The 94,161-nt window shown below is 44.1% G+C and carries 75 protein-coding genes and 2 pseudogenes; 38 read left to right on the top strand and 39 right to left on the bottom strand.

Annotated elements, in window-relative coordinates:
• Both RH88_RS01460 and dcuC read left to right on the top strand, forming a co-directional pair.
• Positions 1–546, top strand: a 546-nt coding sequence (locus RH88_RS01460) for an EAL domain-containing protein (protein ID WP_005592954.1), incomplete at its 5' end; no start/stop codon positions are given.
• 239 nt (positions 547–785) lie between these two features.
• Positions 786–2,153, top strand: coding sequence for an anaerobic C4-dicarboxylate transporter DcuC (dcuC, locus tag RH88_RS01455; protein ID WP_005592953.1), 1,368 nt, complete (start codon positions 786–788; stop codon positions 2,151–2,153).
• 94 nt (positions 2,154–2,247) lie between these two features.
• Here dcuC and RH88_RS01450 read toward each other — a convergent pair whose 3' ends face one another.
• Entirely contained in the window at positions 2,248–2,889 is a 642-nt protein-coding gene (locus RH88_RS01450; RefSeq protein ID WP_005592952.1) for a response regulator, read from the bottom strand.
• The gene (narQ, locus tag RH88_RS01445) at positions 2,867–4,600 is read right to left on the bottom strand and encodes a nitrate/nitrite two-component system sensor histidine kinase NarQ (RefSeq protein WP_005592950.1); all 1,734 of its coding nucleotides are present in this window, start codon (positions 4,598–4,600) and stop codon (positions 2,867–2,869) included. The genes RH88_RS01450 and narQ overlap by 23 nt, the downstream gene beginning before the upstream one ends.
• 238 nt (positions 4,601–4,838) lie before the next feature.
• On the opposite strand from narQ, the gene napF reads away from it, so the two are divergent.
• The 7 genes from napF to RH88_RS01415 all read left to right on the top strand — a co-directional run bounded on the left by napF (position 4,839) and on the right by RH88_RS01415 (position 10,658).
• On the top strand, positions 4,839–5,324 hold the full coding sequence (gene napF / locus RH88_RS01440; protein WP_005592949.1) for a ferredoxin-type protein NapF: 486 nt from the start codon (positions 4,839–4,841) through the stop codon (positions 5,322–5,324).
• A 26-nt stretch (positions 5,325–5,350) separates the two neighbouring features.
• Positions 5,351–5,671 (top strand): chaperone NapD, encoded by a 321-nt coding sequence (locus tag RH88_RS01435; protein ID WP_005592948.1) that lies wholly within the window; start codon positions 5,351–5,353, stop codon positions 5,669–5,671.
• Positions 5,668–8,157: a periplasmic nitrate reductase subunit alpha gene (gene napA / locus RH88_RS01430; protein ID WP_005592947.1), complete on the top strand. Its 2,490-nt coding sequence runs from the start codon at positions 5,668–5,670 to the stop codon at positions 8,155–8,157. The genes RH88_RS01435 and napA overlap by 4 nt, the downstream gene beginning before the upstream one ends.
• 62 nt (positions 8,158–8,219) lie before the next feature.
• Positions 8,220–8,675, top strand: a complete 456-nt coding sequence (locus RH88_RS01425; RefSeq protein WP_005592946.1) for a nitrate reductase cytochrome c-type subunit — start codon at positions 8,220–8,222, stop codon at positions 8,673–8,675.
• A gap of 31 nt (positions 8,676–8,706) precedes the next feature.
• A complete protein-coding gene (locus RH88_RS01420) occupies positions 8,707–9,285 on the top strand; it encodes a NapC/NirT family cytochrome c (RefSeq protein WP_005592945.1) in 579 nt (192 codons plus the stop codon).
• Positions 9,286–9,294: 9 nt separating this feature from the next.
• Positions 9,295–9,432, top strand: a complete 138-nt coding sequence (locus RH88_RS22805) for a TIGR02808 family protein (protein WP_005592944.1) — start codon at positions 9,295–9,297, stop codon at positions 9,430–9,432.
• A 284-nt stretch (positions 9,433–9,716) separates the two neighbouring features.
• Positions 9,717–10,658, top strand: coding sequence for a hypothetical protein (locus RH88_RS01415; protein ID WP_005592943.1), 942 nt, complete (start codon positions 9,717–9,719; stop codon positions 10,656–10,658).
• Positions 10,659–10,895: 237 nt separating this feature from the next.
• On the opposite strand, the gene RH88_RS01410 is transcribed toward RH88_RS01415, so the two are convergent.
• Complete coding sequence (locus RH88_RS01410; protein ID WP_005592942.1) at positions 10,896–11,135, bottom strand: HP1242/YdcH family protein; 240 nt, start codon at positions 11,133–11,135, stop codon at positions 10,896–10,898.
• A gap of 301 nt (positions 11,136–11,436) precedes the next feature.
• On the opposite strand from RH88_RS01410, the gene RH88_RS01405 reads away from it, so the two are divergent.
• The 8 genes from RH88_RS01405 (at position 11,437) to RH88_RS01370 (ending at position 21,831) form a co-directional block, all read left to right on the top strand.
• Positions 11,437–14,649: a response regulator gene (locus RH88_RS01405; RefSeq protein WP_005592940.1), complete on the top strand. Its 3,213-nt coding sequence runs from the start codon at positions 11,437–11,439 to the stop codon at positions 14,647–14,649.
• 13 nt (positions 14,650–14,662) lie between these two features.
• Complete coding sequence (locus RH88_RS01400) at positions 14,663–15,148, top strand: hypothetical protein (protein WP_005592939.1); 486 nt, start codon at positions 14,663–14,665, stop codon at positions 15,146–15,148.
• 2 nt (positions 15,149–15,150) lie between these two features.
• Complete coding sequence (locus RH88_RS01395; RefSeq protein ID WP_005592938.1) at positions 15,151–16,239, top strand: porin; 1,089 nt, start codon at positions 15,151–15,153, stop codon at positions 16,237–16,239.
• A 654-nt stretch (positions 16,240–16,893) separates the two neighbouring features.
• A complete protein-coding gene (locus RH88_RS01390) occupies positions 16,894–17,337 on the top strand; it encodes a DUF4402 domain-containing protein (protein WP_005592937.1) in 444 nt (147 codons plus the stop codon).
• 118 nt (positions 17,338–17,455) lie between these two features.
• Complete coding sequence (locus tag RH88_RS01385; protein WP_005592936.1) at positions 17,456–17,815, top strand: DUF4402 domain-containing protein; 360 nt, start codon at positions 17,456–17,458, stop codon at positions 17,813–17,815.
• A complete protein-coding gene (locus tag RH88_RS01380) occupies positions 17,812–18,507 on the top strand; it encodes a fimbrial biogenesis chaperone (protein WP_005592934.1) in 696 nt (231 codons plus the stop codon). Before RH88_RS01385 ends, RH88_RS01380 begins: the two co-directional genes overlap by 4 nt.
• A gap of 20 nt (positions 18,508–18,527) precedes the next feature.
• Positions 18,528–20,954, top strand: coding sequence for a carboxypeptidase-like regulatory domain-containing protein (locus RH88_RS01375; RefSeq protein WP_005592933.1), 2,427 nt, complete (start codon positions 18,528–18,530; stop codon positions 20,952–20,954).
• A gap of 181 nt (positions 20,955–21,135) precedes the next feature.
• Entirely contained in the window at positions 21,136–21,831 is a 696-nt protein-coding gene (locus RH88_RS01370) for a pirin family protein (RefSeq protein WP_005592931.1), read from the top strand.
• Positions 21,832–21,895: 64 nt separating this feature from the next.
• Here RH88_RS01370 and RH88_RS01365 read toward each other — a convergent pair whose 3' ends face one another.
• The 5 genes from RH88_RS01365 to RH88_RS01345 form a co-directional block, all read right to left on the bottom strand.
• Complete coding sequence (locus tag RH88_RS01365; protein WP_005592930.1) at positions 21,896–23,014, bottom strand: hypothetical protein; 1,119 nt, start codon at positions 23,012–23,014, stop codon at positions 21,896–21,898.
• Positions 23,015–24,427, bottom strand: a complete 1,413-nt coding sequence (locus RH88_RS01360) for a DUF6844 domain-containing protein (protein WP_005592929.1) — start codon at positions 24,425–24,427, stop codon at positions 23,015–23,017.
• A gap of 48 nt (positions 24,428–24,475) precedes the next feature.
• The gene (lpoB, locus tag RH88_RS01355) at positions 24,476–25,078 is read right to left on the bottom strand and encodes a penicillin-binding protein activator LpoB (protein ID WP_005592927.1); all 603 of its coding nucleotides are present in this window, start codon (positions 25,076–25,078) and stop codon (positions 24,476–24,478) included.
• Between the two features lie 9 nt (positions 25,079–25,087).
• The gene (locus tag RH88_RS01350) at positions 25,088–26,470 is read right to left on the bottom strand and encodes a COG3014 family protein (RefSeq protein ID WP_005592926.1); all 1,383 of its coding nucleotides are present in this window, start codon (positions 26,468–26,470) and stop codon (positions 25,088–25,090) included.
• An 858-nt stretch (positions 26,471–27,328) separates the two neighbouring features.
• Positions 27,329–28,336 carry a tetratricopeptide repeat protein gene (locus tag RH88_RS01345; RefSeq protein ID WP_005592925.1) on the bottom strand — a complete coding sequence of 336 codons (1,008 nt, stop codon included), beginning with the start codon at positions 28,334–28,336 and terminating at the stop codon, positions 27,329–27,331.
• 901 nt (positions 28,337–29,237) lie between these two features.
• On the opposite strand from RH88_RS01345, the gene RH88_RS01340 reads away from it, so the two are divergent.
• The 3 genes from RH88_RS01340 to RH88_RS01330 all read left to right on the top strand — a co-directional run bounded on the left by RH88_RS01340 (position 29,238) and on the right by RH88_RS01330 (position 34,218).
• Positions 29,238–31,832: an EAL domain-containing protein gene (locus tag RH88_RS01340; RefSeq protein ID WP_241212151.1), complete on the top strand. Its 2,595-nt coding sequence runs from the start codon at positions 29,238–29,240 to the stop codon at positions 31,830–31,832.
• Between the two features lie 139 nt (positions 31,833–31,971).
• Positions 31,972–33,429 carry an NfeD family protein gene (locus RH88_RS01335; RefSeq protein WP_005592923.1) on the top strand — a complete coding sequence of 486 codons (1,458 nt, stop codon included), beginning with the start codon at positions 31,972–31,974 and terminating at the stop codon, positions 33,427–33,429.
• Positions 33,430–33,438: 9 nt separating this feature from the next.
• On the top strand, positions 33,439–34,218 hold the full coding sequence (locus RH88_RS01330) for a slipin family protein (protein WP_005592922.1): 780 nt from the start codon (positions 33,439–33,441) through the stop codon (positions 34,216–34,218).
• Positions 34,219–34,351: 133 nt separating this feature from the next.
• Here RH88_RS01330 and RH88_RS01325 read toward each other — a convergent pair whose 3' ends face one another.
• Together RH88_RS01325 and yfcC are read right to left on the bottom strand one after the other, a co-directional pair.
• On the bottom strand, positions 34,352–35,347 hold the full coding sequence (locus RH88_RS01325; protein ID WP_005592921.1) for a succinylglutamate desuccinylase/aspartoacylase family protein: 996 nt from the start codon (positions 35,345–35,347) through the stop codon (positions 34,352–34,354).
• Between the two features lie 109 nt (positions 35,348–35,456).
• Positions 35,457–36,989, bottom strand: coding sequence for a putative basic amino acid antiporter YfcC (gene yfcC, locus RH88_RS01320; RefSeq protein ID WP_005592920.1), 1,533 nt, complete (start codon positions 36,987–36,989; stop codon positions 35,457–35,459).
• A gap of 302 nt (positions 36,990–37,291) precedes the next feature.
• Here yfcC and RH88_RS01315 point away from each other — a divergent pair, with 302 nt between their 5' ends.
• From RH88_RS01315 to RH88_RS01305, 3 genes are all read left to right on the top strand, one after another.
• Positions 37,292–38,710 (top strand): MATE family efflux transporter, encoded by a 1,419-nt coding sequence (locus tag RH88_RS01315; RefSeq protein ID WP_005592919.1) that lies wholly within the window; start codon positions 37,292–37,294, stop codon positions 38,708–38,710.
• A gap of 43 nt (positions 38,711–38,753) precedes the next feature.
• Entirely contained in the window at positions 38,754–38,996 is a 243-nt protein-coding gene (locus tag RH88_RS01310; protein WP_005592917.1) for a hypothetical protein, read from the top strand.
• 100 nt (positions 38,997–39,096) lie between these two features.
• On the top strand, positions 39,097–40,347 hold the full coding sequence (locus RH88_RS01305; protein ID WP_005592915.1) for a DEAD/DEAH box helicase: 1,251 nt from the start codon (positions 39,097–39,099) through the stop codon (positions 40,345–40,347).
• Positions 40,348–40,487: 140 nt separating this feature from the next.
• On the opposite strand, the gene RH88_RS01300 is transcribed toward RH88_RS01305, so the two are convergent.
• Together RH88_RS01300 and RH88_RS01295 are read right to left on the bottom strand one after the other, a co-directional pair.
• On the bottom strand, positions 40,488–42,332 hold the full coding sequence (locus RH88_RS01300; RefSeq protein ID WP_005592913.1) for a toxin-antitoxin system YwqK family antitoxin: 1,845 nt from the start codon (positions 42,330–42,332) through the stop codon (positions 40,488–40,490).
• 4 nt (positions 42,333–42,336) lie between these two features.
• The gene (locus tag RH88_RS01295; protein WP_005592912.1) at positions 42,337–44,691 is read right to left on the bottom strand and encodes a hypothetical protein; all 2,355 of its coding nucleotides are present in this window, start codon (positions 44,689–44,691) and stop codon (positions 42,337–42,339) included.
• 397 nt (positions 44,692–45,088) lie between these two features.
• Between RH88_RS01295 and RH88_RS01290 the strand changes: the two genes are divergently transcribed.
• The gene (locus RH88_RS01290) at positions 45,089–47,086 is read left to right on the top strand and encodes a peptidase U32 family protein (protein ID WP_040757792.1); all 1,998 of its coding nucleotides are present in this window, start codon (positions 45,089–45,091) and stop codon (positions 47,084–47,086) included.
• Positions 47,087–47,197: 111 nt separating this feature from the next.
• Here the strand turns inward: RH88_RS01290 and brnQ are convergent, their stop codons facing one another.
• From brnQ to uvrB, 3 genes are all read right to left on the bottom strand, one after another.
• Positions 47,198–48,481, bottom strand: coding sequence for a branched-chain amino acid transport system II carrier protein (gene brnQ, locus RH88_RS01285; RefSeq protein ID WP_005592910.1), 1,284 nt, complete (start codon positions 48,479–48,481; stop codon positions 47,198–47,200).
• 136 nt (positions 48,482–48,617) lie between these two features.
• Positions 48,618–48,752 carry a hypothetical protein gene (locus RH88_RS23990; RefSeq protein ID WP_005592909.1) on the bottom strand — a complete coding sequence of 45 codons (135 nt, stop codon included), beginning with the start codon at positions 48,750–48,752 and terminating at the stop codon, positions 48,618–48,620.
• Between the two features lie 254 nt (positions 48,753–49,006).
• Complete coding sequence (gene uvrB, locus RH88_RS01280) at positions 49,007–50,995, bottom strand: excinuclease ABC subunit UvrB (RefSeq protein ID WP_005592908.1); 1,989 nt, start codon at positions 50,993–50,995, stop codon at positions 49,007–49,009.
• Between the two features lie 349 nt (positions 50,996–51,344).
• Here uvrB and RH88_RS01275 point away from each other — a divergent pair, with 349 nt between their 5' ends.
• Positions 51,345–53,675: a hypothetical protein gene (locus RH88_RS01275; RefSeq protein WP_005592907.1), complete on the top strand. Its 2,331-nt coding sequence runs from the start codon at positions 51,345–51,347 to the stop codon at positions 53,673–53,675.
• Between the two features lie 117 nt (positions 53,676–53,792).
• On the opposite strand, the gene RH88_RS01270 is transcribed toward RH88_RS01275, so the two are convergent.
• The gene (locus tag RH88_RS01270) at positions 53,793–54,401 is read right to left on the bottom strand and encodes an SMI1/KNR4 family protein (protein ID WP_005592905.1); all 609 of its coding nucleotides are present in this window, start codon (positions 54,399–54,401) and stop codon (positions 53,793–53,795) included.
• Positions 54,402–54,768: 367 nt separating this feature from the next.
• Here RH88_RS01270 and RH88_RS01265 point away from each other — a divergent pair, with 367 nt between their 5' ends.
• A complete protein-coding gene (locus RH88_RS01265; RefSeq protein ID WP_005592903.1) occupies positions 54,769–56,733 on the top strand; it encodes a RecQ family ATP-dependent DNA helicase in 1,965 nt (654 codons plus the stop codon).
• 69 nt (positions 56,734–56,802) lie between these two features.
• Here the strand turns inward: RH88_RS01265 and katG are convergent, their stop codons facing one another.
• From katG to RH88_RS01250, 3 genes are all read right to left on the bottom strand, one after another.
• Positions 56,803–58,920 (bottom strand): catalase/peroxidase HPI, encoded by a 2,118-nt coding sequence (katG, locus tag RH88_RS01260; RefSeq protein ID WP_420895762.1) that lies wholly within the window; start codon positions 58,918–58,920, stop codon positions 56,803–56,805.
• A 312-nt stretch (positions 58,921–59,232) separates the two neighbouring features.
• The gene (locus tag RH88_RS01255; RefSeq protein ID WP_005592901.1) at positions 59,233–60,426 is read right to left on the bottom strand and encodes an acetate/propionate family kinase; all 1,194 of its coding nucleotides are present in this window, start codon (positions 60,424–60,426) and stop codon (positions 59,233–59,235) included.
• 578 nt (positions 60,427–61,004) lie between these two features.
• On the bottom strand, positions 61,005–63,014 hold the full coding sequence (locus RH88_RS01250) for a TonB-dependent siderophore receptor (protein ID WP_040757791.1): 2,010 nt from the start codon (positions 63,012–63,014) through the stop codon (positions 61,005–61,007).
• A 115-nt stretch (positions 63,015–63,129) separates the two neighbouring features.
• Here RH88_RS01250 and RH88_RS01245 point away from each other — a divergent pair, with 115 nt between their 5' ends.
• On the top strand, positions 63,130–64,110 hold the full coding sequence (locus tag RH88_RS01245) for an AraC family transcriptional regulator (protein ID WP_005592898.1): 981 nt from the start codon (positions 63,130–63,132) through the stop codon (positions 64,108–64,110).
• A 69-nt stretch (positions 64,111–64,179) separates the two neighbouring features.
• Positions 64,180–64,569 carry a Cu(I)-responsive transcriptional regulator gene (gene cueR, locus RH88_RS01240; RefSeq protein ID WP_005592897.1) on the top strand — a complete coding sequence of 130 codons (390 nt, stop codon included), beginning with the start codon at positions 64,180–64,182 and terminating at the stop codon, positions 64,567–64,569.
• A 98-nt stretch (positions 64,570–64,667) separates the two neighbouring features.
• Here cueR and vctC read toward each other — a convergent pair whose 3' ends face one another.
• The 5 genes from vctC to RH88_RS01215 all read right to left on the bottom strand — a co-directional run bounded on the left by vctC (position 64,668) and on the right by RH88_RS01215 (position 69,123).
• The gene (vctC, locus tag RH88_RS01235; protein ID WP_005592896.1) at positions 64,668–65,423 is read right to left on the bottom strand and encodes an iron chelate ABC transporter ATP-binding protein VctC; all 756 of its coding nucleotides are present in this window, start codon (positions 65,421–65,423) and stop codon (positions 64,668–64,670) included.
• Between the two features lie 7 nt (positions 65,424–65,430).
• Positions 65,431–66,381 carry an iron chelate uptake ABC transporter permease subunit VctG gene (gene vctG, locus RH88_RS01230; protein ID WP_005592895.1) on the bottom strand — a complete coding sequence of 317 codons (951 nt, stop codon included), beginning with the start codon at positions 66,379–66,381 and terminating at the stop codon, positions 65,431–65,433.
• Positions 66,371–67,306 (bottom strand): iron chelate uptake ABC transporter permease subunit VctD, encoded by a 936-nt coding sequence (gene vctD / locus RH88_RS01225; RefSeq protein WP_005592894.1) that lies wholly within the window; start codon positions 67,304–67,306, stop codon positions 66,371–66,373. Before vctD ends, vctG begins: the two co-directional genes overlap by 11 nt.
• A gap of 74 nt (positions 67,307–67,380) precedes the next feature.
• Complete coding sequence (locus RH88_RS01220; RefSeq protein ID WP_005592893.1) at positions 67,381–68,289, bottom strand: siderophore ABC transporter substrate-binding protein; 909 nt, start codon at positions 68,287–68,289, stop codon at positions 67,381–67,383.
• 264 nt (positions 68,290–68,553) lie between these two features.
• Positions 68,554–69,123 (bottom strand): RNA-binding S4 domain-containing protein, encoded by a 570-nt coding sequence (locus RH88_RS01215; RefSeq protein ID WP_005592892.1) that lies wholly within the window; start codon positions 69,121–69,123, stop codon positions 68,554–68,556.
• A gap of 337 nt (positions 69,124–69,460) precedes the next feature.
• On the opposite strand from RH88_RS01215, the gene RH88_RS01210 reads away from it, so the two are divergent.
• Positions 69,461–71,239, top strand: coding sequence for an EAL domain-containing protein (locus tag RH88_RS01210; RefSeq protein ID WP_005592891.1), 1,779 nt, complete (start codon positions 69,461–69,463; stop codon positions 71,237–71,239).
• 43 nt (positions 71,240–71,282) lie between these two features.
• Here the strand turns inward: RH88_RS01210 and RH88_RS01205 are convergent, their stop codons facing one another.
• From RH88_RS01205 to RH88_RS01185, 5 genes are all read right to left on the bottom strand, one after another.
• The gene (locus tag RH88_RS01205; protein ID WP_005592889.1) at positions 71,283–72,917 is read right to left on the bottom strand and encodes an ABC transporter ATP-binding protein; all 1,635 of its coding nucleotides are present in this window, start codon (positions 72,915–72,917) and stop codon (positions 71,283–71,285) included.
• Positions 72,917–73,960 (bottom strand): ABC transporter permease, encoded by a 1,044-nt coding sequence (locus tag RH88_RS01200; protein WP_174269629.1) that lies wholly within the window; start codon positions 73,958–73,960, stop codon positions 72,917–72,919. The genes RH88_RS01205 and RH88_RS01200 overlap by 1 nt, the downstream gene beginning before the upstream one ends.
• Before the next feature lie 59 nt (positions 73,961–74,019).
• The gene (locus RH88_RS01195; protein ID WP_005592886.1) at positions 74,020–75,108 is read right to left on the bottom strand and encodes a microcin C ABC transporter permease YejB; all 1,089 of its coding nucleotides are present in this window, start codon (positions 75,106–75,108) and stop codon (positions 74,020–74,022) included.
• Positions 75,109–75,118: 10 nt separating this feature from the next.
• Positions 75,119–76,936, bottom strand: a complete 1,818-nt coding sequence (locus RH88_RS01190) for an extracellular solute-binding protein (protein ID WP_005592884.1) — start codon at positions 76,934–76,936, stop codon at positions 75,119–75,121.
• 252 nt (positions 76,937–77,188) lie between these two features.
• Positions 77,189–77,707, bottom strand: a complete 519-nt coding sequence (locus RH88_RS01185) for an NUDIX hydrolase (RefSeq protein WP_005592883.1) — start codon at positions 77,705–77,707, stop codon at positions 77,189–77,191.
• Positions 77,708–78,140: 433 nt separating this feature from the next.
• Here RH88_RS01185 and RH88_RS01180 point away from each other — a divergent pair, with 433 nt between their 5' ends.
• Positions 78,141–79,136, top strand: coding sequence for a 2-hydroxyacid dehydrogenase (locus RH88_RS01180; RefSeq protein WP_005592882.1), 996 nt, complete (start codon positions 78,141–78,143; stop codon positions 79,134–79,136).
• A gap of 71 nt (positions 79,137–79,207) precedes the next feature.
• Here the strand turns inward: RH88_RS01180 and RH88_RS01175 are convergent, their stop codons facing one another.
• Positions 79,208–81,568, bottom strand: a complete 2,361-nt coding sequence (locus RH88_RS01175) for a Lon protease family protein (protein ID WP_005592881.1) — start codon at positions 81,566–81,568, stop codon at positions 79,208–79,210.
• A 229-nt stretch (positions 81,569–81,797) separates the two neighbouring features.
• Here RH88_RS01175 and RH88_RS01170 point away from each other — a divergent pair, with 229 nt between their 5' ends.
• Positions 81,798–82,292 carry a hypothetical protein gene (locus RH88_RS01170; protein WP_005592880.1) on the top strand — a complete coding sequence of 165 codons (495 nt, stop codon included), beginning with the start codon at positions 81,798–81,800 and terminating at the stop codon, positions 82,290–82,292.
• A gap of 49 nt (positions 82,293–82,341) precedes the next feature.
• Here the strand turns inward: RH88_RS01170 and RH88_RS01165 are convergent.
• From RH88_RS01165 to RH88_RS01155, 3 genes and pseudogenes are all read right to left on the bottom strand, one after another.
• Positions 82,342–83,240, bottom strand: a pseudogene (locus RH88_RS01165) (LysR family transcriptional regulator).
• 403 nt (positions 83,241–83,643) lie between these two features.
• Positions 83,644–83,994, bottom strand: coding sequence for a hypothetical protein (locus tag RH88_RS01160; protein ID WP_005592879.1), 351 nt, complete (start codon positions 83,992–83,994; stop codon positions 83,644–83,646).
• 136 nt (positions 83,995–84,130) lie between these two features.
• Complete coding sequence (locus RH88_RS01155; RefSeq protein WP_081467348.1) at positions 84,131–84,427, bottom strand: YkgJ family cysteine cluster protein; 297 nt, start codon at positions 84,425–84,427, stop codon at positions 84,131–84,133.
• Here RH88_RS01155 and RH88_RS01150 point away from each other — a divergent pair.
• Positions 84,339–84,539 carry a hypothetical protein gene (locus tag RH88_RS01150; protein ID WP_005592877.1) on the top strand — a complete coding sequence of 67 codons (201 nt, stop codon included), beginning with the start codon at positions 84,339–84,341 and terminating at the stop codon, positions 84,537–84,539. The two genes, RH88_RS01155 and RH88_RS01150, sit on opposite strands and share 89 nt — an antisense overlap.
• Positions 84,540–84,717: 178 nt before the next feature.
• On the opposite strand, the gene RH88_RS01145 is transcribed toward RH88_RS01150, so the two are convergent.
• Complete coding sequence (locus RH88_RS01145; RefSeq protein ID WP_005592876.1) at positions 84,718–85,182, bottom strand: YehS family protein; 465 nt, start codon at positions 85,180–85,182, stop codon at positions 84,718–84,720.
• Between the two features lie 395 nt (positions 85,183–85,577).
• Between RH88_RS01145 and RH88_RS01140 the strand changes: the two genes are divergently transcribed.
• Positions 85,578–85,910, top strand: a complete 333-nt coding sequence (locus RH88_RS01140; protein ID WP_005592874.1) for a PBPRA1643 family SWIM/SEC-C metal-binding motif protein — start codon at positions 85,578–85,580, stop codon at positions 85,908–85,910.
• Between the two features lie 109 nt (positions 85,911–86,019).
• On the opposite strand, the pseudogene RH88_RS01135 reads toward RH88_RS01140, so the two are convergent.
• Together RH88_RS01135 and RH88_RS01130 are read right to left on the bottom strand one after the other, a co-directional pair.
• Positions 86,020–86,646, bottom strand: a pseudogene (locus RH88_RS01135) (HD domain-containing protein).
• Positions 86,647–86,869: 223 nt separating this feature from the next.
• Positions 86,870–87,118, bottom strand: a complete 249-nt coding sequence (locus RH88_RS01130) for a DUF3297 family protein (protein WP_005592869.1) — start codon at positions 87,116–87,118, stop codon at positions 86,870–86,872.
• 992 nt (positions 87,119–88,110) lie between these two features.
• On the opposite strand from RH88_RS01130, the gene RH88_RS01125 reads away from it, so the two are divergent.
• Positions 88,111–88,503, top strand: a complete 393-nt coding sequence (locus RH88_RS01125; protein ID WP_005592868.1) for a hypothetical protein — start codon at positions 88,111–88,113, stop codon at positions 88,501–88,503.
• A 118-nt stretch (positions 88,504–88,621) separates the two neighbouring features.
• Here the strand turns inward: RH88_RS01125 and RH88_RS01120 are convergent, their stop codons facing one another.
• On the bottom strand, positions 88,622–88,915 hold the full coding sequence (locus RH88_RS01120) for a hypothetical protein (RefSeq protein WP_005592866.1): 294 nt from the start codon (positions 88,913–88,915) through the stop codon (positions 88,622–88,624).
• Between the two features lie 179 nt (positions 88,916–89,094).
• Positions 89,095–89,904 (bottom strand): sulfite exporter TauE/SafE family protein, encoded by an 810-nt coding sequence (locus RH88_RS01115; protein WP_005592864.1) that lies wholly within the window; start codon positions 89,902–89,904, stop codon positions 89,095–89,097.
• Positions 89,905–90,214: 310 nt separating this feature from the next.
• On the opposite strand from RH88_RS01115, the gene RH88_RS01110 reads away from it, so the two are divergent.
• The 3 genes from RH88_RS01110 to RH88_RS01100 all read left to right on the top strand — a co-directional run bounded on the left by RH88_RS01110 (position 90,215) and on the right by RH88_RS01100 (position 92,879).
• Positions 90,215–91,189, top strand: a complete 975-nt coding sequence (locus RH88_RS01110) for a DUF1852 domain-containing protein (RefSeq protein ID WP_005592863.1) — start codon at positions 90,215–90,217, stop codon at positions 91,187–91,189.
• Positions 91,190–91,220: 31 nt separating this feature from the next.
• Positions 91,221–92,252, top strand: a complete 1,032-nt coding sequence (locus RH88_RS01105; protein WP_005592862.1) for a methionine synthase — start codon at positions 91,221–91,223, stop codon at positions 92,250–92,252.
• A gap of 207 nt (positions 92,253–92,459) precedes the next feature.
• Entirely contained in the window at positions 92,460–92,879 is a 420-nt protein-coding gene (locus RH88_RS01100) for a BLUF domain-containing protein (RefSeq protein WP_005592861.1), read from the top strand.
• Here the strand turns inward: RH88_RS01100 and RH88_RS01095 are convergent.
• Positions 92,854–93,594: an IS3 family transposase gene (locus tag RH88_RS01095; protein WP_005592860.1), complete on the bottom strand. Its 741-nt coding sequence runs from the start codon at positions 93,592–93,594 to the stop codon at positions 92,854–92,856. The genes RH88_RS01100 and RH88_RS01095 overlap by 26 nt on opposite strands.
• A gap of 92 nt (positions 93,595–93,686) precedes the next feature.
• Here RH88_RS01095 and RH88_RS01090 point away from each other — a divergent pair.
• Positions 93,687–94,161, top strand: a 475-nt coding sequence (locus tag RH88_RS01090; RefSeq protein ID WP_005592859.1) for a helix-turn-helix domain-containing protein, incomplete at its 3' end; no start/stop codon positions are given.

Raw genomic sequence — 94,161 nt, 5'->3', positions numbered from 1 at the left:
AGCCGAGCAATCCACATTCGTAATTTTTCTAACTCAAAATATCGCCACCTTAATTTGTTTCTTAATGTACTTCCTTCTGACGGTGAATTTTTTGCTTTAGAAAACATGCGCGTAGGTCAGTTATCTGAAGGACTGAAATCTCTCAACTTACAGCCTAACCAAGTGGTTATGGAAGTAGTTGAACTCGATTCACCGGACGAACAATGCTTAAAAAATGCCATGGCTATCCTTGAGGCTAATGGTTACAAAATTGCTATAGATGACTTTGGTATGCACGCTTCTAACCGCGATCGCGTCGAGTTGATTAAGCCCAGTATTATCAAGATTGATCGGTCTTTATTGCTCGACTATATGCAAGGCATCACCGCACCAATGTTAAGTGGCATTGAGCTGGCAAAAAAAGTTAAAGCGAAAGTGGTGGTCGAAGGTATTGAAACTAAAGAGCAATACTTAGCCATGCGTGCTCTCGATGTTGATTTTTTCCAAGGCTATTTTCTCGCCACGCCCCAGCCACTTGCAGCAACTGAAGCTACCGAGGTAGGTTAACTCCTCATTATTACCATAAAAGGAACTTTCGAGTTCCTTTTTACATTTTTAATACTTAAATAACTTAATTTAACCACTGTAAAACAGAATATTAATCTGCATTTTTCATTAAAATCCTTTTATTGTTTTAGATCACGAGTTGTACGTTTACCGCTCGTGCTACAGTCAAGTTTTCGGTAGATTCACTGACACAGTTTGACACACGTTGTCATATTTTTTCTTATCTACCGAGGTATTTCATGCTGGAGCTTCTAATCGGATTAGTTGTTACCGTAGCCGTAGGCTATTTTATCGTTAAAGGATATAAACCTGCCGGCGTTCTTCTTACTGCTGGTCTTGCTTTGATGTTTATGACTGGCTTTCTGGGCCATAGCATTCTACCAAGTAAAATTGCTTCAACCGGTAATATGTTCACCGACGCACTTGAGTACGTGAAATTCATGCTACAAAACCGTGGCGGCGGCTTAGGTATGCAGATCATGCTATTGTGTGGTTTCGCTTCTTATATGACGCACATTGGCGCAAACAATGTCGTGGTTAAACAGTTTTCTAAACCATTGGCCGTGATTAAGTCTCCTTACGTATTACTTGTTGCGGCTTATATCGTAGCGTGCTTAATGTCCCTAGCGGTTAGCTCTGCAACGGGTCTTGGTGTTCTATTAATGGCAACACTATTCCCAATGATGACAGCTATGGGCATCTCACGCCCAGCAGCAGTTGCAGTGTGTGCATCACCTGCAGCAATCATTCTCTCGCCAACCTCTGGTGATGTTGTTATCGCCGCAGAAAAATCGGGCATGACGTTAGATGTATTCGCAGTACAAACCGTATTGCCAGTGTCATTCTGCGCTATCGTGGTCATGGCAGCGGCGGCATTCTTCTGGAATAAATACCTAGACAAAAAAGACAATACGCCAATGGAGCGCGTTGACGTGTCTGAGATAGAAGTAAAAGCCCCAGCTTACTACTCTATCCTACCTTTCCTGCCAATCATTGGTGTATTCTTATTTAACGGCCGTACAATTCCTGGTCTATCGTTGGACATCTACACCATCGTGGTACTGTCAATCTTTGTTGGTGCAGTGATCGATTACATCACTAAGCGCTTTGATGGCAAAGCAACGCTGGAAGATCTTGAATCTTGCTACGAAGGCATGGCTGATGCCTTTAAAGGTGTGGTAATGCTCTTAGTTGCTGCGGGCGTATTTGCTCAAGGTCTGATGTCAATTGGTGCCATTGATAACCTACTTCATCTGGCCGAAACAGCGGGCGCAGGCGGTGTTGCACTGATGCTTATCCTAACGGGTCTAACGGTGGCGGCAGCAATTGCGACAGGTTCTGGTAATGCTCCGTTCTATGCGTTTGTTGAACTAGCACCTGCACTAGCTGCGAAGATGGGCCTAAACCCTGCATTCTTAATCATTCCGATGTTACAAGCGTCCAACCTAGGCCGCACGATTTCTCCAGTTTCTGGCGTTATTGTAGCGACATCAGGCATGGGTAAGATCAGTCCATTCGAAGTGGTTAAACGCACCTCAGTTCCGGTACTTTGCGGCCTAGTGACCGTCATCGTCGGTACACTTGTTTTGGTTCCTGTTTACGCATAGTCCAAACAATCTATCGTAATTTACTATTAAAGAAGGACGCTCAATGAGCGCCCTTCTTCTTTTAAAACCAACCGGTATTCGAGGTAAATCAGTTTTATTTAATGTCGCCGAAACGTTCAAGGTACAATACTGTTGCTGCAGTGCGCGATGGCACACTGAGTTTCTTCAACAAACTCTTCATATGTACTTTTACGGTCGATTCAGAGATAAACAAAATATCCGCAATCTGTTTGTTGCGTAATCCTTTGGCCACTTGTTGCAGGATCTGCAACTCTCGGTCCGTCAAACCATCAAAGATATCACTATGGCTAGAACGCTCTGCTAGATACTGTGCTACTTCACGGCTATATGCTTTATTACCCTGTAACGTTTGTTTAAGCAGATCGATTAACTCATCAGGCTCAGTATCTTTTAACAGATAACCATCAGCACCTGATTTAACAATGGCATCAATATCTGAAGCACTATCTGAGACCGTCAAGATCACAATATTGGCATCGCAATTATCCGCTCGTAACGCTTTTAACGTATCGAGTCCTGACATACCTTTCATATTGAGGTCGAGCAAAATAAGATCAGGTTCAACTTCATGGTTTTTCGCGACAGCTTCTGCGCCAGAACTTGCTTCCGCAATAATTTCAAATTCATCTTCAAAGCTGAGCAACTGCCCTAACCCGCGACGCATCAGTGGATGATCGTCAACCAGCATTACCTTACATGTTGTCAAAGTTTTCATCCTTTGTTCTTGGGTATTTTAATTCAATTTCACAACCCAGCTCTAGTGCTGTATTGATCGTTAAGTGACCATTTAAGCGACTGGCTCGTTCATGCATGATCGATAATCCATAGTGATCCAGCTTACCATCGGTAATACCTTCACCCTTCATGCCAATTCCGTTATCTTTTACGCGCATCACAACACAGTCATCTTCTTCAATACAGAAGATCTCAATAAGGCTCGCATTCGCGTGTTTAATCGCATTGAGGGTCGCCTCCCTGATTAACTGTAGTAGATGAACTTGTTCATGAGCATCGAGTTCTGCTGACGACAATTCGTTTAGCAAACGAATCTCGGCATCGGTTTGTTCAGCTAGTTGTTCTACCATACCAGTCAAAGCGGAACCAAAGCTGCCTTCTTTGATTGAGAGTCTAAACGTGGTTAATAGCTCGCGTAATTGTGTATAGGCACCATTTAGCGCGCCATCCAAATCCGCAATCACGCCATTGGCGCTCGCCGCCGCTTTATCCTCCGCCAGTTTTTTCATTAGTCGCTTTAGTAAAGAAACCTGAATCTTCAGGTAAGACAAAGATTGGGCAAGTGAATCGTGAAGTTCACGCGCAATGGTAGCCCTTTCTTCTAGCAACAATAGGTTTTCTGACTGTCGTTGAGCTTGGTTATAATAAACGGCACGAGATAATATTCTAACAAAATTATCAATAAGAGCTTGATCTGGACAAGGTAAACGCCAATTCCAATGCAACGTACCTAAGTTTTGTCCATCTAAGATTAACTCGCGCGAAGCGCTATTCTCTGCGTTGTAATCGCCTTTAGTGAGTACCAGCGGTTTTTCGCCACGCGATGAGATAGAAAGTTGTACGGCATCGATCCCTTCAATACTTTTTATATATTCTAATATTGCTGCGAAGTTATCCAAGGTGATGCGCGACGCCGTCAGTTCGCTCGACGATTTATACAATACCGACAAAGATTGATTAGCATGTTGTAACTTATGGGTTTTTTCATTTACCGCATTTTCTAACCCATTGTAAAGCTTACCAAGCTCTTTTGCCGTGTTGTTAAAGGTACGGGTTAAGATGCCAATTTCATTGTCGCTCACGACATTCAAATCGACATCAAACGAATGAGATTGAACTTGTTCACTAGCAAGTACCAATGCTTGTAGAGGGTTAACGATTTCACGGCGTACAAATAGCACCACGAAGACACTGGTGATCAAAATCCCCCCCATGCCAATTGCGCCAACCCACGCTAGTTGGAGTAATTTTCGTTCAGAAAAACTCTGTAATTTGAAAACGAAGGCATCAATTTGTGATACAAAATTCGGCACTAACACCAAATATTCAGATCGTTTTTCACTCTTTAGCAGCGCTTTTAGTTCGTGCCAGCGTATGATCAATTGATAGTAATCTTGGGTGATATCTTCAGGAACCGTCCAATTTTGTAATGCCATCATAGATGGTGAATAAATGGAATGTTCAAATAAGTAAATATGGGATGAATAGTCACTAGATTGAGACTGAATATCACTTGCTAGTCGATAGCTTTGCATCCTCATTGACCCTGCGACATTGACCGCTTCAGCATCATTAAGACTTGATGCCAACAAAATAAATGCATAACCAATGGTACACACAGACAGCAACACAATGAATGTCATCGCCTTTGCTATCGTGCCTGTTACCGATTTTTTAACCGTTTTAAACAATGTCGACTCTCGATTTTGGGGCCAATAATTTGGACTACTCTTAATGGGTAGATAGCGTTTAGTTCAATATGTGATCAAATCTAACTGAATTAATTGATCTAAAACAATATCTCACCTCAATTACCTCCTAAGAGGTATTTATACAAATATGTCAAAAACTACAATTTATATATCGATAAATGACTAAATATTAATGGCACTTAGCCATTTACGTTCAACAGTAATGGATTGTAACTGAATGGTAGACCTTTCGAGACGAAGATTTTTCACTCGTAACGTGGTTGCTGATACTTCGGTAAGACTACCTTGGTTAACGGCCCCCGAGCGCTTCACTGACCTTTGTAGTCAATGCGGAGAATGCGTCAAAGCATGTGAAACTCAAATTATCATTAAAGGTGATGGTGGTTTTCCTCGTGTCGACTTCTCAATTGATGAGTGCACATTTTGCTATCAATGTGCGCAATCTTGTCCTGAAACTCTCTTTGAACCTGCTCAGAGCGAACCTTGGCAAGCAGTAGCAGAAATCAGTTCGCAGTGCCTAGCAAAACAAAATGTTGAATGCCGTGCTTGTTCCGATATCTGCGAACCCATGGCGATCCGCTTTAACTATGCTGTTGGGCAAGTCGCTCAGCCCAGCATAAATCATGAGCAATGCTCAGGATGTGGTGCCTGTGTCGCCGTATGTCCTACGTCATCTATCAATGTGAGCAACGTTGGCGCGTAAACCAACGACAACTATGAGAGCAAAACATGCCAAAAAATGAAGTGCATATATCCAGTTTAATTGTTCATTGCCAACCTGAACAACTTCAAACGGTTACAGCACAAATTAGTGACATCGATGGTGCCGAAGTTTATGGCGATAGTCCAGAAGGAAAACTGATCGTCGTACTAGAAACCGCGACACATGGCTTTATCACCGACACTATCGACGTAATCAATAATTTGCCACATGTTCTAAATACCGTAATGGTTTATCACCAAATAGAACCTGAAGAAATCTATACCGAACACACCGAATTAGAACCAAACACTGGAAATCAACAATCCCAAGTAGAGGGTGAAGTATGAAAATGACACGACGCGCGTTTGTAAAAGCAAACGCAGCCGCATCAGCCGCGGCAGTAGCGGGGATTACACTGCCTGCTTCTGCAACGAACCTGATTGCTAGCTCAGACCAAACTAAGATTACCTGGGATAAAGCGCCTTGTCGTTTTTGTGGTACTGGCTGTTCGGTACTGGTTGGTACCCAAGGAGGTAAAGTAGTTGCAACTCAAGGTGACCCAGAAGCTCCGGTAAATAAGGGGTTGAACTGTATCAAAGGCTACTTCCTTTCGAAAATCATGTATGGTCATGATCGATTAACCCAGCCTCTACTTCGCATGACTGATGGCAAATACGATAAGAACGGTGAATTTGCGCCAGTCTCTTGGGATGATGCTTTCGATATCATGGCGGAAAAATGGAAATCGGCTTTAAAAGACAAAGGACCAACCTCTGTGGGTATGTTTGGTTCTGGTCAATGGACCGTAATGGAAGGTTACGCTGCATCAAAACTTATGAAAGCAGGCTTTCGTTCAAATAACATTGACCCAAATGCACGCCACTGTATGGCTTCAGCGGTTGTTGGCTTCATGCGTTCATTCGGCATAGACGAACCGATGGGCTGCTATGATGACTTTGAACATGCAGACGCATTTGTGCTGTGGGGTTCAAATATGGCAGAGATGCACCCAGTATTATGGACTCGTATTACCGACCGCCGCCTAAGCCACCCACACGTAAAAGTTAACGTACTATCAACTTACTATCATCGTTCTTTCGAATTGGCTGATCATGGTTATATCTTTACACCGCAAACGGATCTCGCGGTTGCCAACTTCATCGCTAATTACATCATCGAAAATGACGCTGTAAACTGGGACTTTGTTAACAAGCATACTCACTTCAAACAAGCGACAACCGATATTGGCTATGGTCTTCGCGATGACAATCCGATTCAAATGGAAGCTGAGAACCCTAACTCAGGCGTAATGACCTCAATCGCATTTGATGAATACAAAAAATCCGTTGCGCCTTATACACTTGAATATACGGCTGAACTTTCAGGCATTGCACCAGAGAAGCTGATTGAACTTGCTAAGCAATATGCCGATCCGAACACCAAGGTCATGTCACTGTGGACGATGGGCATGAACCAACACACACGTGGTGTGTGGATGAACAGTTTGGTGTACAACCTTCACCTACTAACCGGTAAAATTTCCACTCCGGGTAACAGCCCATTCTCACTGACTGGTCAACCGTCTGCCTGTGGTACCGCACGTGAAGTGGGTACGTTTGCTCACCGCCTTCCAGCAGATTTGGTGGTCGCGAATCCGAAACACCGTAAAATTGCAGAAGGCATTTGGAATATTCCTGATGGCGTCATCCCACCTAAACCTGGCTTCCACGCGGTATTGCAAGATCGCATGCTTAATGACGGTAAGCTCAACGCTTACTGGGTGATGTGTAACAACAACCTGCAAGCTGGGCCGAATATCAATGAAGAACGTCTACCGGGTTACCGCAACCCTGAGAACTTCATCGTGGTGTCTGACCCATACCCGACCGCAACAGCACAAGCCGCTGACCTTATTTTGCCTACGGCAATGTGGATCGAAAAAGAAGGCGCTTATGGTAACGCCGAACGACGCACTCAAGCATGGTATCAACAAGTTGAAACCATTGGTGAAGCGAAATCTGACTTATGGCAGTTAATGGAATTCTCCAAGCGTTTCAAAATTGAAGAAGTCTGGACTGAAGAAGCGCTAGCAAAAGCACCGCAACATCGCGGTAAAACCATGTATGACGTCCTATACAAAAACGGAACCGTCGACAAGTTCCCGATTGAAGAAGCACGTGAACTCAATGATGACGCTCATCACTTTGGTTATTACGTACAAAAGGGCCTGTTCGAAGAATACGCCCAGTTTGGTCGCGGACATGGACATGACCTTGCCCCATACGATGTTTATCATCAAGTACGCGGACTACGTTGGCCTGTCGTTGATGGCAAAGAGACTCTTTGGCGCTTTAAGGAAGGATCGGATCCTTACGCTAAAGCTGGCTCTGATTGGGACTTTTATGGCAAGCCAGACGGCAAAGCTTGGATCATTTCTGCACCATATGAAGCGCCACCGGAAGTGCCAAATGAAGAGTTCGATATGTGGTTATGTACCGGCCGAGTCCTTGAGCATTGGCATACCGGCACCATGACTCGCCGTGTCCCTGAGCTCTACAAGGCAGTTCCTGACGCCGTTTGTTACATGCACCCAGATGACGCGAAAGCGCGCAACGTTCGCCGTGGGGAAGAAGTTTTACTGTCAAATAAACGTGGCGAAGTTCGTGTTCGCGTGGAAACTCGTGGCCGTAATCGACCACCACAAGGGCTTGTATTCGTACCATTTTTTGATGCTCGAATACTGATCAACAAACTGATCTTAGATGCAACGGACCCACTGTCTAAACAGACCGATTTCAAAAAATGTCCGGTTAAGATCACCAAAGTTGTTTAATCCATTGTTGGCGGGCTGCGGCCGGCCAACATAAAAAATTGCCCTTAGGCGGAGAAGTTACAATGAAAAAAATAGTGATTGCCCTATTTGCTTTTGCAATGATTGCCAGCGGCAACGTATTTGCTGAGCTGGATAATCCAGGCGGAACTGGTGGTGTTGATTCACTTCGTGGTAGTACCCGATTAGAAGACACTCGCCCTGCTGATGACTTTAAGAAATACCCGAAAGAACAAGCACTAGAGAGCAGCTTTGTCTATCAGCCACCTCTGATCCCACATAGCATTCGTAATTACGAAGTCTCTCTGAATGCGAACAAATGTTTGGCCTGCCACAGTTGGAAAAATGCCAAAGAAATGGGCGCAACCAAAATCAGTGTTACACACTACGTGAACCGAGAAGATGCCGTACTAGCCGATATGTCTCCTCGCCGTTATTTCTGCCTACAGTGCCATGTACCGCAAGCAGAAGCGACACCGCTGATTGGAAATGATTTCGAACGCGTTCAGTCGCTGAAATAAGACTGTTGCGTAAAATTAACGAGGTTAATGTATGAAATTATTGAAAGCGTTTTGGAAGCGACTAAAAAGCCCAAGTAAAGCCGCGGTTGGCGTGGTTCTATTCATGGGTTTTGCTGGCGGCCTTCTATTCTGGGGCGCATTTAACACCGGAATGGAAGCGACCAACACGGAAGAGTTTTGTTCTGGATGTCACGCGCCAATCGTGGCAGAAATCAAAGAGACGATTCACTATTCAAACCGTTCTGGTGTACGAGCTATCTGTTCAGATTGTCACGTTCCACATGAATGGTCAGATAAGATTGTTCGTAAAGTTCAGGCATCAAAAGAGCTTTTTGCTCACTATGTTTTGAAAACCATCGACACGCCTGAAAAATTTGAAGAGCGTCGTGCACATCTTGCTGAGCGTGAATGGTCAAGAATGAAAGGTAACGACTCATTAGAATGCCGTAACTGCCATGAATTTGAGTATATGGATTTCTCTGAACAAGGCTCTCGTAGTGCGAAACAGCACTCTACTGCGCTAGCAAATGGCGATAAAACATGTGTTGACTGCCATAAAGGCATCGCGCACAAATTACCGGACATGCAGGGCGTTGAAGGCTGGCAATAAGGAGCAATTATGAGTACGTTTGAATCGGTTGTATGGCATATTCTTGGATACAGTGCGATGCCAGTTATTATCCTTTCAGGCTTTGCAGCCGTGGCAGCGATTTGTGTTTGGCTACTGTCACTGAGTAAAGACAAAGAAACGGAATAGCACCACGTTTAACAAAACTACACTTATCTAAATAAGATAAGGCGCTCATATCGAGCGCCTTTATTTTTAACAATATCAACAACTAAACTATGATTTCACGCTCATATAGATTCTGATTTTTGATAGTATTTTCGCGTGATTCAAGCTTGGCTACAAAACCACTCGCAAATTGTTGTCTTTGTTGTTCAATCCTGATGAGAAATAGCCAGTGGGCTAACACAATATGGTCTAAACCTCACCAAAGTTGTTAATTACGCCAAGTATTTAACTCAAAGGAGACTTTTATGACCGTAAAGCTGTTGTTACTCACCACCACGTTAGTTTGTTCCAGTTTCTCCTCTTTCGCTGAAACGACGTTAACTTTTCTCGATTCGCATCGAGCCTCAGCGCAACTAAGTCGCAACGACGATTTTATGCAGCGCCTTAGCCAGTTCGATATGGAAGCACGAATGAAAACCGTCGATCATGTGATCAAACCTGAATTTAAGCGCTTTGTCCGTAACCACACACTCGATTGGTCAGAGCAAGACCGTGCCTACGTTAATCAAGCCTATGCTGAACTAAAACAAGAATTAGACCACTACCCGCTCGATTTACCTCATTCGATTAATATGATCCTCACCACCGGCGCAGAAGAAGGTACCGCCGCTTACACGCGAGGCAAAGCGATTATTTTACAACGGGATAAGCTCGTTTTGGGGAATGAACTAAAGCGGATTATGGCTCATGAAATCTTCCACATTTATACCCGCCATAACCTCGCTAAAAAGGATGAATTATATCAGTCGATCGGTTTTGACTATGTTGGCGAGATTGAATTTCCTGATGATTTAGAAGATCGTAAAATCACCAACCCTGACGCACCACTCAATGATTACGCTATTCTAGTTGAATACAACCAGCAGCCAGTATGGGCGATGCCAATTTTATATTCAGTTAGCGAGAAGTACGACCTAGAGAAAGGCGGCGAGTTCTTCAACTACTTACTGTTTAAATTTTTAATCGTGGCAGATAAAGAAGGCAACTGGACCTACGATGACGACCATCCGCTGATTGTCGATCGCAGTGAATTAAACGGTTTTCTTGAACAAGTTGGCTACAACACCAACTACATTATCCATCCAGAAGAAATTCTTGCCGATAATTTTGCTCTGCTGATACTTAACACACAGCCGATAAACTCCCCTGAAGTCATTGCCAAGATGAAACGTATTTTGATGAACTAAGTGAATTCAACATACAAAAGCGCGTGTTGATTTCATCTAACCAACACCTCATCAACCACGACACTGAGGATAGGAAACGAAATCTCAATTTGGGGGAGTGTCGGTCACCAATATAACGGCAGCTTCAACTGCTACGAATTTTAGACACGATGGAATTCCGATACTGATAAGTTCAGTATCGGATTTCCGGAGCCCGTTATCGAGAACGTAGTCGTGCTTTATTGGTGCCCGCTTCGCTTAACTGCCGCTCAACCTTTGGTAGAGCGCATCTTTAAGTTCTGCGCGATTATATTTCAACTGCATCATCGCATCATCACCAATGGGGGATCCGTTAAGTTCTAGAACTCGTATTTCCTTATCTAACGCATTGTAGTCTTTCATCGCTTGAGCAAAGGAAGGATCATTTCCGACTAAAGCAGCAATCATATCTTTCATCTCTGGAAAGTCTGCGATAAGAGCATGATTTTCACCTAACATTGTGTCTCCTTATTATTGCAACCAACCACTGATCCCACGAGAAACACCTCTGAGATCTAACGGGAACAGCAAACAACACTTATAGTGTAGTGTGAAAATGCCTTTCTACTGAATTTCTATGCTGAGCGTTTACCACCAGTACAAATAGATTGAACGAGCAATATTTGAGCTACTTATTTATCAAATGCACGTTACACGTCACTGATTAGTAAGTTATTTAGCCAAGAAATTTTGTTTCGCGCATTATCTTAAATTTCTGGTCTACACTTTGTTATAAGTTGGCTAAAAATGGATAATAAGAATGGCAAAATGGGTATCATGGAGTGATATCTCGATAAAGTATAAGCTGTTCGGGTTGGTTCTCTTACCGATATTACTTTTACTATATCTCGCTTCTCGTCAAATTAGCGTACTCAACCTGCAAACTGACGACCTGCAAAAAGCAAAATCGATGACGGCTTTTCTCCAGGGCTTTTCGCAAACCGACCATAGTGCGCATAATGCCGAACGCAGCAAAAGTGCATCTTCACCCGACGCTGCGCATGTCAATGCGTTGCTACCATCGCTGTTTCCTTCACAAGAAGCGAAACAAATCTCTAGCATTCTGCGTGAATATTTGTCTGTCAGTCTACAAATTACCGTCAATCAATACCCGGATGAGATGCTCGATAACCTTGAGTGGCAGGCCGATTTGTATCAACAACTTATCATGGCTATGGAGCGAATATCACTGAACCATATCCCCATTTCGATCGAGCAAGATCTTCATGCCCTAATTCAATTAGAGTGGATGATGTTTTGGGCGAACCAAGAAACGTCGCTGAGCCAACAGTTAGTTGCCAACGGTCAAGTTGATGATGAACAAGGTGCTGAACTTCGCGGCCAGATTACCGCACTTGCTCAGAATCAGCAGCTGTTTGTTGAACGCTTTGTCAATCTAAATGCCAATGAACACCAAGTGAACTTTATGCTGGAAGCCTTTACTAATGAGGCATTTCAGCAGAGCCAACTGTTCCGGCAAATTTTGCTAGACCAGAGTGAATTTAACCAACTCCCGGGAGATAATGTACAGCAAGGCTTAAATGCCCTATTGGCAAGATTAGAGCTACTAAACGATGTTGGACACAAAATCGAAGACCAGCTAATTCGCAGAATAGACTCCGCAACACAATCAGCTAACAACCAAAGAATTGTCTTTATCGGTATCGTTTCCGCCCTCACCTTTATGGTTATGTTTATTGCAATCGGTCTGGCTCGTCGTGTCACAAACAATCTTAATTTGGTACTGAACTACCTTAAAAATGATCAAGAACAGATAGCGGGAGAACTCACAAAAAGCATATCTGGAAATGATGAGCTTAACCATTTCGCCCATGAAGTAGAAAGACTAACCCTCGAGCGGCGTCAAGCGAATGAGCGGCTAACACAAGCAAAAAATATTGCCGAACAAGCTAAAGATGATGCCATCCGAGCCAGTAAAGCAAAAAGCAGTTTTTTGGCCAACATGTCGCATGAAATTCGCACGCCACTTAATGGGGTTATCGGCATTTCAGAAGTTCTCTCAGATACCTCACTTACGCCAACTCAGCGTGATTATGTCGATACAATTGAGACCTCCTCACAACTACTTTTGAGCCTTATTAATGACATTCTCGATTTTTCTAAAATAGAATCGGGGATGTTAATGATCAACCATCATTCTACTAATGTTAGAGAAACCATTTACGACATCGCCTCCATCGTCGCTCCAAAAGCCAAAGAGAAAGGCTTAGATCTTCGGGTTTCTATTGATGCTGACGTCCCTTATAAAATGATGATTGATGATCATCGCTTGCGCCAAACATTGATGAACTTTATGTCTAACGCAGTCAAGTTCACCGAACAAGGTTATGTGGCATTGTCGATTGCTATGCCGACAAGTAACGGGACAACACCGCCATCATCGACAACAAACACTTGCCAGCTTGAGTTTTCAGTCAGCGATTCTGGTATCGGCATTGATGAGCAGCAGCAACGCAACATCTTTGAACCTTTTGCCCAAGAAGATGACTCAACGACACGTAAATTTGGCGGTACCGGCTTAGGCTTAGCGATCAGCACTCAATTGGTCGAATTAATGGGCGGTAAAATCCAATTAGAGTCTCAAAAAGGGGTTGGCAGTCGTTTTTATTTCTCACTTGAATTCAACATTGAGTGCCGACGTTTATCAAAACCCAATTCCACTACTTCCCCCCTCTATTTGATAGGTGGTAACGAAGTATCGCGTCAAACTTTAAAGAGCGAACTGGCATTTTATAACCAACGTGTTGATCAAATATTTGACAACATTGAACAGTACCTTCATTTTCATTCATCTGATAATCCAGCCATTGTCTTGTTCCTCGAAGAGACAGCTAATAGCGCCCAAACAATCGTAACCGAGCTTAGCGAACTCACGCTTAAGGGCCACTACGTTTGTCTGATTCGCGCGTTTACCAGCCGTAGTTTCGATTTCCACAACGCTGTTACTACTATTGTCACCCAGCCTTTTTATGGCCAGCGCCTTATGCGTAAGTTAGAACAGTGCCAAATGCAGTCTAACGCCAATGACAACATGCCGCGCCACCATCCCGCCACGACGACCGCTCCCCAACGAGTATTAGTCGTCGAAGATAACAGTGTTAACCAAAAGATTGCAGGGCTGCATTTGGTCAAAGCGGGGTTGGAGTTCGATATTGCGAATGACGGCCAAGAAGCGGTCGATATGTACCGCGCGACACCTGATAGATACGCACTGATCTTGATGGATTGTATGATGCCAATCATGGATGGTTTTGCGGCAACAACGGAACTGCGCAAGCTTGAACGACACCTTAACCGCCGTATTCCTATTATCGCTCTTACCGCGAGTGTTATTGATGATGATGTACAGCGTTGTTTCGATGTCGGTATGGATGACTACATCGCCAAACCATTTAGAGCCAATGTATTACAAGAAAAAATATTTAATCTGATTGAGACTGTCGACGTTACGAATATCACGGCACAGCTACAAGATGCCTCCCCTTCAATCAGTTCCGCTGCACATCATCCTGCCTCTGATGAAAAACAGAGCGTTAATGTTAAAGCTGACCATCCAGATACGCCTAAAGCTGTTAGTCGGCATGAACGAATTTTGCTGGTTGAAGATAATCGTGTTAACCAAAAAGTCGCCTCACTCATGCTCGACAAAGCCGGATTTCACTATGCTATCGCCGAAAATGGTCAAATCGCCATTGATATGTATAGTGAAGACAGCAGTTTTGATGTCATTTTGATGGATTGCATGATGCCCGTAAAAGACGGATTTGAAGCGACCAAAGAAATCCGACAACATGAAGCTAACCTCGGCTTAACTAAAACCCCAATCATCGCGCTTACTGCCAGCGTGATTGACGACGATATTCAACGTTGTTTCGATTCAGGAATGGATGCCTATGTGGCAAAACCAGTCCGCAAAGACAACCTCATTGAAAAAATTGAAAGTATTATCTAAAGAGTAACTTGTTATGTTCAACCAAAATAAGGCACTTCGACGTCGTTATAGCCCGCTCCACTGTGGTTGTTGTTTGGTGGCGATATTGTGCCTTTTTATCTCCGTGAACAGTATTGCAATGGGCGCAGAACAATACGCTATATTCACACTCGAGCAAGAGTTTACCCCCCTATCGGTTAGTAAAGCCCGCAAGCTTTACCGCGGAAAAACCAAACGCTTAGAAGGCAAAAAAGTTGAGCTATCTGATTGGCCAGAAGCAAGCACTGAACGCGCCGAGTTTTATCAATCTCTTCTTGGTAAAAACACTGCACAAATGAATGCACATTGGGCCTCACTCTCTTTTTCCGGGAAAGCTCGTCCTCCTAAAGAGATGACAACAGCTGACGTATCTGCATTGGTACAATGGATGGAGGAAAAATCAAATCGTATTGGCTACGCACCACTGAATCATCTCCCAGATGATGCAACGGTGCTGTTTGTTGTCGAAGAGGTAAAATAATAATGAATAATAAACTGCTAACTCTCGCTTTATTAACGACGTCTTTGCCTGTCTTCGCCAATATTGAAATTAGCGAAAATATTCTGCTTAGTGGCTTTGGTTCTACTTCATGGTCGAAAAGCGACAACGATACACCGCTTATCACTCACGTGGAGGTGGCTGATCATAGCTGCTTTGACTGTGATACTACCTTTGGCCTACAACTTGACGGTTATTTCAATGCGTTACATGTTTCAGCTCAAGTAGTGAAACGTCCACAAGACCATTGGAGTGAACCAGAGCTTGAATGGGCTTATCTTGGCTACCAATACAAGGATCTGTTAGTCCGAGCTGGGCAACTGAGGATCCCTCTATTTCTCTACTCTGAATATTATTACGTCGGTCATGCTTATACCATGGCTCGTCCACCAACCGAGGTTTACAACAGTATTCTTGGTATTACCGCCTACCAAGGATTTAGCTTAACCTGGAATGTCGATATTGATGATGAAAAGACCCTTGCCATTACCCCTTTTTATGGCCTCAAGGATGAAAAAGAAGTTCATCTTAATCAGGATACTTTCCTTGAACTTGATACCAAGCGTATGTTCGGGATCAATGCTCAACTTTCAGGTGATAATTATCGTTTGAATGCTTCGTATCTCAATTCGCGATATGATCAGCGTGTCACACTATTAAATGTGCCTGCGGGCATTCCCAATCTAATGAGAGTATTGGAATCACACAACAACAGTATAGAGCTTTATTCTTTGGGTGCTGAATACGAATTTGGCCCGACGACATTAAGCGCTGAATTACAAAAAAATGACCGTACTTCCGCTTGGTACTCTGCATTGCAGCATCGTTTCGATGCATTCACACCCTATCTTGTTTATGGACAGCAATACAGTGAAGAAAGCGATAATGGCAAGCGAACCAGAGAAGGTGAAAGCGTTACAACCGGCGTTAGATATGATTTAAGGTACAATTTGTCGTTAAATGCTGAATGGCAATATTTCGATACTGAAAACGGTGGCGATGGTGCATTTATCGATGTTCCTACTAAGCCTAACGCCAACCTCTACACGATCATGGTAAATTTCGTATTTTAGTAAACTCAACCGACTCCCACCTGGTAAAGGCAGCATCTAACTGAAAAGATGCTGTCTAAATCCCAACAGCTTGTTTGATATATTTTTGTCTTAAAATATAGTTACGCAGTAGCCTTATTTAAGCGCATGACTAACAAACAACATATAATGAGCAGCTCTCAACCTCATCAAAAATTAACCACAAAAGCAAAACCATTCAAAACGCATCCAATTCTGATTTATTCACGCCTTATTTAAATAAGGCCAATACAATGCTGAATGTAATATTGCATAATGTCACATAAAACTGCAACACCAACTAACCATTGCGCTAATTAATTGGCTCGCCCCACTAAAAACCACAGTTCAAACAATGGCTTTTGTCGTCTCAATTATTTAACACTCCAAATTAAATCCAAGTTTCATTATTGATACTTATGTAAAACTATTTGCACCAGCTCGCACTTATCAGGCACATATTACTCTAATTAATTGATAGAAATAATTCCATCAAGTAGGTTAGCAATCAAATAACACCAATCGTTATTATTTACTAACGGTTGATTAATGCTTTTGTATTAATTTTGCAATCTGCCTCTATTTTATTTTCCACTTTTAGGCAGAGCAACTAGATTGAAAAAAAACAAAAGCCCACACAATAAACAAGGAATTATTATGAAAAACTTAGTAAAAGTAGTGGTAGCTTCAGCATTAGCACTTTCAGCATTCCAAGCATCAGCTTTAACAGAAAAACTCGATATCACGCTAAATGTAAAACAACCATTAACCTTGGTTAATACTAAGGCATTAGATTTTGGTACTATTTTCTCTACGGAAACTCAAGACCAGACTATTGCACATACAGATCCTAAAGCTGCAGCATTCGACGTTACTGGCGAAGCTGGTTCAATCGTTGATGTACTAGTTAACGGTGGTAATACTGTTGAACTAGATAACGCGGGTAACAAGCTAGTATTAACCTTTAGTAATCTTGATGCCCTTACATTAACTGGTGGTGCAGCCGTTCTTAATGTCGGTGGCACGGTTGGTGTAGCTGGAAAAACACTAAGTCCTGGTGAATACTCTGCACAAGTAGACGTTGCTGTTACTTACCAGTAATCAAGTATTTTTGAGGGAGAGCAATCATCGCCTCCCTCTATTTATTATGTTTAATTCACGCTCATTCGTATTACTCATTCTATTTTCGTCAAACGCATATTGCGATACCACCCTTTCAGTGGTGACAGAAAATAATCAACTACGATTTTCTCAACAATTGGTTTCTGGTTCGCATCAACAAATCACCTCACACCCAAGAATAAATCAAACCGATGTGTTTCGTTTTTATATCAAAGGTAAAAAAGGTAAGAAGATCCAAATTTCTTTGCCTAGCGACCAAACCATTGCTCGTGGTAATGAAAAAATATCGATTAACCAGTTTATATTCGGTTGTGGCCTATCAAGTGCAGGAATTGCCACCGTTAAAAATACGGGAATTACTGATTTACTTTGTATTGGCGCAAAAGCGACTGTGCAATCCAATCATTCTCCCGGCACCTATTCCAATTCAATTCCCATTGAGATCGATTATTTATGAAGCATTCTTTCGTCATAGCCTGTTTGTTACTCTCATTTCAAAGTTACGCTCAACTGCTTATCGCCCCTACTCGGATTGTTATCGATGGTTCTAAAACCGTCACCGAGCAGGTGATCATTGAAAATACCGGTAACGAAGCGCTACGGGTTGAAATTAATTCCGTTTATAAACCTATTGCAAGCAACGATGTAACGCGTAACAACCCTAATGTACAAACTATTGAAGATATCTCATCAAAGGTACGTCTCTCTCCTCCAGTTATTCGTAGCCTTAAACCTAATCAACGCCGCACCATTCGTATACAAATTCCTGCTATCCCGGATTCACTCCCAGATGGTGAGTACCGTACCTATTTGCAGTTTAGCCCAACCACTACAGTACCTAGCCAAAAAAATAGCGCGGATGAAAGCGCCGACTCAAGTATCGATATTCAATTTAACGTTCACACTTTTATCCCACTTTATCAAGCCAAAGGCACGCCGATACAAAAAATGGAGTTTGACTGTAATCCATCTCAGTTGACTATCGTAAACCAAGGAAAATTTCAGTTTAGCGCTTGGATTGAAAGCGATGTCACTGATGCTCGAAAAATCGTATTGCTGAGAGAAAGTACCATGCGCTTGGCTAAGAAAAATGGGGAAACACTGACGATAAGACAAGACGACCAAAGGTTATTTCAGTGCACTAAATAGCCAGCTTTGAGCTACAAGTAATGTCTAAATGGCTGCTGCCACTTTGGCTAGCTCTCTTATCAGGAGCTAGCTCTAAAGGTTTTGCCCAAGATCTCTTCACTGCGCATATCGAAATTCGCTTAGCTGATACTAGCGAGAATTTTTATCGTGTAATGATGGATTTCGATGAGCAACCGTATCTAAGTATTGAAAATCTGGCTATGTATTTACTTGAGATGAACGGTGACTGTAGCGGTGGCGAATGCGAATTTTTCCTACCCCATGATCTTGCGCGTGAGTTGCCCTCCTATTCTGTCGATCTAAACCAAAAAACTTGCTATTCAGAACCAAATGCACAAACCGCAATTGAAACGGTGGAATTTGAGGGAAATACCTTTGTTCATTGGGATTCTCTGCCTCAATGCTTACCCATTACCACCAAGTGGGTTTTGGATGATTACAAGCTTTACATCGATAAGAGTTTTAAAAGTCTTTCAGAACTTGAAAAAGATATCTCGAAGTTAAAAAAATCAATACGAGATAAAGCACTCGAGGCAGAGTCGCGGCATGCGCAGACTGTCATACCTGCAAATAGTGACGTTGGGCTCGCTTCTCGCTTGGCAGTATCAACAGACTATGACTCAAATGATCAGCATGTTGAGTTATCAGCACTGGCTGACATTCTTTTCAGTACGGAAAATTCACTCTCACAACTGTCGATAGATTCTAAACTAGAAGATCCAATTAGCTATTACAACATCGCGGTCAGCACAAACCAAGGCTCTGGGCGACTAGAGTTGGGCCACATTCTTCTTGATGGTGACACCTTCATCAATAACCAAAGCCTCGAACACGGCCTCTACTATACCAACCGTGTCCAACAGCCGGGATTTGGCAACTTACAGTTGGAAAATAGCACTAAGCCAAACATCGAAGTCGATGTCCTCGTCAATGGTATCTATCGCAATAGTTATCTCTCCGATTCATTCGGTCGATTTACGATAGACGAGCAAAATATCTCTCCCGGCGATACTGTCACCTTTCGCTACTATCTTGGTGAAGGCTTATGGTCTGAAGAAGAGATCACTGTCGCGGGTATCGACAGCGATTTTTTGCCTAAAGGTGAGTGGGCAACTAAGTTTGCTTACGGAAACGACGAGACCCAAGCAGGTGTCGTCTCTCTTGATTATGGCCTAACCAATTACGGCACACTGGGCATAAGCCTATTCCATATTGAAGATGAAACCTACAGTGGTGTGCAAGCCCAGCTTCTCCCTACCCACTGGCTTTCTACACGATTTGGTTGGATAGCGGAACTAGACCGATTCCCTACTCGCTTTGATGTGCTACTTTCAAAATCTCAATCATTGACGCTTGATTTAAATAAAGCAGATAACTTCGATGCTGATGAACTTGAATACCACCAACTTGACTATAGTTTATCGACCCGACATTTTAGCTTTACTTCAAGAGCGACCATAGATGACAACGCCTTTGAACTTAATCCCACACTCCGACGTCAACTGTCTCCGAGCCTCTACCTCTCGTATGCGGCTAACTATGATTACTCTCGCACCAATCATCGAAGTAGTACACTCCACAAGGTAGAGCTGACAAAAAGTAGTTTGTCTGACACCTCTTGGGCCATCAATACTGAGCTGGATGAATACGGTGATTACTACCGCAGTTCCGCGCGCCTGAGGAAAAATTGTTCCAATTGCTGGTTGAACCCCTTTTCTCTATTTCAACAAGTGTCCACAAGTCTACAACTCAACCACCAAGATGATGATCTAACCGCACATGCCTCTTATAGTGCAGATATAAACCATAACCTTCATTTGACGCTCGACGGTGACCAAGAAAGCTATCGCTTTCAACTTACCGCCGAATTTGGTGCAATGACAAATTTCGACAGTGAAACGACTCACTTAGTCGGTTGGGATGAATATAGTTACGCGGCTGTCAAAGGTAAAGTTGTCGACCAAAATGGCTCCCCTATTGCCGATGTAAAGTTACAACTGCTTAGTCAACATGCCACAACCAATCAAAATGGCGAATTCACATTTGAGCGAATTCCCGCGAGAAAAGAGCTGACATTGAAAATTGACGAAGGATCACTCGATCTAAGCCTTAGCCCAGAGCAAAATCCAATTTTTCTTAATACTCGGGAAATTGCCACAACAGAAGTGGTTGTTACGCTCATCAATTCGTTTGGCGCCGATGGTTTTATAAAGGCTGATATTAACGACAAAGCCTTTATCTATTTTAAGCACTTAAACAAACTTGAGGAATACTCCAGTGTTGTTGAGGCGGATGGATTCTACGTAGTTGAAGGGCTCATCGCTGGTCTTTACCTAGTCACCTTAGAAATCGGCGACAAAGAGTATGTATTGTCCAAGCAGTTAGATGCCGATTTTTGGCTAGGAGGGCTCGACTTCTCACTCGAAGATTTCGAAAGAACTCGCTAAAACCAAGCAGCCAGTCACTTAAGAAGACGCCTATAGAAATCATTCAATTATTTTGACCATCTTTACCAATTCTCAGACATTAATTCCGTTAAATAAACGCTTTACACTTTGTTCACTACAAGAGCAATTGGATATTAACTTGCCATGAGTTTTGCGTGATGAAGCGATTAAGGAGATAAGTATGATTGAGATTAGACACGCAGATGAGCGAGGCCACGCCAATATTGGTTGGCTCGACAGCAAACATTCATTTTCTTTTGGTCAGTATTATGATCCGCTACAGATGGGTTTTTCAGCCTTACGAGTGATCAATGATGATGTCATTGCACCAGGTGCTGGCTTTGACACCCATCCGCATAAAGATATGGAAATCATTACCTTTATTACTCAAGGTTCGATAGCGCATCAAGATAGCGCTGGTCATCAACAGCGCCTTCCAGTCGGTGAATTTCAGCTTATGTCCGCCGGTAAAGGCATTTACCACAGCGAATTCAACGCTTCACATGAAGAAGAGCTTAAACTACTGCAAATTTGGATAGAGCCAAACGTATTAGGGGGAGGGCCTCGCTATCAACAAAGAGACTTTGGTCAACGAGAAGGATTAACCACTATCGCAACACCTGATGGCGGCAATGGCGCGCTGCAAATTAAACAAGATGCCACACTACACCAATTGATATTGCCTGCTAGGCGAGAGCTCACCATGCCGATTGCTCATGGGCGACGGACCTATATTCAGTTAGTGCATGGGCAATTGACTGTTAACGATGTCACGCTATGCCCCGGCGATGGTGCAAAAATTGTAGAAGAGAACAGCCTGGATTTAATCAATCAAAGCGATCAGACCGTTACCGCTCTAGTGTTTGACCTTCCTTAAAACCAGATAAAAAAGCCCCGCATATGATGCCGGGCTTTTGCTTAATTAAGTCACTATCAAGAATCTAAAGAATAATACCAACTGATTTTTCCTTTTCAACTTTAGCTGGTGCTTTTGTACTTACTTTCTTTACTGCAGGGCGATAAGTTGATTTACGCGCAATGCTGTTTGATTTTAGCGCTGAGCTATCGCCTTTAATCACTTTGACATAGGCAAGCTTAGGTAAAACCTTAGTCACCTTTACCGTTGCCACCTTCGTTTCATCACGACCCAGGCTTTCTTTAGTGATAGGGTCTACAAACTTCTCTCCTAATGTGAAAACATCAAAGTACTCACCTTGCTTAACCGTTTCGCCACCAGAGTTAAGCACGATCGAGCCATTGTCTCCAACCAATACAACCAAAGGATAAATATTATCTTTGAGTTGGTTGAATACTTTCTTAGATGCAATATCAACTAAGAGCGACAAGTTGTTCCGACTAGACGTCGTTGGTACCGTTGCAGACCATTTAATCTGATTGTGCATGACATCAAAGATCTGAAACTCGATAACCACATCAGTGTTGTAATAGGTTTTAACGTCTTTAATATGCTCACCCGTTAGCTCGACCGTTCGTGAATTATCTACAACACGCTTGTGTGTATTAGCGCTTACAACCTTACCAGTAACTAGGTATTGCAATGCCGGATCAGACTTATCGTTGAGAACTTTAAACTTACGATCTTGTACCAAAAGGTCTTTCACTTTATTGGTGATTGTCGCCCCTTTGGGACCAGTGAAATCTCCAATCGCTATTGTTCTACGATTCGCATTAAGATCTTTGATCTTATCCTTAGGATCAACTTTTACATTAACTTCTAATCGAACATTACAAAAATCATTCAAGCACTTTTCGGTAAGCACCCGATACTTAACATCGCCCTTGGCAGACATGTGTGTACCATCGATCATAGCTTCCTTAGCGTCACTACCTTCGTTGTTAGAACTGTATGTAGTGGTAGAAATTCGCGCACTGTCAATAGAGACACCCGACACCTGCTCTATCGCACGGCGCAACCCTTGATCAATCGCTTGATCGAGGGTGTCCCCTTGCCCTGTGGTGATAACCGTTTCATAGCTGCTTGCATTTACCATTGATGCAACACAGCATAACGACACGGCTAGAATCGATTTAAATTTCATTTAGAAATCCGCCGCATCAAACATATCTTCTGATTCAGCGGAGTTTACCGAATCACTTGGCTCTGCAACTTCCATGTCTAGTTGCGCTTCGCTTTTTCCGCTAGCAAGATTAACCGCATTAGTCACTTTCTTTGGATGCCACACCAGAACCGTACCCACCATTTCATGGCCTGTAATAGGATGCTTGCGACGCCATTCTAATTCGGGACTCACACCAGTCATGTTTTGAATTGATGACGTCATCGCTGTACGTTCATTTAGCTGTTCAATCAAGTTTTCAGTTAGGCCGCTAGACGTTTGACGGACTGAGTCTACAATCAATTCAAACTTTTCACTTTCACTGACTTGGTTTTGAGTTGACGAGGTTTCTTTAAAATCACCGCTTAGATTGTAAGTTCGTGCCAAATTAGCCCATGCATTGTTAGTCGCAAATTTTTGCGCAACTTTTCGCTCAATCTTTTTCTTCGCAGATGAGTTTGAGTACGTTACACCCGATTGACCGTAAGCGATAATCATTGGGTAACCTTCAGCGTCATAAATAATCTGAGTGCCCGATTTTAAATACAAGCTCTCTTTTTGCGCGGAAAGCATCGCATGAATATTGCTAAATTTGGTATTCATTTTATCAGTTTGGGCTTGAACCTGCCCATCCGACTCAATCATGGCACGCACTTGGTCGCGCTTATTAGCCGATAGAACCATCACTACGCCTATCGTACCTTGTCCGGAATCTCGAACCTCTTCAAAAACTTTGACTACCATCATGCCAGCTAGATCACCGTATGATGAGCGTTCAGTTTGATCAACAACCGATTGTTTGTATAGGTCGCGTTTAATATGCGGTGGCGCTGCATTATATTGCTCAGGGTCTATGCCCATTTCTTGCAATTCTTTATCCAGTTTACCATCAAGAACTGCGAGTATCTTATCAATGAAACTCGCAACTTGGTCGTCAGTTTTAAAATCATTCACCGTTGGAACTGGTAAACCGTTACTGTATGACAACGTTGAAATCGTGCTGTTTTCAACGCTGGTATTTAATGTTTCTAAGTATTCTTTACGTGCATTAAACGCTGCTTCTTCCAAAGCTCGTTCACGTTTTTTAGACCAGTTGGGATCATTGATATCAACCATCAAATCAGCCGTGCCCGAAAAAACAAAAACCTTATGTTGTTTGCCTTGCTTCTCTAAACTTGCTTTTACGTTCCCAACGTATGTTTCTAACTTACTTTCAACCAAGTCCAATGTGTCCGCTTCAGCCTCTGCCTTCACAACATCTTGATCCGACTGTTGACCGATCACCTCTTGAGACACTTCAGGCTCCTTTGGTAATTGTGATGGAGCCTCTGACGCCGATAATTGCAGTGAAAATCCCGAAATTAGCATAGCAGCTAGTAATTTATTTAATTTCATTTTTTTTCTCATATAAATAATGGGCAGCGATGCTGCCCATTGAACTTATTACCAGCTAACGCTATCGCCGTCGGCTACTTTACCTACCACTCTCTCTCCTTCCCAATACGCAAGACCATTTTCAATATTGGTCATCGACATTTGGAAGTAGTACTCAATGCGAGTGTCTCCATTATCTAAAGAAGCATTACGCTGAAGAATTTTACCTGAAAGGCTAAAATCAGGTGCTAGAACTTGATTATCGCCTTTCACGCTAGACTGCTTAACCATTTTGAAATCTTTGAGATCACGCATCTTTTTCGTCGCATCATCTTCACCAAATGCTGTCGTCACCAGAAACTTACCTGATTGCAATAACTCAACACGCAATGACTTTGTTAATTGATCGGTGTCTAGACGTTGCATCGTGTCATTTTCAATATCATTCACATAAATGATATATCTCCCACCAACATCCGCTTGTGGGTGAGTCATCAATTTGCTGCTAATAATTTCGTTCGCCATTTCAGATGCCGCTTTATTAAAGTCAGCATAAGATAACGCAGCAACGACATTGGTTTGTGTATCTGCAGCATCAATATACGTTGTGGTGGTTTTACAACCGACCAAAGTTGATGCCGTGATTGCTAAAGCTAGAGCGAGTTTATTCATTTTTGCCTCTTAAATATTTACAACTTTGATCGTTGGCTCTATAACCGGAGATACTGATTTCACATAAATGATGTGAGCTTTCGATTCTTTCGCTAATTCTACCGGGATAGTGTAGTTCCCCGCTTGAATGGTCACTTTACGATCTTTGGCCTCAATACGCGTGGCTTGATATTCACTTGGTAGTGCTGAGAAAGAGCGAATATCCGCCCCTGTAGTCGCCATTTGTAAAACAGCAAATACGTTACCTAACACTTCATTTTCATCTTTAATTTGTTTCTGAGCGATAGTTTTAACCGTTGCGCGAGTCACTTCACGAGCGAGAATATATGGAAATTCTTGATCAAACTCTGCGCCAATAATTTTGTCCATATCTGCAATCGTTTCTGTATTCGAAGTATTAACTAGAATGTTTTCATATGACGTACCGCGCTCTTTTAAGGTCGGAAGTGCAATACCTGAATATGCCACATCGTTTGAAAGCAAGAATATTGGCAAGTCAACACGCTTCTCTTCTTTTACGACAGATTGACCATTTTCAAATATAATCCAAACTTTGTTATCAAGCTTCTTCGTATTATTACTTCTTGCTAGTGAACGGGCTAATTCATAATCGTTTTTAGCCACTTGAGAGTTTGTCATTGAATAGACACGTTTAAATGAATCAGCAGCCTTTTGGAAGTCCGACTTGTTTTTACCTGTCAGCATTAGCTGCAAGCCGTAACTGTAGGTGGTAAACGGGTTCACATAACCTTGATATGGCTTCCATTGACCTTGCTCGATGCCAGCCTTTGCAAGAGCAATTTTGGTTTGTTCAGACTCGACACTTTGCTTAACCAATGCGCCAGAGTCACCTGCTTCTTCTTTTAACTCTGCCTTTCGCTTTTTAATTTCATCGGCAAAATGTTGAGCAGCACGGCGCTGGCGCTCTTCTGCACGGTTAAGTTCTACACGCGCATTTTGATAGTCATTCTGCGCCAGAAAATTCCATGCTTTGATTGTGTTTGTCATTACGCCGTCATATTGAGCTTGTTCATAATCAAGCATCGCATCGTTGCCTGCGATAGATCCCACCAACTCAGCGGTTTCAGATACTGCTCCTTCTGTATCTTCACTTTTCATCATGTTTTCTGTTGAATCAAGCAACTTAGTTGATAGCTCGTATTGGCCGGCGTAATTTAGCGTAGCGCCTGCTTGAAGTGTCCATAGTAAGTCATCAGTTTGACCTGTTTCTTGATCATAACCAGCATGGTCTAATGCAACTTGAGAGGCTCCAGAATAATCACCGGTATTCATCTTTGAATTAAAACTATCAAAATCATTTTTTTGTATCATGCTAGTACAGCCTGAAAGCAAAGCAGCACTGACGAAGATGCTAAGTGTTTTTATTTTCATTAAATTTGGCTCATTAAACTTTAGTATTATTTTAGGCGAAAAATATCAGAGCGGCATTTAACTCACAACTAGGTAAATATCAAAACTGGATGCCAATCATAATTATGAAATTGACCGAAAAATTATTCATTTAGATACACAGTTATAAAAATAACAACTACACAACCGGCTACAGATCACAAACCACAGAATCAATGAATCTTACTGACAGAACAAACATTAACATCAAGCAAAACACCATTATTATTAATTTATTGTAAACATCTATCAAGATAGTCATAAGTTATTTAATTTAATGCCATTTGGAAATTTCATGAAAATATGCTTTATGGTTCTCGATTAAATTTCGAACAAAAACAGACCAACAAAAACAACCATTAATCGATACGATTAATTATTTTTAATTAATCGCAGAAATAAATATGATAAACATTATTTATCTTTAGATATAAATAATATCAATAGCACGGCAAACCCACGTCAATCGATTTAAAGCGGTCGTTTAATCAACACTTTTTTTCATTATTAAAAAATCGACTTGTCGGCCGTACCGACACTGCCTGAGATTTTACGTAGTGGGAAGGCTTTTAAGGAATCCTGATATTTGAGGACTTGTTGTTGAGGTGGAGGGAAAACCTATGTCTCTTTTTCATCGACAAAGACCGCCCCTTCGCAGTCGATCTTAATTAGGTCCTATCGGGTGCAAATAGTTAAACACACTAGACGGCTATTAACTTATAAAATTCGTGTTATTTAATATCCTAATAATGACCTTAGCCTTATTCTACCGGGTGTTGGGTATAAAAAAGCGCGGATTCACCGCGCTTTAATTATCTTGAGAAGAAAAAGTCGACTCTTTTACCAAATCTCATCGAGCAATGAATCACGTAGTTTTTCTGCTTCAGCAATTTTGCTTGCAGACATCTGAGATTTCACTTCTCTGACATCCTTAACCGCATCGCTATAACCATATTCAACCGCCACTTCAAACCAAGCGAGTGCTTTCGTAAAATCGCTCCACGTTCCCGTTCCATTACGGTAAGCATAACCGACTGAGTATTGACTGTATCCGTCACCCTGTAACGCAGCTTGTTGGTAGTACTCAAATGACTTTTTAAAATCTAGCGTCTTGAAACCACACGGTTTCTTGTATTCGTCATAAGAATTGATGTCGCCCATTTTTGCTAAAGAAAGTGTGTGGTCAGCTTGCTCAATAGCCTCATTGAACAATGCCATCGCTTTGCTACAACTCTTCTCTACTCCCTCGCCATTTAAGTAAGAAATACCGAGGTTATACATCGCACTCTCGTCACCTAAGTTAGCCGACTGTTCAAACCAATACGCCGCTTTGGTGTAATCCTGTTTGATGCCATCACCATCATTATAGGAAAAGGCCAATTGATACATCGCATCTGAATAACCCGCTTTTGCGGCAGCAAGATAATACTCATTACCTTTTGCCATATCGGCAGGCGTACCTTCACCATCAAAGTACATCACACCTAAGCTGTATAGCACATAAGGATCGTTACTGGCCTCAGCTTTGTGATACCAAGCAAGTGACTGCTGATATTCTTCTTCATCGTAATAATAGTCTGCTAGCGATATCGCAGCTTGATGTGAACCCGCTTCAGCAGCGGTTTGTAGGTATTGATAACCGCGATCTACGTTTTCTTGCATCATCGAGTCACCAATCAGCAACTCGGCTGCCAATCTCAATACGTCGGGATCATTGGAAGTTTCGGCTTGTTTAATCGCAGCCAGTTCTTCACCTTCAAAAAATTCCATGCTGAGATCGTACGCCATCACATTTGCCGAAACGAGTAACGACAATGACGTAAAGAAAGTACCACAGTGCTTTTTCATAACATCCTTTCTATCTAAGAGTCTGATTTGCGAGGACTATAACAAAGTCATCCAAGCATATACGACGTCACAATCATCAATATTTGAACTAGGCAACATTTTGCACAGGCAAAGCATGCTCACGTAACAGAAGCAACCGTCATTAATTCCGAACTCAATAATGCTTTGTAAGCACGTTTATTGCTGTAGGACAACGTTATGCCAGAGAAAGCGACGGTAGGAGAAAGATAAGAGCACAAATGAAACCGCTCTTTGTTTCGTTGAAATAGAAGACAATTTGAATGGCTTAGGCAATTCAGGACACTCAGCGGTGTCCTCAATTGAACGGAGTATGACTAACTTTGACAAGCGCGTACCACCGAATGAATTGGCTATGAAAGACCAAACAGTCGATAGACCCAAGTCACCTCACCATACGAAATTAGATCAAAGATCGTTAAAAATATTGACGTTATAACCGCCAACTTAATTAGTCGCTGAACAATAAACATACTGCATCCCGAAAATTTGCTATCGCGAGTCATTACTGACCGCAAAAGAGCGTAATAGATATCATCAGCGCTTTACATGCACCTTAGATAGTATCTTATTGATGTTACTCGCCATTTCTCATCAATTCTAATCATTTCTTAAAGCAATCTCGAAAACGAGATGCTCCGACCAGTTATTTTATCGAGAGTTCTTTGGACACACATCAAAGTTACGATATAGAATTCGAACCAAAATCACATTAATCATAACGATAAAAGAAATTTGTTACATGACCACGTTCCGTTTCATCCAGTCAAAGTTACGCTATAAAACGACCCTTTATTTTTGTCTTGGAATGATCGGCATGGTCATTAGTTTTATTTTCATTAGTCGCTCGTTTTTTCTATATAGCCTCAATGAGCTAGAAAATATGGAAATGACACGCGCCAGCGACCAAGCAAAGTCTGTCATCAATATCATGATTGCAGACCAGCAAGAGCACTCTTATGACTGGGCTAACTGGGACGAAACCTATCAATTGCTACAAGATGGCGATACACAAACCTTTCGTTCTCGCAATTTGTATCTTGATACTCTTAATACATTAGCATTGGATTTGATGGTTTTCGTCACCTTAGAAGGTGACGTGATTGAACACTTATCCCGAAAAAATGACCCTAATCACGCACTCTGCTTGGTTAGCACGCTAATGAGCCAACAATCGATAAAAAAACACATTGCGAGTTCACATAATACCCATAATGCTTATGCTAACAGCATCGCTGACCTATTTCGCGTGGATAACGAAGTGTGGGCGGTCAGCGTCACACCGATACGCAACAGTGAAGCGACCAAACCATCAGTAGGTTGGCTGGTGTGGGGCAAAAATCTTACCAAGCGCTTTCCGGGAGAGTTCCAATCTATTTTAAGTGCTCAAAATAGATTAGCACTCTCACTGCCTGACGATATGGAACGTTCAGCGCAAGTCAACAAGGCGACAACGATGATCTTGCGCCAAGGAGATAGCATCGTTCAATGGTCTCCATTGAGTAGTAACGACAGTTCACCCGTCGCCTTTCTAGTGACCAAAGCCCCTCGCGAACATTTTCACCGCAGTAGTTCGCTTTTTGCCTATTTATTTATGGCGGTCGGTTTAAGTACCACTGTCATTGCGGGGGGCTCATTTGTCTTTTTTAAAAAAGGCGTCGCGACACGATTTAATACCTTCGAAAAAGGCATTAACCTGCTGTTTGATAAATACCAACTTAGTGACCAAAGCAGCGGTAAAGCCGATGAGTTGGATCGCGCGACTCAATTAGTTGAAGCACTCACCACCAACGCTCTTGTCGCAGAAGGAAAAGTGCTTGATACACAACAAAAATACCGCGCTCTCTATGAAAGCAAATCTGTCGGCCTACTGGTGGTCTTAGAGAGTAAAATCATTGATTTGAATAATAAAACACTCGACTTGCTTGGCTACACTAGAGAAGCGTTAATCTGCCAATCTCTCGCAACCCTGTGTTCAACCAACGAATATGAGTACCACCTTGAATTGCTCTATCATCAACTCAGTAATGGCCAACTCAGTTTTGAAGCGCAATTAGTCGCCCGCAATGGTGACATTGTCGATTGCCAAATCGAAGCCGCTTCGATTCAACATAATGGCCAAAATGCATTGTTGTTTCTTATACACGACATGGGCATTCAAAAGAAACAACAAGCACTGATTGAAGAACTTTCTGGTCGAGACCCAGTTTCTGGTTTAAAGAACCGCCCGACAATTTTGAAGCAAGTGTCCCAGTTAATCGAGAGCGAACCGAACCGCTTCTCGTTGATGTACATTGCCATAGAAAATCTCAAACAGGTCTCTGCTATTTATGGTCATTTGGTATTTGATGATGCGATTCGTCACGCAACGGGCGTGTTCAATGATCTCTTAAGCCACTATCGAGTTGGGCGCATTAGTGAGTTTGAATTTATCGCCATCATTCCCACCGATGCTGATGCTGAGCAAGCCCTCGACCTTGCCAATAAACTCATCGATTCGCTGACCAACAAAACAGAGATTTGTGGTCTTGCCATTGACCTCAACTGCAAAGTGGTGATGGTAGAACGCAAACTTACCCACCACTCACTCGCTTATTTGCTGCAGGCTGCTTACTATTCTGCGCAATCAGAACATGGTCACCAGAGTAAAGAAGTCATCATGATGAGTGAAGGGCTGTCAGAAGATGCACAAACGGCGCTAAAAATTACACGAGAGCTCGAGTCTGCCATTAGTGGCGGGCAAATTGGAGTGCTGTTTCAGCCAATCATCGACACCAAAAGTGAACAAATAAATGGCTTCGAAGCGTTAGCGCGTTGGTTCCACCCGACACTTGGTACCGTTTCCCCTGATGTATTTATCCCATTAGCAGAACAAAACAATTTAATTGTGCAGCTTGGAGAAAGCGTCTTGCGCCAGTCGTGCGCCTTCATCCACCACCTCAATCAATTACGTCGAGAACAAGGTCTGTCACCGCTATCCATTCACGTTAACCTTAGTGCTAAACACTTCTACCACACCGACCTGACCGATCATCTTACGCAGGTAATGGACGAGTTTGAGCTGTGCGATAGCCAGTTGGTAGTTGAACTCACCGAAAGCATGTTGATGGGTGTCGAAGCTGAGACGATTGCTCGTATGAATGAAATCAAACAGCTCGGAATACAGCTCGCTTTAGATGACTTTGGTACTGGTTACGCTTCATTCAGCACGCTTATTCCATTCCCACTCGATATAGTCAAGCTCGATAAATCGTACATTGACCAGATCGAAACCAGCGATCGAGCGGAAATATTGGTTCGTAACCTAGCGAATATGACCCAAGAGCTGGGATTAATCACCGTTGCTGAGGGCGTTGAACGCCTGAAACAAGTCCATCAGTTACGAGAATGGAATATTGATGAAATTCAAGGCTACTACTTTTACAAACCGATGAGCGCCCAACAAGCAACCAAGCTGTTTACCACCGCTCTCACATAACAGACGACGAATTATTGCTGTGAATAGAACAAAGTGCTGTGTGTACCCAGCACTTTACACTACGCAGATCTGTCGTTTCTGCTCATTAATTACATCTTATCTATACTTTAATCAATAGCCACTCAACGAGGGAGGCTGTATGCATAAATTATGGATATTTTGTGTCGGCTTATTGTTCTCGAGCCTAATCAATGCTCAAACCGTTTGGATTGTGCCGATCAACGGTGCGATAGGACCGGCCAGTAGCGATTATGTCAGCCGCGAAATAGAACTGGCTCAAACTTCCGGGGTTAGTCTGGTGATCTTGAAAATGGACACCCCGGGAGGCTTAGACAGCGCCATGCGCGATGTGATTCAAACCATCACGACCTCCAATGTCCCCATTGCAACTTGGGTTGGCCCATCAGGATCGCGCGCCGCCAGTGCCGGAACTTATATTCTATTAGCCAGCCACATTGCGGCCATGGCCGAAGCGACCAATTTAGGCGCAGCGACCCCAGTACAACTTGGCGGAGTAAAGCCACCTAGCGCGGAGGAACAAACGCCCAGCAAAAAACCGGCAGCATCCGCCCCCTCATCACACGAACGCTCATTCAACGAAGCCACTTCCGATGAGGGCACTTCCGATGAGCAACAACCAAGCAAAATAGACCAAACACAACCATTGAGCACCAATGATGAGCAAGTCCCCGCCAATACGGCGATGGAGAAAAAGGTTATCAATGATGCTAAGGCTTATATAAAAGGCTTAGCTCGTCTGCATGGCCGCAATGCTCAATGGGCAGAAAAAGCCGTCAGTGAAGCAGCAAGCCTCGATGCCACTGAAGCGCTTGAACTCAATGTCATCGACTTTATTGCTAATTCGCCCGAAGAGCTGGTTAACCTTGCTAATGGCCATGTGGTGAGTCTGAACAATCGAGAAGTCACTCTCGCCATCAGCAATCCCGTCTTTCAACTACGCCAACCAGACTGGCGAGCTGAGATGTTAGCGGTGATCACCAATCCCAATGTTGCCTATATTTTAATGCTAATCGGTATTTATGGCTTGTTGCTCGAGTTCTACAACCCGGGTGTCGGCTTGCCCGGGGTACTTGGTGGCATCTGTTTGCTGTTGGCGATGTATGCCTTGCAAATGATGCCCGTCAACTACGCCGGTTTGGGGTTATTGTTACTTGGGATTGCACTGATGATAGCGGAAGGATTTAGCCCTAGTTTTGGTGTACTCGGATTGGGCGGAGTCGTCGCTTTTGTACTTGGTTCAATATTTCTTATGGATAGCGATATTCCCGGTTTTCAAGTCGCCCTTCCGCTTATTTTCGGCATTGCGGCATTTTCCGTCATGTTGATTGTCCTCACCATCGGACTGTTACTACGCATTCGCCGTAAAGGCGTTACCACTGGTACAAATGCCTTCCCTGGAAAAATTGCGGTAGTCACTGATGATTTCAGCCACGGTTCAGGTCGAGTGCTGCTCGATGGTGTGTTGTGGTCGGCACACAGTGATGAACCTAACATGCTCAAACCGGGTGACAAGGTTACCGTTAAACACATTACAGGCTTAACCCTTACGGTTGAGCGTCTGCGCACACAAGACTAGGAGGCGCTTATGATGATTTATACCGTCGCGGTGGTGTTGGTGCTGTTATTTGCACTGGCAACACAAGTGTTCAAAGTACTGCGTGAGTATGAGCGTGGCGTGGTGTTCTTTTTAGGCCGATTTCAAGAAGTGAAAGGCCCGGGCCTGATCATATTGATCCCTTTCATTCAACAGATGGTTCGGGTTGATTTACGTACTATCGTACTCGATGTGCCCACCCAAGATCTCATCACGCGCGATAACGTCTCTGTACGCGTCAATGCTGTGGTCTATTTCCGTGTGGTCGATCCGCAAATGGCGATCAACAATATCGAAAGCTACAGTGATGCCACCAGCCAACTATCCCAAACCACACTTCGTTCAGTACTTGGCCAACATGAGTTAGATGAACTGCTCTCTGAGCGTGATCGGCTAAACAAGGATTTACAGTTGATTCTTGATCAACAAACTGACGACTGGGGAATCAAAATTGCGACCGTCGAAGTCAAACACGTTGATCTTAACGAGAGCATGGTTAGAGCCCTGGCACGACAAGCGGAAGCGGAACGAAATCGTCGGGCAAAAGTGATTCACGCTACGGGTGAACTGGAAGCCTCAGGAAAACTCAAAGAAGCAGCTGAAATGCTCAATGAAGCCCCCAACGCACTGCAATTGCGTTATATGCAGACTCTGACGGAAATCGCCAATGAGAAAACATCGACCATTATTTTTCCGATGCCAATCAATTTGGTTGAAACCCTATCAGAGCTGGCCAAAGTGACACCAAAAGAAAGACCAATCGACAAATAAAACAAAGGTCTAAGCATGGCTTAGACCTTTGGGAGCTGAGAATCGAGAGCTGAGAATCAAGAATCGAGAAGCTAGAGTCGAGAATAAGAATCGAGAGCTAAGAGCTGAGAAGCTAGATTCGAGAGTTGGCAGCTTAATGGATTAAACGTACTACCAAAGACCCCGGGGCACGGATTGACTCAACGTTATAGCTCAATACGGTACCGCCATTTGGCGCATAGTAACGCTTTAGCTCATCGCCAAAATTATCGTATTGAATCGCAACTAACTGGTTTTGTTCGACTTTGTCCATCATGGATACTTGTGGGATCACAAAGCCACCAATTTCCGCGCGAATACTGGTGATCTCTTGCCCTTCTAAACACGGGATCACCGCATCTACTTCACCTTGCAGTAGCTCATGGTGTTTAAGGATATTGAAAATACCATTAACCGTACGAGCAATCAGTGTCAGTTCTGTGTAACGTCCCATGCCGACTTCAATGGTAATGCTTGGGATACCACTACTGTTCCACATGGTTTCAAGCACACCCGCATCGCCCGGATCATTTAAAATCGCATCAGGGTTAGTGAGGCGCGCCATCTCAATGGCCTGCTCTAAACGGAAATCCGCAAACACGTACAATGGGTAAACCGTTCCGCTTGTTTGGGTATGCAGATCAATCGCTAGGTCAGCATTAGGTTGTAGCAAATGGTGCCACAATGCATGGATAAATCGATTCGCCTCGTTACCGTTGGCATCACCTGGGAAGAAACGGTTTAAGTTACATGGCGAAGCGTCTGGGTCTGCCGAATAAAAATCACGACTATGATTCAGCATACCGGTAAGGTTGATCATCGGCACTATCGTAACGGTGCCGGCCAGTTCTTTACCTGCCAATTCACGCGCCGTTTTTTGCGCAGCTAACACACCGTTGTATTCATCACCATGAACACCCGCCGTGATGACGATTTTTTTGCCCGGCTTTTTGCCTTTGAATACCATCACAGGTAAATGTTGCCACTGCGAAAGCGCATCGGTTGCGACACGGAACATAAACTTATGTTCACCTGCCGCTAAATCAGCCACATCTAAAGTGTGAATAACACGATGACCTTGGATCACGTCATCTGAGTACTGTGTCGCCATTAAAATGGTCTCTCCAAAATATTTGCTTACTTATCTAGAAATAAACAATAAAAAATGGCGAGATAAATATCTCGCCATCGAATCTAATTGCTAAACTCGCTTGAGTTTATTATGAGAAGCCCATTAGCTGAGCAACTACCACGACTACGCTAGAGATGGCGAACAATAGTAGCATAAAGCGCCAGCAGAATTTCGCCCAGTCACCCCAATCGATACGACATACACCCAGTGTTGCCATAAGAGGCGCTGAGGTTGGTACGATCACGTTCGTAAAACCGTCACCTAGCTGGAATGCCAATACCGCTACCTGACGCGTCACGCCAGCAATATCAGACAATGGCGATAGTAGTGGCATGGTTAGTGCTGCTTGGCCAGAACCCGAGGTTACAAAGAAGTTGAACACAGACTGGAACACGTACATTAACCAAGCAGAAGCCACTGCAGGCAATCCACTTAGCATGCCACCGGCACCATTTAGGATTGAGTTTAGTACGCTTGGTTCCTCTGAAGAACCACCACCTAGCAGCAGTAATACACCTTTAGCACAACCAACCAGTAGTGCTGGCGCGAGCATGATACTTGCGCCTTCTTTAAAGGCTGCCGCAGCGTCGTTCAATGTCATGCCGTTTAGACGGAACAAAGTACCAATAATCGCCACAACAAAGCCCATCGTGAAGAACTGAGAAGCGATTTCAGGGATGTACCATGCGTGCATTACTACGCCCCATACCACCCAAGCAGTAGAAGCAATAACAGTAAGCAGAACTAAGGTATCCCCGATATTCCAACGAGAGGCGGTTTCAGAAAGCTCTTGAGAACGGAAATGTGCATCAGTACGACGGCTGTAAGAAAGCTCAGGGTTTGCTTTGATGCGTGCAGCGTATGCCATAGTGAAAGCGATACCGATAAGCGTAAAGCCAGCCCATAAGCCCATACGAACTGTCATACCAGAAAGAACTGGAATGCCCGCGATACCTTGAGCAATCGCCACTGAGAATGGGTTCATCCAAGAAGTCGCAAAACCAATTTGGGTTGCAATGTAGGTGACCATTACGGTAGTGATACCGTCGTAGCCTAGGCGAACCATCAGTGGTGCAATGATAATCGCAAACGCAACCGCTTCTTCACCCATACCAAATACTGCACCACCGAGTGAGAACAGCAAGAATAGTACTGGGATAAATAGTGATTCATTACCTTTGGTTTTATCAATCAGGCGCAAAATACCGTTATCGATCGTGCCTGTGCGCATTACGACGCCAAACGCACCACCGATCACCAGCATAAACATAATTACGCCAATGGCACTGCCCCATTTAGAGCCTGAAGTCAGACCTTCAAATGGGAAGTTCATTAAACCAATGCCACCACCTGAAGCAAATAGGCTTACCGTGTTGTAAACCAGTTCACCCGCGGCATCAGTGGCATAAACAAATGAATTAGGGTCAATAACTGTACGTGTCTTTTCAGCACCATCGACCATGTATGTCACCTGCTGGCTTTCAAAAGAACCTGCAGGGATTAAGTAAGTAAGAATCGCAGCAAAGATACCAACAAAAAATATAAGAATAAGGGTATCTGGCATTTGCCAAGATTTCTTCGTTACAGCCGAGTCCGCTGGCTGTGCATGAGAGTGAGACATAGCTTATTTCACGTTAATATTTGTAGAGCATGAAATATCGTAAAAACAGAATAAAAAGTCAATATATATAAATATGTCAGATTATTAATTCACCATTAACACCATGCATTACCACATATCACCAAACAATAAAAAACGAACAGCTATACAAACTAAACATCTCATTAAAATATCCAACAAATCGCACCACTTCGCTTTTACGTTTTCAGAGGAACATTGTGAACGCAATCCCCGTTCATAATCGACTTGGTTATTGCGGATATTCTTACATAATGGACTATCACTTCTCTGACTAAACTTGCATGCATAATTTAATCAAATCCAACTTGGCTACACGTGTATTCAGTCGCCTGCGTCAGCATCCTGCGTGGTGCTATTTAGATCGCCAATTATTTAACGTGCTGCTCACCGTCGCACTGCCGATCACCCTACAAACCATCATGCTGACAAGCAAAGGGGTGATCGATGTGCTGATGCTTGGGCAATTATCAGAATATGACGTAGCGGGTGCAGGAATCGCGACTCGAATCTTGTTCGTCTTTACCATTCTGCTCTCCGGGGTGGCGATTGGTGGTGCAACGCTCGCAGCACAACATTTTGGCGCTAAGCACCAACAAGGCATCAAACAGAGCATTCAGTTATCTTGGGTAATTACTACGCTGGTTGCACTGTGTTCTATCGTGTTCGTTAGTGTATTGGGGCATCATGTCATTCACCTCACCACCCGTGAAAGTGATGTGTTTAACGTCAGTCACAATTACTTGCTATATGCTGCCCCGAGCCTATTATTCATTGCTTATCAAGTCAGTGTCGCCGCAGGCTTGCGATCGATGCATCAAGCCTCAACGATTACCTTATTTAGCGGGATTGGGATTGTACTCAATATCAGTTTTAACTGGGTGCTCATCTTTGGTTTATTCGGTTTACCTGCTTTAGGCGCGACAGGCGCAGCGATCGGCACGACGCTCGCCACGCTGCTTGAAAGCATATTGCTCGCGCTCTATCTGGGACATAAAAAACATCTACTTTCGCGCTTATATCAATCTGCTCGACAAACATTAAATTGGCAGCAGTATCGACATTTCCTCAGTATTGCCCTACCCACGACGATCAACTTTCTTCTTTGGGCATTGGGGGTCTTCGCCTATACCGCGATTATGGCGCAAACCGGCACATCAGCCCTTGCCGTACTGTCGATCATCTCACCGATAGAGGCATTTTCTCTTAGTCTTCTGGTCGGAATCGCTAATGCCTCTGCGGTTGTAGTCGGTAATAATCTTGGCGCTCAAGATCCCCAGCGTGCTTACTACCAAGCCATGTACTTCGCGCTCTTTGCCGTTATTGCGACTTTGTTGGTGTCATTACTGCTCTATTTTAATCTCGATACTATTTTAAACTTGTTTGTTGGCCTTTCGCCCGACACCATTGAACTCGCCCGCGCCTTTTTCGTCATCTTATGCATCGGCATACTTGTTCGTTCGATCCCAACAGTAATGGTGGTCGGGGTACTTAGAGCCGGTGGTGATGTTAAGTTCTGTCTCTACCAAGATCTCATTTCACAGTGGGTGCTTGGCATTCCGGTGGCTGCTATCTGCGCGCTGTGGTTAAAACTACCCGCAGAATATGTCTTTGCCAGTTTCTTTTTAGAAGCCATCGTAAAATGGGCGGCCTGCTTATACCGATTTAAATCGAGAAAATGGATGAATAACCTCGCCCATTAATTTCTCAACGAACCACAACAGACAACAGACAACGAGGAGTGATATGAATATTTTATCAAATAGCGAAACTTACGGACTGATTTTGGCCCTTATTGCCTTCGCAGCGGCGTATGGGTTTATTCATGTGCGCTATATTCGTCATCATGCGTTGCACAAGCGTTTTCTTGAAGCTCTGTGGAAACTAATGAAAAACACCATTCACGGGCAACATATTCGTACTTTGGGATACAAAGAGGAAAGTGAATCCAACAAAGAACAAGTGACTAATACAACGAAAAACCGCTAGATGACTTGGCATAGTTTTTACGCCAAGCAGGACATAACGATGTACATCACCGTTTTGCTTGGTATCCTATGCGCCCAACACGATTTAACGACATCACTCTATGCTACAGCCTGAGCAACAAACCATGCCATTTACCAAGCTTAATCTCGGTGCCGATCTTACCGCTGTAATATCGAAACTGTTTAACAGCGCCACTGCGATCCAATCTTCTGTCATTCCTGCGGCATTAGCCAATAAAGACATTCTTGCCATTGCACAAACCGGCAGTGGTAAAACACTCGCCTTTGGTTTACCAATCTTAGAGCGTGTACAAACTCAGCGCTCAGTAACACAGGCGATTGTTTTGGTACCCACTCGTGAATTGGCTATGCAGGTTAACGACGCTATCGTGGCTGTCGCGAAGAAACTTGAGATTCGCAGCCAAGTGTTGTGTGGCGGTGTGGATAAGGAAGTGCAAATTCAAGCTTTGCAACTGCGCCCTGAAATTGTGGTCGCGACGCCAGGTCGCCTACTCGATTTACTGACTGAAAAACAATTTGATCCTCGTGATGTCAACACTCTCGTGCTGGATGAAGCGGACCGCTTAGTTGATATGGGCTTCTGGAGTGATGTGCAAAAGATCGTTGCATTCATGCCTGCAACACGCCAAACCATGCTGTTTTCTGCCACGATGCTACCAGAACTTAAAGCCAGTATGGATAGCTTGTTAAATGCACCAGCGTTGATTGAAGCCAATCAAGCCAATAGCGTGGTCAGTGAGATTGAAGAGATTGCTTATCTAGTCAACAAAGGCAGTAAAGCCAATGTGCTAATCGATCAGATTAAACGTCATGGTTGGAAACAAGCTCTGGTCTTTATCGGCGCGAAAGACAATGCCGATGCCCTGTGCAAAAAACTCACCAAAGCTGGCTTAACCGTGAGTGCGTTACACGGTAACAAAAGCCAACAGGAACGAGAGTCAATTTTAGCGGAATTCAAACAGCAAAAAACACAGATTCTGGTGGCCACCGATTTACTTGCGCGCGGAATTCATATCGAACAATTGCCAGTGGTGATCAACATTGAACTACCTACGAACCCAACCACCTATGTACACCGCATCGGCCGCACCGGACGCGCGGGTGAAAAAGGTCTGGCGATCTCGCTTGTTTGTCATGGTGAAAGTGACTATATGGCCGCGATTCGTCAGCTGACCAAACGCCCATTACCATTGCAAGAACTGGCCGACTTTCCCGTCACCGATAAACCGTCAACGGGTGTGAGTAAGCGCGCGCCGAGAGATAAACAAGCGAACCGTCGTACGGCGAAGAAAACCAGCATTAAGCAGTTTGGTAACAAAACAAAGCGCTAAACCACACTGGGATTACAACCCGGAGATTTGCGCTCTGTTTATTATAACAAGGAGAACGAAATTTAACGATTCTGTTCTCCTTATTGGGTGAAATGGCGTTCACGGTTTACCTTGCCATTCTCACCTTTACCTCTCGTTGACTACAAAAAGATTGATTTTGCGCTGTGGCCCAATTTGCCATCAGTATTGTAGTATTCAAACTCTCCAACTGGCTCATCGTCTTTGTAGCGCTCAATTCGTTTAAGCGCGCCATACTCTTCGAAGGTGTAGAACGTGCCTTGCTTGCGTCCTTGTTGATCGTATTGCTGCCGACCTAGCTCATAACCCGCAGCTGAATGAGCGAACCACTTACCCACTTTCTTACCCTTTTGGTATTTTCCTGACCAAATCACAACATCAAACTCATACTCTTCTTGATGCTGCCATTGACCATCACGCTGATCATTTAGGTAATTGCCTTTTGCGAGTAAAGCCCCTGTTTTGGCGTAGTTTTCGGTGTGGCCATGTTGCTTACCATTTCGGTACTGCTCCCATACCAGGCGATCGCCATTAACAGTAACCTCACTCACTTCACCATGCAGTTGACCTTTGCGATTGTACGTTTCCGTGCGGGTTATACCATTGTAATTATGTCGCCAAACGCCACTCTTTTTGCCTTTGTAATAGCTCCCCGTATCGATCACTTTTCCTTGTTGGCTAATCACTGAATACTCTCCACTGCGCACACCATGTTGATAATGCGTCGTTTCGATATTGTCACTATAGATATCTAACGACACATAGGCGTTATGATATTTACCATTGATTTTTTCGATACGTTGCGTCAATTCACCGTCCGCGTTAAATTGCTCCTTTAGTTGCCATTTTTTCTTCGCGTTGGTTTGCTCGCGTGAAATGAGTATAGAGTTACGGTATTTTTTTAAATCACTAACGAGTTGCTCATTCGGATAGCGAGCAACGTAGTGATACGTCTTTGTGCTGTGCTTATCAAAACGCGTCTCTTCGATCTTATTTCCTTGCGTATCAAATTCTGTTTCGCTTTCCACTGCATTAGGCTGATCATAAAAGGCCAACTGCTTACCGCGACGGCGGCCCTTCTCGTAATTTTCAATACTTTTGGTATTACCGGATTCATAATAACGAGTCGCAACACCGTGTGTTTTACCATCAACATTATGCTGCTCAGAGCGCAGCTTCTCTTGCCCATACCAAGAGCGTTCCAGGCCATTTTTTTTGCCTTGCTCGTACGTTACCTCCAAATAAAGCAATCCATCTTCGTGATAAGATCGCCCCACACCTGTCGGCTGATCATTTTGATAGCTTACCTGATAAGAAATTTGACCATTTTCATAGTAACTTTTGTACTCACCTTGTTGGCGACCCATAACGAACGTCGACTCTTGCCTTAATGTGCCATCACGATGGTAGGTTCGTTGCAGACCATGGGCTTTTCCATCGACAAAGCGATGTTTTTGCCACACGCCACCATCTTTATAATAGTGAACATCTTCACCAACACGATTCCCGCCCAATATGGTGTATTCTTCTTCAACACCGCCATTAGGATAAAACAGTCGACCGATACCCTCTTCCTTGCCAGCAACATATGTTGCTTCTTCGGTGAGCACCCCTTCTTGGTTATAGAATTTAGTGAGTCCTTCGTATTGCCCTTTGGCATTGCGGCTACCCGACGAGAGAAGATGACCGTTCTCGTAATAGATTTCATAAGCACCAATTGATTTTCCGGTCGAGATATCGCCGCTATTAAGTGTGCCTTTAAAATTGACGATGTCTCCGCCTTGGAAATAAACCGTTACAGGCCAACCGCTTTCTTCCTTAGTGAGTGGCTCGGCGAGATAGTAACGGGCTTGAGCCTCTGATTTAACGATGTTCCAATCTTCATCCAACCAAATCGGCGCTGCCGATACAGTAGAAATCATCATCAAAGGCATAAGATAAATAGAACTGAGTGAAATACGGCGCATCGTCTTATCCTTTTGGCAGCGGTGGGAATTGAACAACAAATTGCTTTTCTAATGGCTCACCTTGCACAATCACTTCTTCAATCCGTGATATAGAACCTGACATTTTTAGGTAGCCCGGAGCGAAAAGTATTTCAGACAACAAACGATCACTGGCTGTTAGCACCTCACCTTGCTTATCAATCGGCACTAGTTTTTGGCCATGTTGATCTAAGATTCGATAACGCCCAAGAAAATCTGCCACGGTTTGCTTTGCATCAAATCCTTCAATTGCACTGATATCAATCAACCATGGTTTTGGACTAGAAGGCGGCGACATTTGGTTCCACTTGGTTTTCCCTGCGCATGTAAAGCGCGTAGTGATCGCCATGTCATAGAAATAACGTCGTACACCATCTGGAGTCATTAATTGGAAGGCTATTGTGTTTGGTTCAATGGTGACAGGTCCACCCGGTAAGTCGTTATCGACTTCTGATTGCGGTTTCCATTCTAGCGGCTTGCCATTCACCTGGGGTGCGTTGACAATATCGAACTGGCATAAAGCCGCCCATTCCATTGGTAAGGCGACAACCGCATTTTGTAGCGATTCGGTCGCCACTCGATGATCGGCATGAAAATCGAACGCTGACGTACATTGTTCTACAACGTTGTCACTCTCTAGCGGATAATATTCACGATTCAGATTGTTCGTCATCGGAGGCATCTCAGCACTGGCCAAATACCACTCCCTATCCAAAAACTCGACTTCTTGCGAAAAGCTTGGCGTTTCATTTTGACTGTGAACAATAAACATTAATTCTTTAGGTTCTTCAGAAAATTTGAAGCTCATTGTTCGAGTAATCAGTTCAGGCGGTGTTGATTGGACGAATAACTGACGACTCCCCGGAGAAAGCCACTCTGGCCCCGTTTTTGGGGGCGAAAATGCCATCTGGCCTTGAACACCACCAATGGTGAAACCGAGCCACTGGTACTCGCTATTATGATATTCCACTCGGTATTCATTCTCAGCCCCGGGCACCTTTTTGATTGCAACTTGTAGATCGCCCACTTGATAACTTTGGCTGCTGCCGCCTTGCCACGGCAAAGAGTGCAATTCAATTGCCCCTTTATAGTAATCAATATGGGCTGAAAATGTGCTGATCTCTTTCAGTTCAGCGCCTTTATTCCAACCAATCGGCTGCACCATGGCATTAACATTCATGTTCTCATCAAAGAACTGCAAAGCGTTGGGGGTGACAAGCTTAAGATCAATCTTATCGCCATTATTCGTGTAAGCGCGCACATCGCGCATTGCGATATAGCCGACCACCTGATTAGGGGGAATTTGAGTAGGGAAAGCGAGGCGAAATCCTTGACCATCAGAACGAGAGTTTTCTTTATTAAACATACCTTGCTCGTAAGGCATCACGTCGTCTTGGGTCAATTGGTCTTGCAGACCTTCGTTTTTGCCGGTTTCGGCTTCAACTGTTGTCCCTTTCACAAGGATGGCCTCAGGAATGGGTTCAATATCGTACCAATACAACTCATCGTCGTAATAAGCGTGAGCGAAAATATCGCTAAAGGCACCTATAGGTTGCTCTTCCGAACGCATCGCGACTGTCATTTGAGTGACTTTGGTTTCACCATACACATCGACCGGAACATTCATCACCAGATTAAGATTATTCAACCATCCCGTTGCACGATCAATTTCCAATTTGCCATAAAGCTGGTGGTGCGAATTTGAGGGAGTCTGTGGGTCATCCGCTTGCTTATCATCCGAACGCTTGTCCGCAAGAGAAACTGTTGCAAACAGTGTGCTCTCTGTCAGCTGGTTCACGGTTAATGTGACTGACCGACCATTGAAGTTATCTAGCGTCACCTGACGACCGACTTTAGTTGGCAGCGATTGCAATAAACCGGGTGCGTTCATGGTTGATTTCAAACTGTTAAGCACGACATCGCCACGTTTTTTAACCAACTCGTCCCACATCGCTTGATTACGGCCTTTGAACTCGATCTGCTCTCCCGTTTCCATGTTATAGGAAACATCAAAACCATCTTGAAAGAACGGAACCATCTTTTGCTGACTACTTGATAATTCGACACTCGAGAAAGATGAATAGCCTGCTGAGAACTGTAAGTGTTCAGGCGTGATATGAAGTTTTAGTGTGTCACCGACCTCATCAACTCGATAGTGCACTAAGCTTTCGCTGATCATCGCGGTGTCGTAGTCTTGGGCTATGTCTTGCGTAGTGTGGGTATAAACCCAATAGCGTTTTTCATCGCCTTCCTTTGGCGCAAACGTCACTTGCTTTTCACAGCCGACAAGCGTGAGTAAGGTCAGTAGAAATGACGCCTTAATTCCGTTATTCAAATACATCCAATCATCCTAAAATACACATGTCATGGCTCGTTCATCCGTCCCAAGTAATGCGTGTTTACTTGATGTCACCACTGGCACACCAACGCACAAACTTAACAACAGAATTCATCAATGCAGCATCACATCAGTGATCCATAATCCTTTAATTCGGCGGTATTCTCTTCGTTGTGCGGTAAATGAGTAAGCTCAGTCACGAATAAATTCGGGCCAGTGCACAAAAACACATATGCAATCAAAACAACAGCTTGAATAGACAAAACCCGTTTAGTGATACAACTAAAAGCGACTAACCTAGGTGCCAAGTCACGCCAATTCTCAACTTTTGCTAGATTCCCTGCTTCAAACCCGTAAGATGCAAAGCCAATTTAGGGTAATTCTGACTAGAGATAAGTTTGTGACACGAGATCAATTTGAACTTCTGGCGCCGGGTGGTGATTTAGATTCGATTAAAGCAGCGATTGCTGCAGGGGCTGACGCGGTTTATTGTGGACTCGATCGTTTCAACGCTCGCAACAGAGCAACTAACCTGACTTTAGATAATTTGCGTGGCGTGCTTGAATTAGCGCATCAGCATAATTGCAAAATCTTCCTTACGCTGAATGTCATGCTACTTGAAAGTGAGATCCCAGCGGTCGTGCGCTTACTAAATGAACTGAACATCACGCAAATCGATGGTGTGATCATTCAAGATCTCGGCTTGGGTGCGATTATAAAGCGTCACTTTCCCGATCTGGATGTGCACGCGTCAACTCAGTTAAACACCCATAACGAAGGACAAATTTTGTTCCTCAATCAATTGGGCGTTAGCCGAGTAAACTTATCTCGTGAGTTGAACATTAATGAGATCAAACACCTTGCCCAATTTGGTCATCAACACAATGTTTTGATGGAAGTGTTCGTTCATGGTTCATACTGTATTGGTTTTTCTGGTCTGTGTTACATGAGTTCAGCCAAAAATGGTGCTTCGGGTAACCGTGGCCGTTGTAGCCAACCTTGTCGAGATCAGTACCAAACCACACCAACCGGCAGTGATTACCCACTGAACATGAAAGACAACTCTGCCTTTAATGATCTCGAAGCGCTGGCGGATGCTGGCGTCTACTCATTAAAAGTGGAAGGTCGAATTAAGAAGTTTCACTACGTTTATACTGTGGTGGATAACTGGCGCCAGCAGATCGATAAGTACTGTGATGGCAAAGTACTTTCAACCGATACACGTGAACTTTATACCGTATTTAACCGCGACTTTACCAATGGCTTTTTGCAAGGTGAGATTGGTAGAGATATGTTTATCAATAACCCAAGAGATCACGCGGTAACACACTTCTCTAAAGTTTATCAATGCAGTTCAGTGGATGATGTTAAAGCCGTAAAACAAAAACTGTACGACGACAAATCTGTCATCATTAATCGCGTTGAAGAAGCCATTAGTGACTTTGACGTTTCCACGCCTTCGAATGCGCCTTTGGTGAAAAGTACCATCAAGGTGCCAGCCATCGTGGCATCCACAGCGAGTGACGCTGAGCCCTCAGTCACTAAGCTCTCCGTATTAGTCTCAAATCAACAAGATGCAGCCTCGATTGTGCGCCCTGACGTCGATGTCTATTTTGAGCTGCCAATGGGACTGGCCAGTGAATGTGATGCTCTGATTACACTATTTAAAGCCAACACCCACTTAATTCCTTGGTTCCAAGCGGTTCTGATCGGCGATGACTACCAAGCCGCGCAGCGCTTCTTATCGGAAGTGCGCCCGACTCTGCTTGTCACCAACAACTCCGGGGTTGGTTACTTAGCACAAACAATGGGGATTGATTGGATTGCTGGGCCGCAAATGAACAGTGCCAACTCGTACACTTTGCAATGCTTACAAGATCAGTATCAAGCCCGCGGCGCGTTTATTTCCGACGAGTTAAGCTTCTTACAAATCCGTAAGTTGGTGAGACCAGAAGGCTTTAGAACCTTCTATAACGTTTACCACCCAAATACGCTGCTCACCAGCCGTCAATGCCTATTCCAGCAAACGGAAGGCTGTAAGAAGATTAAGGTGAACAAAGGCTGTTTGAAGCGCTGTAGCAAACGCACTTCGGTGATCAATCTCAATGGTACTTCATACGTAATCCAAAAGCTCAAAGGCAGCCACAACAGTGTGTACGGCGAGCATAACGTACTGAACTTAGAGATCATCAAGCGCTTGTCGACGCTTCTTACTGACGTGCTCGTAGATTTGCGTGATATTCAAACTGAAACACGTCACAACGTCACTAATGTCGAGCTCGTCGAGTTATTTGTCAATGCGCTAAATAGCGCAGAAGACGAGCAGCCCCATGCCTTTGAGCTTATTCGACAAGCAACGGGGATCACCACCAACAAGCAATACGCCAAAGGACTGTAATCTCCATTACCGCTCTTAAATCAGAAAAAAGCTCGTGTTTTCCACGAGCTTTTTTATTCACTTTCACAATGACAAATAGCATCTATCCAGTTGGCATTGATTACGAGATGTTTACAACTCACTCTCTCGATTAAGCGCCTTACTAATCATAATTGCGGCAAATACCGGAATGAACCAACTGCCGTGCGCATCAAATAGAGGGAGATATTGACTCAATATTGCCGTCAACGATTCCGGTAACAACTCAAGAATATGCAGAGCGTCTAAACTACCCAATACCAAGCTAATCAATACGATGATGACATAGGGCGCACTGAAACGTTTTGTCGTCGGCAATATCATTGCGGTCAACACCAAAGTAATCGCCACTGGGCACAAAATTAAGATCGCTGGCAAGCTTACTTTGAGGATTTGATCCAAACCAAAATTAGCAATGATACCCGTCAACACGACAACGATCGTCGCGGTAAGATTAAACGGTGAGCGGAAAGTTTGCTGATAATATTCTGCACATGCATCGGTCAGACCAACCGTGGTGGTTAAACACGCCATGATGATGATCCCTGCCAGCAAATATTGCCCAAATGGCCCAAATACCGCAGCAACATAACGCGTTAGCAGTTCACCACCATTGGTCGCACCATCGGCAATCGACGCTGATGTCGCACCTACATAGGCCATGGCAAGGTAACAAGCCGACATTAACAACGCATAAACCAAGGTCACTTTCAGCGTCGCGTTAAAGATATCTTTGTTCGACTCACATCCTCTATCTCGGATCGCTTTGATAATGATCCAACCAAAACCAACGGCCGCAATCGCATCCATCGTCATGTAACCTTGAATCAATCCACTGGTTACCGCTCTTTGCTGGTAATCCAAGGTTGGCACACTGAGTGGGCCTAATGGTTGAATGAACGCAGCGATTGCCAATAGGGCTAACATGATCACTAAAATTGGCGTCATGATTTTACCGATGTAATCGACCAACTTGCCGCGTTGAAAAGCAAGCAGCAAAGTTGCTGTCACAAAGATTATTGAAAAAACCAGCAAGTGGTCGCCTTCAACAAAAGGTTTAATCCCCATTTCATACGCAACGGTTACTGCGCGCGGCATGGCAAATGCTGGCCCAACCGCAGTAAACAACAACACCCAAAACGCAATTGCCAGTGGTTGAGGTAACGCTTTGGTTAATTGCGCACTGTCACTCAAACGGCCGAACACCACCAAAGTTAACGCTGGTAGGCCCACTGCTGTAACCAAAAAACCCAGCATGGCAGGAAGGTACATGGTCCCCGCTTCCAAACCTAAGAAAGGAGGAAAGATGATGTTCCCTGCGCCAAGAAACATGGCAAAGGTCATTAAACCTATCGCTATTGTGTGTTGATTTTTCACTGTACCGTCCTTATGCGGTTAGATTTAGCCTAACTCGCTTTTTTATTATGGACCGTCAGATTTGCTGGGGAGAAAAAAAGAAGAATTGATGTATGCGATTCCTCCGTCAGCTTGGCTGACGGAAGATGCCGCCAGCCTAGTTAATAATGACTAGGACGACGACTGAAATTGTTGATGTTGCAAGCGTTGTGGTTGATTTTGCTAAACACGACAAAGCACCAAACAGCATTTGGCTATAAGCAGCAAATTGTTGGGCTAAAGTTGAAAACATCTTTGGCTCCTAATGAGCGGTTATTAATCAGTGGATTGTCGTAGCAACGAAATCAATATATAAGCAATAATTTACAAAGTAAATACATTACAGTTAAAAATATCAATACGAAGTTTGCGAGCAGCCAAATACACTAAACAACTCCTTACATAGCCGCTCTTCATATAACAGCTCTTCACACAACCGCATGGCAAAGCTCTCTAGCCTCACCAAACTATGTGCACGCCAATGGGCTTAGGCTTGGTAGAGGCTCACTACACCCTGATCATGTGCTGATAACACTGTTGAAGTTGTTGCTTATACTGCTCAACCTCTTCTGTTTGGTGCGCCTCATACGCTTGCATCATTTTCAGTTCTAATACTCTTATCTCTTCACACACCTGTGTTAGTTCATGGCATTGCGCTAGAGTCGTTAAATGTTGGGTTAACGGGTTTGGCCCAACAGGCTCATCTGCTTCGACAATCGTACGACTTGGGTTGCGTGGTTCTATACCATGCTCAAGATTGTATTCTTGCTGAATAAGGCGCCTTTGCTCTGTTTCATCAATCGCGACTCGCATTGCTGGCGTCACCTTATCAGCATATAAGATGGCCAACCCTTTGGTGTTACGTGCGGCTCGACCAATGGTTTGCAGCAACGCACTTTCACTACGTAGAAATCCAGCTTTGTCAGCATCCAAAATCGCTACCAGCGTCACTTCTGGAATATCGAGCCCCTCACGTATTAGGTTTACACCGATCAGGACATCAAATTCACCTTTACGAAATGCCTTGATCAAAGCAACCCGATCCGCAGTTGTGATGTCAGAGTGAAGAAATCGAGCTGAAACCCCTTTATCATTGAGCTGATTTGATAACGATTCCGCGCGTGCTTTCGTCAATGTGGTCACCAACACCCGCTCATCATTTTCGATCCGAATCGCCACTTCATGACACAGGTTTTTTTCTTGATCGGATTTCACGCGAACCTCAATCAATGGATCCAACAAACCGGTTGGACGAATCACTTGCGGCACGACTTGATTATGAGTACAGGACAACTCATAAGACCCCGGGGTCGCTGAGACAAACACCGTTTGTGGTTTGACCTTAACAAACTCTTCAAATGTTAGTGGTCGATTATCATGACATGAAGGTAAACGAAACCCATAATCCACTAAGGTTTGCTTTCGAGCGCCATCACTACGAGCCATAGTGGATATTTGCGGGATCATCACATGAGATTCATCGATGAGTAATAAGCCATCTTTAGGCAAATAATCCAATAAGGTTGTCGGCAGAGACCCCTCTTCACGTGGGTTAAAGTAACGCGCGTAGTTTTCCATGCCCGAGCAGTAACCTTGAGTCACTAATTGCTCTATATCGCGAGTAATACGCTCCTCTAACCGACCTGCCTCTTGCCATTGCTGATTTTGGTTTAACGTTTCTAAACGCAGTTCCAACTCTTGTTTTATTTGAGATATCGCCCTTTCAACTTGCTGCTTTGAAACGGCATAGAGCGTTTTGGGACTGACAGTATAAGAATCTAATGCCCCTAGCCTTGCTCGTGTTTTCGGGTTAATTCGCTCAATCGATTCAAGCCAACCATCAGTAATTGTCAGACGAATCGCATCATGAGATGAATCTGCCGGAAAAATATCTAAACCGTCGCTGTTGAGTGCATAGCTGCCATTTTTCACCACATCTTTACACGCTTGGTACTGGTTCTGTTCAAGTCGCGCGATTAGATCTGGCAATGCCACTGCTTGACCAACATCTAAATGAATTTGCAGAGCCCTATATTGTTCAGGGGAACCTAAGCCGTAAATTGAAGATACAGAGGCAATAATAATGGAATCTCGTCGCTCGATAAGCGCTTTGGTACTGGCAAGTCTTAGCCGCTCAAGCCTCTCATTTACCGCCGTGTCTTTACGGATAAAGCGGTCACTTTGCGGGATATACACTTCAGGTTGGTAGTAATCATAATAAGAGACGAAAAAATGCACCGCATTATCGGGAAAGAAAGAGAGCATTTCCTCGTATAGCTGTGCGGCGAGCACTTTATTATGCGAGAGGATCAATGTCGGTCTTTTGGTTCTCGCAATTAAATTTGCCATGGTAAAAGTTTTACCAGACCCTGTGATACCTTTCAGAATCTGATGTTTTTTCCCTTGCTCTAAACCCGACATTAAACTTGCAATCGCGGTCGGCTGATCACCCGTTGGGTAATATTGACTATGGAGTGAAAACGCATGTTTGTTCATGGCACTATCTTCTTATTGATTAGAGAGTGGTTGATGTTACTTACGTAAGCGGAAGCAACCTATCGGCAGAAAACCATCGAATTTTCAGATTAAAAGTCATCAGTCAATCGTCGACGATTCAAATTGATTGCAAGAAGTATAGACCACCGATTGATACGTCAAGGCTATATGAGAAGGAATAATCAAATCGAAACATAGAGATAGGATGAATGAAACAGCGTAACGAGTCACAATTATTGGAGTAATTTTTAATACCACCAAGTAAACAATGAGACTATATGCATCACGTTTTTTGGTTAAAAATTAGATCGGGGAATCATCTCGGCGTTAACAAGGATTTTAAGGTTTCATGCAAGAATTATTAATTATCGTCCAAATTGGTATTTTTATTTATGCCATCGTTGCTTACTTTTCAAACCAAAATAATAAAGCTCTTTTAGAAGAGCAGAAAGCTAAGTTACTGAGTACTCAGCGCGATAGCGAACTCTCCGATGAAGAGCGGACCGCCATATTTGAACTCTTGGAGTTAGAAGCGACCTCCTCAGAGGTGTACTACATCACTGAACAATTTGAGGTTCATTCTATTGCCGCGGAAGATAACAACGGTGAAGAAGCCTATTTCTTAGCTCTAGCTGACTATCTCGTCATCCTGCCAGAGAAAGCGTTCAACTATCTCGACCTTGAAACCACCTTCGCTGAAGTCGTTTTGGCCGACAATGTCATGATCGTCATAAGCCTCAATGATTATTCTATTGTCGATGATGTTAATAACACTCTCGCAGAAGCACCAATTCAAGAATCAAGTGAAGAGCTATCTCCAAGCGACCAAACAGCAGTACATGATGCTAACGATCAAACCTCGTCGCCAATAAGCAACACTGAATCAGTGACGGCCAAACAAACCGTTACGTCAGCGCTAAACGAGCAAGTTAGTAATACGATAAAGCCGGAAACTCAGTCGCAAGGCGATAGAGCGCCGAGAGCGTCCCACCGCGATGTAGACCCTATATCTCACACGGTATTAAAATCCGAGCGCCCGGCAACGCTGATAGAATCACGCTACCTCTCTGCCCCTTTTTACAACTTCCTCGTACCGATTCTGTTGGTGATTGCGACGGCTATTTTCTCGCATATCAACAAACTCGATTTCACTATTGAGCCCGTTTGGCTAAGCGCTGCAATTCTTGTGGTTATTAGCCTAGTGACATTACTGCTGCTTAAACGACAAGGCCCTACGGCAGATCCGGCAAGCATGGTGGTCAATCGATACTTTGGTAAAGTTGAAGCGATTGACACAACCGGCAACAAAACTTGGATCGTATTTATCGCGCCTAACGGTGAAGCGACGAAAGCGTGGATACCAAGCCAATGGCAAAATAACATCACTCTAAATCGAGATGTGCAATTTGAAATTGAACAGAGTCAATCGGCGGTGGTGCGCATTGGCTTAAATGAACTTTCAGATCAAGATGCAATCAAGAAAAAACCACAATATCTTGCCGCAGCAATGGGGCTATTGCTTGGCTGCTTTTTCATCGCCGCCAACACCAAATTTGAATGGCGAGATGCCAGTTTGGCGATGTTAGATAACAGCACGTCTTACAAGATTAACGGGCCTTATGATTGGCCAACTAGCGAGCTTAAAGTCGGCGACCGCTTATCCATTACTCAACCACGCTTGTGTTTAGATAGCCACGACAAGAATAACGCTGCCGCTTATTGTAAACAGTTCGAATACGCGCTAACGAGTGAAGATCTTCAAGTGACTCCGGATGCGGCACCAATCGAAGCGTACCAGCTGTTTATTACCACCCAACCTGACTTTACACCTGATGTATCGGAAGAACTCTACAGCTACATGGTTAAAGTTGCTAAGATGCAAAAACAGTTCTCTCCTGATGGCTTTAAGCTACGTATCCGCCATCGCAGTGAAATGATGATGTTTACCGTTGAAAGCCTACAAGCAATCGCGACTCATTTTGCGCCCTATTGCCCTATTGAAACATCAAAGCCTGATGAATCCATTGATAAGAGCAACGCTAACGACAACTCAATTCATAATGAGCGCCTCAACACCGCCTGTTCAGATTTTAAGCAAGAATTTGCTCTACTATGGAACGAAGCCACCAGCAGCAGTTGTGACACCATACAATGCTGGAATGAAGCACTCCAAGGGATTGTTGTTGACCACGATGCTGCGCTACGCAATACCGATGATATCGGCGGTTATCGTGCAGACCTACGTCACTTAAAAGATGAAGTATGGCAGGCAACGAAAGCTACATTATCCCCAACAAAGCCGCAACAAGCCTCTATTACACTTGATTGGTCTGGTGAAAGAAGCGCGGACCTGTACGAGATTGCGACCCTCAGAGCATCTCTAGACCAAGGCAATAGCGACAAACGAATCGAACGCTTGAATAAATTGCTACCGTTGCAAACCACAGCGGCACAACAAGTGGTTGACGTCACCATCTTAAATCTCAGCAATGAGGATAATAAGGTCGCGCTCACTGTGACGCAAAAGCTTACGACCAAACAAGCGTTAAGTACCATTATTAACCTTGGCATCATGGCGTTTTTTGGCTTACTGATTGTGTTGCTGATCATCGCCTACATGCTCAGTGGTAAACCACGTAAAGAAAAACAGGTTAAATCGGAAGATGCATGGATTAGTTAGTCCTATTCTTCCTTCCACCTACCCCACGCTTTAATTGAGTGTAAATAAAAAGCCCTTTCCTAACCGAAAGGGCTTCGTCATTTTCATCGATTGAATTAGAACGAGTCTAAGCCAGTGTTAGCTTTTATAATCCAGAGCTAATAGCAATGCCGTAAAGTTAGGTAAAATTGGGTAAATGCCCACACCATCATAAGTCACGTAAACAATACTGGGTTCACCACCCTGATTAAAATCAAGACACAGTACGTCACCATCATTGTTCGCAAAAGGCACCAGCTTGCGCCAATCTCGTCCTTGCAACGCATCTTGGTGCTCTCCGTAACCAAAACACATTTCTAATACTGAAACTGAGGTTTCGTAACCATCCCCACCCGGCAGCAGAAAGCCCTCAAATAGATGAAATGGATAAGAACATGTTTGGCGACCGTCAGTAAACGTCATCGGCAGGTTAATTTCCAAAATCCGCTTAACCGGATCATCATGTCGATAAGCACAGGGAAAACTAAAATCACGCCCTACGTCAAAGCCACCACACTGTTGGATGAACTCAACAAACAATGCAGGCAATTCTTGCCCTAGCGTTAACGTCAACTCGCGGATAAACGTGAGATCGAGCTCTTCTTGGCAAGGAATAAAACACATCTCAGCCAACTTAGGGTTTTGTGTAACAAGGTTTTCCGCCTCACCATGAAAAATGACTTTCTTTTCTTTGTTTTCAACCAACATCTATCGATTCTCACTTAACATTTCTTTTTTTGAGTCTGGTTATTTGCCCAGTTTTATTCTGCATGATTTTTGATATATCGCTTTTCGCCTAACAGCCAAAACAACCCGCATGCTGTACCGAGCAATGTACACCGATTGATTTATGTATCAAAGCAAAGCATGTCGCTGAGTGAATAAAGATTGATGGCTATCGTGTTATGTATCTTTTCAGTAAAAGAGACAAGATCTCAAACTCTATCACTTTCGTTACTTCGCTTATGCTGTGATTTCTTCTGTTCTTTCTCGGTTTTAGCGCATTAAGCTCGAAGTCGCCTCGGTAGGCAGGTAAACTTCACATTATTAAGATTTCTCGATTGGCAGGGCTGGCATGAACAAAGATATGACCTATTTAAAAACACTCAAAGATGTGTTTGCTTTTGAAAGCTTACGTGGCGGCCAACAACAGGTGGTGGAAAAGGTTTTACTTGGCCGTTCAACCGCCGCTATTTTTCCCACAGGATCCGGAAAATCACTGTGCTATCAACTCCCCGCGCTGCATCTGCCGCATTTAACCTTAGTGATCTCGCCGCTATTAGCTTTGATGAAAGACCAGCTTGATTTTCTAAACAGCAAAGGCATTGCCGCGGCATCGATTGACTCTTCATTAACCTATGACGAATCGCGCGAAGTGATGCGAGCGGTGAAAGCGGGAGAGACGAAGATCCTGATGATTTCAGTTGAGCGCTTGAAAAACGAACGCTTTCGTCAGTTTATTTCTTCTGTGCCTATTTCACTCCTCGTGGTAGATGAAGCCCACTGTATTTCTGAATGGGGGCACAATTTTAGACCCGACTATTTAAAACTTCCGGTCTATTGTGCGCAACTTAATATCCCACAAGTTTTACTTCTAACGGCCACCGCTACCCCACAAGTCATTGAGGATATGAGCGCTAAATTTGCCATCAAGCCCGACGATATCGTGGTAACCGGCTTTTACCGAGAGAATCTCGATCTCAATGTACTGCCATGCCCGGAAGTTGAGAAGCCAAACAAGTTACTCGAACTGATCAATAGTGAATCGCCGCGCCCAACGATCGTGTATGTCACCTTGCAGAACACAGCAGAAAGCGTCGCTCGTTACCTCAGTGAACAAGGTGCAGCGGCCACAGCCTACCACGCAGGTATGCACAGTGACGTGCGGCAAAAAATCCAAAACGATTTTATGCAGGGTAAGATCAACGTTATCGTGGCTACCATCGCCTTTGGGATGGGTATCGACAAATCTGATATTCGCGCTGTGATTCATTACGATTTACCCAAGTCGGTTGAGAACTACAGCCAAGAAATTGGCCGAGCGGGTCGCGATGGAAACACGTCGATCTGCTCCGTACTCGCCAACCGTGAGTCGTTAAGCGTTCTAGAAAACTTTGTCTACGGTGATACGCCCGATTTAGCCGCTATACATGCCGTCATTGACGAGATAGGTCAAACAGAATCTGGACAGTCATGGGAAGTGATGCTTAATAATCTGTCTCGTGACTGCAATATCCGCCAGTTGCCACTCAAAACCTTGTTGGTCTATCTAGAGCTCGAAAAGGTGATTGAACCGCAATACAGCTACTTTGCTGATTATCGATTTAAGACATTAGTGCCTGTGGAACAGATCATCGCCCAATTTGACGGTGAGCGCAGAGCCTTTATTGAGGCGCTATTTAGTGCATCGGCAAAATCACGCATCTGGCATACTGTCGACTTCGATGCGCTATGGCACACCTATCATGCCGAGCGTCAACGCGCAGTCGCTGCATTGGATTATCTTGCTGATAAAGGCTGGATAACACTCGAAAGCAAACAGATGACCGATGTATTTCGTCTGTGTAATCCTGCCGCCTGCAAGGGCAATAATGCCGCTGAGTTAAGTCGCGCTATTCACCGCTTGTTTATCACCAAACAAGAAACGGAAATTAAGCGTGTCCACGCGATGTTAACTCTATTTGAAAGCCAAACTTGTTTAAGCCATCGACTGGCCAATTATTTTGCCGATGAGCATGCGCCCGTGCAGTGTGGTCATTGCTCAGTGTGTCGTGGGCATGCCGCTGTACTACCCAATATCAACTCGTTGCCAGAAATAGAACTCTCTCAATTGCAGCATTGGTGTCAGCCATTGCTCAATGCCGGTAAATCAAACCATACCGAGATCACCGTTGAGGCGCTTGCTCGCTACCTCTGCGGTATTTCTACGCCACTTACGACAAGGCTCAAAGCCACCAAGATGACGGGTTTCGGTAAGTTGGCTCCCTACCCGTTTGCTGACGTAAAAGCTGGGTGTGAGAAAGTATCGGCTAACGTGTAATCAAAAAGCCCTCAATCAACCATGATATGAGGGCTTTGTTTGGTCTATTAGACGTCTGCTTACGTTAGGTTATAGATCAAAACGATCCGCGTTCATCACTTTGACCCAAGCGGCGACAAAATCGGCCACAAACTTGTCTTGATTATCATCTTGAGCGTACAGCTCGGAATAGGCGCGCAGTACGGAATTAGAACCGAACACCAAATCGACTCGGGAGGCGATCCACTTTGTTTCGCCAGAGTTGCTTTGACGGATTTCATACAAGCCATTCTCGGCTGGATGCCAAGTGAAGTTCATGTCAGTAAGGTTGACAAAAAAGTCGTTGGTTAACGCGCCAACCCGATCGGTTAGTACACCGGTTTGACTGCCACCATGATTCGTCCCTAATACTCGCATCCCACCGACGAGCAGTGTCATTTCCGCCGCCGTCAATTGCATCAATTGGCTGCGTTCTAACAGTAATTCTTCTGCGCTAACGATATAATCATCTTTAAGCCAATTACGAAAACCATCATGGATCGGCTCTAAAACATCAAAAGACTCACTATCCGTCATCACTTGCAATGCGTCGCCGCGACCTTGTGCAAATGGTACTTCAATCTTGATCCCAGCTTTAGCGGCGGCTTTTTCAATACCGACACCACCGCCAAGCACAATCAGATCAGCCATACTAATTGGCGAGTCTAACTCGGCACGTATTGTTTCAAGCTGTTTAAGCACGCGCGCTAATCGTTCAGGCTCATTACCTTGCCAGTCCTTTTGTGGTGATAAACGAATGCGTCCGCCATTTGCTCCCCCTCTTCGATCTGAACCGCGATAGGTGCGCGCACTGTCCCACGCGGTTGTGACCAGATCGCTGATTGTAATGTCACTATTGAGAATGGCCTGTTTAAGGCTTTCAATATTATCCTCGCTGAGATGATAGTTAACGCTCGGCACCGGATCTTGCCAAATCAAATCATCGCTCGGCACATCAGGGCCAAGATAGCGCGACTTCGGCCCAAGATCTCGGTGAGTAAGCTTAAACCATGCTCTAGCGAAGGTTGCGGCAAATTCATCCGGGTTATCGCGAAAGCGTTCCGCTATTTTGCGATATTCAGGGTCAAATTTGAGTGCCATATCCGCATCGGTCATCATTGGATTACACTTGATGGTTGGATCTTCCACATCGACGGGCATATCTTGTTCACTGATATTGATCGGCTCCCATTGCGCGGCGCCTGCAGGGCTTTTAGTCACCCACCAATCGTAAGTGAATAACAGATGGAAATAGCCATTGTCCCATTTGGTTGGATGGGTCGTCCATGCGCCTTCAACGCCACTGGTCACCGTATCTCTACCAATACCTCGGCCTGTTTTGTTCAGCCAGCCAAGACCTTGATCTTCAATTTCAGCCCCTTCAGGCTCAGGGCCAAGCTGTGACGCATCCCCGTTACCATGAGCTTTACCTACCGTATGACCACCAGCGGTTAAGGCAACCGTTTCTTCATCATTCATCGCCATACGAGCAAAGGTAACGCGCATATCGTGGGCGGTTTTAATCGGATCGGGCTTGCCATCAACGCCCTCAGGATTAACGTAAATGAGCCCCATCATTACCGCCGCGAGTGGATTAGCGAGATCTCGTTCTCCTGAATAGCGACTATTTTCACCACCACTGGGTTCCAGCCATTCTTTTTCCGCCCCCCAATAAATATCTTTCTCTGGATGCCATATATCTTCGCGTCCACCGGCAAAACCATAGGTCTTTAACCCCATCGATTCATAGGCCATCGTCCCTGCCAGTACAATAAGATCCGCCCATGATATTTTGTTACCGTATTTCTTTTTCAGTGGCCACAATAAGCGACGTGCCTTATCAAGATTTCCATTATCAGGCCAGCTATTTAGTGGCGCAAATCTTTGGTTAGCGCGACTGGCACCACCTCGCCCATCCGCAATTCGGTACGTCCCAGCAGAGTGCCATGCCATGCGGATCATCAGACCGCCGTAGTGTCCCCAGTCCGCTGGCCACCAGGCTTGACTATCGGTCATAAAGTCGAGCAGATCTTTCTTCAACTCGTCAAGATCAAGCGAATTGAACGCGTCAGCGTAACTAAAACCATCATTCATTGGATCGGTCTTGTTGTCATGCTGGTGGAGGATATCGAGGTTCAATGCTTTAGGCCACCAATCGAGTTCGGCCATTTGCTGATTAGTCGCCGCCCCATGCATGACAGGACACTGACCTTGTTTTGGTTTATCGCTCATGTTTGCTTCCTTTACTGAGGTTGTTTTACCCAAGTTTAGTCGCAGTAAACGATTTAGCTTTTTAACCAGCGCTATTCAGAAAAAAGGGAGCGAGATGAAAACGCCGCACCTGAAGGTAAACGCTTCATTTTGTTTAATAAACTGAACTGAAATCATGTTTTAGCTGAAAAAAATTTGTTCGATATAAAAGAAAAGCCCTTTCCTAACGGAAAGGGCTTAGACATATTTCCCAAAAATATGAGTAGATTTTTATAGCAATTCTACTGACTGCTGAGCGATAACGAACTCTTCGTTAGTTGGAATTACCACTGCCACTGCACCCAAAAGTTCAGATTTAGCGATTACGCCAGCATTGCCGAAGCGTGCGTCTTCGTTGCCCTTTTCATCTTCCACAAAACCTAGAAGTTTTAGGTTATTCAGAATTTCACGACGAATTGGTAGAGAGTTCTCACCGATACCACCAGTGAAGATCACTGCGTCTAGGTGGCTAAGTGGGATTAGGTAAGAACCGATGTATTTTGCTACGCGGTAGGTGAACACTTCAAACGCCAGTCTTGCGCCTTGGTGGCCATTTTCCATCGCTTCAAGGATGCCACGAGCATCTGAAGTTAGGCCGGATACACCTAAGAAACCAGATTTTTTATTCAGTGCGTCAAATACTTTCTCTTGGCTCCAACCTTTCTTCAGTAGGAACTCAATGATACCTGGGTCAAGGTCACCACAACGTGTACCCATCATTAGGCCTGAAAGTGGCGTGAAGCCCATTGAAGTATCAACAGATTGACCGTTCTCAATCGCACATACTGATGCGCCGTTACCTAGGTGCACAGAAATGAAACTGCACTCTTCTACTGACTTGTTCAGCATTTTCGCCGCTTCGTTAGCAACGAAGTAGTGGCTAGTACCGTGGAAACCGTAACGACGGATACCGTAGTCGGTGTAAAGATCACTAGAGATTGCACCTGTGTATGCGCGTTTTGGCATTGATTGGTGGAATGCAGTATCGAACACAGCGAACTGAGGCAAGCTCGGGAATGCCGTCATCGCAGCTTGAATACCTTTCGCGCCTGCAGGGTTATGCAATGGTGCAAGATCCGCGATGCTTTCGATTTCAGCCAATACATTCTCGTCGATACGTACCGTCGACGTGAATTTTTCGCCGCCGTGTACGATACGGTGACCAATAGCAACGATTTCAGATGTGAAACCTAGTGTGTCGATAAGCTTAACGATGCGGTTAATCGCATGTTGGTGGTGGTCGTCAGGTGCAGAAATCGCTTCTTCTGTTTTCTCACCATTGTATTTCCAACCAATTACAGCTTCTGGCATACCGAAGCATTCACCTAATCCGCTAACAATCGCTTCGCCTGTTTGCGAATCGATTACAGCAAATTTTAGTGAAGAACTACCAGAGTTAATCACCAACACAAACGAGTTAGACATGGGGTACGTATCCTGTTTAAGACTGAATGTCGAAGCTTGCAGAGCTTCATTGTGTATTGATTTTAATTATTCAAATTTTTTAAGCGTTTATCAACTTTGTTTTAGTTTTTTTGGCAAAAGAAACGGTTTTTTGTTGATCTAAAGCAATATTGGATTTTATTTGCGCTAAGAAATTAATCAATTTGAGGCATTTGACCGTTTAAATTCGTCCGTATTGCAAACGAATGCGTAACGCTTTCAACCCTAGCTTAACCCACGTCATATCTACACTCCATGCTACTTTAGAGTAGAAATTATTTGCGCAACAAAATGCGTGTTCAAAACTCGTCCACTCAAACAAAGTTGAATGATGTGATTTTCTGCCGAATTTTATAAATAATTTTGAATATTGAGGTGTGTTTTTTCTCAACTGACCTCCATTGCTGTCACATTAACGAACAATGTTGAACAATATTTCGCCGCAAATTTTGCTTCATCACCACCAAAGCGCAGATTTTCGCCGTACAAAAACAACAAAAGCTGCCTTGTTAGGGCAGCTTTGAGTCATCTATTTTCACTAAATTAATCGTTAACCAAAGTTAAAACTGATACGCCGCAGACAGCTTGTAATTGCGGCCAGGCTCATAATCATTCACTTCAATTCCTCGTGAAATGCCCGATGTCGATGCATGGGAAACATAGGTTTCATCAAATAGGTTATCGACGCCAAAGGTAACCGAGAGGCGATCCGCGGAACTTGGTACCCATTGCACATACATATTGTGAACATCATAACCAGGTTTATGCTCATTGCCTTCAAGTACATTATTTTCGTCTTCCACTACAATCGACGTCCAACCTATGATTAAACCCGGATCATCCCATTGATAATCGAGCGTCAACGCTATCGTGTCGCCAATATCTTTACTCCTCGCCCCAGAGCCACTTGATGCGTAAGGCCCACCATTGGTCAGATTTTCCGAATCCGTTTGTGAGTAACTGGCTTTCGCCGTAAACGCGTCATAACCATAGACTGCTGACAATTCAAATCCCGTCAGTTCAATATCATAAGCATTTTTGATCAAGTAACCGCTGGTCGCTCGAACATACTCTTCGGTAATGTAATCATCGATTTCAGTTTTAAACACGGTTAGATTGGCACCAAAGTAATGTTGATTCACCCAGTGATTAAACTTGAATCCACCTTGGGTATTGCGCCCTGTTTCTGGCTTAATGTCCTCATCCAGCTCAGCGACTTGTTGGAAGGCAATAAAACTTTCCAGCAATTCTGGCGCTTTAAACAAGGTTCGAGTGCTGGCAAACAGGCTAAATGAATCCGTCAACGACCAATCAGCGGCGATCGCCCAAGTAAAATCATCAAAATCCTTATCACCCGTTTCTGCATTACGCTGATAATGGTCATAACGGACGCCTAACGTTAGCGCAAAACGATCGGAAAAGGTGATTTGGTCTTCAAGAAACAGCGCCGTTGAAATGGCGTCTTCGTCCATATATTCAACACCACCGTAGGCACTCGAAGAGCGCTTATCCATGTAATCCAACCCATAGGTTACGGTATTACTGAGGGTGAACAGATCAAGCTCAGACTGCACCTTAGCGTTCAAGCCAACGTTTTGGTTTTTTGCGGTGTTTTCCGATGCACGACCAAGAAATGTCCACCCCGTTGCCGTTTCATCACGAATAATTTCGGTGGTTGAACTGTAAAGTGTGGCTTGAGCATGGTGTTGATCGGTTTCAAATTCATAGCCTAATCGAATGGTGTCACGATCATACTCGGTGGGTAATAACAGGCCACCATCTCGTCCAGCGAGGTTCGCTGCACCACCTCGATCGGGTCTTGCACTGTAATCACCTTCATCGCGATATACATCGTAGGAAAACTCAATTCTATGCCCATCTGTAGGCTCAAATCCTAGCTTAGCTAATACGTTGTACACCTCACCTTCCGAACCAAAGGTGTCGTTACCATCGCCGTCTTTAAAGTTATTGCGATCAACTCCGTGGATATACAACATCGAATCCACGCCCTCTGATAGTTGACCGTACAAGGTGAGCGATCCTTGCTCACTATCATTACTGGCATAACCGCCATAGAGGCGAGCGCCAAACGTTTCATCGTCGCGCAGCAAATCTTTGGCATCTTTGGTTTCAAAGTAAACGGAGCCCCCAAGGCCACTCTGTACCACTGAGTTGTTGCCAACTTGGATGTCAACCGACTTTAGAATGTCAGGGTTTAGCGTCAAGTTACCAATATGGTGGAACATATTCGCGTGTTGCGACGCGCCATCTAAACGAATATCTAAATCCGTTTCACCTAAGCCGCGAATGGTAATACGCTGGTTAACCGAATGCGTTCCTCCCACATCCACACCAGGAATGTCTCGCAGTAAGTCAGACATATGATCCGCTTGTTTAAGGGACATATCCCCAGCCCCCAGGGACTCGGTATTGCTTGATACCTTGGTCCCCCAAACCAACACCTCATCAAAATAGCTGTTCTCTTCATTTGCACTCGCGCTGTTTATCGCGCAACTCACGGCCATCCCGACCAATGTTCTAATTAATACCGCTCTTTTTACCCTTTCCATGTGGCCTCTATAAATACAAATGATAACAATTCGCAACTATGTTAATCTTTATCCACACGACCTAACAGGGAAATGAGTTATGCAAAATTGCCTAACCGTTATGAGGGAATAGCAAATGGGTGCTGAAATACGAGTCGGTTCAAAATTAACCAAAATCGCGCTAACCAAGAAGATAGAAGAGTCTGAAAAACAATTAATTATAGGCGTGGGGAAAAATACAAAACCGATTGTTGAGGGACTCTTTGTATCTCATCGATGTGATGATGCTTTTTTTATTCATGGTAGTCGCAGTCTCGAATTGCTCGATACCCATATCGTCTCTACCGCCCCAACATCGCTCATTGTGACCCTTTTACTGTCCGGTAAACTCAGTTTTGGCTACGACGATGTTCGCTTCAATCTAGATGCCAGCACACAGCCACAAGGAGCCTTAGTCAACCTAACCAAACCGGCCAGCTTTCACCGCACGATAAATAGAGGGAGCCGAGTAGCTAAGCTAAACCTTTCGATAAAACCCGAATGGATCATTTCGCGTAGCAGCGAAACCTGCCATATTCGCCAGTTTCTCGCCGGGCATAAAAATGCGCTGCAGTTTTGCTTGAGTGAGGAGCTTGCCAACCTAGTTGAGCAAGTCCTCAACCTGCACAATGCCACTCGTTTTGAACAACAAATCCAGATTGAGTCTCTCAGTTATCAAATCATTGCCCTGATCATTGAGCAGCTTGATAGAGCGCTTATGCGTACTAATTCATCGCCACGAGTTAGCCTTAACTCTCCGACGGTAGAAGACGTAATTCACTACATCAATACTCATCTTGAGCAACCACTGGTGATTGATGACATCGCCAACCATTTTTCAATGAGTGCTTCAACGCTGCAACGTAAGTTCCGCCGGCAGCTTGGGGTGACCATCATCGGTTATATCCGAATGCGCCGACTTGAAATTGCCAAGCAGTACTTATCACGTGGTCTCGTTACCATTACTGAAGCGGCCTATGAGGCTGGGTATAATCATCCTTCTAATTTTACGATCGCGTTTAAAAAAGCCTTTGGTTACCCACCCGCCGAGATACCGCCTGATGAACTATCTTGCTAGGTGATTTTGTCAACCACAGGTAAACTAGATGTTGAGTGACATGATACGGTGATTAGATAGGTTATAAGCATGAACATTGGTGAGGTTGCCCAACTAACGGGCTTGTCGAGTAAGTCTATTCGTCTCTATGAAGAGAAAGGTATCATTTCTGCTCCCCATCGCAGTGCCTCTGGTTATCGTGAATATTCATCTCAACATCTGCAAGAGCTTAATTTAGTCTCACGCGCCAAAAATGCCGGTTTTTCCTTAATTGAATGCAAAGAGTTCGTTCAGTTAGCGCATAATCCTGAACGTAAAAGCAGTGAAGTGAAAGCACGAGCGCAAATCAAACTCGACGAAGTACAGCTAAAAATCAAACAACTGCAAGAAATCGAGCGCCAATTGCAGCAATGGGTTTCGTCTTGTCCGGGCAACTCACACAGTCAATGCCCTATTATTGATGACCTCACCAAGTCGTAGGCTGACGACACTTCTACAGGAAATAAAAACGACAAAGCCTTTCATAATGAAAGGCTTTGTCGCTTATCGACCGCTATTCGTACCAACTGAACAACCAATCAGTAATAAGTACACATACGCTTACCATCCATCTCAATGATATTAAATGGCGTTTCGTAGATACTCTCCAGCACATCGGCTTGAATCACCTCTTCCACCGTACCTTGCGCAACCACCTCACCTTTTTTCAGAGCGATGATTTTATCGGAATAACACGAGGCAAAGTTGATGTCGTGGATCACCACCACTACCGCTTTGTTCATCTCTTTTGCTAAGCGACCGATATTACGCATGATCTGTAACGAGTGTTTGATATCGAGGTTGTTAAGCGGCTCATCAAGAAACACGTAATCGGTATCTTGCGCGATCACCATCGCGATGAAAGCCAACTGACGCTGACCACCACTAAGCTCATCCAGATATTTGTGTTGGATCTTGGTTAAGTCCAGATAGTCGATTGCTTGATCGATGATCACTTGGTCTTCTTCGGTCAGTTTACCTTGGCTGTAGGGAAAACGGCCAAATGCGATCATTTCACGTACCGTGAAACGCATCGTAATCGAGTTAGCTTGGCGTAATACAGCCAGGCGCTTTGCCAGCTCTTTAGTGTCCCATTCACCAATCTCTTTACAGTCAATGTAAACTTCACCTTCGTCTTTACTCACCAAGCGGCTTGCCATCGACAGTAAGGTACTTTTACCTGCACCATTTGGGCCGATGATTGAGGTGACTTTCCCTTTTTCAAATTCCGCACTGGCTTGCTTTACTACCGCCGATTGGCCGAAAAGTTTGGTAAGACTTTGTAATTTAATCATGGTGACCCTAAACGATTTTATTTCGTAGCAGCATAGACAAGAAATAGATGCCGCCAATAAAGTTGATGACAACACTCAACGTGGTTGAGAAGCCAAAGAGGTTTTCAACGATCCATTGCCCTGCCAACAAAGAAGCCACAGACAAAAGCGAGACGCCTAATAGCAATACGCGATGCTGGTATGAGCGCAACATTTCACGAGCAAGGTTAGTCACTAATAGACCAAAGAACATGATTGGCCCGATAAGCGCCGTTGATATCGCGATTAAACACGCTGAAAGCATCAGAACTTGCATCGTTACACGCTTAACATCGATACCCAAGCTGGTGGCATTATCTTTATCTAACCAGAACACGTCCAAAACACGATTTAGACGGAAAAGTAATGCACTGATAACCATCAGTAGCGGTGTACATAAATAAACCAATTCGACCTTAATATTATTGAAGCTAGCAAACATGCTGTCTTGAAGCGCCGCAAAGTCATTCGGATCTAACAGCATCGTCAAAAAAGAGGAAATACTGCCAAACAACTGGCCAAGGATCACGCCAAGTAGCAGCAACATCATCAAGTTTTGCTTGCTGCCTCGAAAGTAAAAACTAAAGAGCACCACCGAGAAACCGAGCATCACACTGACCGATAGCGCGAAGTTAAGGTAATCATTCAGAACATAACTACTTAACCCACCAAATAATACAACCACTACCGTTTGGGTAAACATATACAGCGCATCAAAACCCATAATACTCGGGGTCAATATGCGGTTATTGGTAATGGTTTGAAACGCCAATGCCGATTGGCCAATCGCAACGCCCGCTAAAATCATTGCCAGCACTTTAGGCACTCGGCGTGATAAGAAATATTGATAGTTATCAGCGTTTAGGCCGAGGCCAATAAACAGACCGGCAAACACAAGGGCAATAATCGCCAGACCAAGCAGTTTTACTCTATCCTGCATTTTTTTGACCTCGCAGAATAAAGAACACAAACACACTGCCACCTAAAATACTGATGATCATTGAAATTGGAATTTCGTAAGGGAAAATAATCACACGCCCTGCTAGATCGCAACACAGCACGATCAGCGCCCCGAGTACCGCGGTAAGCGGGATATTACGGCGTAAGTTATCACCATAGAATTGACTGACTAGGTTTGGCACAATCAAACCTAAAAATGGCAACTGACCGACGATCATCACTACGCTGGCAGACATAATCGACACCAAGATAACGCCAATTACCAACACTTGTTGATAATTCAAACCGAGGTTAGTGGCAAAATCTTTACCCATCCCCACCGCAGAGATACGCGTTGCGTAGAGGTAGCTGAAGATGGCAATAGGAATCGCGATATACAGTAGCTCGTAATCACCTTGCAGTAGGTTGGCAAAGTTGGCCACTGTCCAACCCGATAGGTTTTGTAGCGCGTCGTACTTATAGGCAACAAAAGTCGCCAACGAGTCGACCACATTACCAAAGATGATTCCGATAAGAGGGACGAAAATCGCGTTTTTGAATTGCACGCGGTTGATGAATTGGACAAACAGTAGCGTGCCTAAGATAGCAACTAAAAAGATAAGCCAAATTTGCTGCCCACCAAAGAACACCAGACTCAGAACGTAGCCTAACATGGCACATTCAATCGTACCCGACGTGGAAGGTGCGGCGAAGCGGTTTTGGCTGATTTGCTGCATGATCAAGCCCGCAATACTAAGCCCTGCCCCCGCAAGTAAAATTGCTACCAAACGGGGAATCCGGCTAGTAAACATCAAGTGCCAGCTATTGGCATCCCCTGCAAGCAAAGATGCTGGAGTTAAACTGCTCACACCAACAAAGAGTGAACCGACACTGAGCAAAATCAGTATTGGAAGTAGCTTCTTCAAAACACGCCTCTAACGTCAAAAAACCCAAGCAGCCAACGCTACTTGGGCGATATTATTAATTATAATTTTTAGTGTTACTGACCGATCGACGTCTTCACGTCATCAATCATTTTTTGGGTTGCTTGCATGCCAGAAATCGCTAAGTACCAAGCATTAATGTCTAGGTATGCCATGCGGTTGTTCTTATGCGCATTGGTGGCTTTCACCAAGTCGTTTTCGAAATCTCGCTCAACCGTGCTGGTGCCTTTATTGATCAATTTGTCTTTATCGATGATCAGCAAAGTGGATGGGTTCGCTTCACGAATAAATTCGTACGAAACCAAATCTCCGTGACGTGATGATGCATTGATGTTTTCTACGGTTTGTGTAAAACCAAAATCACGATAAATTGCTGAGAAGCGGGATGCCTCGCCAAACGCTGTAATGTTGCCACCCGCACTCATTACCGTTAAAGCATCCACCTTATTTTTTTGGTTGTAATCGCGGATCGCTTTAAATTCACTATCGATCTCTGCAATTTTCTTTTCAACAAAGTCTTGTTTTTCGAATACTTTACCAAGGTTACGCCACTGCTCTTGCGTGCTGGCCCAGTAACCTTTGCTGTCGTCAGCGGCAAAAACGATGGTCGGAGCGATTTTGGCCAATTCATCGTATTGCTTAGCCGCACGTGAACCGACAATGATTAAATCTGGTTTTTGAGTATAAATCGTTTCGAAATTTGGCTCTGACAAGCTACCAGCGGAAACAAATTTATAATCGCGGTATTGAGCAAGATAGTCAGGGAACATGCTAACGGTTGAGACCGCGACTGGCTCTACGCCCAGTGTCACAGAGGCATCCAATGCACCGACACCAATGACAACCACACGCTCAGGGTTACTTTCTAATTTTGTTGTCCCTTTCGCATGGGTGATTTCGACCATTTCTGCATTTGCACCAAATGCGACTAAGCCTGATAGCAAGGCCAATGTTGAAACTTTCATACTCAACTCCATAATTACTAATGCAATGCATTATCATTTAGATTTGTAATAAAGTCATCTTTCCTTTACGTTTTTTACATTGGTAAATTTCTTTGGCGTCTCGTTAATAAAAGGGTTAACAAACTACGGCGCTGTTAACGGTCTACTCCGTTGCAACAATCACGCTCCAAATGGTACAAAAAAGCCCTGACAAGTTTTCACTCATCAGGGCGATGTTTGCAAGCCGTTCCAGCATCTCAAAGATAATGAACGTCTATTATCTTTTTAGAAGAAGTTGATATTGCCACGACCATTTGAATTTCTTGTCGGTGCTTGTTCTGTTGCAACTTGCTTAGACTTAGGTTTTTTATCCGCTTTGTTTTTGGCTTGCGATTTCGCTTTCTTGTTCGGATTCGCTGACTGGCTTAAACCTGCGGTATCGACCACACCGTCATGACTTTTCGACTTACCCGCTTTATTAGCTTGGTTTTTCTTCTTATTTGCCGCAGACGCTTTTTGGGCTTTTTTCTCTGCTGCGGCCTTTTCTTGTTTAGTTGGTTTGTCTTCTGGTTCAGTGATCGGCGCATCACACACCACCACGTAATACTCTTGGTTAAACTCGAAAAAATCGCCATCGTACATTTTGCGACGTTTACGCGTTTCAAGTTCACCGTTAACCGCAACATAGCCTTCCGAAATCAGATGTTTAGCTTCGCCGCCACCGCCTACAAGATTTGCGATTTTAAACACTTTGTACAGCTCAATTGGATGAGAGGAGACCTCAATACCAATTGCTTCAATTTCAATTTCATCGCCCTGTTCTTGCCAATCGGCATCTTGGTTCAGTTCTGACATCTTGCAACCCAAATATGAAAACGTCGAGTCTGCCCTTTCTTCCTCATTCACTCAAGTGTTTTGTTACAATTTAGGCTCGAGTTTAAAGCGATACAAATCGCGCAATATACGAGCAAATCAAACGAAAAATCACGACCAAGACACCTAAATACAAGGGTTGGCACACAATATTAGAGTAATTAATCTAATATTTTCCAATTTTGTCGTCTAGACACAAATAGTTAGTAGCATACTGCCTGTGAATGATGTAAAAACGCTATCCAAATTATACAGCGTGTGTCTGCTTGTTGAACCGTTCAGCATAAAGTGAACGTAAAAAATTTAGGTTATAAAACTAATGGGAACACATTTGCATAGTCTGCTTGAGCGCCAAGATGAAGAGCTTACAAACAGCCATGCCTTTTCGATTGATCCAAAACCGCATTTGGATACATCAACACCGTTATCTGGCGGCGAGCTAGACTCGTTGATGAACAATCATTTTAAGTACGTCATTGATGTGCTGAACGATGGTCTGTTTTACATGACGGATCCTCACCATGTGTTCTTCTATAACCCTGCATTTTATCAACAGTTTGGGCTTGAAACCGGAGTACAGCCGATCAAACAATGGCTAGACCGAATTCACCCACTCGACAGACAAAACTTTGAAGCGCAAATAGCAGAACATATTCAAGGTGAAGAATGTAAAAAAATCACTCAATATCGTGTAAGAAAATCCAATGGACAGTATATTTGGATCGCCGGAGAAGGCATCAGTAAAACCCTAGATGGAAAACGTTTTTTAATTGGTTGTCATCGTGACATTTCTGACAGCAAACTAATGGATACCTACTTACAACAAGCTGCGTTTCGCGATAACGCATCTGGACTTTCTAATGCACAAAAACTGGCGGTTGATCTAGAAGCTCTTAAGCTAGCCAGTAATGACCACCATTCGTTAATCTATATTCACCTAGAAGATATTCGCTCTTATTTGTCGATTCACGGACCGCAGATCTTACGTAACCTAATGGGTCACTTACTCTCGTCACTCGATGCGCTTTCCGATACCTTCGTCGATATTTACCGTGTGCGATCCGATGATTTCGCTATTCTGGTGCAGGGGCATTACGACAGCGAGCAAATCGAGCAACTTGGCCAGCGTATTCTTACTACTTATTTAGACTCTATCCAAGCCAATGGTTATTTATGGGGCAATGATATTGGGATCGGTATTTTGCCCAACTTTGACGTCCAACTGACCAGTGAAGAATTAATTAAAATTGCATCTCAAACGAGCCAGTTTTCTCGAGAGAAGCAGCAAAATCAATTAGCCATTTACCATCATTCAACCAAACAAAAAGTTGACCGTCATTTCTATATCGAACGTGAACTCTCCCGAGCGATCAGTGACAATACGCTAAGCGTTCGATTTCAGCCTATCATTGATGCGCAAAAATGCGTCATTGCCAGTTTCGAGGCATTGGTTCGTTGGCACGACAGTGAGATCGGCCCAATATTTCCTGACGAGTTCATCTCAGTGGCAGAGAAGAAAGGCTTGATCGTTGAGCTTGGCTATCTGGTTTTCAATAAAGCCTGTCAGTTTATCAAGCGCTATCAAGAGACCCATCAAAGCCAAGTGCGCGTGAACGTTAACGTATCGGTACTGCAACTTCTCAATAGCCAATTCCCAGAGCAAGTTAAACGTATTGCCGATGAGTATGGTATCGAGACGAGCCAGATCGTCTTAGAATTGACCGAAACCGTGATACTTGATGGGGACAAAAACGCGGTATCCCAACTTCATCGTTTGGATCAATTTGGATTTAGACTCTCTCTAGACGATTTTGGGGCTGGTTACACCTCGCTAAACAGCTTTTTTGAATTACCACTCAAACAAATCAAAGTGGATAAGTTGATGGCGTGGAAATCCCTCGATAACCCATCCACATTTCAATACCTGCGTTTTATCACCCAATTGTGCCATGCAAATAATGTCGATGTGGTGATTGAAGGGATTGAAAATGCGGCAATGCAGCGCACATTTACCGAAATGGGAGCCAACTACTTACAAGGCTTTTGGTTTGCGAAGCCACTTTGTTTAGCCAGCGCAAGTCACGTCACACTCATTTAGTAAGAACAAAGCGCAGACTAGGCATACTGCCTAGTCCTTGAGATTAAGACAAGTCCACCAGCTCTCGAGTGTATTCATGGCTTGGCTGGCCAAATAACTGCTGAGTTTCCCCCTGCTCGACTATTTCACCATTACGCATCACTATCGTGTAATGGCATAGCGAACGAACCACATTCAAATCATGACTGATAAACAAGTAGGTCAACTTATGCTTTTGCTGCAGGGATTTGAGCAATTCTAGTATTTGCGCCTGTACGGTGCGATCGAGTGACGAGGTCGGCTCATCCAGCAGTATAAATTCCGGCTTTAGCACTAACACACGCGCAATGGCGATGCGCTGGCGCTGACCTCCAGAGAACTCATTTGGGTAGCGAAAACGGGTGTCGGGATCCAAATCCACCTCTTGCATCGCTTTAACGATCTCAGCATCAATTTGCTCTTCACTTAAATCCGTGTGAACCGATAAACCTTCTCCGATCACTTGTGCGACCGACATTCTCGGATTCAACGCAGAAAATGGGTCTTGAAAGACTACCTGCATTTTACTGCGATACGGCAGCATCGCTTTGCGATCAAGCCCTTGTAGTTCTTGCTCCTGATAACTGATTGAGCCTTCCGAATTCACTAAACGCAATATCGCCATACCGGTGGTTGATTTGCCTGATCCACTTTCACCGACAAGGCCAATCGAATGACCGCGCTTAAGTTGAAACTCCATATTGGTCACCGCTTTAACGTGTGAGACCACACGCTTAAACACGCCACCAGTAATTGGGAACCACACTCGCAGCTGTTCGACACTTAGCAAAGTTGGTGCAGCGCTGTCCACTGACACCGGCTCGCCTTTCGGATCGGAATTAATCAGTAGCTGAGTATACGGGTGTTGAGGCTGGCAAAAGACTTGCTGACAATCGCCCACTTCAACCAACTTACCATTTTGCATAACCGCAACACGATCAGCGATACGACGAACAATGCTCAAGTCATGGGTAATAAAAAGCATCGCCATGCCAAGCTCTTGCTGCAAGCGTTTCAGCAAATCAAGAATCTGCGCTTGTACTGAGACATCCAGCGCTGTCGTGGGCTCATCAGCAATCAGTAATTCAGGCTCATTGATCAACGCCATGGCAATCATGACACGTTGGCGCTCACCACCCGACAATTCGTGCGGGTAAGCGTTTATTTTGGCTTCTGGCGAACGAATTCCAACTTTATTGAGCCACTCTATCGCTAATGCTTCTGCTTTTGCTTGTCTCAAGCCACGATGAATCGCGACCGTTTCCACCAATTGCTTACCAATTTTATGCAGCGGATTTAACGACACCATCGGTTCTTGGAAGATCATCCCTATCCGCGCTCCGCGAATGCCACGTAACTGACGTTCCGAGCAAGAAAGGATGTCAATGCCATCAAATTGAATTCGGCCATTAAGGTAGTGTGACGAGCCTTTCGGTAGCAACTTTAAAACCGCATTGGCGGTCACCGATTTACCCGAGCCACTTTCACCAACCAGCGCAAGCGTCTCGCCTTTTTTGATGCTCAATGAAACATCATAGGTCACTTGATCAATCGCTTTATCACGGCCAAAACCGAGTGACAGCGAATCAATCGTCAACACCGTTTTTGCATCACTAATACCGCAATTACTGCGACTCGCATGAAGAGTATTCGTTACCATTACGCTCTCCCTTGTTGGTGCGGATCAAAAGCATCGCGAACGGCTTCACCGATAAAGACGAGTAACGTCAACATAATTGACAATATCGCAAAAGCAGAAAGCCCAAGCCAAGGCGCTTGTAGATTAGCTTTGCCTTGCGCGAGAAGCTCCCCCAGCGATGGCGAACCAGCCGGCAAACCAAAACCTAAGAAATCAAGTGAGGTCAAAGTGGTCACCGAGCCTGACAGAATAAACGGCATCATAGTCAGTGAGGCCACCATGGCATTGGGCAACATATGACGCAACATAATCCGTTTATCATCGACACCCATTGCTTGGGCTGCTCGAACGTAATCAAAATTACGACAACGTAAAAACTCTGCACGTACAATTCCAACCAAACTCATCCAACTAAACAGCACCATAATACCCAATAGCCACCAAAAATTTGGCTCAACAAAACTGGAAAGGATGATCAATAAAAACAGCGTTGGCATGCCTGACCAGACTTCGATAAAACGCTGGCCAAACAGATCAAACCAGCCGCCGTAATAACCTTGGCTTGCGCCAACCACTACGCCAATCACACTCGAAACAATGGTCAACACAAAGCCAAACAACACCGAGATACGAAAACCATAAATAATACGCGCTAAGACATCGCGCCCTTTGTCATCAGTACCTAACCAGTTAACGGCATCAGGAGCTGATGGCACAGCGCCAACAATGTTGTAGTTAATGGTGTCGTAACTAAAGCGAATAATCGGCCAAATGATTGAGCCATGCTCTTCAATCAATTCAATCACGTAAGGATCGGTATAGTCCGCTTCCGTTTCAAACTCGCCGCCGAACTGAGTCTCAGTATATTGGTGGAAAATCGGCATATACCACTGCTGCTCATAGTGGATCAGCAAAGGTTTATCATTGGCAATGAACTCGGCAAACAGACTCAATACAAATAGGATCGAGAACAACCACAGCGAGAAATACCCTCGCTTATGAGACTTAAATCGCGCCCAACGGGCTTGATTAAGAGGATTGATCCCTTTTCTTTTGTTAGGCATCTTTGGCTTTGACACCACGTCCTCTTCCATCGTTTTCTCTATCGTCGCTTTCTCTAACATCAGCGCGCCTCAAAATCGATACGAGGATCGACCCATGTGTAAGTCAAATCCGAGATAATGCTCAGTATCAAACCAAGCAGCGTCATTATGTACAAGGAGCTAAAAACCACCGGATAATCGCGCTGAATCGTCGATTCAAAGCCCAACAAACCGATACCTTCGAGTGAGAACATCACTTCAATCAACATTGACCCGGTAAAGAAAATACTGATAAAGGCACTTGGGAAACCAGCAATAATGATCAGCATCGCATTACGAAATACGTGGCGATACAAAATACTGCTCTCATCCAAGCCCTTAGCTCGTGCCGTCACCACATATTGTTTATTAATCTCATCAAGGAATGAGTTTTTTGTCAGCATACTTAAGGTGGCAAAGCCACCAATCACCATGGCAAAAATGGGCAAAGCCAAATGCCAAAAGTAATCTCCGATTTGTTGATACCAAGTGAGCTGGTCAAAGTTACTCGATACCAAACCACGCAATGGGAACCAACTGAAATAATTGCCGCTGGCAAACAAGATAATCAAGATAATGGCGAATAAGAAGCCAGGGATGGCATAACCTACAATCACCAGCGCACTCGACCAGATATCAAAACGCGAACCATGATGAATCGCCTTCATAATCCCGAGAGGAATCGAAATCAAATAAATGATTAACGTGCTCCATAAACCAAGGGAAATAGAAACGGGAAGCCTTTCGACAATAAGATCAATCACATTGCCACCTTTAAACAGGCTTTCACCAAAATTAAACGTGGCGTAATTCTTCAGCATTTCAAAATAGCGCACATGAATGGGTTTATCGAAACCAAACTGCTTTTTGATCTCTTCCACCACTTCAGGGTCTAAGCCACGTGAACCTTTATAGCCCGTTGGACCCACCTCTTTCGAGACATCCAGTTCAACCTCGCTACCACCACCGGCAAAGCGTTCCATGATGCCGGAACTTTGCCCTTCTATTTGGGCGATCGCTTGTTCAACCGGACCACCCGGGGCAATTTGAATAATGAAGAAGTTGATAGTGATGATCGCCCACAGTGTGGGGATCACCAATAACAAACGTCGAAATATATAAGCGGCCATTTATCCCTCTTTAACGGCGTTTTTCTGGTAACAGTGAGCTTTTTTCTTGTGAAATCCACCATGTGTCAATGCCGAGATCGTATTTTGGCATCACTTCTGGACGTTCAAACTTGTCCCACATCGCAACACGATATTTGCCAATGTACCATTGGGGAATAATGTAGTAATTCCACTGTAAAACACGGTCTAACGAACGGCCAAGCGCCAAGAGCTTTTCTGGGTTTTGCTGATTTTTCACGATGTCTTGGGTCAGTTGGTCAATCACCGGATCCATCACCCCTGCGGTATTGTAGGTGGAGTCGATGTAGCTTGAGTTCCACATAATCAACAGATTCGGACTTGGGTATGGATTGGCACCATAAGTGGATGACAGCATATCAAAGTCACGATCACGCAGACGCTTGATGTATTGCGTGCTATCAACCGAACGGATCTTCATATTGATGCCCATACGCTTGAGGTTTTTCTGCACTGGAATCGCAATACGCTCGGTGGTTGGGCTGCGGACTAAGAATTCGAATTCGAGTGGCTGACCGGTTTCGACATTGGTCATCACTTTATTTTTCAACTCCCAGCCAGCCTCTTTTAGCAAGGCAAACGCGCTACGCATCTGATTACGGATTCGGCCAGTTCCATCGGTCACCGGTGGCTGATACTCAGCGGTAAATACCCGTTCTGGTATCTTACCTTTTAACGGGGTCAACACCGCAAGTTCGGCTTCCGTCGGTAAACCTGTTGCTTCATAGTCGGTATTTTGGAAGTAACTGCGAGTACGCGAATATTGGTTGTAGAACATGTTTTTGTTCATCCACTCAAAGTCCATCGCGTAGTTAAGTGCTTCCCTTACTTTTGGATCACTAAAGACTGGCCGTTGGGTGTTGAAAACAAACGCCTTGGTCGATTCTGGCTTGTGGTGCGGGATCTCTTGCTTAACAATAAAGCCCTTGTCGAAGTTCTGCCCTGTATAAGAACTGGCCCAAAATTTGGCTGAGTTTTCCAAGCGAAAATCAAACTCACCCGCTTTGAAGGCTTCCAACATCACGGTGTCGTCACGATAATAGTCGTATTGGATCTGAGCAAAATTATCACGACCAATATTAACCGGCAGATCTTTTGCCCAGTAATCGTCAAGACGAGTGTAAGTGACACTTTGGCCAGCTTTATAATCGCTAACTTTATAAGCAGAACTACCTACTGGTGGCTCAGAGAGAGGCTGGGAGAAGTTTTTATCTTGCCAAAAGTGTTTCGGCAGCACTCTTGTCGATTGGGCAAAACTGAACATTTTTTCACGGTTCGGTTTTACCATATCAATCCTTACCACCAAATCACTTTTCGCGGTGACGGACTTAATGTCTTGATAATAGACTCGGTACTGAGGCACGCCTTCAGTCATAAACTTATCAAAACTAAACGCAACATCATGAGCGGTAATGGGTTTGCCATCATGAAAACGCGCATTAGGGTTAATATTGATCTCTAACCAGGTGTAGTCATCAGAGTAACGAACGCTCGAAGCAATCAACGGGTAATAAGCATCAATCTCATCACTAGGGCTATACATTAGCGTGTCATACAACTCACCACTGCCTTGTGCTGCGACCCCGCGAGAAGCAAAGCGGTTGAAGTTATCGTAAGTACCGACAACACCGTAAGTCACTTTACCGAATTTAGGTGCATCAGGATTGACGTAATCAAAGTGGACAAAGTTTTCAGGGTACTTGGCTTCGCCAAACCCGACGAGTGTGGTGCTTTCAATCACCGCTGAGATGGCACCTGAACTGACTGCAGACAGAAAACTGGCCAATACTAGACCTTGAATCTTCCTCATGACTACTCCCTTAGCATGCTAATCTATTTTTATAATTCAATTACTTGAGTAAGTATATACGAAAAAACGTATTCGGACAGAAAACCAATCCGACTGGACGCTACTTGCTGAGACGTCACTCGCTATAATCTCTATAAACAATAAAACCCGCAATTCGCGGGTTTTATTTCAAGCAACGGTCATCAAACGGCTATCTTCAATCGCCAATCTTAATACACCGTATTTATTACATTTGATTGCAGCATGCTTAGGCTAAAGCATTTCTTTAGCAACCAACTGCAGTAAAAAGGTTTCACGCTCAATGCTCATGCCCTTTTGTGGGCTTTCCGCCATTGTTTTTTCATTATGAGCAATCGCTGCATGAATGTTCATCCAAACCGGTTTCATGCCATTTTTTACTTCATAATCTTCATAGGCAGTTTCACCTAATTGGCGATCGATTTTGCAGGTATAACAGTAAGAAATCATGTGCATCACGTCTGCATTATCCTTATACCAAGGACGAAATTCTTCATAGATACCATACGGTTTGATGTTATGGATATTTTGCGCACCCGTCTCTTCTTCAAGCTCACGAACCATGCCTGCAATCATATCTTCGCCTTCATCAAGGCCGCCACCAGGAATGGTGTAATCGTGATAACGCTCGGTGTAGAGCAGTAAGATATCTTCGCCATCAATAACAATCGCGCGCGCGGCTTTACGTTGAAAGACCGTCTTATCGTCAAGATGTTCGATGTCAGAATGAATGGTGGTTTTTAAATGTCTCATTGGTACAACTGGTCAGCAAAACAAGGCGGCTATCCTAACACAGCCACTTAAATGACCAAACTCGAATCGGGGTAACCCCATCCTCTATTTTTTGATTACGGTGCAACCGTTTGGCTTATTGTTACACAATATTTGTGGTTTATTTCACTAATGATTCGCGTTATTAATAGTCTATAGCTCCTAAGGTTTACGTATCACTGGTTATCGTTGCTTTGTGTGCCTCTGTCTACAGCTAATCAAGGTACTGCACGTGATTTACGCGACAGGGCCAAGGTTGCCTTGATGATAAAGCGAGCTTGTTAACAGAGGCAGCCTTGTCGGCAAAAGCAGGCATTTCAACAAAAGCAGCCGTTTCAACAAAAGCAACGACGCTTCACCCCGTAGCCTGAGCTAATATCACTAATATTTGAATCTGTTTTAATCGAGGTGCTCTATGATAAACGTGGCGATATTTAGTAGTAAATCCTATGACGAGACCTCTTTCTCTAAAGAGAACCAGCATTTCGGCTTCACACTTCACTATCACGACTTCGCGCTATCAAAAAAGACAGCACGCTTAGCCCAAGGTTGTCGCACAGTATGCGCATTTGTTAATGATGACCTTTCTGAACCGGTATTACGTGAACTAGCACAGCAAGGTGTTGAACTTATCGCCATGCGCTGTGCCGGATTTGATCGTGTCGATCTCGCCGCCGCCAAAGCGCTTAATTTACAAGTAGTCCGTGTCCCTGCCTACTCTCCAGAAGCGGTCGCGGAACACACCGTCGGCATGATGATGTGTTTGAATCGCCGCTTTCACAAAGCCTATCAACGCACTAGAGATGCCAACTTCTCTCTAGAAGGGCTGGTGGGTTTTAACTTTCATGGTAAAACGGTTGGCGTGATTGGCAGTGGCAAAATCGGTCTAGCGACAATGCGTATTCTCAAAGGGCTTGGCATGTATATCTTGTGTTATGACCCTTACGAGAATCCACTCGCGATTGAGCTTGGTGTGACCTACTGCGACAAAGAGACGTTATTTAAAAATAGTGACATTGTCACGCTCCACTGCCCTATGTCACCAGATAACTACCATCTTCTCAATGAGAGCGCATTTGATCAGATGAAAGATGGCGTGATGATTATCAATACCAGCCGAGGTGAATTGCTCGATTCTGTCGCGGCGATTGAAGCGCTTAAAAAAGGCAGAATTGGCTCACTGGGCCTTGATGTCTACGACAACGAAAAAGATCTTTTCTTCCAAGATAAGTCTAACGACATTGTTGTCGATGATGTTTTCCGCCGCTTATCCGCCTGTCACAACGTACTGTTTACCGGTCATCAAGCATTTCTGACCAGTGAGGCACTTGCCAATATTGCCCACATCACACTGAGCAATATTGGAAAATTCCAAGCTGGCGAGCGCAGTGGGAACGAACTCATTGATTAACGGCGTCTCAGAATAACAACGCATTCAAAGTATTAAAGTTCGGCCTCTAAACGAGGCCGATTCTTTATTTTCTATTTTCGCAGAGCATTGAGCTTGGCTTGCGCAATACCAAACACCGTATCAATCGGATAACTGCCCTCATCGCTTGGCACACCGGCTTGTTTGCCTGTAAATATTTCAATGGCTTCCGTAACATGGTCTATCGCCCAAATGTTAAACTCGTTCCTCTCTACGGCTTTCACCACATCTTGGCGCAACATCAGGTTATGCATATTAGAGCGAGGAATGATAACCCCTTGAGTGGATGAGCGACCTTTGATCGCACACACATCAAAGAAGCCTTCAATCTTCTCGTTCACTCCTCCAATTGGCTGCGATTCGCCAAACTGGTTCATTGAACCGGTAATGGCAATATCTTGTCGATTCGGCTGTTTGGAGAATGCCGATACCACCGCGCAAAACTCTGCCATGCTGGCGCTGTCACCGTCCACGCCACCATAAGATTGTTCAAAGGTAATCGTGGTCGTTAATGGGACTTTTGCGGTCTTGCCAAATACCGAGGCAAGATAGGCGGTTAAGATCATCACCCCTTTGGAGTGAATACTGCCGCCAAGATCGACACTGCGTTCAATATCGATCACTTCGCCTTCCCCGTAACACGTTGTTGCCGTGATGCGGTTTGGAGCGCCAAACATATATTCACTGGTACTTAATACCGATAACGCATTCACTTGCCCGACGGCTTCACCTTCTGTGTGGATCAAGGTTGTGCCGTTGATAAAGCCTTCCATCACCGCGTCTTTAAGACGACTGACGCGTGATTCTTGATTCTCCAGCGCCTCTTCAACATGGCTTGCGCGAATCAAATTAGCATTAGCTTGACGTGCGACATAGTTAGACTCCCTGAGCAGGTTTGCAATGTTTGCAGAGTGGAGCGAAATCTTGTTTTGATCACCGGCCAAGCGCGAGCTATGCTCGATAATTCGAGCGATCGCTTTACGGTCGCAATGCAGCATGTTGTTGTCGTGTACTACGCTGGAAATAAAACGCGCGTAATGCAACTCTGAATCAACCGTACGCTTCATTTCATCTTCAAAATCCGCGGTAACGCGAAATAGTTCACTGAACTCTGGATCGTAATGCTGGAGCAATTGATAGGTGCGGTAATCACCAAACAGGATAATTTTAATATCTAATGGGATCGGTTCAGGATCGAGCGATACTGCACCGGTTAAGGTGAGCTCTTTTTCCAATGAGGTAAAACTTAACTGACGTGAACGCAGCGCACGCTTGAGGCCATCCCAAACATAGGGCTGCTCAAGGACTTTTTGTGCATCCATCAACAACACGCCGCCATTGGCACGATGGAAACTACCGGCTCGAATCAGCGAAAAATCGGTGAAAACAGTGCCTTTAAAGGTAGCCGTCTCAATGTAGCCAAACAAACTGTGATAGTTAGGATTCTCTTCCACCACAACCGGAAATTCGCACGCGGTACGGTTGACTAACAAGTTGACTTTATAACGGCGCGGTAATTTTTTATCTAACGATGCGGCGGCGATTTCAGATTGTTCATTGCCTTGCTCGAGGAAAATATCCGCGTTCTCGACGATATCTTTCTGCAAATCTGTGAGGTAAGTTTTCAGCTCAGGGTACGTCGCGTAGTCTTCTTTCAGTTGTTTGATAAAATGTCCTATCACTTCCAATGTGACATCATCATTAATCTTTTTGATTTTTTCGCTGTATACCTCTTCTAACTCCGTCAGCAAGCGTGCCATATTACGCAGTTTCACTTCGAGCTGATCGATGCTGGCGCCGAAGCGCTCTTGCTCTTTGACCGACAAATCATCAAAGCTCTCTTCGGTATGCAGATCGTCGCCATTCATGGCAACAAACTGATAGTCACCTTGGGTGGTGACGGTTAAGCTGATGTTCTGATCTTTTGCTTCTTTACTGATCGATTCAAGCTCTGTTGCCTGTTTAGCCTCAAGTTGCATTTTGAGTTTATCAGTACGGCTTATATAGAGCTCGTTATCGAACGCTAATGGCATTGCGACCACCAGCTTGGCTATCATCTTTTCAACGTCGTGTTTTAAACGACTGCCCACCCCACAAGGCAACTTGAGCACTTTAGGGGTACGATTATTGTCAAAGTTGGTGACGTAGCACCAATCAAACAAGTTCTCTACATCATTTTTATGACGGTTTAAATAGCGCAGCACCATCGTGCGCTTACCTAAGCCATTATGACCAATAGCGTAGATGTTATAACCCTTCTCTTTGATCGACATCGCGAACTCAACCGCTTTTTGGGCGCGTTCTTGGCCGACAATTTCATCAATTGGTGCCAATTCTTTTGTCGATTTACTTGGCAATTGCTCCAGCTCTGTTGCGCTGTAAAGCTGACTTACTTCTAGCCGCTGAATCGTCATAGTCATGTCCTTATTGATCAGTGCCTTTGTTTACAGTGTAGATTAATTCCATTTACATTTTAGTGACTTAGGCCATACACCGAGTTAAGTGGTTACTTTTCAAACAACCACCAGCTAGATGATAATAACTTTCATTTGCATTAATGAGCTAATTGGCTTTTAATAAAGTGTCTTTTAATTGCCGATGTCCACTTGTTGGCGTGGCATCAATTGGTAGGAGTCTACTCAGATGGAATTGCAGCAATGTTGGTCACATTATCTAAAAGCCGATCAACTGTTAGAGCAAGGGCATTGGCCTGAAGCGCACTACTTATTTGAACAAGTATTGACGCATTTGCCAGAGCATATCCATAGCGCGCTTAATAACCAAGAAACCAAACCCTGCCAATTTACCTGTCTGGTTACCGGCATTCGCGATGCTGCGGTTGCACAATCGCACATCCTTAATCGTATGGGGCAATATGAACAAGCGTTTAATACGTTAAACCAAACTTATGCATTACTGCAATTTGTCTCGTTAGAAGGCTCTGATTTAATTCGTACTATCGGATCTATCTTAATCAAACATTGCGACGATTTATTGCAGCATATGGCCGCATTTTGCTCATCACAACGTAATGCTCGATGGATGTTAGAGTTGGAAACCGTGCAAAAGGCACATCATCATTTTGATACGCTAAAGCAGTCTTATCATGGTAAACAAAATACAGCGTTGATTAACTAAGATTAATTAACTAATGTTGATTAACCAATCAGGCTAAATAGATGACAATCTAGAAATACTCCGCCATCTCTAAATAGCGCATTTTGATGTGCTCGATAAGTAACTTTACTTTCTTCGGCGGCTGACGAGTAAAAGGATATACCGCATAGATACCCAAACATTTACCAACTTGCTGAGGGAATAGTTCGATCAGATCACCGCGTTTCAGGTCATGGTAAACCAAGCAGCGCGGCATATAAGCAATACCACAACCCGCCAACGTTGCTTTGCGCAGCGCCGTGGCATTATCTGTTGAGAAATTACCTGATACTTTGACAATGGTGTTCTTTTTTTCCCCTTAAATTCCCATTCTCTTGCACCCGTCGTTTGATAGGCATATTGCAAGCAGTTGTGATTGAGTAATTCACTTGGTAACGCCGGCTGACCGTAACTTTGGATATAGCGAGGTGAACAACACACGACCCATTGAGAATCAAGTATATGCCGAGCAATCAGGCTAGAGTCTTCTAGATAGCCGGTTCTGATCACCAGATCATAGCCATCTTCAACCAAATCGACAAAGCGATTATTGAGTGACATATCGATGGTTAAACCCGGATGTAAGTTGCAAAATTCAGCCACCGCTTGTGCCAGTACTAAATCACCCGAAATCGTTGGCACTGACATTTTTATATGGCCAGAAAGGCTCTCACCATAGCCTGAAACTGAATCTATCGCCTCTTGAGTGGCTTGTTTAACGTTCTTGGCCCCTTGCAGCAACGCACGCCCAGCTTCGGTGAGTGTCAGTTTGCGCGTAGTGCGATACAACAACTGCACGCCGGCCTGCTCTTCTAGCCGCGCAATTCGTTTACTGACTACCGAGTTGGTTAGATTATTTTGTTCGGCAACCTTGCTAAAACTGCCAAGCTCTTGAACTTGAGAAAAGAGGATAAGATCGTCTGCTCGCATGTCATTGTGCCGTTTTTGGAAAGAATCGCTGTTATTATCTCCCTTAGAGAATAAGAGATAAAGCAATTACCCACAAACGCGCAGCATTGTGATCACATAAATTCTACTTAATGTATGCAACTGAACGATTCAGATTTCGATAGTCAATGTCTATTCTGAATTTCCATTCTTAATTTGTATTCGAAATCAGAATCGTGAATGGCAATTGTCGATGAGTATAAAATGAAGCAATAGTGAATTGAAACTAGCATTAGAGTGACACTGTCACTCATCAAGCAATAAGACTCTTAGGGACAAAGATAATAGCGATATAAAAAAACCGCAGCAAACATTCTTAACCTGTCACAGTCAATGCCTACTGCGGTCAACGTTTACTGCGGTCAGTACTAACAAGCGTTTGCGGCTATAGACCAAAACCAATTCTTGGCTGCTTACGCACCGAGCGTACACCCCAAGGGCTAAGATCCGGCTTCGGCTTGCCAGCATAATCACCAAGGCAAATGTACCCTTTCGCAAGATAGCGGTATAAAAAGTCACCACCATTTAGCGCAGCCGATTTGTCATCACCTAACGGTAAGCGGATGCGTTCAATACGTAGATCTGACGCAGCACGAAAGGCAGGGTAAACCGTTGAATTGATTGGGTGTGAGGCTAATTCTTGAATAATTGCTTTATCCGACATTCTTGCCGATGTTTGGCTAAATAGCATCACCAGGCGCATTTGTTGCTCCGATGAAACAATGAGCATTTCCATAAATTTCTTTCCTATAAAACAAATCGACACAGCTTTGGGGCTGTCTATGTTATGTGAGGCATGGCAAGAGGCTCTAAAATGCAAGCGCTGAACATAAATATAGACAGAAGATAATTCGCTGGCGATCGTGTTAAAATCAGTCAATATTGTGAGCAATACGTTCGTCGCGACACTCGTATGAGCCCATTTCAAAGTATCGACAAATCCAAGGGCGATTTTCGTAAATCGTACACATATACGTTTCTCTATCGAGCGCCGAGCACCAACCATCCTCTAAACGCAGCAGAGTCTCACCACCCCATTCATCGTAGGCGATGTGCTCTTCAGGCACCCCGGTATCACTAATGATCATGACCTCAAGCTTACAGCAGCAAGCTTTGCAGTCAGAGCATGAGATGTCGGTGGTGGGTACATTTCTAATCGGAATTGTCATGGTATCTACAATAAGCTCAATTGCGGCTTCAATGGCCGAATACTACTCTACTTTGCACACCGATATCGGAGTTTCTCGTGCTCAATGCAAAAATAGTCGCAGCGAGACGTAATGCATAAGCAGATATTCGATCGTCGTTAGGATAGGAACAGTATTGTTGGGCTAGTAAGTAAACGCAATATCCAAACCAGAGATTGCGCTTACTCAATACCAGCGTGTTCACACGGCTATAGGGCCTTGAATGTCACCCTAAATTGCAAACCAACTCGAATCATCCTGCATGTAGATGACTATACAGTTGGGCGGAACTGAGCTTGGATGCCAACTAAGAAGTTACGTAGAGTTTGATCTTTACACTCGCGGTAATGCTTGTTTTCTGGTTTACGGAAGAAAGCGCTCAACTCATGTTTGCTTAATTCGAAATTCGCCAGTTTCATAATTTCAAGAATCTCTTCCGCTTTTAGGTTCAAAGCAATACGAAGTTTTTGGAAAACCATGTTGTTGTTAAGCACTTGCTCAGGCTGAGGTTGTTCACCTTCACGCTTACCACGTTTCAGATTGATAAAGCCGTTCAAGAACACCGCCAGTTCACCGTCAACCATTTTGATAAAATCAGTATCGTCTTCTTTTTTCAACCAAGCGACCACTTGCTCTTCGGTGGTGTTGAAATCGGCTAATGCGAAAACTTCAACCATAGCGCTATCATTTAGATCAAAGGTATAGCGTACGCGGCGTAAAATATCATTATTGGTCAAAATAGTTCCTAGTCTTAGGTAGTACCAGCTTAATCAACGCGATTACTGGTGAGCGGCGGATTCTAGCAGAGTTGTTCGTCATACCCTATCATTTGATGCGTAATTTCAAGGTCTCGTTTCGCGCTCTAGCTTCGAGGTATAGCTTCGAGGTATAGCTTCGAGGTGTCGTTTCGCTGTCTACCTTGGCTAATGCGGAAAAAAAGTTACCCCCCCACTCTTGAGAAGCGGGCAACATACGAGGCAAGAGAAAAGTGGTTAACATACCGCCAATGTCAGTGTTGATATAGCAAGGGGGCAAATCTTCAATTCACATGACTATATAGTGCTTTATCAATTGAGCGATATAAGTATAATCGCCGCTTTATTGCGTCATACCCATTGTTAAAGAGTCCATCATGTCTAAATTATTTTTCAAAGGTCGAATTGAGACGAGACAAAATCACGTCCTTTCTGGCTTCAACGTAAATCGTGACGTAAAAGCTGGTACTGCTGAAGCCCCTCTTTCAGTGACCGTAGCAAACGAACAACGTAAAGTTGAGATTGAAGCACTGTTGGCTGAGCACGCTTTAATTGCCAATATCGTTGTTGATGCTGACCAAGCTGAGAACATTTCCGAGCTTGATATCATCATTAATAAGCCTAAAACGATTCGTTTTGAAAAGACTCCAAACCGCAACGAACCTTGTCTTTGTGGTAGCGGCAAAAAATACAAAAAATGCTGTGCATAATCGCACCTTAGCGTCGATTTCACACAGTAATCAAACCGCCAATTGGCGGTTTTTTGTTATCTATCGATCGCTATTCTCATTCACCAAACCCATGATCTTGTATACAGTGTCACACTTCTTTCGATAGCTGAGCTAAATAGTCACGCATAAACTGCGTTCTTGTTTGCGCCTCTGCTCGGGCTGATTCCGTATTCATGGTATCAGCGAGCTAAAACAACTTGAGGTAAAAATGGTCAATCGCAAAACGACGATCGTCAGGCGCTCTTTGCAAGCAAAATGGATCGTCAGGATGATACAGATCCACGCCTAGTTCACAGCTTACTTGTAGGCAACGAGCAATCCCTATTGCCCCTAGAGCATCAAGCCTGTCGGCATCTTGTACAATTTGGGCTTCCAAGGTTGTCGGGATGATATTGGCGCTATAACTATGCGCGACAATAGCATGATGGATCGAAGGCAAATACCTTTGTGGATAGTCAATGGTACGTAAAAAACTCAGCGCTTTTTCAGCCGCGAGTTGTGAGCTTTGACTACGATCTGGGTGATTTTTTGCCAATGAAACACAATCGTGCAAGTACGCCGCGGGTAATACGACTTCTATTTGCGCACCTTCCGCTTGGCACAACTGCTTGGCCGTTTTGACGACACGTAGAATATGATGAATATCGTGCGCTTGATCTTGCAGCATTTGCTGTTTTACAAACGCTAAGATCGGCCCTTCAAATCTTGCTGCCATGTTACCTTTGCTCCTGCTGATGACCTACACGCTGCCCAGTATTTCACTTAGCACTACTTAGCACGGATAGTTTGCCATTATTGGCTGGCATGAAAAACGACAAACAATAGCAATTGAATGACGAAGATCACCAATTCAACCCAACGCAGATACAAAAAAGGCCTAGATTGCTCTAGACCTTTTTGAATAGAAACCGCAGTTTCTCTGCTATGAACGACGCAACTTACACGTAGTAAGCTTCAACCGTGCCTTTTAGCGTAATTAGAATTGGCTGACCACGGCGATCGAGTGCTTTAGGTGAAGGGATTTTTACCCAACCTTCGCTGATGCAGTACTCTTCAACGTCGGTACGCTCTTTACCATTTAGACGAATACCGATTTGGTGCTCGAAACATTCTTCTACGAAAAACGGGCTACGTGGGTTGCCTGCTAGGTGATCTGGCAATGCTGGTTTGTTATCGCTCATGTTCATATTCTTATAGAAAATAAAAAGTGCGCCATTGTAGACAAAATAAGGCTTAGGCTCAATGAATCTCTGTTTGTAATAGCTAATTTCTTCGTTTTTTAACATTGGAAATAGTGCCCATCAATTGCCATTATTTGCTGAACGAGACAACGGCATAATCAATGCGATTAATAAACTAGCAAATATGTATATGACGCGCCATATACGAGCATCAAGGTATATCTAACGACAGTGAGTTCATTTGACGACAGATAAATCTCCAAATGTTCAAAAAATAAGACACTATTGCGTGATAGGCTGCCCGCCTCTTAACGCACAGAATTACGACCACCATTTGTATGATTATATTTGATACTACTTCAGCCATTCAGTTTGCAAAACTACTCGAAAACAACATCACTAACGTGCATGAAATCATCTATTTTAATGACGGAACACAACTACAAAAAGTTAAACACATCCATGCCACGTACGAAGTTTTGAGTGTAACGGGATGTTTACCCGTGTTTTCTCTGGCCTTGTAATGACGCTATCCAACACCGTCACTTTGCACATTAACGTGCTCAAAAAACACATTCGCCAATTTGATCAGCACAACCAGTAGTTGGTGCAAATTTGCGCAGTACGCATCACCCCATGAACGTAAGTCTCGTTTGTGGGGCTATACCGTTAGCTTTATTCGATGGTTGCTCATTCAAACACGACCTCTCCGCAATATGGGAAGCGTATAAGTCGCATTGCTATCACGTGCGTTGCAGTGACACGCGTGACATTCACTCAACTGATTAGTGCTCAATTTTAACTAATGATGAAGAGTAATAAGAAACAGATTCCATCCCAACGGACGCTTTTACTGTTACGATCTCTATCGGGATAACAGCAGCCTTAGCAGCTTGTCGTCATTAAGATATAGAGCTGTAAGAAAACTCTTCTTGATCGCTTTGTGATGTACCACTGCTAGGCTACAATCGCCCGCTTTACAGGACGAGCCTTCAACAATGCCATTTAACAATGACCTAGATTTTATGATTACCTACCTAGAGCGTTTCTGTAAAGAACCGCATATGGTGGCACTCGATGAAATTTGCGATGACCAGATCAACCTGATGCTTGATTTTTTAACCCTAGCCCACAAATTAAAGTGCGATATCTATGCAACTGGCAGCCTAAAGAGTTCTCACTTTTTGGGGCTTGGCGTTTTTACACTTGAGCAAAGTGTTGCACCGCAAGGTAACTTATTTCTCAAAATAGAAGCCCATCAGCTGTACATTTCATTTGAGCTCGACAACTGTAATGAAGGCAACCTGCTGACACCAATACGCGTCATCGATGCATTAACCTATCTAGCCGACATGAAAGGCCATGGCCTGCTGCCTGAGCACTACTCGTAATTCAAGGGGTTTGCTGGGAGTATCATCATCTGATGATCGTTTAACTGACTGTAGGCCAAATCGAGCATGAGGCGATTTTACTCATGCTCTTGCGTGTTTATCTGCTCACGATACTCCGCTAATCTACTGGACTTTGGTCTGTTGGTTCTTGTTGTAAGTTGTCTGCAAGGCCTACCTCACCCGCGACAAAAAGAACACTCCCTAGTGTCGTCAGGATTTCATTGCCCTTTCTTGGCGGAAATTCACCTGCGGCGCTGACACTTTGTGGTTCGATAACGTTTTTGCACACAATACTCACACATCCTTCCTGATCATTAGCCTGCGCAATCGAATCTGATGCTACGTGCTCGTCGGCGACACTACCACCAGAGACAAAACTTGTGATCACCATTAACACCGCCCAATATTTCATTTCATTCCTTTGATGGTTCAACCTGCAATAGTTATGGGACAATAACAAAGCCGAGATGTTCAATACATCTAAGCTTCAAGCAACCACAACTTCTGTTTGATGACGTTAATTGACCGCAACACTATCAGCTTACAAACATATCAGAGCGCAACCTTATCAGCTTCCAATCAAAGCCGCCCTCAACTCATCATCATATTCGCAGCCATGAGCATGAGTAGCACTGCAAAGACTTTTTTGATCGTCGCTACCGGTAAGGTATTCGTGGCTCTCGCCCCAAATGGCGCGGTGAACCACGAGGTACAAACAATACCAAACAACGCCGGCAAATAGACGAATCCGGCAAAGCCATCTGCCCATAACAAATGACGGCTACCCGAACTGATGTAACCAATAGAGCCAAATATAGCGATAACAATCCCGCAGGCAGATGCGCAGCCTATGGCTTTTTTCATATCGAGAGAGAAAAAGGTTAATAGTGGAACCAAGAGTGCGCCACCACCAATGCCTATCATCGCAGAGAGTCCGCCCGTCATCGTCGTAAGCACGGTTAACATGCCTTTATTTGGCATTTTACGCTCATTCGATGTCTCATTTTTGCTGCTATAAAACATTTTAATCGCAATCAGCACCACACTCACCGCAAATACAATCCGCACCATCTGTTCAGGTAACAGCGCGGCCATAAAACCGCTAATAAGCGCCCCAAAAGCAACGCCACTCATCACCCACGGAGCAAGATCCCAGGGTACATTGCCATTTTTGTGATGCGCTATAGCGGAAGACGTCGACGTAAACAATATTGACGCTAAAGATGTAGCGATAGCAACGACAACCACTTGCTCGGATGACACCACAGAAAAGTGCAGTAAAATGCTACTCAGCACGGGAACAATGACTAACCCACCACCGATGCCAAGCAGACCCGCCAAGAAACCCACGCCACTACCTAGCAACGCACAGTATATGACTAACAACAGCAATTCACTCATTTCATTCATCCATAAATATAATTAACCAGCAGAATCAGGTGGTCGCTAAAAATATTTAGCACCCCCTCACAAGGCCAAATAATATAAACGACCTTCAGGTTAACTTTCAAACCCAATGGAACATGAATATTTCTCATAATTAGCGTGAAAGAATAACATTATTAATTACCACCCAACGTGGGTAAAACTCTCTTTTAATAATCAACCATGGTTACACTGCGCGTTCTAATCTAGGTTGTTAGAGAAAATAAAAACATTACAAATCATAATGACTTAAACGAACGCCGAGCTAATTGGATATCAAATCGACATGAATAATCATTTCAAATTTATCGTCAAGAGCCTTTCTCTCGATGAGAATTATCACCCTGCTGATAGCACTCGCATCACAACTAACTTTGCCAATCTCGCGAGAGGTGAGCATCGCCAAACGAATTTACGCAATGCACTAAAAATGATTGATAATCGCTTTAATGCCCTCGCACATTGGGATAATTTGAAAGGAGATCGTTACTCGGTCGAACTTGAAATTATTTCGGTTGATATGGATATTCAAGATGGCGAACAGACATTTCCATCAATTGAAGTATTAAAGACGTACATTGTCGACAATAAAACCAAACAACGAATTGAAGGCATTATTGGCAACAATTTTTCCTCTTATGTTCGAGATTACGACTTTAGCGTATTACTACTGGAACATAATAAAAACAAAACGACATTTAGCATTCCAGAAAATTTTGGCGAACTGCACGGCAAGTTATTTAAACACTTCGTCGACTCTCAGGTTTATCAACAAAACTTCAATAAAAAACCCGTTATTTGCTTGAGTGTTTCAGACAACAAAACTTACTACAAAACGGAAAATCAACATCCAATTTTAGGTTCCGAATATCAACCTAATGAGTCGTCATTGACCGAGCAGTACTTCCAACATATGGGCTTACAGGTGCGCTACTTTATGCCACCAAACAGTGCGGCGCCATTGGCTTTCTATTTCTTTGGTGATTTGCTTAATGATTACACTAATCTAGAGCTTATCAGCACCATCAGTACCATGGAAACGTTCCAAAAAATCTATCGCCCTGAGATTTACAATGCCAATGCTACTGCTGGTAAGTGTTATCAGCCCAACTTAAAGAGCTCAGATCACTCTTTGACTCAAATTGTGTATGACCGCGAAGAACGCAGTCGTTTGGCGATTGAGCAAGGAAAGTTCGCTGAAGAGCACTTCATAAAGCCCTATAAGACCGTCCTTGAGCATTGGTCTGAAAATTACGCTTAATCCTGAACCCAAATTGATGGCAGTATTTACTATGGCAAAACTATTACCCACTTCAACGTCAGGCAGTTTACCTAAGCCCTCTTGGCTTGCACAGCCAGAGACACTTTGGTCACCTTGGAAATTGCAAGATGAAGAACTCATACAAGGCAAACAAGATGCTCTGCGTTTGTCGTTACAAGACCAGCAACAATCCGGCATTGACATCGTCAGTGATGGCGAGCAAACCCGCCAACACTTTGTCACTACATTTATAGAACATCTCGATGGCGTTGACTTTGAAAAGCGTAAAACGGTTCGAATTCGTAATCGTTACGATGCAAGCGTACCGACAGTTGTCGGCCCTGTAACCCGGCAGAAACCGGTTTTTGTTGAAGACGCCAAGTTTCTTCGCCAGCAAACCAAGCAAAAAATTAAGTGGGCTCTGCCTGGCCCGATGACGATGATCGACACACTTTATGATGACCATTATAAAAGCCGTGAGAAGCTCGCATGGGAATTTGCCAAGATCCTTAATCAAGAAGCTAAAGAGCTAGAAGCCGCCGGAGTCGACATCATCCAGTTTGATGAACCTGCATTTAATGTCTTTTTCGATGAGGTGAATGACTGGGGCATCGCATGCCTAGAGCGAGCCATTGATGGCTTAAAATGTGAAACCGCGGTGCATATCTGTTACGGCTATGGGATTAAAGCTAACACCGATTGGAAAAAAACTCTCGGTTCAGAGTGGCGACAATATGAGGCCGTCTTTCCTAAGCTGCAACGATCCAATATTGATATCATCTCCCTTGAATGCCACAACTCTCGCGTACCGATTGAATTGCTTGAGCTGATTCGGGGGAAAAAAGTCATGGTTGGCGCGATCGATGTCGCCTCTGAAACGATAGAAACCCCTGAAGAGGTCGCAAACACGTTACGAGAAGCGCTTCAATTTGTCGATGCTGACAAGCTCTACCCTTGCACAAACTGTGGTATGGCACCTCTACCTCGCAAGATCGCTACCGCCAAACTTCATGCTTTGAGCGCTGGCGCAAACATCATTCGAAAAGAGTTGCAGTTAGGTTAACCCCATAATCAGAGCTTCAAGTCGCGGGGAACTAATCGACTTGAAGTTCTGAAGTGATCAAAACCGATTCAAACTAAAACGCCGAGTGTGATGAGTCTGACTTAATCGCCTAGCATGCTTAATTTTTCAGTTCAGCAGCAAATTAGCAATTTCAGTGATATAGATTATATTTGATCATAACGACCATAAAATCACAGAGTGTACATTATGCCTTTAGCTAGATTAATTTACGTAAGTACCCTTTCAAAGGACTGCGATTCGATCGCGTTACAAGACATTTTGAACAAATCTCGTGATCACAACGCAATGTGTAACATTACTGGGCTTCTAAGCCACAACGACAAATACTTCATGCAATGCTTGGAAGGCTCCCGTGAACAGATCAATAAAACTTATAACTACATTATCAATGACCAACGGCATACCAATGTGACCATTGTGTACTTTGAAGAAATACACTCACGACAATTTGGGGATTGGTCTATGGGTGACGTGCCTCAGTCTCAACTTACTTCTCTTCTTAACCTTCAGTTTTCAGGCTCGGATGAATTTAAACCGTATGAACTAAGCGGTCAAAGTGCCTATTTAATGCTGCTTGAACTCAAGCAACACTTACCCTCTGAGTAAGAGACCTGGTGTGCTCGAAGATACCAACCCGAGCTTCAACGATATTTTGATACTCTTCTGCATAAATCAACTCGACTTTAAGTCGACTGTAGAATGACTCCATCACCGCATTGTCCCAACAGTTACCTTTTCGGCTCATGCTCGGCACACCACCATGCTCACGCATGAAGTCTTGGTATTCATATGCCCTGTATTGTACACCACGATCTGAGTGGATTATGACGCCCTTCGGCGGCTTACGCGACTTGAACGCCATTTTTAAGGCATTCGTTATGAGCTGAACCGCCATCGTCGTATCCAACGACCAACCGATGATACGCCTTGAATGTAGAGCCATCACTGTGGCTAAGTAGAGCCAACGGCTCTTCACCCAGATATACGTGATATCGGTAACCCATTTTTGATTTGGGTTGTCGGCTTCAAAGTCTCTTCGTAATAAATTATCGGCTACATTCGTCATCGATGCCACGTCCTTGCTATATTTAAACCCTTTGCCATTACGAGCTTTGATACCTTTTTCTTTCATGATATCAGCAATATAGTTAACACAGCAGGCATGGCCTGCTTCCTTTAACTCTTCGGTAATCCGCACCGAACCATAACGAGCTCGATGCTCCGCAAAAGTACAAATGACAAGCTGTTCAAAGCGTTCTCTACGCTTAGAACGTTCACTCGGAGTATGATGACACCACTTATAATAACCACCACGACTCACCTTGGATTCAAGTGCGAAGTGCGACACCACTGAACAATAAAACAGTGAGTTGCGATAATCATGAATTTGCTCCCGCCAAGAAGTGAAAAACCATGAGATATACGCACCTCACTGAGATAGAAAGGTATATGATTTCTGCTCTGAGAAAGCAAGGAATTAGTGTCGATAAAATCGCCACACAACTAGGTCGTCACAGATGTACTATTTATCGTGAATTCCAACGGAACTCGCGATACAACGCATACCGACCAAACCCGTCTTACCAACCTGCTCGCGCACAACAAAAAGCTCGAAGTAGACTGAGTCGTTCAAGGCGAAATAAGCGTTACTGTAAAACTGACTTTAGGTTGGCTGAAGCCTTATTGAAACTGGATTGGAGCCCAGATCAGATCGTTGGCTACTTAAGATTAAGAGGCTATCCAACAATGAGTCACGAACTCATTTATCAGTACGTCTGGAACGATAAAGCAGAAGGCGGAATGCTATGGAAACACCTGCGTCAATCGACTAAGAAAAGGCGTAAGCGCTACAACTCAAAAGACAGTCGAGGACGGCTTGCAAATAAAC

Source organism: Vibrio scophthalmi LMG 19158 (assembly GCF_000222585.1).
Classification (GTDB): domain Bacteria; phylum Pseudomonadota; class Gammaproteobacteria; order Enterobacterales; family Vibrionaceae; genus Vibrio; species Vibrio scophthalmi.
The sequence above is the reverse complement of the archived record's forward strand: the minus strand, read 5'-3'. Positions and strand labels throughout refer to the sequence as shown.

Excerpts from the sequence above, each read along its gene's own strand:
- dcuC (WP_005592953.1), top strand. The coding sequence starts at position 786 with ATGCTGGAGCTTCTAATCGGATTAGTTGTTACCGTAGCCGTAGGCTAT.
- RH88_RS01450 (WP_005592952.1), bottom strand. The coding sequence starts at position 2,889 with ATGAAAACTTTGACAACATGTAAGGTAATGCTGGTTGACGATCATCCA.
- napF (WP_005592949.1), top strand. The coding sequence starts at position 4,839 with ATGGTAGACCTTTCGAGACGAAGATTTTTCACTCGTAACGTGGTTGCT.
- RH88_RS01435 (WP_005592948.1), top strand. The coding sequence starts at position 5,351 with ATGCCAAAAAATGAAGTGCATATATCCAGTTTAATTGTTCATTGCCAA.
- napA (WP_005592947.1), top strand. The coding sequence starts at position 5,668 with ATGAAAATGACACGACGCGCGTTTGTAAAAGCAAACGCAGCCGCATCA.
- RH88_RS01425 (WP_005592946.1), top strand. The coding sequence starts at position 8,220 with ATGAAAAAAATAGTGATTGCCCTATTTGCTTTTGCAATGATTGCCAGC.
- RH88_RS01420 (WP_005592945.1), top strand. The coding sequence starts at position 8,707 with ATGAAATTATTGAAAGCGTTTTGGAAGCGACTAAAAAGCCCAAGTAAA.
- RH88_RS22805 (WP_005592944.1), top strand. The coding sequence starts at position 9,295 with ATGAGTACGTTTGAATCGGTTGTATGGCATATTCTTGGATACAGTGCG.
- RH88_RS01415 (WP_005592943.1), top strand. The coding sequence starts at position 9,717 with ATGACCGTAAAGCTGTTGTTACTCACCACCACGTTAGTTTGTTCCAGT.
- RH88_RS01410 (WP_005592942.1), bottom strand. The coding sequence starts at position 11,135 with ATGTTAGGTGAAAATCATGCTCTTATCGCAGACTTTCCAGAGATGAAA.
- RH88_RS01405 (WP_005592940.1), top strand. The coding sequence starts at position 11,437 with ATGGCAAAATGGGTATCATGGAGTGATATCTCGATAAAGTATAAGCTG.
- RH88_RS01400 (WP_005592939.1), top strand. The coding sequence starts at position 14,663 with ATGTTCAACCAAAATAAGGCACTTCGACGTCGTTATAGCCCGCTCCAC.
- RH88_RS01395 (WP_005592938.1), top strand. The coding sequence starts at position 15,151 with ATGAATAATAAACTGCTAACTCTCGCTTTATTAACGACGTCTTTGCCT.
- RH88_RS01390 (WP_005592937.1), top strand. The coding sequence starts at position 16,894 with ATGAAAAACTTAGTAAAAGTAGTGGTAGCTTCAGCATTAGCACTTTCA.
- RH88_RS01380 (WP_005592934.1), top strand. The coding sequence starts at position 17,812 with ATGAAGCATTCTTTCGTCATAGCCTGTTTGTTACTCTCATTTCAAAGT.
- RH88_RS01375 (WP_005592933.1), top strand. The coding sequence starts at position 18,528 with ATGTCTAAATGGCTGCTGCCACTTTGGCTAGCTCTCTTATCAGGAGCT.
- RH88_RS01370 (WP_005592931.1), top strand. The coding sequence starts at position 21,136 with ATGATTGAGATTAGACACGCAGATGAGCGAGGCCACGCCAATATTGGT.
- RH88_RS01365 (WP_005592930.1), bottom strand. The coding sequence starts at position 23,014 with ATGAAATTTAAATCGATTCTAGCCGTGTCGTTATGCTGTGTTGCATCA.
- RH88_RS01360 (WP_005592929.1), bottom strand. The coding sequence starts at position 24,427 with ATGAAATTAAATAAATTACTAGCTGCTATGCTAATTTCGGGATTTTCA.
- lpoB (WP_005592927.1), bottom strand. The coding sequence starts at position 25,078 with ATGAATAAACTCGCTCTAGCTTTAGCAATCACGGCATCAACTTTGGTC.
- RH88_RS01350 (WP_005592926.1), bottom strand. The coding sequence starts at position 26,470 with ATGAAAATAAAAACACTTAGCATCTTCGTCAGTGCTGCTTTGCTTTCA.
- RH88_RS01345 (WP_005592925.1), bottom strand. The coding sequence starts at position 28,336 with ATGAAAAAGCACTGTGGTACTTTCTTTACGTCATTGTCGTTACTCGTT.
- RH88_RS01340 (WP_241212151.1), top strand. The coding sequence starts at position 29,238 with ATGGAAATGACACGCGCCAGCGACCAAGCAAAGTCTGTCATCAATATC.
- RH88_RS01335 (WP_005592923.1), top strand. The coding sequence starts at position 31,972 with ATGCATAAATTATGGATATTTTGTGTCGGCTTATTGTTCTCGAGCCTA.
- RH88_RS01330 (WP_005592922.1), top strand. The coding sequence starts at position 33,439 with ATGATGATTTATACCGTCGCGGTGGTGTTGGTGCTGTTATTTGCACTG.
- RH88_RS01325 (WP_005592921.1), bottom strand. The coding sequence starts at position 35,347 with ATGGCGACACAGTACTCAGATGACGTGATCCAAGGTCATCGTGTTATT.
- yfcC (WP_005592920.1), bottom strand. The coding sequence starts at position 36,989 with ATGTCTCACTCTCATGCACAGCCAGCGGACTCGGCTGTAACGAAGAAA.
- RH88_RS01315 (WP_005592919.1), top strand. The coding sequence starts at position 37,292 with ATGCATAATTTAATCAAATCCAACTTGGCTACACGTGTATTCAGTCGC.
- RH88_RS01310 (WP_005592917.1), top strand. The coding sequence starts at position 38,754 with ATGAATATTTTATCAAATAGCGAAACTTACGGACTGATTTTGGCCCTT.
- RH88_RS01305 (WP_005592915.1), top strand. The coding sequence starts at position 39,097 with ATGCTACAGCCTGAGCAACAAACCATGCCATTTACCAAGCTTAATCTC.
- RH88_RS01300 (WP_005592913.1), bottom strand. The coding sequence starts at position 42,332 with ATGCGCCGTATTTCACTCAGTTCTATTTATCTTATGCCTTTGATGATG.
- RH88_RS01295 (WP_005592912.1), bottom strand. The coding sequence starts at position 44,691 with ATGTATTTGAATAACGGAATTAAGGCGTCATTTCTACTGACCTTACTC.
- RH88_RS23990 (WP_005592909.1), bottom strand. The coding sequence starts at position 48,752 with ATGTTTTCAACTTTAGCCCAACAATTTGCTGCTTATAGCCAAATGCTG.
- uvrB (WP_005592908.1), bottom strand. The coding sequence starts at position 50,995 with ATGAACAAACATGCGTTTTCACTCCATAGTCAATATTACCCAACGGGT.
- RH88_RS01275 (WP_005592907.1), top strand. The coding sequence starts at position 51,345 with ATGCAAGAATTATTAATTATCGTCCAAATTGGTATTTTTATTTATGCC.
- RH88_RS01270 (WP_005592905.1), bottom strand. The coding sequence starts at position 54,401 with ATGTTGGTTGAAAACAAAGAAAAGAAAGTCATTTTTCATGGTGAGGCG.
- RH88_RS01265 (WP_005592903.1), top strand. The coding sequence starts at position 54,769 with ATGAACAAAGATATGACCTATTTAAAAACACTCAAAGATGTGTTTGCT.
- katG (WP_420895762.1), bottom strand. The coding sequence starts at position 58,920 with ATGGCCGAACTCGATTGGTGGCCTAAAGCATTGAACCTCGATATCCTC.
- RH88_RS01255 (WP_005592901.1), bottom strand. The coding sequence starts at position 60,426 with ATGTCTAACTCGTTTGTGTTGGTGATTAACTCTGGTAGTTCTTCACTA.
- RH88_RS01250 (WP_040757791.1), bottom strand. The coding sequence starts at position 63,014 with ATGGAAAGGGTAAAAAGAGCGGTATTAATTAGAACATTGGTCGGGATG.
- RH88_RS01245 (WP_005592898.1), top strand. The coding sequence starts at position 63,130 with ATGGGTGCTGAAATACGAGTCGGTTCAAAATTAACCAAAATCGCGCTA.
- cueR (WP_005592897.1), top strand. The coding sequence starts at position 64,180 with ATGAACATTGGTGAGGTTGCCCAACTAACGGGCTTGTCGAGTAAGTCT.
- vctC (WP_005592896.1), bottom strand. The coding sequence starts at position 65,423 with ATGATTAAATTACAAAGTCTTACCAAACTTTTCGGCCAATCGGCGGTA.
- vctG (WP_005592895.1), bottom strand. The coding sequence starts at position 66,381 with ATGCAGGATAGAGTAAAACTGCTTGGTCTGGCGATTATTGCCCTTGTG.
- RH88_RS01220 (WP_005592893.1), bottom strand. The coding sequence starts at position 68,289 with ATGAAAGTTTCAACATTGGCCTTGCTATCAGGCTTAGTCGCATTTGGT.
- RH88_RS01215 (WP_005592892.1), bottom strand. The coding sequence starts at position 69,123 with ATGTCAGAACTGAACCAAGATGCCGATTGGCAAGAACAGGGCGATGAA.
- RH88_RS01210 (WP_005592891.1), top strand. The coding sequence starts at position 69,461 with ATGGGAACACATTTGCATAGTCTGCTTGAGCGCCAAGATGAAGAGCTT.
- RH88_RS01205 (WP_005592889.1), bottom strand. The coding sequence starts at position 72,917 with ATGGTAACGAATACTCTTCATGCGAGTCGCAGTAATTGCGGTATTAGT.
- RH88_RS01200 (WP_174269629.1), bottom strand. The coding sequence starts at position 73,960 with ATGCCTAACAAAAGAAAAGGGATCAATCCTCTTAATCAAGCCCGTTGG.
- RH88_RS01195 (WP_005592886.1), bottom strand. The coding sequence starts at position 75,108 with ATGGCCGCTTATATATTTCGACGTTTGTTATTGGTGATCCCCACACTG.
- RH88_RS01190 (WP_005592884.1), bottom strand. The coding sequence starts at position 76,936 with ATGAGGAAGATTCAAGGTCTAGTATTGGCCAGTTTTCTGTCTGCAGTC.
- RH88_RS01185 (WP_005592883.1), bottom strand. The coding sequence starts at position 77,707 with ATGAGACATTTAAAAACCACCATTCATTCTGACATCGAACATCTTGAC.
- RH88_RS01180 (WP_005592882.1), top strand. The coding sequence starts at position 78,141 with ATGATAAACGTGGCGATATTTAGTAGTAAATCCTATGACGAGACCTCT.
- RH88_RS01175 (WP_005592881.1), bottom strand. The coding sequence starts at position 81,568 with ATGACGATTCAGCGGCTAGAAGTAAGTCAGCTTTACAGCGCAACAGAG.
- RH88_RS01170 (WP_005592880.1), top strand. The coding sequence starts at position 81,798 with ATGGAATTGCAGCAATGTTGGTCACATTATCTAAAAGCCGATCAACTG.
- RH88_RS01160 (WP_005592879.1), bottom strand. The coding sequence starts at position 83,994 with ATGGAAATGCTCATTGTTTCATCGGAGCAACAAATGCGCCTGGTGATG.
- RH88_RS01150 (WP_005592877.1), top strand. The coding sequence starts at position 84,339 with ATGATCATGACCTCAAGCTTACAGCAGCAAGCTTTGCAGTCAGAGCAT.
- RH88_RS01155 (WP_081467348.1), bottom strand. The coding sequence starts at position 84,427 with ATGACAATTCCGATTAGAAATGTACCCACCACCGACATCTCATGCTCT.
- RH88_RS01140 (WP_005592874.1), top strand. The coding sequence starts at position 85,578 with ATGTCTAAATTATTTTTCAAAGGTCGAATTGAGACGAGACAAAATCAC.
- RH88_RS01130 (WP_005592869.1), bottom strand. The coding sequence starts at position 87,118 with ATGAACATGAGCGATAACAAACCAGCATTGCCAGATCACCTAGCAGGC.
- RH88_RS01125 (WP_005592868.1), top strand. The coding sequence starts at position 88,111 with ATGCCATTTAACAATGACCTAGATTTTATGATTACCTACCTAGAGCGT.
- RH88_RS01120 (WP_005592866.1), bottom strand. The coding sequence starts at position 88,915 with ATGAAATATTGGGCGGTGTTAATGGTGATCACAAGTTTTGTCTCTGGT.
- RH88_RS01115 (WP_005592864.1), bottom strand. The coding sequence starts at position 89,904 with ATGAGTGAATTGCTGTTGTTAGTCATATACTGTGCGTTGCTAGGTAGT.
- RH88_RS01110 (WP_005592863.1), top strand. The coding sequence starts at position 90,215 with ATGAATAATCATTTCAAATTTATCGTCAAGAGCCTTTCTCTCGATGAG.
- RH88_RS01105 (WP_005592862.1), top strand. The coding sequence starts at position 91,221 with ATGGCAAAACTATTACCCACTTCAACGTCAGGCAGTTTACCTAAGCCC.
- RH88_RS01100 (WP_005592861.1), top strand. The coding sequence starts at position 92,460 with ATGCCTTTAGCTAGATTAATTTACGTAAGTACCCTTTCAAAGGACTGC.